This is a genomic window from Laceyella sacchari, from assembly GCF_004343255.1.
GTDB classification, from domain to species: Bacteria; Bacillota; Bacilli; order Thermoactinomycetales; family Thermoactinomycetaceae; genus Laceyella; species Laceyella sacchari.
Map to the genome: position 1 here is coordinate 1 of NZ_SMDD01000001.1, position 115,343 is coordinate 115,343.

Sequence of the window (115,343 nt, forward strand, 5' to 3'; positions counted from 1 at the left end):
GGTGGGGCAGATGATTGGGGTGAAGTCGTAACAAGGTATCCCTACCGGAAGGTGGGGATGGATCACCTCCTTTCTAAGGAGCTCTTTCTAGAGCAAATCGATCATTTTCTTGGGTCACGTGACACTCACTCTTTAGTTTTCAGGGAATACGATTAAGCCCCGGCCATAGGCTGGGGCTTTTTTATGTTGATTATGAGCATTCACCATTGTGATGGAAAGTGGATAATAAATGCCAACCTGTAGTTTATGCTTTCCACAGGCTGGTGAGATGTTCGTACAAGGGTAGGGCGGATGGTAGCGTGTCGGGGATCGCCCAGTTCAGGGAAGACTCTCCGGGGGTATAGGGAATGATGGTGCCGTAGCCTGAGGCTTGAGCCAAGGCGACACAATCTTCCATCCCCGCAGTTGGGAGGATGCCCATGGTGACTCCTGCGAGCGAAGGGGAGAATTCACATAGTACATAATCGAATGATTTCAGATATTGGCTGGCTAATTGGATGAATAAATCTGTCTCCGATCCCGGTTGCCTGTGGCGAGTTGCATGACTCCCATCAAACCGCCCCCCTCTAATGACCCAAGCCATTCGTTTTTGTGCTTGGGGTTGATGCAGACGAAAAGTAAGCTTGCGTTGTTTCAGCCCATACAACAATGCAAACCATGGCAGATTGCTTAATGGCTTGTGCAATGTAAGTCGTTTGCCCCACAAGGCCTGCATCGGGTGATGGTATAAGTAGGAAATGGGAGAAGAGATGCTCCATTCCACTTCCGCGACCAATGTGGGATCTTCAGGCAACAGTTGTTGGCAGAGAGTGAGTAACGATTCAGATTGGTATTTCATCAACAGACCCCCTACCATTAGATATCGAACAAGTGTTCTTATGTTTCCATTATAAGGGGAGGAGGATGAAAGGGCAACTCCTTTTTGTGAACAATCAATTAAAGCCATTGGAGGCCTCTTCTATTGCTGGTTTGACCAAAGGGGTTATCTTACGCAATGTTTTGATAATAGTGAACGCCGGTCACTCAGGACAGAAGGGTGCCTGTGGTGACCGGGCGGCAATTGGTGTATCTGTATCCAGTCCATAAGGGGACTGAAATCGGCGGAGAATAGCATGCTCCCTGCACTTTGCGCAAATAATCAGGAGAGTAGCTTGCCTATTTCGCTGATGATTCGTGGCAGTGGAACGGTCTCATCATATCTGCCGTGAATGCGGCCTTGTTGATCGATTAAAACGGTAGTAGGGACAGAGGTAACCCCATAAGCATCGGTTACTTTGGTTCCCTCATCCCGTAGCACGGGAAATGTGAAAGATGATTGCTTCATAAATGCAACGATGCGATCAGGACTCGCTTCTCTGCCAGTGACATCAATGGTCAAAAATGTAACTTTCGGGTGTTGCATGGTGCGATACAATACTTCTTTCCTAGGTAGAGCGTCAAGACATGCCGAACACCATGTCACCCAAAATTCGAGCCAGATTAATTGGCCAGCGTAATGCTCCAAGCGATGGGTTCTCCCTTCTAGATCAACCAAGGCGAACGAAGGAGCCAGTGGCTTGTCCATAGAAACTCCCCCTCACATCCGAATCAAGATCAACCCAGCAAACAACAAGAGCAAGCAAAGGCGTTGCATCCATGATAAGCGCTCGCGGTATATCAAGATCGACAGCAGTGCGACAACTAAACTGTTGGTGGCGAAAATGGGAGCGATGATACTTGCCGGCCCTTTTGACAAAGCGATGGAATAGATTTGCAATCCAGCGAACGAGAACACGCCTGCGCCAAGACCCCACCACCAGCCGATTGCCCGGGTTCGTGGTGGCTCGGGGCGGTCGCGCAGGATGCTGATGCCAAACCAAGCGATTCCCACCACATAGCTGACGAATAAGATGGTGGCGCCTGGCAGGTGAAGCTCTTCCGTGATTTTGAGACCGCCATTGCGCAAGAAAAAGAGGAGCGTTGCTGTTAACACCAATCCATACCATGAGATATTGCGGATTCGTAAGTTTTCGTTGGGGTCAATCGGCAACAGAGAAATTGCAGCCACCAGCAGAATCACACCGATCATCTCAGTCCAAGAGATGGTTTCCTGATAGAACAAGATCGACATAATGACGGTGAGCAAGATGTTGCTGTTCGTCAAAGGAGCGGTCAAACTAGCGGGTCCCACTTCTAGTGCTTTCATGAACAACAGATTGCCCGCGGCGGAACCGATGCCGATCACTAATCCGAATAACAGCACGGGCCAAGTGAATAACGTTGCCCCCGTATGCAACATCCACCACAAAAAGCCCATCGCCCCGCTGACATATAAGCCGAGCAGCAGATAATTGTTGGCTCCTTTATGGTGGGAACTGATTTTCATCATAAAACCCGCCAAGCCGAAGGTGAGTGAGCTGAACAGTGCAAGTATGAACCACATGGAGCGATAATCCTTTCTGTGTCGGTTCGTGCCAATGATAATGCGGTTGCTTGCGACAACGATTCCATGATAACGTGACTCAATAATCACGTCTACCAGTAGGAGACTCTTTCTTATTCTTATATTTGGGGGCGGCAAATATTTGCGCACCGGGCGGGAGTTGACAACACCTAGGGTGGACAGGCATGCTAAAAAATAAAAGAGAGTGGGGGGAAAGATTGTGCAATCAATAGATGGATTGTTGCAAGAAGCATACGATTTGGTCGGCCAGCGGCTACCGAAAGAAACGTTTAGGGATGCGGAACATCCGAACAACCGCCTGTTAATCGGGGTCACCTGTCTGCGGGTCGGGGCAGTAAATGTGGCTTACCGCTTGTTTGAATCGATTGCTCAGGAAGGGCCGAAGGAGAATGCCAACCATCACTTCGCTTATGTGCGGAGTTTGGTAGAGATGGCTGAAATCGATGCTGAAAACGAACGCTACTCGCAGGCGGCTGAACATATGGCCACGGCGTTGGCTGAATACCCGGAATCGATGGGATATATGATGAGCAGGGTTCATCTGGAAGTGTATTTGACTTATTACCAATACCAAGCGGGCAGAAAAGACGAAGCGCTGTCAGGTATCGCTGCGCTTTGCGCGCGTGAGGAGCAAGCCTTTCGGGAGATGGAGCTCAGAGATGCAAAGGCTTTGGTTGGCCCCGGCTTGTGTTATGCGTTGCATCAGTGGGCTTTGTTCTATGCGATGGAGGGAGATTGGGATCGCGCATATGAAAAAGCGAAAAGCATGATTCCGTACGCTACTTCCGTCGATGAAGCCGGCGTGGAGCAAGCAGAGCGGTTACATCGGGAAGGAAATGGCGAGGCGGCTATGAACCGTTTGATTGAAGCGGTACGATATCGCGATGGAGAATGAGAAAGGGGGCGGAACATGGCGGCGGGGATCATCGCAGAGACCACGGTCGGTTTGAAAGATTGGGCGGTAGCTGTTGAAGCATTGGGTTCAGGCAAGCAAATTCTGGTCATGCGCAAAGGGGGCATTGCCGAGGAGACACGCCATTTTACCGTCCAAAGTGATCGGTTTTATTTGTTTCCGGCATATGAACATCAAAAAGAAGAGCTGTTGAAGCCCGAATATCAGGGAGGAATCGCAGAAACCCGCAAGGAGTGGACGGATGGGCAACAAATGGTGACCATCAAATATTTCGCCGTATTGCATGAGGATATCGAAGTGCGCGATGAAGAAGTGTTACTGCGCTTGTCTCCCTATCATATCTGGAATGACCGGTTTGCGACGGAGCGGTTAAAGTGGAAGAAGAAACACCCGCTGCATGTGTTGCTGTTGCGAGTGTACAAACTGGAACAGCCCTTTGCCATTCCAGTTCGCGACGCGTATTTTGGTTGCAAATCGTGGCATCAATTGCCGGAAGAGCTACACGGATTGAAAGGAGTTCCCGTTTTGTCGGATGAGGCGTTTGAAAGCGAAGTGAAAGCGATCAAAGCCGCATTGGTTTAAGCTTTTCTTTTGTTGGCAACTACATGAAAACGGACTCCAGATTGGCGGAGTCCGTTTTTTAGGCGTTTTGTAAGGAGTTTACTTGATTTTCAAATTCAAGCAATAGTTCTTCCAATGTCATTTGGTTTTCCAAATACAACTGAACCAGCTCTAGGAAAAGGGTGTTTTTGTCCTCGGGCAGATTCAATGTTTCCAACAGCTCGTTGAATGGGTCAAAATCACGAGCTAAGATATGTATGCTGTTTGATTGAAATAAGGTTTCCAACTGACTTGTCTTATGATAAATATCTTTGACCATTTTAAGTATAATGCCGATGAGGTGTTTTTTTTGTTGATCCATTCTAACTCCCTTTCTTCTTTCTTTATAATGGTACTAAAGGGTATTATAACAGATTAAATTGAAATTCTGCACTTGATTTCGGTTAACTTGCCAATTAGGAGGGGTTCAATCCATGAAAGCAGTCGTGATCAAAGAAAAGGGCGGGGCGGAGCAATTAGAGATTAAAGAAATCGCCAAACCCATATGCAAAGAAGATGAATTACTCGTTCGTGTGAAAGCGACCGCCGTGAACCGCGCCGATATCGCCCAACGGGAAGGCGCATATCCGCCGCCTCCTGGGGCGAGTCCCATCTTGGGGTTGGAGTTGGCCGGGATTGTGGAGGAAGTGGGGGAAGCATGCCAGGACAGATGGGCGGTAGGAGACAGGGTGTTTGGACTGCTATCGGGCGGGGGGTATGCGGAATATGCCGTATTGCCTGGTGTGCTGGCGCTCCCAATTCCGGAGTCGTTATCTTTTGAAGAAGCGGCCGCCATTCCCGAAGTGTTTTTAACCGCATATCAGTGCTTATTTTGGATCGGGCGTCTGCAAAAAGGGGAAAAGGTGTTGATTCACGCTGGCGCCAGCGGGGTGGGTACAGCTGCGATCCAGTTGGCGCGGGCGACTGGGGCCGAAGCGTTGGTCACTGTCGGTTCGGAGGAAAAGCGGGATTTCTGCTTACGTTTGGGAGCCAAACATGCATTCAATTACCGCGAAGGGAATTTTTCCGATAAGGTGTTAGAAGCTACCGATGGCCAGGGCGTTGACGTGGTATTGGATTTTGTGGGTGCCCCTTATTGGCAACAAAACCTGAGTGTGCTGAAGATGGATGGCCGCTTGGTCTTCATCAGCGCGCTGGGTGGTACCAAGCTGGACCAAGCTTCCATCGGCGCAATTTTGCGCAAGCGCTTGACAATTACCGGCACGACTCTGCGCTCCCGTTCATTGGCGTATAAAGAAGCACTTAACCGTGATTTCGCTTCGTTCGCGCTTCCCCGGTTGGTCAGCGGAGAATTAAAGCCGGTCATTGATACCGTCTATCCGTTGTCAGAAGTGCAAGAAGCCCACCGCTATATGGAACAGAATAAGAACAAAGGCAAGATTGTGTTGCGAATAGAAGATTGATTTGGTTTTTTCTCTTGCTCCGAGCAGTGGCCTCCTGTTTGCATTTTTTTTCCGGAAAGAGAGAAACTAGGGTGGACACCCTGCGGTTTCATCAGGGTCATCTTGGATCAGGAGGTGGCGAGCATGGTGGAGCGAGGAATTGAACAAGCGCTACTTGAATACAAGGAAGGACTTGGCCGGTTGGCGAAGCATCTTCCTGAAGTGGCGCACGCTTATAATCAGTTTACTGGGGCTTGCTTCAGTGAAGGCGCCTTGTCCCTGAAGGAGAAACACCTCATCGCCTTAGCACTGGGCGTGTTTTCCAATGATGAATACTGCATCGTTTATCACACCAAAGGTGCGGTGGACAATGGGGCGAGCGAACAAGAAGTGTTGGAAGCAGCTGGAGTGAGTGCCGCGTTTGGGGGCGGCATGGCGATGTCCCAAGCGGTGACGGTTCTGCTTGAGGCGCTTGATGAATTGAAAGGAAAATGAGTGGATCGATCCGGTTTCGGTATGGAACCGGATCGATCATTTTTATTTAGATGAAAATATGTTATCAAGAAAAAAGTTTTGTTTCACTTCTACAATTAACAGGGGAGGTTTATTAAATTTAAAAAAACAACAACAATTCGAGAAAGTCAATTGATGTTATGGTAGGATTATTAACTTTTTTAAAATAGAGAAATGCTTGTTGACAAGGGGGAAAGTCCAGAGTACGATGGGAAAGGAATTGCGCATACGCAAAAATGGCTCCAAATCGGTTTAAGTTTACCCATATTGGGGAATAAGGGCTTCCGGGAGAATGAATTAACAAGAGAAGCCCGGGCGTTCCGTGTTGAGCTACTCTATGGTAGTTTGCGTTTGATTACCGAGAGTAAGGGAGTTTGAGCACATGCTAAAACGAGATCAAGCCGGCTATTTGTTTGAACGCAAGATTACCCCTTTCATCATTCCGAAAGAGCAAGTGGTAGTCGTTGATCCGGATTGGTCACTGGAAAGGGCGCTTCTAGTATTGACACGCAAGGGGACGAATTCGGTTCCTGTGATCAATAAGGTGGGTCAAGTAGAGGGTCTGATCAGCAAAACAGAAATACTTGATTTCATGTTTAAAATCAGCCAAGGAAACGAAATTGACTTCAGCCAACTTAGCAAGTACAAAGTGCAGGAAGCGATGAACAAAAACCATTCTGGCATTCTGGCCAACTCGATTTTTTCATTCGCCTTTGAGGTGTTGATCAATCGATCATATATTCCCATCATTGATATAAAAGGGATGTTTGTGGGGATTTTGACCAGAAAAGTCATGATGGAACAAGTGATTGAATATTTCAAAGAAGAATATATGAATACAGTGGCAGATCAAATTTAACGCCTGAAAGACCAGGAGAGAAGATGGGGTAAAGGAAAACCGCTCCAATGTGATTGGGCGGTTTTCTCTGATCTGCTGCATGTTTTTCTACATAAAGAAAATAAAAAAGAATAAACATAAAAAATAATAAGTGCCATGCATTTGTTCAGTTTTTCACTTCCACAAACAGGTCATCCAACAGTTGATGTTGATGGCACTGCTGGAAAAACTGGCTCAATTCTTGCCAAAGTGCAGCTTCTTGTTGCCGTTCAGTAATTTGCGCAGTCAATTTGACGTATTGTAGCCACCCAAAGAAGGAGAAGGGGATGAATGGAAAAGAAAAGTCCTCTTTATAACAAGACATCAGGATGGGTTCCAACTCGCGGTAAGCACTTTTCAGAATGGTGATTTCAAGCGTTTCCGGTAGTTTCGCTGCGGCGTGTACCAAGGGGCGCTGTTTTTTCCAAATGTGGAGCATGCGTTTTTTTAGGAAGCTGTTGCGGTATCTGTCTTGATCCTTTGGATCGAGTGGGACGCGAAAAGAAGGTTTATTTTCACGTGCCTTGTTTTCATAAAAAAAGGATCGTTCAGACTTCTTGTAGGGGTCGGCATTCAACGCTGCTGAAGAGGTTTTTTTGCTTAAAAAATCAACCGGTGAAGCAATAGATTTCAAAATGGAAAGATGGCCTCTCGACAATAGCATATTGTTTTTTTCCATAACTATTCCTCCTACAAGTGCACTTCTGCATCAGACGAACAAGTGGTAAAAATTAAAAAACGAATGAAGACAGAATAAAATGATAAAAAAGATGAAAGGCGTTCAAATCGCGCCTTCTATAGAATATTCTGCCTTAAAAATGTGTTTTAAGCAAGTGAATATCAGCTTAATTTCGCCTGATATTTGAACAATTCTTAGATATTTTTTCAGTAAGGTTTATCTATTTTCGTAATATAATGTAAAATGCGAGCGGTCTAAATTGTGGTTTGTAAATGTCTCATCATATATTTCCGTATGCAACGGGAAAATTCCTGTTTTCCCTAAAATTAGGAGAGTGAGGGAGTCGGTTATAGTAAAAATATTGGAATTTACAGGGAAGTTGTTGCTGTTGATGGGTTTGGCAACTGTTTTCTCTATGCCGTTTATGCTGAACACCAGCAATGCGAACTTTAGCCTCGCCGGACAGGATGTCGCTCTCATCCTAGCGGTTTTCTCCATGTATGGATTGTTTGAACGGCGTCGGGGATGGGAGCTCGGCTTGCGGCAACGAGATGGATGGGTGCGATTTGCCGAAGGGGCCGGGTTTGGTATGGCGCTGATCAGCATAGTAGTGCTGATGATCTTTGTGTTTGGGGGAGCCCGGATCATTGAAGTGAGATTTACCCCTCCGGTATTGCAGAGCGCATGGCAAACGCTGATTTTGTTCCTGTTGGTGGGATTATCGGAAGAATTGATGTCCCGTGGGTATGTACAAGGCTTGCTTCGTCATCGGTTTAACAAGTGGGTGGCATGGGGTGTTTCGGCGCTGGTCTTCGCACTGCTTCACGGGTTCAACCCCGGGGTTTGGAGTCACGGGTTTCCCATCTTTAATCTCATTTTGGTGGGCGTGCTGTTTAGCGTCTATCGGGATGTGTCAGGCGGATTGTGGGCGCCTATCGGCTTTCACTTCACGTGGAATTTTTTCCAAGGGCCCGTATACGGATTTAAGGTGTCGGGGTTGGAAATGCAGTCGTTTTTGCAAATCAGGTCGCAAGGCGGGCTTTTTTTGTCGGGCGGTGCATTTGGCCCGGAAGGGAGTGCTGCTTGTACGATCGTTTTGCTGGTGGCTACTTCATGGCTCATCTGGAGAGAACGAAATACACAAACCGCAGTGCCATCATAAAGCTGCGGTTTTCTTTTTTTTGACAAATGTGTTAGTGTCGATACGTAAGAACTGCGAAAAAACCTCCTCGCAATTGCCATGGTTATCTCATGTTCATGGTTTTTTCTTTTTGCTGGAGGTAGATTTGGCGGTGCCTGGGGCAGGGATTTCGAAGGAGTTTGTTTGCGGGAGCGGAACGTACCAACCTTCACCGATGTGGCGATACGACGACTTGTTTTTCTTGTGCAACGGACAGAAATCGCATCGGCCGCCCGGCCGTTTTTCATAGCATGCGAGGCAACGGATTGGTTTCATAAAAAACTCCTTTCTTAGACAGTAAACAGATACATACGGATGATTGCGAATATAACAAATTCCTCGGCTGGAGAGTGAAGCGCGAGAGGGGAAGATATCCTAATATCAAGGATTTCCGCGGAACGTGTGAAACTTCGCTTGCTATAGGGATATGTGTGAAGTAAAATAAAATGAGAATCACATGATAATCACTCTAATTTAGTCAGTGGGTGGTAGAAGGTGGTTCTGGCATAACACACCCATGGTTTTTATTCCACTTTATTTTACCATCCATGGGTCCGCAAATCATATCTCCAGAAAATAATCCCGCACCAACCGGCAGGAGATATATAACGAATGAACGATGGAGGAATGAAGATGTCGAAAGCACCAAAACTGACGATAAAGAACTTGCACGCTTCCGTTGATGGGAAAGAGATTTTGAAAGGGGTGAACCTCGAGGTCAAAGGTGGCGAAGTGCATGCTATCATGGGTCCGAACGGAACCGGTAAAAGTACGCTGGCATCTGCGTTGATGGGTCATCCGCGTTATGAGGTGACGCAAGGGGAAGTAACTTTGGACGGAGAAAACCTGCTGGAGATGGAAGTGGATGAGCGCGCCCGTGCAGGCCTGTTTCTGGCGATGCAGTATCCGGCAGAAGTGAGCGGGGTGACCAACTCCGACTTTTTGCGTAGCTCGATTAACGCTAAACGCGGCGAAGGTAATGAGATTTCCCTGATGAAATTCATCCGCGAGCTGGATAAGAAGATGGAACTGCTCGAAATGGATGAGAAGTTTGCGACTCGGTACCTGAACGAAGGTTTTTCCGGTGGGGAAAAGAAACGGAATGAAATTCTGCAAATGATGATGCTGCAACCCCGCATCGCCATTATGGACGAAATCGACTCCGGTTTGGATATTGACGCGCTCAAAGTGGTAGCCAAAGGGGTAAACTCGATGCTGAGCGATGAGTTGGGCGTGTTGATGATCACCCACTACCAACGTTTGCTGAACTACATCAAGCCAGATTATGTGCATGTATTCATGCAAGGGCGCATCGTGAAATCGGGTGGACCGGAATTGGCGGAGCGTTTGGAAGCAGAAGGCTACGATTGGGTCAAAGAAGAACTGGGCATTGAAGACGAGACCGTCGGTCAAAAGGCGTAAGGGGTGGTGCATAAAATGAGTGTAGAAACCTGCGTGCTTTTTGATGAGAGCGTTGTGAAAGGAATTGCCGCCAAAACGCAAGAACCGGCTTGGATGCTCAATGCCCGCCTGGAAGCTTTGAAAGATGTCCCCAATTTGCCTTTACCCAAATTGGAGCGTACCAATATCGACCGTTGGAATTTCACCAACTTTACGCCATTCACTGAAGAAGCGGCGATTGGTTCGCTTACTGAGTTGCCCGAAGATGTGCAGGAGTTCATCTTTGACAATGAGCAAGCCCATGTCATGGTTCAGAAAAACGGAAGTGTCATTTTCCGCCGCTTAGGCGATGACTTGGCTGAACAAGGTGTGGTGTTCACTGATTTGGCTGGTGCGGCGCGGGAAAACGAAGCGTTGGTAAAGAAGTTTTTCATGACTGACGGCATCAAACGGGATGAACATCGCCTGTCGGCGCTTCACGCAGCTTTAAACAGCGGTGGCGTGTTCCTCTATGTGCCGCGCAATGTGGAAGTGAAGGTGCCGATTCAAGGATTGTTCTGGCTCGCCGGTGAGAAAGCGGCGATGATGCCTCATATCATCATTGTGGCGGAAGCCAACAGCCGCATCGACTTTGTAGCCAATTTCATCGCTCGTCCCGGTGACGAAGCGGCGTTTAACAATAGTGCGATCGAAGTGTTCGTCAGCGACGGGGCACGTGTGCGAGTGGCGACGGTGAGTAGCCTTGGCAAAGAGACTGTCGATGTCATTTACCGTCGTTCCCTTGTTAGCCGTGACGGCCAACTGGAATGGATTGTAGCCGACTTGAGTGAAGGTCGCGTCATTTCTGATAACACCACGCACTTAAAGGGCGAAGGTGGTACGGTAAATGTGAAAACCGTCGTGTTGGGCACGGATGAAATGAGAGCCAACGTTACTTCGTCCATTCATCATTGGGGTCGTCACACGGCCAGCGACATCAATGCGCGTTCGGTGATGAAAGATTCGGCTACCAGCATTTTGAACAGTATCACCAAGATTGAAAAAGGGGCGAGTAAGTCTGACGGCCAACAGTCAGGCAAGGTACTGATGCTGAGCCCAGATGCCCGGGGGGACGCTAACCCGATTCTCTTGATCGATGAGAACGATGTGACTGCAGGGCACGCTGCGAGTGTAGGGCGGATCGATCCGACCCAACTTTATTATTTGATGTCCCGCGGAATCAGCCGCCGCGAAGCTGAAAAGTTGATCATCCGCGGGTTCCTGGATGCGGTGGTTTCCCAAATTCCTTCTGAAAGCTTGCAAGCCAGCATCCATCGCCTGATTGAAAGGAAGCTCCAATCATGAACGGCCTGAAACGGGATTTCCCGATATTGCGGCAAGAGGTGAATGGGCACCCGCTCGTATACTTGGACAGTGCCGCGACCTCGCAAAAGCCCTTGCAAGTGATTCAAGCGTTGGAAGAGTATTATCGCGGATACAATTCCAATGTGCATCGGGGTGTTCACACCCTTGGCTCCAAAGCGACGGATGCGTATGAAGGGGCGCGCGAAAAAGTGCGCCGTTTTGTGAATGCTCGCTCCGTGAAGGAAATAGTTTTCACGCGTGGCACCACCACGGCGCTCAACTTGGTAGCTGCAAGCTATGCCAAACCACGCTTGCAAGCTGGGGATGAAATCATCTTGACCCCGGCTGAGCATCACAGCAACCTGATTCCCTGGCAACAAGTGGCCAAGGCGACTGGCGCGACGCTGAAATATTTTCCGCTTGCAACGGATGGTACACTGGAGATGGGGAAAGTGAAAGAGATGATCACACCCCAAACCAAGATCGTCGCGATGCAACATGTGTCCAATGTGCTGGGAACGGTACATCCGATCAAAGAAATTGCCCAGCTCGTTCATGCCCAAGGCGGCGTCATCGTGATCGACGGCGCGCAAAGTGCTCCCCATTTGAAAGTGGATGTGCGGGAGTTGGATGTGGACTTCTTCGCTTTCTCCGGCCACAAGATGTGTGGGCCGACCGGAATCGGGGTGCTGTACGGCAAGGAAGAGTTGCTGGAGCAGATGGAACCGATCGAATTTGGTGGCGAAATGATCGATTATGTGGATCTGTATGATGCCACGTGGAAAGAGTTGCCTTGGAAGTTTGAAGGGGGAACGCCGATTATCGCCGGCGCCATCGGTTTGGGTGCAGCCATCGATTATTTGGAAGCGATCGGACTTGATAAGATCGAAGAGCACGACCGGAAGTTGGCCAGCTATGCAGTGGACCGCTTAAGCCAGATTGAAGGGTTGACCATCTATGGCCCTCGTGAAGGACGGATGGGTGTGGTCACTTTCAATTTGGGCGACGTTCATCCCCATGATGTAGCGACGGTGCTCGATGCGGAGGGTATCGCTGTGCGGGCTGGGCATCATTGTTGCCAGCCGCTCATGCGTCAATTGCAAGTGACGGCCACCGCCCGGGCGAGTTTTTATCTATACAACGATGAAGCCGATATTGACCTGTTGGTGAAAGGTTTACAAAAAACAAAGGAGTACTTCGGACATGTCATTAGATGATCTGTATCGCCGGGTGATAATGGATCATTACCAACGCCCGCGCAACCGGGGACGGATCGAAGATGGGGCGGTCACTGTTGATCTGAACAACCCCACTTGCGGTGACAGCATCTCGTTGCAAATGCGCGTGGAAGACGGTGTGATCCAAGATGCGAAGTTTTTGGGAGAAGGATGCTCCATCAGCCTGGCTTCCGCTTCGATGATGACGGAAGCGGTGATCGGATTGTCACCGGAGAAAGGGTTGGAGCTGGTTGACCTTTTTTCACGCCTCATGCAAGGGGAAGAAGTTGACATGGAACAGTTTCCACTTGAGGATATTGAGGCATTGACAGGAGTGGCCAAATTCCCCGCGCGGATTAAATGTGCGACCTTGGCCTGGAAGGCATTGGAGAAAGGTTTGAAAGAAAAGCATTGACCTGATGGAAGGAACGGGATCGCCCTTTTGTGCAGGACGACTGGTTCAGTAACAAAGGGCCCCGGCTCCTGATGGCATATGGATAAACGAAGAGGAGGAGAAGGCCGTGGCACAAAACATTCCCGAGATATCGGAATACAGGTACGGTTTTCGTGATAAGGACGTCTCGGTTTTCCGGTCCAAAAAAGGGCTGAGCCGCGAAGTAGTGGAGGAGATCTCCCGCATGAAAGGTGAACCCGAATGGATGCTGGAATTCCGTTTGAAGGCATTGGAGCAATTCTACAAAATGCCCATGCCGGAATCAACCAACAGCAAATGGTTCTCCCTGTTGCCGGGAAACCTTGATGAACTGGATTTCGAAGACATCACCTACTACGTTAAACCATCCGAGCGGCAAGGACGTTCTTGGGACGAAGTGCCGGATGAGATTAAACAAACCTTCGACAAGCTGGGCATTCCCGAGGCGGAACAGAAGTTTTTGGCTGGGGTGTCTGCGCAATACGAGTCTGAGGTTGTATATCACAACATGCAAAAAGAATTGGAAGAGCAAGGGGTTATCTTCTGCGACACGGATACCGCTTTGCGCGAGTACCCAGAGCTGTTGAAAGAGTACTTCGGTACGGTTGTTCCGATTACGGACAACAAGTTTGCTGCATTGAACAGTGCGGTGTGGAGCGGTGGAAGCTTTATTTATGTCCCCAAAGGAGTACGTTGCGAAGTGCCGCTACAAGCTTACTTCCGTATCAACTCGGAGAACATGGGGCAGTTTGAGCGGACACTGATCATCGTGGATGAGGGTGCGTTTGTGCATTATGTGGAAGGTTGTACGGCGCCGATCTACAGCACAGACTCCCTGCACAGCGCAGTAGTGGAGATCGTGGTGAAAGATAACGCGCGTTGCCGTTACACCACCATCCAAAACTGGGCTCCCAACATTTACAACCTGGTAACCAAGCGGGCGGTGGCTCATGCAGGCGCCCATATGGAATGGGTCGATGGCAACATCGGTTCGAAATTGACCATGAAATATCCCGCTGTCATCATGAAAGGGGAAGGTGCCAAAGCTGACATTCTGTCCATCGCTGTGGCCGGAAAAGGGCAGCACCAAGATGCAGGTGCGAAAGTGGTCGCCTTGGCTCCAAACTGCACATCCACGATCATTTCTAAGTCGATCAGCAAACAGGGCGGTAAAGTGACTTACCGCGGTTTGACGTCATTTGGCAAAAACGCGGAAGGCTCCAAAGCCAATGTGAAATGCGATACGCTGATCTTGGATGACCAATCCACATCGGACACGATTCCGTACAACGAGATCAAAGCGGACAATGTTACGCTTGAACACGAAGCGACCGTGTCCAAAGTGAGCGAAGAACAGCTCTTCTACCTGATGAGCCGCGGGTTGTCAGAAAACGAAGCGACGCAGATGATTATCATGGGCTTCATCGAACCGTTTACCAAAGAATTGCCCATGGAGTACGCTGTGGAGATGAACCGCCTGATCAAATTTGAGATGGAAGGCTCTATCGGTTAATCGCAAATGAGTTATGCAACTCCCCGCTGGGTTCAGGCGGGGAGAATTTGTTTATGCAATCGCCAAAGAAACAAAGCAAAGAACCTGGTGAGAGACAACACGGCTCGTTGAACGCTAACTCAGCGCTCAACGAGCCGTGTTTGCATATGCGGCTCATCCGGCCGCGAAGGGAAAACGGACTTATTGTAGGGCATATCAGGCAAATCAAGTAGGTGGGTAGGCTCCCTTTTCATAAAAAAAGGCTATGCTTGACCCAACTTCGTCAAGTAGCGGGTCATCACATCCACGGCCACGCTGATGGCCTCCTCTTGCGGTTCGATTTTTGGATGGTGTAGCCCGTAGGGCGTGTCCACCCCAAGCCAGAACATAAAGCCGGGAATCTCCCGCAGAAAATAGCCGAAGTCTTCGCCGGTCATCGCTTCCCGGCAGGTAATCAAGTTGTAGGGTGTCTCGGCTTCGACCCAATCCATAAAAGCACGGGTCAAGGCTTCATCATTATCTACTTGGCAGTAATTGGCGCCCCAGTCGATGGTAGCCTGGCAAGCAAATCCTTGTTCGATGCCTTGTACCAGTTGTTCGATGCGTGCCTTCACCTTGTGCATCGTTTCCATAGACAGAGTGCGGATGGTCCCTTCGAGGCGGGCTTCTCCTGCGATGATGTTTTGTTTGCTGCCGACGGACATTTTGCCGATGGTGATGATGGCCGAGTCGATCGGGTCTACATTGCGCGAGACGATCGTCTGCAACTGCATCACCAACTGCGAGGCGGCAATTGCCATGTCATTGGCAAGATGCGGACGGGCTGCATGTCCGCTGGTACCGGTGAGATCGATGAAGCATTCGGAGGTGTTGGCAAACAAGATGCCCGGTTTGGTGGCGATGGTGCCCACCGGATACTCTGGGGCGATGTGTAGAGCGAAGATCATGTCCGGTTTCCATTCCTTGAATGGTTCGCTATTTAACATCGGCTGCGCGCCACCTGGCCCCTCTTCTGCCGGCTGGAACAGGAAGAGCAGATCATCGCGCAACGGCTGATGTGCAAAGTGGCTGATCAAGCCGAGGGCGATGGTCATATGGATATCGTGTCCACATGCATGCATATAGCCCTCATGCCGGGAGCGGAAAGGATAAGTGGTTTGCTCGGTGATCGGCAATCCATCCATATCGGCACGATAAGCGATGCATTTTTGTGGTTGGGTTCCGGGAATTTTGACCAAAATGCCTGTTTTCCATGTTTTGATCTGCAATCGGTTCGGTAAGGTGCGCAGGTAATCCAAGAGAAATTGTTGCGTTTTCCACTCTTGAAAGCCAGGTTCGGGAATCTGATGCAATTCGCGGCGCACCTGGATAAGTGTTTCTAATTGTGACCGGGACATCAGTTTACCTCCTAGGCAGGTTCCACCTGCGTGATTAAGCGTTCCAATGTATCTGTGAAAAAGGTGACTTCCGCACGAGTCAGGGTAAGCGGGGGTAACAGGCGCACAACAGTTTTGGCCGTCACATTAACCAATATTCCCGCCTCCAGCAATTCGCTTTGCAAGCGTTTCACTTGCTCGGCGGATAGATGCGTGCGTATTCCCAGCATCATTCCTCGTCCATCCACGCCTTTGAAAACACGGGGATGGGCTTGTTGCAACCGATGAAGCTCTTTCCAAAGAGCATCAGCCACCTGGCGTCCTTGTTCCAGCAAGCCGTCTTCCAACAAGACATCTAGTACTGCATTGCCCAAAGCGGCGCTCAATGGGGAGGGAGCAAACGTCGTTCCGTGATCTCCGGGTTGGAACAAGTCCGCTACATGCGCGCTTGCGATCAAGCCTCCCAGCGGCAACCCGCCGCCAATTCCCTTGGCGAAGAGGATGACATCAGGAGAGAGAGTGAAGTGCTGGTAGGCAAACAGTTTGCCTGTGCGGCCGATGCCAGTTTGGATTTCATCGACCAAGAATAACATTTGTTCCTCTTTGCACAACTGCTCGATCATTTCCAAATATGCGCGCTCCAGAGACACGACCCCACCTGCACCCAGGATCGGTTCTACCAAAATAGCAGCTGGACGATGTGTGCGGCAAACTTCCATCAACGAATCAATCTGGTTGGGTTCTACTTCAAAGACAGGGAAGTCCGGTTGCGGGAAGTCTTGGTAGACCCCGGGTTGCCGGGTAAGCCGCAATGCGCCCAATGTACGGCCGTGGAAACTGTTTTTCAAGACGACAATGCCTTGTCGTCCATGTTGTTCGCGCTGAATCCATTTGTGAACCAGTTTGACGGCAGCTTCTGTCGCTTCAGCCCCAGAATTGGAGAAATAGACCTTGCCTTGGCCAAACGTGTGCTTTACCAAACGCTCAGCGAGTCGGATTGCCGGGGGATTTAAAAAAAGGTTGGAGACGTGGAGAAAGCGCCGTCCCTGTTCTTCTAGCGCTTTCAAGATTCGGGGGTGGGAATGGCCAAGGGTGTTGACCGCCAGCCCCGTGAACAGATCTAAATAGCGTTTCCCCTCCGTGTCGTAGAGATAATTTCCTTCGGCTTTGCCGATGGCAATGGGATAACGCGAAACGGTGGACATGATGTAAGCTTGGTCCAGCTGTTGCCATGTTTGCATGGTGGTTCACTCCCTAAGAAGGCCAGATAGTAAAAGGAGGCCCCGAAGGGCCTGTGGAGAAGGGTTTAGAGATCGCGCAAGGCTTGGATGATTTCCGTTTTGGAACGGGTTTTGTCATCGATCTCTTTGATGACGCGAGCCGGCGTGCCGGCAACAACCACATTGGGCGGTACATCTTTGGTAACAACCGCTCCAGCGGCTACAACAGAGCCTTTACCGATGCGCACGCCTTCCAGTACAACCGCGTTAGCACCGATCACAACATCGTCTTCCACGATAACTGGAGTAGCGGATGGCGGTTCAATCACGCCAGCAATGACCGCACCGGCACCGATGTGGCAGTTTTTGCCGATGGTGCCGCGGCCGCCGATGATCGCGTTCATGTCGATCATGGTGCCTTCACCGATCACAGAACCGATGTTGATGACAGCACCCATCATAATGACCGCATTTGGTCCGATTTCCACTTGGTCGCGGATAATTGCGCCTGGTTCAATCCGCGCCGGAATGTTTTTCATGTCCAAGAGCGGAATCGCCGAATTGCGACGGTCATGCTCTACTACATAGTCTTCGATGTGCTCTTTGTTAGCGGTCAACACCGGTTCAAGGTCTTTCCAGTCTCCAAAGACAACGCCCACTTGCCCGGTGATGAATGTTTGGACATTTGGCCCGAAGTCGATGCGATCCAATTGACCTTTGATATGTATCTTAACCGGCGTTTTCTTTTCGCTTTTTTGAATGAACTCGATGATTTGGTGAGCGTTCATTTCTTTCATGTACAGGCATCCTTTCTGTGGGAAGGTACAAGTTCACTGAAAGTATATCACAACCACTTTTGCAGAGTGAAGGGCTTGTAGATAAACACCTTTAGCTGACGGGAATATACAAACATAAAAAAGAGGGACTGCACGAGTCCTCTTTTTCTTCGGTATTCACATGGGTTTGTACACATTTTTCTTTATAACTTTGACGTTATCAATTCGTAATAACATCATCAGAGAAAGTTTAACGCATCATTTATCTTAAAATGTATATGATTCGCCGTCATCTGGAACTAAAACATGAGAGGAGATGCCTTTTTCATGAAGAAATGTTTTCAATTCTTCTCTGGATAATGTCCAATGGTTGACAGCTTCCATATGGACAACAACAATTTTGGCATCAGGAGCAGCCATATGCACTTCATAAATGTCCTCTTTCCCCATAACGAGAGAGCCGCCTGCAAAGAATTGATTATTGCCGCCATTTACCACAATGATTTCCGGTTTGTGTATATCGATCACTTCTTGGATCGCTTTATACCATACAGTATCTCCAGCTACATATAAAGTTTTTTCACTCGGGTGCTTGAAGACAACACCACAAACTTGACCCATACGTTTTAATATTTCTCCTCTTCCGTGTTGCCCCTTCGTTTTGATCAACCGGATCCCACTAAAGACTGTATTTTCTTGTAGTACTTCTACATGTTGAAAACCAGCTTTTCGTACTGCTTGTGCATCTTCTTCATTTTGGACAAACATTTTTATATCTTTGGGTAATTCTTTTTGAGCAGCCTCATCAAAGTGGTCTAAATGCAAATGCGTCACAATCGCAGCATCTACATGAATTATCTCATCCAGTGATACAGGCAGGCTGACTAAAGGATTATATTGGTCCTGTCTTAATGAATTGGGGAATGGAGGATAAGTCCCTCACTCTGCTAACATTGGATCAATTAAAAATTTTTTTCCTGCGTAATGAACAATGATTGTAGCATTGCGAATTTGTTGTATGTGCATATTGATAACTCCTTTGTGTTTTCATTCGTGTTTCCTTTCGGTGTTTAGTTTATAATTTGGGCAATATTTAAATACATAAAAAAAATCAAGTGTTTTGACCATTTGACTCGAATTTTGAAAGGAGTTCATTTCTTGTTGGATAAAACTGACATGCAAATAATAGAAGAACTATCTAAAAACAGTCGGATTACGATGAAGGAATTGGGGGAGAAAGTTCACTTGACTGGACAAGCAACTGCGTCTAGGGTTGCTAAATTAGAGGACAATGGTGTAATTGAGGGTTATACCATTAAATTAAATCATGCGAAAATAGGGTGTTTTATACACGCTTTCATCAATATCTATATAAAAGATACACACCATCAGCCATATCTCTTATTTATCCAAAGCCAGGAGAAATACATCATAAATAACTATAAAATCAGTTGAGATAGTTGTTATCTTCTAGAATGCAGATTTCCGACCAATGAAGTATTAGACAAGTTTTTGTTACAGTTAAACAAGTATGCAAACTATAAATTATCAATGGTGATTAGTAAGCAGTAAGTGAGGAATCTTAAGCTCTGCTTCTATTCAAGGTATAACAGCATGGTGACTGATTCGTTCAACAAGTAAAGGAATAGGGTTTGATAGGAGAAAGAAAACCCCCATCAAGGGGGTTATTAAATGTACGGCAAACTCTTGTAAGCCACGCCATCCCCATCTGATTTATAAGGGGCATTAGGCGCGAAAAGATCAAAGAAGGCTTGTGCTTCCTTTTGTTTGTTAAAATTTACAGTCAAATCGTTCAGCCCATGTTGTCGCTATGGGCTGAAGATGAGACCAGGTTTCGCAGTACAGACAAAGGTTATGCCAAAGGCGGAGTGGGCCAGCCCGGTTCTTGGCTCTCAAAACCGGGAGCCGGCCAGCCGGGTTCTTGGCTAGCGGTTGTAATATTCTCTACCTGGCTAGTTAGCCCCCATACGGTAGAGGTAGCAATTCCGAGGACGACCATAGCAGTTGACAGATATTTAATCTTTAAAATCATGCTCTTCTACCTCCATCCTAGTAAAGTCTCTCTTTACATTATACATATTTCGCATGCAATTCTGAAATTCCTGCTCGTCCACGCCATCGTAACATTTGGCCAGATTAAACCAAGCTTTGTACTCTTTCTCTTTATATCCATGTTTTTGGGTTAAATCCAATGCTTTTTTATAGTATGCGATCGCATCCTCCACGTTGCCGGCGGTGTACGAGAGCTCGCCAATAGTGAGAAGGCTGGTGCTCAAATGCTTGGAGTCGTTATACTTTTCCGCTTGCTGGATCGCTTTTAGCAAGGCGTTTCGGGCATCTTCCATTCTGTTTTGCTTCATGTACAAAGTGCCTAAGCGGTTGTATACTTTGGTGATGCGCTGTTCTTCCTTGTGCTTCTCTTCAACTTTCAGCGCCATTTTAAAGGAAGTTTCAGCCATGGACCAGTCTTTGGTCGCCGTGTAGGCGCTTCCTAAAACGATCCAAAGGTCGCACATGCTGTCGTACAATTTGTTACGTCTTGCAATTTCAATGCCCTCTTCGGCATATTCGATCGACTCCTGATATAAGCCGATTAATCTCGAAAATTCTGCACGCAACCAGTAGAAACCAAGCAAAGTTGCGGCATCTGCAATATTCGGAATTTGGCTCCAGATCTCTTGAACCAGACGCATCCCTTCGGTGATCCGACCCAACCGATGCAAATAGATGCCTTTGTTTCTGTAGAGCAGGATTTTGATGTGCTGATTGGTTCCGTTTTCCAAAAATGCTTCCAGCCCGTTGTCAGTGAAAGAGAGGGCTTGCTCCATCTGGTTCTGGTAGTAGCTGCTGAGACTTAACAGCAAGTAGCTGGCCGCTTCCATATTTTGTTCTTTGTAAGCGTTTTGTTGGGAGAGGCGCAGGGCATTGTACAGTGCACGTTCTGCTTGTTTCCATTTTTTCTTTGACATATAGCATTTGCCTTTTAAATAATAGGCGTGGGCGATGTATGGATGTGATTCATCCAACACCAACTCTTCCAACTGCTGGAGTGCTTCGTCGACCAGACCGATCTGCCGTAGCGTAGCAACCGTGAGCATCTTAAATTTTACTTTTTTTAACTCGGATTGCTCTTTCACCAGCATTTCTGGAAGTTTATGCATCGGCAGATCTAATTTTTCCAATAAATATGAAATTTTTTCGGGGCTGACGTGGGCGACGCCGCGTTCGATGTTACTGACGGTGGCGGGGGATATGTTCTCGTCAGCCAAATCCTCCAGTCTTAGTCCACGCTCTTTTCTGACCTTGCGAATCACTTCCCCAATCTCATGCAATGCTAATGTTTTCATGCCGATCACCTCACAAGTAGTGGATTATTATTATATTACACCTTATTAAAAAAATTGGGAACTATTATATTTAAATTTTCTTAAATATAAAAGAAGAAAGGAGGGTTATGTAGACGAAGGGTTGTTAATTATGTATAAAAAAGGATACATTAATTATTGACATCTATGTTTTTGCGCCCTGAGGAGGAACAATGAAGCTAACTCCTGTACTGAAAGAATTAAAAAAAAGAATAGTAGAAGAGCACGTTTTTGATATGTCCGCGCAACTCGCTTATTATATCTTGATGTCCATTTTTCCTTTTTTGTTGCTTGCCGTTACAGTGTTAGGCTTTCTGCCTTTCACCAGTTCCGATATCCTGGCCATGATCCAGCCTTACGCCCCGCCTTCCACTTATGAATTGTTGGAATCCAATCTGGCAGTGATTTTGGACGAGCAACGCGAAGGAGTGTTATCGCTTAGCTTGATCATCACCATCTATCTGGCCTCAGTTGTTTTTCAATCCATTATTCGCATCATGGACAATGCCTATCGTGTTCATAAAGAAAGGCCGTTTTGGATGCAGGTTTTGCTGGGAATATTCTTGATGTTCGGTTTGCTTGGAGCGTTGGTGATTTCGCTGATGTTGCCCATTTTCGGCAAAGTGTTGGGACAATATGCATTTCGGATGTTTGGTTTGACAGCATGGTTTTATGAAGTATGGACGTGGATTCGCTGGGTGTTGAGTAGCCTGGTTATTTTTATGGTGTTTTTGTGTTTGTATAAATTTACTCCCAACACCCATGTTACCTTTGGACAAGCGCTGCCAGGAGCCCTCTTTGCGATGGCGGGGTGGCAAGCCAGTTCACTGGTGTTTTCATTTTATGTTTCCCTCAATAATTACTCCTTGGTGTATGGGAATTTGGGGGGGATTATCGTATTGGTAGGATGGTTTTACCTCTCTTCTATGGTATTAATATTGGGAGGGCTGTTAAATGCAGCCATATGTAAAACGAAAGAGCAGATAGAAAGTTAGGTGAGGAGATGCCGCAGTCAAAGCTGTTTCGGTTAGGATACGGAATGATCATGGTGTTGCTGATCATATTGCTGGCAAATAAGGTCAAGTTCATTTTCCAGCCGTTGGTCATTTTGGTGCAAACACTGTTTTTTCCGTTCCTTGTATCGGGTGTGTTGTTTTACCTGTTTCGCCCGGTGGTGCGGTTTTTGGAAAAGCGGGGTATTCCGCGGGGATTGGGTATTTTGCTGATTTATCTGGTGATGCTGGGGTTGTTGGTGCTCGTCGGCTTCCTGATCGGTCCGTTGCTCAAAGAGCAATTTAACCGCTTGTTGGCCAATTTTCCGCAAATGATCGACTCCGTACAGACACAACTAATCAATTGGAGCCATCATCCCTGGGTGGCCAGTTATATCGACTGGAATCAAGTGGCGACGGCGGCGTCCAATTATTTGCGGAGCAGCATCTCCACGATTGGGACGAACATTGCCAACTTTTTTTCAGTGATCACCAATATTATTCTCGTATTTGTGACCGTCCCGTTTATCCTGTATTACATGTTGAAGGAAGGAGAACGGTTTCCCCCTTACCTTTTGCGGTTATTGCCTGAGAAAGAGCGGCAACAGGGGCTCCGCATTCTCGGGGATATGGATTTTGCGCTCAGTTCGTACATTAAAGGCCAAGTGCTGGTCAGCCTGTTAGTGGGCGTGCTGGTGTATATCGGCTATTTGATTATTGGTTTAGATTATTCGCTGATCTTGGCGCTGGTAACTATGTTTACCAATGTGATCCCACTTGTCGGTCCGTTTATCGGGACGATCCCGGCAGTGATCGTGGCCCTTATTGATTCACCGATGATGGTGGTCTGGGTGTTGGTGGTGGCCTTTGTAGCCCAGCAATTGGAGGGGAACTTGGTTTCCCCGTATGTGATGGGTAAAAGTTTGGATGTCCATCCTTTAACCATCATTTTGTTATTGCTCGTGGCCGGTAGCCTAGGCGGATTTTTGGGATTGTTGTTAGCGGTGCCGACCTATGCGGTGTTGAAAGTTGTGGTCAGCCACCTGTACCGGCTGGTGCGGTTACGTGCGATGAGCAAGCAAGAAGAGTCTTAAACGACAACCTCCCGTGGTGCATAGCGGGGGGTTTTTACGCCCTTATGATGGGAAGCGGTGCAGGAAAAATGTTAAATAATAAATCACAATTTTCAGTTTGATTGCAGATATTTTTGTGGAAGAAAGGGAATGAAACAAGATAGGGGCTGGGGGGATGCAATGTTTCATTGTTGCTGTCGAATTGATATTTAATTAAAAACAGGAATATAGGAGGAATCTGTTTATTCATAGCCAATACTTTCACCAGTAAATTTAATAAATTATTAGGACAATTGATAAGATGGAGGGATAATGATGAAAGATTGGGATCCGATGGATTTAGAATGGAATCATGGGGAATTGGATGGGGAAACCAGAGAGGTAGAGATTGATACGGATGAGGATGGCATTAACATTGAGCTTGATTTTTAAACAAAGCTGGAGAGCCGGGTTTCTGGCTGCTGACAAGCCTAAATGGGTGCGAAAGGTGACTCAAGAGCTTTACCGACCGAACGTTCAATAATGAAAAGCACGCAATGTTGTTCGCTCCCCTTCCGCAACCAAGCCAGCTGGGTGAGCCCCGGCTTCTTTTTTTAATCAATTGGCCAGTTAAATCATCATCTTGAGCGACGGGGTACAGCTGCCGTTTTGCATGTAGTGGACGCATCACATGGAGTCTCGTGATGAAGGGGGGTGTTCGGTTCCTTCCCTCCATAATTTCTTTCCCAAGCGTTTGCTGAGCGGGCCGTAATCTTTCAAATTGGAGGTGTAAATCCACTGGTCGGCAGGAACTTCTGCGCAAATGATCGCATCGCCCACACTCCAACAATTACGTCCGTATTTGCTTTTTTGCCCAGATAGCATGCCGGTGAGATTGTTCACGTTGATAATGCGCTCAGCTTCGGCGATTTGCGTCAGCGAGGCCAATTCTTCTCGGCATTTGGCGTAAAATGCTTCAATGCCGCAGGAGGGTTGCGGTTGTTGGCGGCAACCAAGATCCAGCATCCACCGTTTCCCTTCTTTGACGGGTGTGGCATGAGCCCGAATGCATCGGCATTCGTCGATCACTTCATCAATGCCGTCGATAAATAGAATTTCAAATTCATCTTCAATCAGGATGTCCAGGCGCTCTAGCAATTCTTCTTTGTCATATCCCACCTTTTTGGCTAAATAGGCGAACACTTTTAACACACGGTCAAATTGCCGTGTACTGAAGCATCGCTGTCCGAGCCGAGCCAGTGCGTCTTCTACTGTCTCTTCCTCTAGCAAGAGAGTATGAAGGGTGATGCTGTTTTTCAAAAAGCTGTTTTTCAATTCGCCGATGACATAATTGGAGGTAGTGAGTGATTTGCCGTTGAGTTGCTGCCGAATTTGCCGTTGGCGCTCGGTGTCGGCTAAATACCGGTCTGCCAAAATGGTGGTGTCCAAAAAAAGTGTTTTCATTCACCGTCATCCCCCATAATCCAATTGAGACCGTGGTGACGCAACCACTGATCCACGCGTCGAAACGTTTGCTTGTTGCAGTTTCCGTTTACCAGCGCGTCGATGGAGCGGGACAGAACGTCGAGATGTTCGGCAGTCAGCCGTTCCGCCTTGGTTTTGTGAATGGCGTCGTGAATGATGAGGCAGATGCGCCGCTCGTATTTGTGCAAATCAGGGTGGAGTTCGTTTTTGAGCTGATGAAGGAGGTCTTTGATAATGCCTAGCGTCTGGACGCGATCATGCATGTCATCGAAACGCTCTTCCAGAAGGGTGAAATATTTGCGGAGCTTGCTAAAGGCGTCCGCATGCATGAAGCGCCACAGTGAGTTGGCGTTCTGTCTGGCCGGGGACTGGGGAAACAACGCTTGCCGACGGAGGGTGAGCAGATCTTTGGATAGCGCCCGCTCTTCCTCTAGCCCGGGATACAGACCCAGACCCTGTTTGACGGCGGAATGATGAAGAAACCTGAGCAAAGCGGTGATTTGTTTTTCTTCGCTGGTGCGCGTTTTATCTCTTCGGTAGGGGAAGTGGCCATCGCGCTTATTCACGTGACATCACCTTTTTCATTTTTGTCAACTCCATCAGCAGATAGTCGATGTCATCAGGGGTCAAAGTTAATGTCACTTCATCTTTATGAGGTTCGTTGTCCAAAATATAGCGTAGCCAAGGCTGTTTTCGTGAGGGATTGGACGGTGATGCGATTTCCATTTTTAATTGGGCATAGCGGAGCGGTTCCAGCCTGCCTTGTTGGTTGTCGAATGTCTTTTGATTGATTTCCCAGCTGCATCCGCTTAGTAATTTGGTTTTGGCTGTTTGTTTGATTTTGAGGGATTGCGACAATTGTGGATGGTAGAAGAGCTTTTCGATCGTTTTCAGTTTCTCCTGTACTTCGCGGCTTAATTGCTCGCCTTCTGCTAATGGAATACCTTCCTCTTCGTAATATTTTAACTCCATGTCGATCAGGAGTTCCTCGTCTTGATTCAGGATGGCTAGCAAATAACGTGGAATTTCTTCAAGGCATTGGTAGAATGTTTGTTCCTCCAGCTGGTGCTTGTGGATCAGCGACTGAACGGCGGACGGGTCAAACCGCAATTCCAACCGCTCAGGATGAACAAGGTGCAGGATCACCTGCTTCTCACGCCACAGTGCTTTGATGTGTGCGCAATACTCTTCGTAACATTTCAAACCTGCTCGTCCTTTCTCGCATGAATTGCAATGTTTAGGTATTCGCGACAGGGAGGCCTTTCCCCTGTTGCAGGAGGGGGAAAGGCGAGTTGGACCGGTATCGTCTCTTAGCGCTTGTGACCGCTTAGCGGGAAGGCAATGTCAATTGATAAAAGTGAACATCATGCCATTTGCCAAACTTATAACCCACTTCGCGCAGGATTCCCACTTCTCTGAATCCAAATTGCTCATGCAACCGAAAACTGCCTTCGTTGCCCCCGGTGATGCCGGCGATGATGACATGGTGGCCAATTTCCTGTGCCCGTGCAATGATGGATCGCATCAGCTGTTTGCCAAGTCCGCGGCCTTGCGCCTCAGGATGGACGTAGATGGAGAGTTCCACTGTATGGCGGTAAGCCGGTTTGGTGCGGTATGGCAAGAGTCCGCTGTACCCGAGGACGGTTCCATCTTCTTCGGCGACGATCAGCGGATGGACTTCAGGGGAGTGGCTGGCAAACCATGCTTTGTGTTCGGCCACAGTCTGTGCTTCCAAATCGAAGGTGGCAGTCGTCTCCACGACGGCGTAATTGTAAATGTCAACGAGTGCTGGCAAATCGGCAAGCGTGGCTGGGCGGATCACAATCATCTTTTCACACTCCTTCAAGCAAGGATTCATTTCCTATGGAATTATGCGCCCATGAGATCAAGACAAAAAAACTGCCGCTTCCCCAGGAGGCGGCAGTGTTTGGTTAAGAAAGCCGGGACATACATTATTCTTCTGCTTTGATGGAATCGTAGATGCGGTTAAGCAACTGCTGCTTGGTGTCCCACAATTTTCGAGACAAGCTGACAGGATATACTTCTGGGTTCAGAATGCGCAAATACTCTTCCCAGAACAAGGAGAGTTGTTGCTGGTGGTGTTTGCGGATTTCCGATAGGGGAGGCAGTTGATAAACGCGCTTCCCGTTTTGGAAGATCGGCTTTAATAGTGGCATTGCTTGGTAATGCTTCACTTTCTTCCGTCTGAATGGATGTTCAGGGTCGAACAAATGAAGTGGTTTGCTTTCATCGATTGTTTCTTCGACGGCCGTAATCAGATCGCCTCTCGCTTTGCCCGATTTGCGGTCGATGATGCGGTAGACGTTCTTGCGGCACGGCGTGGTGATTTTCGCCGGATTGGACGAAATTTTGATCGTGGGTGCCCATTCCCCATCTTCCAGGCGGGCCACCATTTTATAGACAGCCCCTAATGCCGGTTGGTCAAACGCGGTAATCAATTTGGTGCCGACACCCCAAGCGTCGATCTTGGCTCCCTGCGACTTCAGGTTGAGGATCGTAAACTCATCCAAATCGCTGGAAGCAGTGATTTTGGTATCGGTGAGTCCTGCTTCGTCTAGCATGATCCGCGCTTGTTTGGACAGATAAGCGAGGTCGCCGCTGTCCAGACGAATGCCAGCCAGCTTGTTCCCTTGCTGTTTCAGCTCTAACCCCACCTTAATCGCATGGGGCACGCCGCTTTTCAGGGTATCGTAGGTGTCGACCAACAGCGTGGTGGCTTCGGGAAAGGCGGCGGCGTATGCTCGGAATGCTTCCAGCTCAGTGGGGAAATCTTGTACCCATGCATGTGCGTGCGTGCCACTACTGGGTATGCCGAAGCGTTGGCTGGCGTACGTGTTGGATGTTGCGTCGAATCCGCCGATGTAAGCTGCCCGCGTGCCCCAAACTGCTGCATCCTTTTCTTGCGCCCGGCGCGTACCGAACTCGAGGAGCGTGTCTTGTCCAGCTACATGGCGAACCCGGGCAGCCTTGGTGGCGATCAGAGATTGGTAACCAACAAAATTCAAGAGGGCTGTTTCGATCAGTTGCAGTTCCATGATATTGCCCTCTACCCGGATTAAGGGCTCACCCGGAAACGCGAGTGTTCCTTCGGGCATCGCATGGAGCGTGCCGGTAAAGCGAAAAGAGCGAAGCAAATCAAGAAATTCAGGTTCAAATGCCATCTCTCGCTCAAGAAAACGGATGTCCTCCTCTTGAAAACGAAGGCCTTCCAAGTATTGAACCACCCTTTCCAGGCCGGCAAACACGACATAACCGTTGCCGAAAGGGAGTTTGCGGAAGTACAAGTCAAAAGCCCGCCGGTTTTGGTGCGTCCCGTTTTTGTAGTGAGCGTACATCATCGTCAGCTGGTATTTGTCAGTATGTAATGCGGAAATGGATAAAGACATGATTAATCTTCTCCCTATGGTGTGCTATTCGATAATTTCAAACATGATGGGAAGGATGTTTTTTTCTTGTATATAGTAAGCGCAAAGTTGGAATTCTTTATCCTTGAGCGACATAATCCACAAGCTTTTGTCGTGGAAATGCCAACCGGTCAGATCGCGGGCTGAAGGATAGGCTTGGGAAACGGGATGAGAATGAATGACACCGAGCCAGTCCAACTGGAGTTGGCGCATCTGCTTGATGTTATCCCTGTAAGACCTTGGCTCCAACTCCCAAGAGCAAGTACGATGATTCTGGCTTTGAATCGGGAAAAAATGGGTGATCGTAAAGTCGCGCCCGGCCAAAAAGCCGTATCCTTCATACGGATACTGCTCTAGGCAATACGCGTTGATTCCATGGATCACATGACGGCGAATTGAATAATAGGGCGGCTTCATCTCCAGCCCTCCTCGCAGGATGGGTAACAATCAAACAAATGATCTTTCATTATTGTATCGTGTGGGTAACACGGAAGTCTATGACAAATGGCAAACACTGGATCATTTTAACAAATAGCGGTGATAGAAGTCGAAGCGTCGGACACCGCAGCTGGGGAGGGATGTTCCCGATTTGCCTTGCAAGCTTCTCAGCGGAGCAAAGCGGTGTCGAAGCAGATCCATGATTCGCGAGGTTGAATCATCCCCTGGCGCGCGTCAGACGGTTTCCTCCAAGATGGCCACGACACGGCTCCAACCGGCGCTGGCGTTTTGGATGTTGATTGGGAATGCCGCTACTTTGAAACCATGGGGCACCGGGATCTTGTCCAAGTTGCACAATTTCTCGATTTGGCAATATTCCTTCTTCCGGCCGACCAAGTGGGCCTCCCAAAATTGTGTTTTCCCTTGCTTGGCTTCTTGCGCCATGACGTCGAAGGGGCGATCCAACCCCCAAGCATCGATGCCTATCAACCGCACACCTTGATCAATCAGCCATTCAGTTGAAGAAGCCAGCAGGCCCGGGTGGATGAGATCATAGTGCGCTTCGTTGTACTTTTTTGATGTGTCGGTGCGGATGAGGACGATGTCGTAAGGTTTCAACTCATAACGGATGCGGGTGAGTTCCGTTTGGATATCGTCGATGGTGATGCCTTCTCCTTTGCCTTTGTGGGTCATGTTCAGCACCACCCCGTCCCCGTAGCACCAGCGCAGGGGTACTTGATCGATCGTTTTGGCCGGCTGACCGCCGACAGTCGGTCCATAATGATATGGGGCGTCCACATGTGTCCCGGCATGGGTGGACAACTTCACTTCTTCTACCGCCCATGCTTTACCTTCCGGCCAATGCGATTCATTCAGGCCTAACAGGTGATTGGAGACGCTGATGCCATGTTGATGATCAAAGTATTGAATGTGATGGGGGTTGGGTTCAAAGGAGGACGTATCATTGCTCAAAGATTGGCTGAGATCGATCAAGGTGGTTTTCACACCGTTTTGCACATACGTTTCGATCATGGTTTCACCTGGTTTCTAGTAATGGATTGGAGGGAGGAAGAGAGGCTTTTCCCCCCTTGATATCAAGTATATTATTTCTCTGGACACTGTGTTGGTACTTTTCGCCGCTCCTTCCCTACCAACTTGATTCACCAAACACGCCCTAGTTGGATCACCTTAAATCCGAATGCATCCATAGATAGAATATAGTTGTTTATCACTTTTATCTTCGTCGTGTTGCCAGATTGAGCTAGTTGGTATTCTTCTGACACCCGTATGCTATGTTGGGATTTGTTCAGGATGACATGGCTGTGGCGATCGATCTTGGCCTTAAGCAGTTTCATTGGCTCCTTTTTTTTCACACGTGTGTTGCTAATGGCCTTCTTCACTTCCTTTTCCGCGGGCGAATCCCTCGCAATCAGATCTTGCACGATCTCATAATTCCCCTTGCCAGAAGCTTCTAGTTTCCTTTGTGAGAAGGTGTTGATAAATTTCTCCAGATGAGCGTAAAAGAGTTCAGGGGAATCAAGTAAGGCATTATATCCGGGATCATCTGTGTAAGGAAAGGGATTTTGCGGCGTTAGAGGCTTGAGGATGTCGATTTTGTTCAATGCGCTAAGAGATTGAGTGTCTCCATTCCGATCAATGGCGAAGGCATAGTTGCTGAAACGTATAAGAGCATATGTTTTACCGGAGCGGATGATAAGCAAACTATGGCCGGACTGTACACCTCGGAAATGAGGAGACGTTTCTTTCATTGCCCCTTCGATGAGGATATGGCTTCCCACTTCCAAGCCTTTTTGAAATGTGGCCAATCGCACCGGGTCCTGCTTTAACTTTGCCAATTCGCTGAGCACCTTTTGGTATGCCGGCGTGTTGATGACGAGGTTTTCAGGCAGAAAACGGTCGAAAAGGTGTGATGGCTGTTTTAATTTGCTGACTTCTTTGTTTACGTCATATAATGTCGTTTTGGCCAATGTGAATGTGTTATTTGGCAGGACTTGATACCAAGCCACTTGCGGAGATTGATTTGTTTTTCCCATGATCGGGATGCCGGATTTGTATTCCATTGGGAAGTGAAGACCGGGAATCTCCATGATTCCATCTTGGTTTATGTCTTTGGGGAAAAGAGGCACATGGCTACCGAGCAGATCGGAATAAGGTTCATCCTTTGCTTGAGGGGCGTTGACCGCCCATGAAGGGGAAGGCACATCTTCCGCCAAAAACACAGGCTTTCCGTTTTTCATCGTGACAATATAGTAGGTCCATTTTTCATGCTTGTTATTTTCACAGGCCAAGAAAATTGCATGCTTGTCTGCGGTTAGCATCCCTTTGAAGAAACGTCTATTTTTGCAAAAAATATCAACAAGCAAATAGCCTTGTTCCAGAACCCACTTTTTGTTTTTGTATTTGGCTACATAGATTCGCATGGCTCCGTCTTCATCGAAGTTTGCAATGTTTTCAAAGAAACCGATCACTTCCGGTTGGTTGTCGTTGTCAAGATCGATGATTTGCACTTCTGGATACATGTATAAGTAGGTGCTGGTCAATTCCCTTAAAATCTTTTTGGCTTCCATCAGGCTTGGATTTGATTTTGTTATCCTTGAAGCAGGGAGCGGTTGTAGATCGCTCGGCTTTAGGTCATAATATTTGCCACTCTCATAGTAGATGGGATCTTTGTAAATGATTTTCCCCTGTTCTACAAGCCGCCCTTGTGTACTTGGTGCTGGCTCATTTCCCCACAGAGTGCAACCTGAAATGATTAGAAGGGAGACTGGGAGCCAGATATGCCAATGCTTCATGTTAGACCCCGCTTTCGAGAAATGATAAGATAAAACTGAAAATAATGAAAACGAATAATAAACGGCATACTTAGGGGTGGATCGTTTGCGAAACAAAAGGTACGGACCAAGCCGCCACTCAACACGCCCTCTTTCATGGTATCGTGGAAACAACGAATTGAAAATCAACCTCGTCAGCCCGGATACGCAAGAAGTACGCTTCTCTGAAAGACATCCCATCATCATGCGTATCTTGACAGTGGAAATTATTCTGGCTGTGATCGCGCTTTTTGCTTATCTGTATGTGTATTCTTATAAAGCCAGTTATTTATCCTATTTTGGCATTCCTCATTATTACACGGAAGTGACAATTGCCGAAATGCTAAATAGCAGTTGGTTGATTGTCACCTTCATCGAGATGTTGCTGTTTGCCATTTATGGGATCATGGCTATTTGCACATATCATATTGTTAATCAGATGGGGATTGCCACCCCATCGCCATGGAAAAAGCGCAGAATCCATGTGCTGGCGCAGATCGTCTGTTTCGTTCTTTTCCTTGGAGCCTATTTCATTTTCTCAAGAGAAACCGATCGGCTTTTTGCCATCTGGGGTAATGCGCAAAGTGATTTTGATTTGCAGTTCATGATACAAGACTTGTCCACCTTGAATGAAATTCCCTTGATTACATTGATTGTTATTTCGTTTTATGTTTTTTTTCAAAAGCGAACCATGCCGGATCGATCACAGCAGATCATGTATTGGGTCAGCTTTTTCACATTTCTGTTTTCCCTTTTTTTCTTTTTGGTACTCACCTATTCCCATTCAGTGATTCAAGGCCAAGGCGCCGCAATGTATAACCAAGTTTATCCATTCGTCATTGAGGATGGGAAAGTGACTAACAAATTGATTGTGGGCACCTATCAGGACCAGTATCTCGTCGTTCACCTGACAAACAAAAAGCGGACCATGAAGACGAGATATGGGCAAAGGCAATTTTACACTGTCGATGACACATATCAACTTATGCCGATCAAAGAGGATGGCCCCAAAGTGGACATTACTGTCACCAATGCTACTGGAAAACGGGTCGCAGCAGGAACGGAAAAACAGAAAGAGATAAAATTCGTGAGATTAAGGCTCAAATACGGGGTTGCGAGAGAATATGATTACAAGTATTTGCATCATGTGCAAATGGACTTTGAACCATTTCCTTTAAAGAAACCCGAAGGAGGAATAAAATGAACGGCCTCCCTGTATTGCTTGTGGTCGCAGTTTTGTGTTTAAGCTCGTGCGCCAACCGCGATCCGGATCCGGATGTCCTAAAGCCCATCAAGGTGACGCAATTCAGTAATCGATTCACCAAATGTTTAAGTGACCAAGGCGGAGGGACGTTGAGAAGCAATGAGACACTTTATGTAACAGATGAGAATATTCCGTTTGATGAAGACAAATCTATGATTCGCTACCCGGCATATGGAGATTTTACCGTGCAAAAAGTAACGGATGCCAAAATGGAAGATCGCATGCTCAATGATGGCAATGTGGCCGTTTCTTTTCTACAGATCAAACTCTTGCGGGCCACAGACATCAGAGACGTGCGCATCAAGAGAGCGTTGGACAACAACCCGCAAATGACAGATTACTTTCTGTACGTCAAGTACAGAGTGGAAAACAAAACAGAAGTGCCACTTAAAATAGACAGCACCAACGGTTATCATTATCCCTTTTGCCACCTCAAACTGATGAAGGGCCAAGCCATTCTCCGTGAAGGAACCTTTAATGTGATTAGCCAAGACAAGGTGTTTACCGCTTGGACAAATGATGATTTGACGGAGATTATTGAGCCGAATGTCCCTGTTGATAATTTCATGTTGATTAACTTAAATGGCGTAAGCCCAGAAACAGTGAGAGAGGTGGATCGTTTGGATTTCACCATTGCTAGATTTTTGACATTGGAAGATGAAGAAGTCGCCTCAAAAGGCGGGGATGTCTCCTTTTCATTGCGAGAGTGGTAAAGCATGCGCAAATCATAAAACGGTGCTGACAAAAGGGGGATCTTTTCTGCATTCTCCTTTCCCAGAGGTGAGGAGTAGTTTTCGTGAATATGTATGATTATTGGATTTTTTCATTGACTATATATTAAATTTTATATTAAATTAACCTGTTAGTTTTATTTAAGATAATTGGCGAGAGGAATTTAAAAAGTTTACCTTCTTTTGCTTGATTCTATTTACGTCCATTTTAAGTGGTGTAGATCGTACTATTTACATTAGAAACCGCATTCAACGTTGAATGCGGTTTATCTTTAGATAGGGGTGTATGAGTACATGGCTGTTTTTAGACAAGAATTATCACGCGCATTTTTGGGGAAAAACTTTTTTCTAGCTTTATTTGTGGCGATTGCTCTTTGCAGTGTGGGGATAATGATGGCTGGTTTACCACGACCAATTGTTGCTGAACAGGCATATTTTCCTTGGGTATTTGGACTAGAGATTTACTCGTTTGTGGTACCGATCATTTGTGTTTGGCCATTTGCGGATACATATGCTATGGAACGTAATAGCGGGTATCTAAATTTTGTGCGGATGCGGATGGAACATCGTACTTATGTGAGAATAAAGTTGTTAATCAATGCGTTGGTTGGTGGGGTAGTTACTTGCGTTCCCACATTGGTGTTCACTATTGTTACTCTAAGTATTTATCCGAAAACGTTGAATCCAGATAACCAAATAGGTGGGGCGTTTTCGAGCTTGTTACCAGAGAATGTCGTGCTTTATATGTTTGTTTATGTGCTCCTTCATTTTGTATTTGGTGTCGTTTATGCTACTTTTGGCTTTGGGTTATCACTCTATATACAGAAGCGCTACTTGATTTTAACGATTCCCTTTATATTCTATCATGTATTTAACTTTTTGTTTGCACAAATTGAAACGCTTAGTGCTTTAAAGCCTCCATCAACGTTTTTACCTCATACTGCGAACTTTTCAACCGGGTGGACTGTTTTTGGCGAACTATTAATTATATTTATGGTTAGTTTAGTGTTTGTTTGGAAAAAAGTATCTAGTCATGAGGTGGAATGATGAATTTTTGGGGTGCTTCATATACTCATTTCATTTGGATTGGACTTAAGCGTCAATTCATGAAAGTTAGATGGTATGTATTTTTGATAGTTTGCCCTGTCTTATTTTACCAGGGAGCGGATCGATTTATCATTCAGCTAAACAACATGGGAATTCAACAACATGTTTTAAATATATGGGACATCTTATTTGATTTGTTTAGCTATAGTTATATTTTCATCTTTATGATTCCGTTTTTTTTATTCTTGGTCAGCGATTTAATGTTAGATCAAGACAGTAAAGAACAGTGGATGTTACGCATTGGTAGCCGTACGAGTTGGTGGTTTGGCAAAGTGGTTACCCTTGCTTTATTAAGCTTGTGTTATGTTTTTTTTCTAATGGTATATGCATTTGTGATAGCAGGCTTGTATCTCCCGTGGGATGAGGGATGGAGCGTGGCCATGGTGCAGCATTTGTTCCCTTTGCCAGTACAACCACAGATCATAGGGAGCATGGCACCGGGTCTCGTCTTGTTTCAAATAGGTTGTTTGTTATATTTCGGGTTATTTACTTTTGGCCTTATAACCTTCATTGCATCCATGTATACACGAAGTGGAGTGTGGGGGCTTATTATCTCTTCGTGTATTTCATTTTTGGGCTATGTCTTATTGTTGTTTCGGATTCCTATAGCAAACAGCGCATGGTTATTTCCGCGACATTTTGTGTATCATCTCTTGGATATAAATGATCTTTTCTCATCTTGGTCTCAAGTAGGTATATCGGTTGGGTACTGGATGGTAGTAGCCGTTCTATTATGGATATGGGGTAGTGTTAAAATCTCGAAGGAAGACATCAATCTAGGAGTGGCAGAATGAAAAAAAGATGGTACGCGATCATTGCATGTGGTCTCTTCGCCTTGGTCAGTTGGAGTAGCGCCACTATGCTCCGTTCTTCATCAGGTGGTTATGAAGAGTTAATCACTGTATGGGATCTTGTTATGGTTTCATTGGGTGGACCCATTGCTCAGGATGATGTCTCATTTTATGAATGGTCAAAATGGCTTATTCTCAACTTATTGTTTCTTGTTTTAATAGGAAACGCTACGTGCAGTGAATGGGTGGAGCGTGCAACATTTGTTTTGCCGCGTTATTTTACGCGTAGCAAATGGTGGATAAAGAAGGTTCTTGCATTAGGGGTAACTTCATTTGTTTATTATTTCATGGCGATCTGTACGATTTTAGTGATAGGATCTAGCCAATTTTCATGGGCGGATCATTTGGGCAAATGGCAAGGAACTGACGGGCCGTTGCAATTTAACGGTATCCATTCATTTATCATGCTAGCATGGGTATTTGTATTAAGCTGGAGTACCAGTTTAGCGATGGCAGTCCTACAGCTGGCGTTGGCTGTAAAATGGAAGAGTGTATTTAAGCCAATTCTTTTTATTTCTGTGCTTTATGTCGTTTCTTGTTTTAGTCCTTTATTTGGCAAGCAGTTGATAAAATGGTTCCCAGGCAATCAGGGGATGTTTCTTCGGCATACCGTGGTAGATCCGTATGTTCCCAGTTTTAGCCTGTCTTGGTCCGTATTTTATAATGCGATTGTTTTGATCCTTTCTATGTATATGGGTTATTTGTATGTGAAAAAAGCCGATATATTCGGATATGCGCATAAAGATAGTTTGCAATAAAAACGTAGTCGGAGGTTTTCATAATGGAATCTAAATTGGCAGTGAAATTAGAAAACGTTTCGAAGATCATTGATCAAAAGCAGATACTTAGCCAAGTCAATCTGGAAGTGGCAGAAGGGAAGATTGTCGGCTTAGTCGGCAGAAATGGGTCAGGTAAAACGATGTTATTTCGAATGATTAGTGGTTTTGTTTATCCAACAGAAGGGCGCATTTTTGTTTTTGATAAAGAAGTAGGCAAAGATGGAACCTTCCCGCAAGATGTAGGTGTGATTATCGAAACGCCCGGATTTATCCCGGAATATAGTGGTTTTAAGAATTTGAAAATGTTGGCTTCACTGAGAAATAAAATATCCGATGCCGACATTGAACAAGTAATGGAGCAAGTAGGTCTTGATCCCCGTGATAAAAAGGCCGTTCGTAAGTACTCATTGGGAATGCGCCAGCGATTAGGGATTGCACAAGCCATCATGGAACAACCAAAACTCCTCTTATTGGATGAACCTACAAATGGATTAGACACGGATGGAGTGGAAATGCTTCATCAACTTCTATTAAACTTACGCAAAGATGGGGTAAGTATTCTTTTGGCAAGTCATTATATGGAGGAAATCGAGAAGTTGTGTGATGAAGTTTATAAAGTAGAAAAGGGAACAGTAACACCGATCTCCGATTTTAAAAGTTGAGGACATATGTGGATGCAATAAGAAACGACGATGAGAAAAGTGATGCCACTCATCGTCGTTTTTTACCTATTTAGATTAATTCAAGTGCTAAACCTAATCCAATTAATGCAACAGCTACAACGATCGCCACAATAATCACATTCGCGCCAAAATCGAAAAGTTTATTAGCCGAATCTTTTTTGTTTTGAAAAACGGCCATCCCGCAGGCAATCCCTAGGGGCTGAGGGGAGGAGTGACAGATCCTGCGATTCTGTCCCAGTGGGCATTACCTATGGAGATGGCACGTTTTCTCACCATATGGGACGCGTAATTTTTGAGGGGAAACCAATCCAAACAACCATGCTTCACCGAACCTATATTCATTTATTGACCTTTATTGTCCCCAATATTCCTTGATTATGAGCATAAACGATGGGATCTCTGGGACGCGGCGCATATGATTGATTGAGCACTAGCTACGGGTACGTAGTAATGTATTTTTCCTGGTGAAGGAAATGAGCAGATTGGTCTATCCCCATGAACCACATCGCTGCGGCAATCATTCTCCCCATAACGACCTCTAAACTTTGTTTCTAGTTGGTATCATATTCATCCATTTTGTCCTTGCCTTTTTGCTCTACGAGTTTTTCTATTTTCTTTTTGTTCTCTTTTATAAGTTTTATTAAGGAGTCATAACGACTCTTTCTATATTCATCAATTTTATCCGCACGATTATTGATCAACTCTTCAACTTTATCACCTTCTTCGATAGACAATTTATCAGTACTCTCCAAATGGCTCAGGGCAGTTCTCATATGATGTGACTCTGTAGAAGATAGTTTATCTATTCCAAGCCCCGTAAAAGTGAGATTTTGCAATTCTCGTTCCTTTCGAGTAAATTGATGAATAATGTTACTAGTATTTCTAACTTTCCACATTAACCATTCTTCCCAGATTTTCATTCTTTGGGTATCAAAATATCGCCGTAACTCATCATCATTACGGACTGTTGCATATTCGCCGCCACCAGCCTTAGCAACTTCCTGCAACGCCTTTTGACCCGCATTGTCCACATCAAATCCGATAATATTTACCACGGCTTTGACATTGGATTTATTCAACTCTTGCGCCACTTGAACCGGATTTCCGCCACAAGTTTCAATGCCGTCACTTACTACATAAATCAAATTTTTTGAGGGGCCAGTTATTTTCGACAGATCATTGGCAGCTTCTTTCATTGCCAATGCAATCGGTGTCCATCCGGTGGGTTTAAACTTGTCCAATGCTTTGCTAAACGTTTGTTGATCGTATTTGCCCAAAGGATAAACGACTTCGGTGCTCTTACAAGAGAGGTCTTTATCTTTATCAGCATTGCTGCCTTTATGGCCATACACCCTTAAAGAGACATTTGCATGTGTGGAAAGTGAAGAAGCGAAACGGGAAACGGCTTGTTTCGCAAGGGTCATTTTGGAAAAGCCATCGACCTTGCCAGCCATGCTTCCGGAGGAGTCAATCAAGATCATGACATTCAACTGCTTGCCTGAAGGTGTTTTGAAGTCGCCTGGGTCGCTACTAACGGTATATGTAGTATCAAACGCATCCAGTTTTTTTACATAGGGTTGATAATCCTCTACAAAAAGCTCAACTAACTTCTGGTATGCTTGTTCCCCCGTGAGATTTTTAGGCAATGCATCCAATTCTCTGTTGGCATTTTCTTTATGATAGGCATCACCCGCATATTTTCCGGGACCTTCTTTTAATATATCTTCGATCTCTGTCGCATACGCTTTTTTAACTTCATTGTTTTGCTCTCCCGACCCTCCCTCTTTTGTCTTGGAGACGGGTGTGGAACATCCGGCAACAGCAACGGAAAAGACAATGAGACTACTTACCACCTTGATATAAAATGAATTCAATCTAATCACCTCTTAAATGAATAGATGGTTTGCAATAAAGCAAACCATATAGTTTGTTTCTACATTATATTCCCGATTTTTCAGCTCTTACCTAATAAAATGTTAAATGCTACTAAAAATATCTTTTTCAACAAATTAGATCTAGATCATAGCACTGAGCAAGACTGAAAAGGATATCCCGCTTTTCAGCCAAGATCCCCGTGGGAGCAAGTATATTCAACCACTGGTTAAGTAAACAAATAACTAAGATGACTATGGAATTTGCCAACTGTTTATGGTTTTATCCTGAAATGAACAAAGCAACCAGTTTATTGTTCCTTAATGTTGCCTGGATTGTTAATTAATCATTACTGGTAAGTAGCGGTGGACTTAGCAAGAAAGAGCGTGGAGGCGTATTGATTGAAGGATGCCCGACCAGTTCTGCAGCACTAGCTACAGGTACGTAGTAATGTATTTTCCCTGATCAGAGTGCATAGGATGTTTAATAAAAACGGTGAAGGGAATGAGCAGATTGGTCTATCCCCATTATATGAATCCATACTTTTATTACGGCAACTTCCCACAGCCTAACCGCCAAGTGTGTGATGCTATACTTGCTGGAATAAAAAGAGAAGCGACGGAGATTGATTTATTGGAGCGGCTAGTCAAATTAGCACCTAATCAAAAGCATAAAAGGGAGATTTTTCACACGTTAGAAGATGAAAAAGCCTATTTGCATCAGTTGACTGATCTGTATGTGATGTTCACGGGAAGACAGCCTGTTTATCAAATTGATCAAATTACATTTGATACTTATGAAGAGGGAATACAAAAAGCTTTTCAAGTGGCAACGAAGGATTATAAAGAAAATTGGAATAGTTATTTGCTTACTCAACATTCGCCAGTGGGCGAGGTGTTTTTAAGTGCTTGTCATAACGAGATGCATCATGCTAACCGATTAAGTTCGTTATCGTTCAATCCATTCGGCATTGAATTAAAAGATTATGGAAAAACGCCTTTTGTTGTGAATATTGAAAAGGCGACAAAGCAAAATAATACGTATCGCACTGCCTTATGGACAGGAGATCATTTGCAAGTGACCTTGATGTGTATCGGTGTTGGCGATGACATTGGGTTAGAGGTTCATCCCAATGTGGATCAATTCTTACGGATTGAACAAGGGCGAGGATTGGTTCAAATGGGTGATAGCAAAGATCGATTGGATTTTAGAGCCGAAGTTTATGATGATTATGCGATCATGGTACCTGCCGGAAAATGGCATAATTTAACGAATACAGGCAATAAACCCTTGAAGCTTTATTCCATTTATGCGCCACCTGAGCATCCTTTTGGTACGGTTCATAGAACGAAAGCAGATGCAATGGAAGCGGAACGATGAGTGGAGTCATAAGTGGAGTAAGGTTGTCTGATAAATAGGCAGCGGCGGAGGAATCGTTTTCCCAATCGCTTCACGCGTGACGGGAAAAGGTTTTTCCGCCGCTTTTACTTGTAGCGATTGGTTGGCATGGTTCTAATAAAGTGAAGTTGTTCCACAATACATACTAGAAAAAATGCTACTGATTGCGATAAGGCAATAACAGAATAATTTGACCCATTGAAATCGATTGAAAAAAACAAGAATAAAACCTCTATCTCCTTTTATTGAAACTGCTAAAATTTATTGGTGAGAGGAGAAAGAGGTTAAATCTTCTTCCCTTTGTATATCATCTTGGGACAGCATAATCGAGTTTTCATTAATTTTTTGATTAAAAGAGGATTTTAAACAATTTCGTCATAATTAATATTTTGTTCAGTTAAAATTAGTGGATAGGAGTTGGTTAATTTTGAATGAATGGTTTAAAAATGCAAAGTCTGATCTAAATCCGAAGCATCCAAAGTCATCTTGGGTAAAGGGGCCAAACGGTGATTATGATGCCGTACCACGCCAATATTTGCAGGCCAAAGCGGATGATTCACTTTCGCCCAAGAAAAAAAATCCATGGGATAAGTAACATAAAAAATAAGGCTCCCATTTCTGGGAGCTTTTAAAGTGCGCCTGCCTATTTATTCCACTAATCATATATTGTTTATATTTCTCCCCCTTTTTAATATAGTTATTTCTGATAAATATAGCTTGTAATAGCTGAGCGTATAGGTGATTAAATGAACTAAATATTGGAGCAGATCGTGGTAGTTTATATAAAGGATATGGCCAGAAACGGGGAGGAGAATGATATTTCTCGAAAATTAGTATATCAGCGGTACGATGGCCGCATCTTAATGTCACATAAATGAACGGGTTCAAACAATGAATCCTCATAAAAAATCACCATATTTGCCACCAGCGTTTGCGGTGGATACCAGTATACTCATTGATCCGTTCTACACATTTCTCCACTTGTTTATTGATCTGCCATCCTTTGAAGCGCATCACTTTCCAACCATGTTTGGACAAAACCGCTGTTTTTTTTCGATCGCGTTTCTTTTGTTCTGGACTAGAGTGAAAAGCGGCTCCATCACACTCGATGGCCAGGCGGTACTTCTTGATAACCAAATCAACCTGGTAACCACAAGTTTCATATTCGGCCTTGACTCGATATCCTTCACGTTTGAGAGCATCGTATAGACGAATTTGAATGGGACTACGGCTGCATTTGATTCGTTGCCAGTCTGGAAAGCGTTTGGTCTGGAATAGTTGTTTAAGGTACATTCCAATCCAGATAAGGTAGTCCCGATCGCGACGAAACTGAACAATGAACTTTGCCACACCAATGGCCTCCCTTTCCTTTATCATTGCTTTGCAAAATAAGTTCGTGGCCACGTACTTTTTCACAAACCATGCGTTTAGCTCAGATGAACTCCGTGTAATTGCTAATGACGTAAACGACTTTTGAGTATTGGTTACCAGAGCCTCACCCTTTAATATATTAATAATTATATGAATTATCATACTTCAGAGAGGATACTTGTAAAAGACCTTTGGAAATCATGGATATCAGGGTGGTCAATTTGTTTCTGGATAAGAGAATTTATAAATGAACAAGTCTGTTTTGTTACATTGTTGAAATATTGTTACACAAAGATTACAAAGGAGTTGGTATCATTATTGCTGGGGGAACTTTCATCCTCACAACTGTCAAAATGGCTATGCACCAAAAGAGGAGAATAGTAGCAAGTAATCTAAATTTCCGGGGTGAAACAGATGAAAATCGTGGTAATCGGTGGGGCTGGATTTATCGCTTCACATGTCGTTGATCATTATTTGGCAGAAGGGCATGAAGTGGTTGTTGTAGACAACTTATCCACAGGAAAGCGAGAAAATCTGCATCCAGATGCCCGCTTTTATGAACTGGATATTGCTGAACAACGCGACCGACTTGAAGAGGTTTTAAGAGTTGAACAGCCGGAAGTGGTCAACATCCATGCTGCACAAAAATCGGTGCCAAAGTCTGTTGAAGACCCGCTTTTAGATTTAAAAATCAATGTGGAGGGGCTAATCAACGTTCTTGAGATCTGCAAGAAGGTGGATGTCAAGAAGGTGATCTTTGCTTCATCTGGTGGGGCCTTGGCCGGGGAGACCGATCAAATCCCAACACCTGAAAATTTAAACCCACAGCTGATTTCGCCGTATGCCATCAACAAGTTGGCATGCGAGAAGTATTTGCATTACTATGCTGCGATATTTGGCATGAAATATACTGTATTGCGTTACGCAAATATATTTGGGCCAAGACAGATTCCAGATGGCGATTGTGGAGTAACGCCGATCTTCATGAACAATGTGTTGGCTGATCGTCCATCGGTTCTCTTTGCATATGAGGATATGCCAAAAGGAACGACCCGTGACTATCTCTATGTTGGAGATGCTGCACGTGCCAATGTACTTGCTCTGACGAAAGGTGACGATCAGGTCTTGAATATTGGAACGGGGATCGAAACATACACGGAAGACCTGTACCATGTCATTCTCAAAGTTTCTGGCAAAGATCTGCCTCTGGTTAGAGAAAAAGAAAGAACAGGTGACGTAAAACGAAGTGCACTTGACTCTACTCGGGCCAAGGAAGTATTGAATTGGGAGCCGACGTTGAGTTTGGAAGAAGGGATTCAGAAAACGTATGATTACTTTCTGAGCATACAACAATCAAAAGAATAAAACGCCTAGGTTACTAGGCGTTTTTTATTTGGTAACTAGCATTTTCAGTTGGCTTGTTAAGAAACTTATCCTACTATGTGGAAAAAGTAAGATTCATGTTATAAAAAACTGTTGGCTTTTTCACCAACGTTTTTACCTCACTTCATTTCTTTGTTTAGCTTTTTAAGAATAGGGATGGCTAATAGTAAAGCACGAATAAATAAAACTAAAGCAAATAGACTGACAGGAATCAATAATAAAGTACCTAAAGCAATAATTAAAGGAAAAAGCTCATTACCGCTTACTCCCATTGTGTAAGCCTCCTTTAAATAGATCATCGCGACCAATTTATTTAAAATTTGAACAACTCACATAAAATATATCATTACCTACGAATAATCTCAATAAATTGGCATGACTTCTCGATTTAGTACCAATCATCATTAAAGAGGGGACACATAATGAAAAAACTAGCTCTAAAGTGCGTGTGCTTCTTTTTATACCAATTAGTTTTATTTGTAGTAGGTAACATCATTGGTGTGTATGACCTTGATCTTTTAGGTATATTAACTATTTCTTCGATTGTGTCAGCAATATACTTCGTTTGGAATTATATAAAATATAGGAGGTTGAACAAGTGATGGGCGATCAATTATTTATAAAGAGTGATGGTGATAAGTCCAGGGTATATGTCCAGATGAAGAAATAGAAGAACTAATGATTTATTTGACTGAAATAAAGCTTTTCTGGGGATCAATTTATTTGGCGGAAAGAAGATCAATTTGAAACGAATCAAAAAGTTGATTTATGCTTTCAAAAAGTAAGTTTTAATGACGCAGGTGAAAAGTATATTGACCGGGAAGGATCTGCTATAATCCAAAGCCAAACAATAGGTTTTTGGATAAGTGTATTTTTGGCTTTAGTAGGAACAGGTACGGTTCTATTCGAACTATTCTGCTTTATTTTTTATTAAGAATACATAACTTCTCAGGTCTCATCAAATAGTCTTGTTTTAGTGCGAAGCAGTGCATGTAAATGAGATGCGTCCAGCCCAATGGTTAATGCAGGTATTTAAAGAAAATTCCCTCGATTGAGGGAGGTTTCTGTAGGGATTGCGAAAGGATATATATGCGCTCTTTCGTAATCCTCTCCCAGGTTTGACGATTTCAGATGTCTACAAGGCAGATGAATGAACAGGTCAAAAGACAATTAATCCCTTATGTCTATCATTTTTTTAAGACTTAACAAATGATAAAATAAAATTCATAACCCAAGTCGGAAAGGTTGAACATACAGATGAGTTCCGTCATCAATCCTATTCAAATCGGGGTGTGCGGCTGGGGAGATCATGACCTTTATCCGCCAGGGACGCAGGCTAGAGAGAAGTTAGCGATCTATGCCGCGCATTTCCCGGTGGTAGAAGTGGACAGCACCTTTTATGCGATTGCGCCAGTGGAACGGATGGAGCGTTGGGTGAATGAGACGCCGGAGAGTTTTCGATTTGTGGTGAAGGCGTATCGGGAATTGACTGGGCACGGACGGCTGGAGAAGGCACCGGTGCGTCCTTGGCGGGAGCTGGTCGAGGACATGCGGGCATCGCTTGAACCGATGTTGCGCGCAGGCAAGCTGGAAGCGGTGCTGTTCCAATTTCCGCCGTGGTATGATTGTTCGCAAAAACATGTGAAGTATATCCGACGGGTGCGGGAAGCATTTCGGGATGTGCCGGTGGCGGTGGAATTCCGCAACCAAAGCTGGTTTTATCCTGACTTTCACGACAAAACCCTTCGGTTGTTGGAACGGGAACAATGCATTCATGTCATTTGTGATGAACCCCAAGCGGGAGAAGGATCGGTACCCTTGGTGGTGGCAGCGACGGTGCCGGAGCAGGCGATTGTCCGTTTTCATGGGCGCAATGTTGCTGGTTGGAACAACACCGGCCAACCCAATTGGCGTGATGTCCGCTATGCTTACCGTTATGAGGAAGCTGAGCTGGCGGAGTGGGTAGGTTATGTGCGGCAATTGGAACAGAGGGTGAAACGGATCACGTTGCTATTCAATAATAACTCTCAAGGGGATGCGGTCGACAGCGCCAATCTGATGATGCGGTTGCTCGGAGTAGAGTTTGCGGGCTTGGCCCCACGCCAGCTGGGCATTTTTTAAGCCGAGGGGGTGAACGGCCCCAGTGGGCTGTCGGCTGAGCGCGTCCGAAGAGTGCAGATGGGATGATGACGCAAAATGGAATGGATGCTGTTGTTTGTGGTCGGTCTACTAGCCGGCACGTTGGGAAGTCTGGTCGGATTGGGCGGTGGCATCGTGATCGTGCCGGCGCTCATTTATCTGGCGGGGGTTCATCCAGCTTTCCAAGGGATCACACCGTCTGTGGCTGTAGGGACTTCATTGTTGTTGATTGTTTTGACCGCGCTGAGTTCCACTTTGTCTTTTCTCAAGCAGGGGCGGGTGGATGTGAAAAGCGGGTTTGTGTTTTTTTTGGCTTGTGGCCCAGGTGCGATGGTGGGCGCGTGGATAACTCGCCTGTTTCAATCCGACACGTTTTTCGCTGCTTTTGGTTGCTTGATGTTATTGGTATCATGGTTGTTGCGCGTCAAGGAGAAAGGGACGGCTCGCCCTGTGCGGTTGGATGTGATTAAGACATACACTGACCCAGCCGGAACAGAGTATGAGTACGGCTATCATCGGTTGACTGCCTTGGGCCTCTCTTTCCTGGTAGGCGTGATATCTGGGTTGTTTGGCATCGGAGGCGGTTCGCTGTTGGTGCCGATGATGATCATGCTATTCCGGTTTCCGCCACATGTGGCTACCGCCACCTCCATGCTGATTATCTGCCTTTCCTCGATTGCAGCCAGTGTGATGCACGTGGTTCAAGGCAATATTCACTGGCTTTCGGCGCTGGTGCTGGCACCGGGGGCGTGGATGGGTGGCAGGGCCGGGGCTTGGATTTCGGCAAAGTTGAGCGGTCGCACCCTGTTGAATCTGTTGCGCATTGCGATTATAGTGACAGCTGTGCGCATGATCTTGGACGGGCTCAATTTGGTTTGAAGGAGGGGCGCGTGTGACGCGAGTCGATCGCATTCATTTATTACATACCAATGATTTGCACAGCCATCTGGATCAAACGTCCAAGATGGCGCCGTTGATTGAAGAGTTGCGCGCCCAGTGGCAAGCGCGAAATGAGCGGTCTTTGCTGTTGGACATCGGGGATCATATGGATCGGGTGCGGATGGAAACAGAAGGGACCGATGGTCGGGTGAACGGCACCATCTTGGAACGGATGGGTTATGATTTTGTGACATTGGGCAACAATGAGTTGCTTACCTTTTCCCAAGATCAGCTGGCGGCGGTATACCGGGATGCGACGTATCAGGTGCTAAGCAGCAATGTGTACGACGTGAAGCGCATGGGGCAGCCGGCTTGGATTCGCCCTTGTTCCCATGTCACTCTGGGTTCGGTGCGGATCGGCATGCTGGCCGCGACCATTCCGTATCAAACCGTTTATGAGCTGATGGGTTGGGATGTGCGAGACCCTGTTTCCACCTTGGCTGAGCATGTGCGCCGCTTGCGCGGGGAAGTGGACTTGATCGTGGTCCTGTCCCATCTGGGTTTGATGAATGATCGGTTGCTGGCGAAGGAAGTGCCAGGGATCGACTTGATCATTGGAGCCCATACGCATCATTTGCTGGAAGAGCTGGAGCGGGTGGGAGACACGTGGCTGGCAGGGGCAGGCAAACACGGGCAGCACCTCGGCCATATCGAAATCGAGGTAGACCCTGACGCAGGCCGTGTGCGGACGATCAAGGGACGGGTTTATCCGCTTGCCGGGCGAGCTGAGGAGCGGGAAATGCAGGAACTGATTGCCCATTATCGTGGAGAAGCCTTGGAAAACATGGCGCAACCGATTCATCAGCTGTCCCGCCCGTTGGGGGTAGACTGGTATGGAGAAAGCCCATTGCCAAATCTGTTGGCGGATGCGCTGTGCGACTGGGTTGGCGCTGAAGCTGCCTTAGTGAACAATGGCCAGCTTTTAGCAGAGATTCCTGCGGGTTCAGTGACCAGACAACAGTTGCACGCGGTGTGCCCTCATCCTATCAATCCCGTGTTGATGATGATCGAAGGGAAAGAGATTCGCCGGACGCTGGAAGAAGCGTTGCTTGATGAGTTTATGACCTTGCCGATTCGTGGATTCGGCTTTCGGGGGGAAGTGTTGGGAACGGTTAGTGTATCGGGAATGGAAGTGTTTTATGACCCGGAGGCGCCGCCTTTTCAACGGATCAAGGAAATCAGGATAAATGGCTCCCGGCTAGAGGAAGAGCAGCTGGTTCGTTTGGCCACGATTGACATGTTTACCTTTGGCATCGGATACATGGGTTTGAAAGAGGGAAAAGTACAAAAATATTATTTGCCAGAGTTCTTACGGGATTTGTTGGCGAAACAATTACAGACGCCCGCCGCTTTGGCGCGGTGCGAAGTGAAACGATGGCACCGGATATGAGAGGAAGATAATGGTTACCTATGGTGACCTCGAAATATGGTATGGACTCCGCTACAATAGGGATAAGGAGGATAGCCGCGATGAGTTTTGTGGATGAAGTTTACTCGTTGTACCGAGATCAGTTAAATGATGACGAAGATGATGCGGTGGCCATTGTGCTCAGCATCTTGGAAGAACAATCCCGGGAGCATGTGTTGCAGATGATCGAGCAGATGACTGATGACGAAGTGGTTCAGATGGTCGGCGTCTACTTGGTGGAAATGTTAAAGATGAAAATGATGCAAGATGGGAAGCTCCCATCGTTTCGCGGGACACCGACTTCTTCGCAAGTGCATTGATAGCCTGGACGTTTGGGCATGAATAAGCGGGCATACCCTATGGGGTGTCCGCTTTTTTGGTTTTGCCGCGATGTGATGGGTCTCACTTTTTTGGGTGTTGGCACATACCTTGATAAGGAATCATCTGGAGGAGGGAACCAAATGATTGCGATGAAACCGATTGAGGTGGAAGGCCATACCGTGTTGGGGATCGAAGTGGCATTGCCGAAAACGACGCTCTTGGTTATCACCACCGAAAAGGGTTATATCATGTGCGGTGCACTGGATGTGGGGCTGTTGAATGAACGGTTGCGAGAGCGGGAGATTATCGCTGCGCGTGCGGAAGGTGTTCGCACTTTGGAACAGCTGATGGACGCGCCATTGACCATGGTAACGCACACGGCCGAGGAGCATGGCATCAGAGCGGGCATGACAGGGAGAGAAGCATTGCTGAAAATGATCTGAAAACAAAGCGCCTTTGGAGGAAAAACCGAAGGCGCTTGCATTTGTCCACAAGCGCCGATGAAGGTTATAAACCCAATTGTTCTATGGTTGCAGCCATGTCGGCGGGGATTGGTGAAGTGAATCGCATCAGCTCGCCACTGAGTGGGTGAATAAAGGCCATCTCAGCAGAGTGTAGCGCTTGTCGTTTCATAAGAGCGCACGATCCGCCGTAGAGCCGATCCCCGATCAAAGGAGCACCGATATGGGCGAAATGAACCCGGATTTGGTGCGTGCGGCCAGTCTCCAATTCCACGCGGGCGAGGGTGGCTTGGTCATTGTGGTTTAACACGCGGTAATGGGTGATTGCGGGTTCACCGCGTTCTGTAATCTGCCGACGTGTGGGGTGGTGCGGATCACGACCAATCGGGGCGACGATGGTGCCGGAAGCTTGTGGGAGCGGGGCACCGCTGAGGGCAAAATAGACCCGCTCCAGCTTTTTTTCGCGTAATTGACGATCCAACAGCTGATGCATGTAGGCGTTTTTTGCGATGAGGATCAGCCCGGAGGTGTCCCGGTCCAAACGATGGACAGGCCGAACGATTCCGACCCGGCCTTGCTTTGTTAAGTGGTGTAAAATGCCATGTACCAAGGTACCTCGATCAGAAGGGCGTACCGGATGGACGGCCACACCAGCCGGTTTGTCAACAATTATAAGATCGGCGTCTTCATAGATAAGCCCAAATGGCACCGGCTCAGGAGTCAGATCCGATTGTTCCTGGGGTCGGACGGCGACTTTCAAGCGGTCCCCTGTTTTTACTTTTTTCTTAAGATAGGGCGCGCGCCCATTGAGCAGAATGCCTTTGCTGCGTGTCAGGCGGTTTAGCATACGCCCAGAGATGAGAAGCGGACCTTTCAGCACTTCTTCGACCGTACGGTTGGCCCACGCTTCGGTAATGGTGTAGGTAATCCATTTGTTGTGGGAAGGTGATTGTTTCATTTGATCGGCCATCTTTCCTATATATGAATATGATGTGGGGATCACTTGTCAGCTGTTCCCCAGTGTTTATTTTCTCCCATGTTTTTGATGGGTACAAGAAAAGCACTTCCCATGAAGGAAGTGCTTGGATTGGTCATCCTTATCTTGTTACGCGAATAACGTTGGCTGCTTGAGGACCACGATCGCCTTGAACGATATCGAATTCGATTGCTTCGCCTTCTTCAAGGGTTTTGAAGCCTTCGGTTTGGATCGCGGAGTAGTGAACGAATACGTCGCCACCATCTTCACGCTCAATGAATCCATAACCTTTTTCAGCATTAAACCATTTTACTTTACCCTTCATCTTTTGGGCCTCCTTACATTTAAGAAAAGCGGCAATTCAAAAGCGGTAATTCCTCAAGCACTTGGAACCTTTTGTTACTTTGAAACAAAGAGGCCGCAAGATGAAACTTGATTGAAGCACCCACTTTTAACGCTCAATCCAATCATATCATGATCAAACTGTTGATGCAAGAAAGATTGGCACAGGGGCCTCACTTGAGCAACTCTTGGTAAGGTGCAATGTCAATGTTGCGCTCTGTTAGTTTTTTTATCAAAAACTTGTGATCCCGTTTGGGAGTAGCAAGGATATAGCCGCGGATAATGTGATCCTGCGACAATTGCTTCGCTTCCTCTTTCACCACCAGCTCCCCGATTTTGCCGGCGATGGTTTGTTTGGCCACGTCGCGGAAGAGTTCGGGCACGGGAGAGACCAGATCATTGAGTAACGCCTTATGCTCATCGGTCCACAAATGGAGTGTTTCCTTTATGTAGTATTCCTGCCAATCGAGAATCGACTTGCCGTCCTCTTTTGGTAACGCTTTAAGGAATTTGCGAAACATAAAGTATCCACCGATGGCCATCAAGCTGATCAATGCAATCCAAAAAAGAACATAAAACCATTGCAACCAAATGGGTCCCGTCATCCGTTACCACCTCGTTTCCTGCTTGTTTTCAACGATTCATTATATCGAAGGCAATCATGCGGTGACAAGCTTGCAAATAAAAAGACCTCTCATCCGGGAGAGGTTCGCATTCGTCAGGATATGATGGATGCAGGATTAAAAGAACAAGTTCATGCCGTACAGGATGAGTGCCCAGCAAGGAATGCTGATCAAGGTGGCGTTGAATAATCCGACCGGTGCGTTGTTCATCAAGATCTCCTCCTGTGATGATTATGTGTATGTGAACCGAAAATCAAATCCGTTTTGTTCATGATACCAGGATATATCAATGATTAACCGATCAGTGCTTGCCAAGTGAAGTAAATCATTGCCCAGCAAGGGATGCTGATCAAGGTAGCGTTGAATAATCCGACCGATGCGTTGTTCATCAAGATCTCCTCCTGTGATGATTATGTGTATGTGAACCGAAAATCAAATTCGTTATGTTCGTGATGCCGAAGGATATATCAATGATTAACCAATCAGTGCTTGCCAAGTAAAGTAGATCATTGCCCAGCAAGGAATGCTGATCAAAGTAGCGTTGAATAATCCGATCGATGCGTTGTTCATTACGTCGCACCTCCGTTTGACTTATCTGTGATCATTATATAGGGCAGGTTGTCGGTTTGTCCCGGATTTTACGCAACTGTAAACCACATGTAATGTTGGGGTAACTTATGGTCAAAAAAAAGACGGAACCTTTACGCCAAATGGAGCATAGACGCTTGGAATCACTGGGAAATCTGGATCGGAAAGCTGGTTTGTAACAGTTTGTAACATAAGAAAACCGCGTGGCACCTCCGAACGGAAGATGCCTCGTGCGAGGTGTGAGCCGTATGTGTTATCCGTGTGTAACATTAATGAAAAAAAGATAAAAACGCTGATGCCAAGTAAAAAATGTACGGTTAGAATGGGGCTGGATAGTGTGAACAAAATGCAATATCAGATAAGATAGAGATAAGGTGATATACGGGCTTTTTGGCAGGCGCAACGTCCGAAGTGGCTGGGCGAGTGAGAAGAGGAGGGGGACAAGGGGTGAGTGATTTGTTTACAGCGAGTGAGAGGGATGCGGTGCATCGAGTGATAAAGGCTCGGCGGGACATTCGCCATTTTTCAAGCCGACCGGTACCTGAAGAGGCGATGCACCGTATTTTGGAGGCGGCGCATCATGCCCCTTCCGTCGGTTTTATGCAACCTTGGAATTTCATCATGGTCACTTCAAGAGACATCCGCCGTCAGATCAAAGATTCGTTTGAGCGAACCAATCGCCAGCAGTTGGCGCAGTTGACGGAGAAGGAGCGGAAAGAGCTGTATCGGTCGCTAAAACTGGAAGGGATTATGGAGGCCCCGGTCAATGTGGCGGTGACTTGTGACCGGCGCCGGGACGCTCCGTTTGTGTTGGGACGCGGGCCGATGCCGGAAACCGATTTGTATAGCACCTGCCTTGCTATTCAGAACATGTGGCTAGCGGCCCGGGTGGAAGGGATCGGCATTGGCTGGGTGAGCATTTTGGACAAGCCTTTTGTGGAAAAGTTGCTTCAACTTCCAGAAGGAGTGGAACTCGTCGCTTACCTGTGCGTCGGATATCCTAAGCGGTTTGGGGACAAGCCGATGCTGGAGGAGTTGGGTTGGAAAAAGCGATTGGCGTTGGGTGATTTGGTGTTTGAAAATGCCTGGGGGCAACGGTTGTCATCTTTTCAAACCACAGAGGAGGACTAGGTCGTGTCTGGCTAATCCAGTGGATGAGAAAACAGTTTTTGGAGCCGCTGATCTATTCATTAGACACGCCTTAGCCAAGGGTTTTGCTACGCGGTAAAGTTGTCATCTTAGGGGCGCGCCGCTACAGGATTGAATGGAATGACACTGAGCAAAGAGCGGTTTTGGGGAGGGTTTTCATGTGGACTTGTTCATGAAATTTGTGGAGGAAAATGTAGATCGCACACAAGACAGCAAAGTGGAGCGCATGATTTTGTTGAAAAAAGAACTGGATAAAGAATTCGCCCATTATTGCCGTAAACGGAACCTCAGTTTCAATGAGGGAATCATTCAACTGATGGAGCAGGCCTTGCAACATGAAAAACAGCACAGCAACCAAACGGTGCAGGAGAAAGAACCCAGCCCCGCCCGGTTTATGGATGATGCATTGTAGGGAGCAGTTCTTGTTCAACAGCAAAGAGAGAAAAGCCAGCAATGAAACGCAGCTGGCTTTTTTCATGCAGTGGATGCACCAAGGGTACCTAATGTGGCAGATAAAAGGAAAAAATGCGGTTAGTCCCGGTTGCTGTAATCTACCGCTTGGCCGGGGCTTTTTGTATAATGAGCGAAAGGGGGAGGGACTGCGATGATTGTTAGAAAGAAAGGGAACTACTATGTTTTCATTAAACAGCACGATCATGGTTTGCTCTCAGGTGAGTTAGCGGCGCAAATGGCTAAACCAATCCGCCCACTCGCCAAAACACTGTACGCCATCTCACACCATGATTGGGGATGGGAGAGCTTAGACCAGTCGCCGCTGTGGAATGAAGAGACCAATGAGCCCTACTCTTTTGAAGATTACCCGATGCTGCCCAAGTTAGAAGCGTACACGGATGGCATCACCAAAGTAGTAGCGCATGATCCCTATGCGGGGTTCTTATGCAGCAAACATTACGCATCTTTTTTCACCAATATTGACGATCCGGTGGCCCGTAAATTTCGCGAGCAAGAGTATAGCCGCCAAAACAAACTCCGCCCCCTGTTTACCGAAGAGGAAGAGGAGAATATTTCGGCCAACTTCCGGTTGCTCCGTTTTTGCGACGATTTGTCGCTGGCTCTTTGTTTTAATGAACCGGGGGAAAAACCGAACCATCCATGGTTTAAAGATGGGATTTTGTATCAGGGAGAACGATATCAATGGGTTTGGGAAGGGCGGGATCGCCTGCGACTTGTCCCCAATCTGTTCAAACAATCGTTCACGGTGGAGATTCCGTACCAGGTGTTTGACGGTTATCGCCGGTTGGTCGGACGGGATGTGTACCGTTTCACCGTGATGGTATAAGATGAAAAATTGGCGGTTCGGCAAAGGAAAGGGGAGGGCGGACACAGGTGCGGGAGCCGAAGTCGCTGTTGGGTTTCCGGATATTTGCCGTTTCGTGACAGTTTCCAATGTATTTTGTTTTTTCAAACATAATGGTCTACAATAGTGATAGAAGCTTTGCGCCAAAGGATCATGTAACAATGATCGTCGGTTTTAGGGGAGAGTGTGGCAAGTCAAGCTGGCAAAGTAGTGGCAGATAGCCGGAGTTGAACAGCCGGCTGTCTTGTGCATTACGAGTTGGATGATTTGCTGGACAGACCCCCGTTTGTCACAAGGAACGGAGGAGAGGAAGCGGTTGGATGTTCTTGGATTTAACCATCTCACATTGCGCGTGAAGCAGTTGGCAAAGAGTTTGCCTTTTTATTGCGATGTGCTGGGGATGACCTTGGTTCATCGAGGAAGAACCGATGTGTATTTGTCTTGGGGTGATGCTTGGATTTGCCTGCTGGAGAAGCCGGAGGAAGCGGGGTCACCACAGGGACTTGGCATGGATCATGTGGCGTTTTCCATTTCAGAAGAAGCATTCTTCGCGGCGGTGAACACCCTGCGCGAGAAGAGGGTTCCCTTGGTGCGGGAGCCGATTGAACGTGGGGGCGGCTGGTCTGTGCAATTCACTGATCCGGATGGATTGGTGTTGGAGCTGTTCACTGGCGACCTTCAAAAGAGGATGAAACAATGGAAATGATAGCGGGATGAAGCGATGGGGAGGAACGATCTGTTGAAAATCGCGGTGACCGGAGCGACAGGCCTGATCGGCGAGGCAGTAGTGAAGCATCTGCGTAGCCAAAGGAATGAAGTGGTTCCGCTGGTTCGGACGGCGCTTTGCGAAGAGCCCCATATCTACTGGAATCCTTCGCACCGAGAGTTGGAAGCGGGCAAGCTGGAAGGCATGGACGCGGTCATTCATCTGGCCGGTGAAAGCATTGCCGGTTTGCGCTGGACCAGGGAGAAGAAGAAGCGCATCTTAAAAAGCAGGGTGCAAGGCACACGTTTTCTGTGCCAAGCGTTGGCTACAATGGCCCGCCCCCCAAAGGTGCTGTTAAGCGCCTCAGCGATCGGCTACTATGGTGATCGTCCAGTCACAGAAGAAGTGGATGAAAACAGCCCAAAAGGAAAAGGATTTTTGGCCGAGGTGGCGGAAGCATGGGAGATGGCAACAGAGGATGCACGAGCAAGTGGTATCCGGGTGGTGAACATGCGGTTTGGCATGGTGCTTAGCAATCAAGGGGGAGCTTTCCCAAAAATGCTGTACCCTTTCAAATGGGGATTGGGCGGCAAACTGGGCTCCGGAAGGCAACCAATAAGCTGGGTATTGCTGGATGAAATTCCGCATGTGGTGTCACACCTCTTGGAGAAGGAAGAGTGTGCGGGCCCTGTCAATGTGGTGAGCCCCGCCGCAATCACTAACCATGACTTTGCCAGGGCTGTGGCTGATGCGCTGGGCAAGCCAGCCAAGTTTCATGTGCCGTCACCCTTGGTCCGACTGGCATTGGGACAGATGGGAAAAGAGTTGTTGCTTGGGGGATGTCGTGTTTTGCCGCGCGTATTATTACAAACCGGGTATACATTCCGTTTTCCGGAGTTGGCTCCGGCGCTAACCCATCTCTTAGGGCGTTGACAGGATGGGAGCGCGACGTTAACGATGGTGAAAAGAAAAGGATGGTAGCGATGGAATCGGTCGTTATTCGTCGGGCCCGGGCTCATGAGGCGGCTTCCATCACAGAGCTGGCGCTTCGTTCAAAGGCTCATTGGGGCTATGACGAAGCGTTTATGCGACAGGTGGCCGATGAGCTGACGGTGACGCCGGAAATGGTGCACGGATGCGAAGTGGTGGTGGCGGAGCGGGCGGGGCGATTGCTTGGATTTTATATCCTCCAAGGACGGCCGCCTGTTGGAGAGTTAAAGGCTTTGTTTGTCGAACCGGTTGCGATGGGCAGACAAGTGGGCCGCATGTTGTTGGAACATGCAAAGAATGTTGCTCGTGCACACGGTTTCACTAGTTTGAAAGTAGATAGCGATCCCCATGCAGAAGGATTTTATTTGAAGATGGGCGCTGTCAAGATTGGGAAAGTTCCTTCGGGGTCGATTCCCGGACGGTTTTTGCCGATGCTGAAAATAGAAGTTTAACCATTTTCCGGTTTATTCCTTTGTCTTATTGTATAAGAGGTGGCAAGGGAACAAGGCAGGGATAGAATATTAATTATAATAATTTTTTTAATATTTAACAAAAACCGTATTTATTAAGTATATGTAAATGGTTTATTATGGTTATCGATGTCATAAAAAAAGAGCAGATAAAGAAAAATTGCAGGATATCATTTCGATGGAGAATAGAATAATCCTTGGTGCAAATTTTACAAAATTGTGTTGAAAACGTGATGATTTGTGTAATATTATAGGAAAAAGAATGGGAGAACGACCGAGATACTGGGGAGTCATGTCAAAATATTGTTAATTTGAGTAAAATGTGAAATGATACGGCAATTTCTCCCGGCTTTCGGCGCGGATACGGTCGGCATCGATAACCAATAGCAGTTGATAAGCGTTTCTTCAATATAAGAGGAGGGGGTTTTATGAAAGATCCCAAACAAATCTTGGATTCTTGGCGTACGGATGTTCATTCCCGTAACATCTATTCCAACCTGTTGAGGCAGTTTGACCTGGAATATCCTAATCAAAAAGGAAACCGTCGCAAACCTAAATCATTTGCCGCAAGAAACCCCAATCATACTGCTGCTGCTTTATCACTTTGCCTCGTTACAGGATTAACGGTGGGCGTCGGTTCCGCCTTTGCCGAAAATGAGGTGGGCCCCGACACAAACCAACCTGTTGACTTGCCGCCGAGCAAAGCTTCAGTCACCCAGGAACAACCGGCTCCAGAGCAAAAGAATGTGGGCTTGGAACGCCGCATTGAAGACCGTCGTCCGCAAGAGGTCGAAATCCCTAAAAAACCACAAGTGCAACAACATCAACCGGATGAAGTGAAATCCACATCCCCAGAATTGCCTCCAAGCGAAGAAAAGCCTCGTGAAGTGGTCGCAGAAAAAGAAAAATCGCAACCAACATCCGAGTCTGAACAGCCTGCCCGCAAAGATCACATCACCAACGATCGTTTATCCAGTCATCATTCGCCTAAGCTCAATCAATCAGAAGAACAAACGATGGAACCGCAGAAGGAATCCAAGCAACACCAATCCACCAACCAACACATTGAAGAACCGGTGCGGGTGGTCGAAGGGGAAGTGTCGCTGGAGGCTTTCTCAACGGAGAAAAAGGATGCCGAAACCAAACAGGACGCCATTAAGACGACTGCCGACACCCGCTCAACCGAGCTGCCCAAAACGGTGGATGGGGGGCAATTGCCAAACACCGCTGGCAATGATTTGAACGGGGTGTTGATCGGAGGCGCCACGGCGCTAATCGGTTCGCTTTACGCGTTCAGACGGAGCCGGGTGAAGCGTTCTTGAAGTGGGACCGCGTCATCGCGCTCGCTTTGGTCACGGCTGGCGTCGCTTACGCCAGTTATTCCGCAGTGAATTATATCGAAAAACTGCAGGTGGTGACGACGGCGGCCGGCTCGGGGCAAGAGGCGCCTAAGCTTAAGTCAGCGCCGCCGCGCAAACATGCTGACCAGTGGGTGGTGGTGCCCAAAGAGGAGCGTCCAAAGCGTGGGGAACACTTCGCCGATTTGCTCATCCCCAAGTTGGATGCACGCATGCCGATTATCGAGGGGACGCATGAAGACGAATTGGCGAGCGGGGTGGGGCATTATGCTGGAAGCGTATTGCCTGGCGAGCCGGACAACGCGGTTTTGTCTGGCCATCGCGACACGGTTTTCCGTAAAATTGGCCAACTGAAAAAAGGGGATGAACTCCGTGTTCGTACCAAACAGGGGACATTTGTTTACGTTATTACCAAGACGTGGGTCACAAAACCGGACGACCGTACGGTAATCGTCCCCCATGGGAAACCCGTGCTCACGTTGACGACATGTTATCCATTTACATTTGTCGGGCCGGCTCCAGAACGCTACATCATTCAATCTGAATTAAAACAGAAGCTGGATGAATCAGCTCCGGATGAACAAGGAGGATGAACATGGAACGGCCGATGATTCGTCGTACTTTCATACGTTTTTTGTTCTGGGCATTGATACTCTACACGGCGGTTAGTGCGACGGCCGTCTTGGGAGTCCAATTCGGATTGATCCCGGTTCCGCCTCGAAAAATTGCCGCTGCGGACAACCAAGCAGCACAAAAAGGGATAGAAGCCCACTTCTCAGAACGAGCGTTTGCCGAGCAGTTTGTCCGCGAATATTTCTTTTGGACGAAAGGCAAAGAAAGTTCTCGTGCGGAGCGGTTAAATCCGTTTTTGCACAACAACATGGATGTGCAAGCAGGACTTGATTTCAAACAAGCTGACTGGGAATCTTATGCCCGCTATGTTGCGGTCTGGGACATCAAAGAGCGGCCCGATCGCTCTGGTGTGATAGATGTGACGGTGTTCGCCGAAACGATTTTGACCAAAGTCGGTAATGCCAAGATGCAGAAACGGGTTGACCGTTACATGGTGGTCCCGATCAAGAAAGTGGGCAACTCTTATCTGGTTGCGGACACGCCTTATTTGGTGGCTCCACCCGTGCCCTCCTCTCGCCAACTACCGGAAGGGCAGGATGAGAAGGAACAAGGGGAGGCGGTTAATGAAGAGATTCGTTCGCAAGTGGAAACATTCATGAAGTCCTTCTGGAAAGTGTACACCACGGGCGAACCACAGGAAATTGCTTATTTCCAAAAAAATAGTACGCCCACCGCCGGATTGAAAGATATCTTGCAATTCATGGATTTGAAAAACTTATCCGTCCGCAAACAAGGCGACGTTTATGCCGTCACCTGTGACGTGCAGTTGAAGGATTTGTCTTCGGGAGCAGAGATGGCTTACCATTACACCTTCGACCTCGTCCGGGAAGGCGACCGTTGGTATGTTGTGAGAATGGGACAAGGGGAGATCTAGCATGATGAATTTAAGCACAATGTTGTTGTTGGCCGATACTCCGGGGAAAAAACTGCAGGAAACGCTGGGTGGAGAGATTGGTTCGATCTTCTTTTTGGCTGTGATTTTCATCAGTTTGACGTTGTTCTGGAAGAGGGCGTTCACAGCTTTCATCGGCTTTGCTTTGTTCGCGATGCTGGTGAGTGTGTTTATCTTCCAGCCGGAAATGGTTTCTTCGCTGGGTTCCGATGGATTCCGCTGGTTGTTTGAGGCTGTCCTCGAATGAAGCAAATTCGCGTCTACAATCAAGTTTTTCGCATTGAGAAAACCGTTTACTCCATTCAGGGAGTCCATTTGCCGCTGCCGGTGTCATACCGGCAGATGGCATTTTTCGTCGGAACCTTGATTATCATGGTTATCCTTAACCGTGTTCCTCCCATCAGTTGGGTTGACTACTTTCTGGTTAAGTTTATCGGGATTCCAGCCTTAGTGGCCTGGTTTTTCACTCGTAAGACATTGGATGGCAAAGCACCCCACCGCTTTCTCCTGCGGGTGGTGGAGCATTTTTTCGCTCCTCACCATTTTGCGCGTTACCAAGAGATTGAGCGGCCGAAGCAAAAATATTACCAATACGAAGGTGTAGTACCTTATCGCAATACAACCAGGGGGGATCAAGAATGACGCGCATCCAATTTCCCGTCAAATATTTTGAACAAAACCTGGTGTTTGGCACGGAAGGCTCTGTCTATGCTTACTATGAACTGCAGCCGTTCAACTACGACTATCGTTCCAATGACGATAAACTAAGCCTCCATGGAAATCTGGAGGCTTTTTATTGGAACATTCATGCTGATACGCATGCACTGGTCGTACCCGAATACCAGAGCTTGGAAGAGCATCGCCAAGCGATGGAGGAGCGTCTGTGTGATGGATTGCGGGAGGCTGGCAAGCGTCACATTCAGACGGCCATCGACCATTTACGCGGCAAAGACATCCATCAACACCGCTTTTTCATCGGGGTAAAGTTGAAACCGACCACTGTCAAGGGGTTGTCGTTTTTCGGCGAGCTCAGCTACATTTGGAAAGATTTCAGACGGTACCTCAACAACCAAGCAGGAACGGATATGCCGGAGGTGTTCCAAGAGGAGATTGAAGCTTACCAAGTGCAGGAAGAGTTGATCTACTCCCGGATTAACAGCTTTTTGCGCGCGCGCCGGGTCGATCCGGCGGATTTGGAGTGGTTGATCCGACGTGGGTTTTACCGGGGAATTGCTGACACACCACGGCGAAAAGATTGGGTGCCGCAAGCGGTGCCGGTAGAGGTGAAAGGCAAGAAGGCCAAACGGCCAGGGCGCGATATCCTCACATTGGCAGAAGGCCGGTTCGATGACTCCCATGGACGGCAACTGGTGGTGGAACAATTTATTGGCAACCAGGCGAAACAAGGGTACATGGCCTTTCTTACCTTGTCTCATATTCCCGACAAGGCTCCGTTCCCAGGTTTGGAATGGTTGTATTGCTTGCAGCGACTATCGTTTCCAGTGGAGGCCTCGGTCAGGACAGAGACGATTGAGTACGGGAAGGCACTGTCACAAGTGCTGAATAAGAAAAAAGAGCTGAAAGCAGAAGATGAACATGCGGTTGAAAGCGGAGAAGAAACCTCCTACCACATTTTGAGCAGCCGCCAAGAGGCAAACGAACTGGAAAGTAACCTACGCACCGATAAATTTCCGTTGATCAATACATCAATTGTGCTTTGCGTGTCGGCGTCCAACCAAGAACAGCTGAACTTGCGCATCCAAACCGTGCGCGACATGTACAGCGACATGATGATCCAAGTAGAGGTGCCGTATGGAGACCAGTGGCGGGCTTTCAATGAATTCATACCTGGCGCCAAACGGTATATCACTGATTATGTTCACTTCATGGACCCGGCCGCAGTCGGCGCCAGCATGATTGGGGCGACACGGCAACTGGGTGACGGGCAGGGGCATTTCATCGGCATGTCGCAAAATTTGCCCGTTTTCTTCCAGCATGACCGTGGTCCCAAAGATAAAAAGTTGAGCACGACCGCTTCTGCCGCATTTATCGGATCGCTGGGTGCAGGTAAGTCGTTGGGGGCTAATCTCCTGGCATATCAAGCCCTGCTGTCGGGGGCCAAAGTGTTGATCTTTGACCCGAAAGATGAACGGGCGCACTGGCCTGAATACTTGCCAGAATTGAAGGATATCTCCCGTGTGGTCACTTTGCGGGCCAGTGCGGAGGACCGTGGCAAACTGGACCCGTTGATGGGTGCGCACAGCATTCAGGATCGATCTGCCGCAACGGAAACGGCCAAACGCATTCTTCAATTCCTCGCTCGCGCCGCAGATGGCACCTATGAAGCGATTGTGATCGGCAAAGCCGTGGACCATGTGGTGCAACATGCGGAGCGGCCGTCCATGATGAAAGTGATTGAAACGCTAAAAGCGGGATTGCGTGAAGCGCCGGAAAAGCGGCAGGACTCGTTGGAAGAGATTGTCGATGTGCTGAGTTACCTGGCCACCTCAGGGCAAGGACAGTTGCTGTTTGGCGATGGAACGCAGAAGGCAATTGATTTGTCGTTGCCGCTCACCATCTTACAGGTGGAGGATTTGAAATTGCCGGAGGAGAGCCAAACTGACTTTGGACGCATGGCCATCGCACTCTTAATGGCCATTTCGGACTTTTCCCGCCGTTTTTCCAACCAGCCGTCCAGTGAGTTCAAGCTGGTGTTGTTCGATGAATCATGGCGGTTGGCCAAAGTGCGGGAAGGCCGAGCGATCCTGGAGGAGTTGGTGCGCACCGGGCGGAGCAAAAACGCAGCGATCTACCTGATCAGCCAAAATGCCAAAGATATGCTGGGTGAAGAGATTCGATCCAATCTGGGGTGCCGGTTTGTGTTTCGTTGCCGTGACACCAAAGAAGCGGAAGCGGCATGTCAAATCTTGGGGATTGAAGCGGATGAAAACAACATTGAGACCATCCGCAACTTGCCTACAGGGATGTGCCTGATGTCCGATCTGGAGAAGCGCGTCAATGAAGTGGAGATTCGTGTATTGGAAGAACGCCTGTTCACGGCGTTTGACACCCGTCCGGGCTCACGCAAACAGCCAGGGTTGGAAGCGGTGCGCCAATGAAGAGGGTTGTGGTTGGATAGCTTGAAACGAAGGGGACCAGACGCAATGATGGGGAGAAAATGGATCGCTGTCTTCCTTCTTACTCTCTTAATCATGGGAGGCAGTGCAGGAAGCGGAAGCGTGGTCTATGCGGAGGAGACGAAGCAAGAATCTGAAGGTTTCAACTTGGTTAGTGACTTGCTCACGATTTTCCCAGAGGAAAAGATTGATCGCGCCAAAGCCAAAGGATATGAGACGAAGTTTGCCAAGTACAAGCCGAGTCGCTATTCGCTGGAGATGACCCTGGAGGAACGGCAAGCTTGGGAATTGTATGATTTGGCCGCCGATTCGGGCTATATGATGATGCACCATGTAAACAATTTGGTGTGGCAAGCGTTGCTCTCATGGAACTTCACTGTCATCTTGATCGTAGAGAACGCTTTTTCCCTTGATATTGTCGACGAGTTTGCTGATGCAGTGGAAAAAGCGGTGCAGCAATTGGCCGGATTCAACGGAAGTGGGTACGGCCAGACCGGTTTGATGGGCAATTTTCTGTTGATGATGATCATTATCGCCGGGGCGGTTATCGCTTATCAAGGGATCATCAAGAAGAAGACGCAAGATGCCTTGTCATCGATGATTACCAGCGTAGTGATCCTGATCTTGGGAATGGCCTTCTTCGCCAACGCGGGCGGGGTGATGCGTTATTTCAATGACATCAGTAGTGGCCTTAGCCAAGAGGTGATGGGTGTAGGAATCGATTTCCAAGCGGAGTTGAGCGATGAGGAAGTGACTTATCCTGCTGACGTTTCCTCGCTGATCATTGCTGACAAGTTGTACAACATGATGGTTTACGAGCCGTATATCATGCTGCAATACGGCAAGACGTCGATAGACAAAGAGATTACGCCAGAACGGATTAACAAGATCTTGAATCACAAAGTGGGTAGTAGTGCCCGAAAACAAGCGGTGATCGATGAGAAGACGGGAAGCAGTGAGCGGGGCATCGAACCCAATCCGATGGTGACGACGATGGGTGTATTTGAGCGGTTGACCCTGTTGTTGCTGCTCTGCATATCCCATTTGATCTTAGGCTTGCTTTTCTTTATCATCGCCGGGGCGATGATTGTTTACCAATTCATGTTTGTGCTGATCGCTTTGTTCGCTCCGTTTGCGTTCTTGATGGCTCTTAATCCCAATTGGTCGTCGGTGGCAACAAACTGGTTCAAACGGTTTATCGGGTATCAACTGATCAAATTGATCGTCGGCGTTTTTTTCAGTATGCTGCTTACCATTTCCCAATTTCTCTACGCAATGAACCCTCCTGACAAGGTGGGGTATATCTGGACCATCGCCATGCAATTGATCTTGGTGGTCGGCGTGATTTGGAAGCGGAATGAACTGTTCAGCATCATGAAGGCGCCGATGGGCAAAATGGATAACTTTAAAGGTGAACTCAATATTGAGATGCCAATCAATTATGTTACGAAATATACGGAAAATCTGGCTGCGCGCGCGGGGAAAATCAAGTTGCGCAAATAGGGAAAGAGGAGGGCGCAACCCATGTTTAATACAGATTTGCCCAGTGGTCGCCGCAAATTGTTTGCGTTGGTGCTCGGCGTGTTTCTCATCGTTGGATTTTCAGTTAAGTATTTGCTCATCTGGCTCGGTTGGGTGGGAGGCGCTGATCAGACCTCCCGCCCAACCCAGGAGCCGGTGGCCGAAGTTGGGTCTGACACGGAGTCTACTTCGGTGACTCCTGAAGAGGTGGCACAGGCGAAACGGGTCGCCGAACAGTTTATTCAAGCTTATACGACGGTAGATTTTAAACAACGAGACGCTTGGCTGGCGTCACTAAAAAATCTGACTACGCCTTCCCACTATGCGGTGTTGGAGCAAGAGGCGACCCAGTCCCGTTCGCCAGAAGACACGGTGTCCACGGCTTTCTCCAAACCAGGCAGAATGGATTGTGAGGCGGTGGCACATCGCGTTTCCTGTCTCGCGGAAGTGATCGTGTTGGAAAAAGGGCCGAAGGAGTCCCTGCCGGTGGAGCGGATTTACCAGCTGCTCTTAAGCGCTGACGGGGAGCGCTGGGTAGTGGAGGAGGCGCAAGCACGTGGCAACTTCGAGTAGACCAGCGACCGTCACGATCAAGAAGCCGTACATCATTCAAGGCAGAAAAGAAAAAACCGGCCGTGAAGCGAAAGTGCTGTTTCTTTCCATCTTGGCTGGTGGGGGGATTTTCTTTCTGTTTGTCTGTGCGCTACTAGGACTTCTCTTCTTGAATCTCTTTACTGAGGGACAAACGGGGAGCGAAGTGGAACAATGGGAAGTGGCGGAAGGCTTCCCGCAGGTGGCGCAAAAATATCTGCCTATTTATCAAGCGGCTGCCAAGAAGTATGGGGTGCCATGGCATATTTTAGCCGCTATCCACAAGGTGGAAACCAACTTTGGCCAAGATTTGAGTGTGAGTTCGGTGGGGGCGAAGGGCCATACCCAGTTTATGGATAAAACGTGGGTCGGCTGGTCTTATCCGGGGGGAACAGCGCTCGGGGATTTGCCTGATTCTGTGGACATCACCGACCCGAGTCTCATCGCTAAATACGGCGGTTACGGGGTGGATGGCAACGGGGATGGCAAGGCCGATCCGTATGATCCTGTTGATGCCATTTACGCCACAGCCAATTATCTGGCGGCCAATCACAGCCAAGGTGAAGATTGGTTTGGCAGGAAGGGGCCCATCTGGCGCTACAACCATGATTATGAGAATTATGTGTTGAAGGTTAAACGGTATGCTGATTCGTTTGCCCACCCTGTTCTGACGGCGGAAGGAACCGGGATTTCAACTGGCCAATTTGTTTGGCCCGTGCCAGGGGGACGCATCACATCGCCCTTCGGCATGCGTTTTCATCCAATAAAGAAAGTGTACACCTATCACGAGGGATTAGATATCGCCAACCGAGCGGGCAGCCCGATCTTGGCCAGTGACGGAGGCGTGGTGGCGGAGTCGCGTGAAGCCAGCGGTTACGGGTGGATGTTGGTCATTGACCATGGCAATGGGTTTCGTACATTGTATGCGCATATGTACCCTGAAGACGTCAAAGTCCGCGTCGGCCAAAAAGTCTCCAAGGGGCAAGTGATCGCCTTGGTGGGGTCAAACGGATGGAGCACCGGCCCGCACTTGCATTTTGAGGTGCGGAAGAACGGGCAGCTGATTGACCCTAGCTTGGTGGTGAAGCAGTGAGCGGGCAGATGGCGTAGAGGTTGTCTCATGCTAGATGGCGAATTTGTAAAAGGATATGTTTGTCGAAAATGTGACAATGAAGTGGGCATTTCGGCAGAAAGGTGGGAGTATGTTGTTCGGTGAGTGGAATAAAGTTCCAAAAGGCGGCAATGACCAGCTCAGCCTTGTCGCAAGATATTTTTTCTTTGGCGTTCTCGGCTTAGGTCTGTTGATCGGTGTCTTGTACGTTTGGCGGTTCCTGGAGGGACTGTTTGGTGAGCGAGGAAAGGCCGAGGAAGCGAAGGAAGCGGTCAGTAACACTTTTCAATGGCTTGGCGGCCAATTGTCATCTTGGATTCCGCTCGTCATTCTCTTAGCGATTATCATTATTGGAGCGATTGTCGGTACTCAGCTGATGACCAAGTCCCATTATCGGAAACGGGCGGAGGAGCAAGTGCGTTACTTGCGGATTCTGCCGTCTAATCGCATCGAATTGGACCTGGATAAAATAGAAGAATTGACGAGAACATTTGGGGGCATGGTTCGTCCCATCCGGATGCGCCTGCGGTACGGCCGCCCATGGTTTCGACTCCGGTTTGCTCTGCCGGCAAACAGTAAGGAGATCGGCATTTATCTCGCTTATCCGGGGGATAAGGAAAACAGTGTGAAAGACACGCTACGTAGTGTTTATCCCGCGGCAGAACTGCATGATATCCCGGAGGAGCAATTCCCGGGACCGGACAAAGGTGGTTCGGGCGGACACTTTATCTTTAAGATTGGTCAGAACAAAGGGTTGCCGCTCGCTTCGTTGAGTCAGAAGAAACAGAGTCAATTGGGTAGCATATTGAACTGTTTGCGGCCGGGAACGTATCTGGATCTTCAATTCTCTCCTGTCAGCTGGAAAGAGGTGGAGGAGCGGACGGAAGATGCTGTCGATGACTTGAAGCGGAAAAAAACGAAAGATATGGACCCGGAAGAGCGCTCCCGCCGTGTCAGCTTGGTGCAACGCTTCACCGGGCGGGAACTGAGCTTTCATGTGCGATTGTCGGTCTGGTCTAATTCTGAAAACGCCGTCTCTGTCGTGCGCTCTACCGCTGAATCAGTGGAAACGGCGCTCAAATACGATGGAGCGATCCAATTCATCCGCCATGACTGGTGGAATCCATTGAGAGACAACAATTTGGTTCCGATTCCATATCCTTGGACGATTATGACGTGGACGGGGGATGAGATTGCCAATCTTTTGCATATTCCGCCGTCTAATCACTACATTTACCAGGAAGCGAAGGAAGAAGGCCCTGACACGCGCGGTTATATCGTGCACTTGGAAGACAACCAACGCTCTTTGAAGCCAGATGAATGGACCGAAGGCGTCTTGATCGGGAAAATCCATCATCCGCTCGAACAGCGGGAAGTGCGCGTTCACTACGAACAGCTCAGCAAACACTTCATCTTGACCGGGGCCAGCGGGATGGGAAAATCAAGCTTGGCCGTGGAAATGATTCAATCCATTTTGGATGAGTGGTTCGATAACCCCGATGAAGCACCAGGCTTCACCATCATCGACCCGGCACGGGAGATCATTCCCATCATCGAGAACCGACTGCGCATCGCCGAGAAGGTAGGGGTGAATATACCAAAAGAGAAGATTCACCATTTCAACCTCACCCACGATGCGACCCATGTTCCGTCATTAAACTTGTTGCACAAAGTTGAAGGAATGTCGACCAACCAGTTGGCTGAACAGCTGGCGACGGTGCTGGTGACGTTTGAAGAAGCGGATGAGGCGCTGTCCCGCTCCAAACGCCTCATGGCGATGGCAATCCAAAGTTTGTTGGAAGATAGTGAAACGCACACTATCTTGGGCATTGATGATATTTTCCGCAACAAAGCGTTTCGCAACCAAGTGATTCAAAACGTGCAGGACCCTTATGTCAAGCGCTTCTGGGCCAATGTAGACGAAGCGGAATTAAAGCGGGAGGCGGAGCGGGTTTTGCACCGGATTGACCGTTTGCTGCAAAGTCCGACCATGCGCCGGCTGTTCTGCCAGAAAGAGATGAGCTTGGATATCAATAAATACATGGATGAAGGCCATCTGGTGATGTTTGATACTTACGGGCTCAAAGATTATGACATCCTGGTAACCATCGGGCAGCTGATCAACCAGTATTACCAAGTAGCCCGTAAACGAACCACAGGCTCCAAATTCCATTTGATGATGGTGGATGAAGTGCACTTGGTGCAAATTCCGCTACTGACGGAAATCCTGCAAGAAGACCGCAAGTATCCGTTTGGCATGGGATTGATCACGCGTGAAATCGACCATTTCAACAACGAGGAATTGATGCAGGCCATCCGGTCCAATATTGGGATGGTGTTGAGTTGCGGACAAACAGAAGGGTCGGACGAAGTGGAAAGCATTACGCGTAAACATGTTACATCCAGCTTCTTGGAGAAATTGCCAGAACGGCACGCCGCCGTATACATCCGCTCAAAGCGGCGCCAACGCAGTGATGTGACCACCTGTGTCGTGCAGAATGAACCGCCGGTGGTCTATCGGCCCGATGGAAAAGTGGCAGATCACCGCACCAAGGAGAAAGATGATGCCTTGCAGTGGGGACTGGAGTGGGGTTTGGAGATCATGAAGGAGTCATCCGAAGTTCGTCCAATCGAAGAAGTGGATCGCGAAATCGCCGAATATATGAACCAGTCCCTCTATTTTGACAAGCGCTCCGAATCAGCGAATTAAAAGAGACTGCCGATCCCGCGCCTGCCGGGATCGGTTTGCTACCAAGAGACCGAGGGGTGGAGGCGAAGACGATGTTCAATATGTTTAAGGCGATATTCCATTTGTTTCGGTCAGTCATCCTATTTGTGGAAGTCGCGTTCATTTCTTATGTGGTGGGAAGTTCCATCCAATCCACCTCGCTTATGGTGATTTCGTTTGTCGTATTTTGCGCCTTACTGTTCTGGTCGGCCACACTTAGTATTACTATTGCCTGGGTGGTACTAGGGTTTTCTATGTTTCACTTTCATATGGATCAAAACATCCTGACGAGCGCGGTAGCCGCTGTCATCATGGGCTTATTGCGCTTGGTTGTTTGGAAATTGATGACGTATATCAAAAAATAACCTAACCACCAAATATAAGCTTTCTGGCGTGTTTCTTGAAGGTTTCAAAAGTAGCAGGAAGGGCGCATAGAATAAAGGGAACCGGCTGAGTCGAAAGCGGGCAATCTGAGATGCGATGGTTGCCCGCGCCCAAGGTTCAATAACGATGCCATTTTCCGCTAAAGCGACCAAAAGTGCAGGCTCAACACCACCTTCAAGCCTACAGCCGTAAGCTGTGTTCGGCAACTCCATATACCTGAAGCGCTTCATCTGTTATACTGACAAGGATGAATTCGCAGATGGAGGGTTGGTCTGTGCAACGGAAGTGGATGGTATATTACGTCATCTTGATTGCGGTGTTTTTGGCTGGCCGGTGGGGTATGCTCATGTGGCTTGGCTTTTCGATGGAGCAAGCGACCCAGTGGCAACGCACGTTGTATGTTGGATGGGTACATGTGTTCATTTTGGGTTTCTTGGTGCCGCCGTTTGTGTGGCTGGCTCGCAAAATTCTTGCTCTGGTTAAAGAGCGGGTGCAGTCGCCAGCTTTGCGGATCTTCACGCAGTTTTACAGCATGGTGTTTTTGCTCATGCTTTTTGTGACGATATATTACAGTTTCCTTTTGTCTTTTTAAGGGTGATGGCATCCAACCGATGGGGTTTGGGTGCTATTTTGTTTGGAGCGAAGGGTGTGGGGCAACATGATTTATAGGATTGAGGATAAGTCCGCCATCAGGGAGCAGGCTGGTTTTCTTGTTTAAACAGGGGAAGTTTGGTGGCACGCACTGGATGTGACTGACAGGAGGTGGGAACATGAGGGCGGATCGGTTGCTTTCCATTTTATTGTTTCTACAGCAACGCGGGAAAATGACCACCAAAGAGCTGGCACAAGCCTTGGAAGTTTCCGTGCGCACGATTCACCGTGACATGGATGCTTTGAGCGCGGTTGGTATCCCGGTTGTGGCCGAACGGGGAAAAACCGGGGGTTGGCGCCTCTTGGATGATTTTCGTGCGAAGTTGACGGTGCTTAATCGGGAAGAGATTTCGTCTTTGTTTATTGCGCCTTCACTGCATGTGTTGCAAGATTTGGGGATAGCTGGGCAAGCACGGCTGGCGCGGCAGAAATTGATGGCCGCTATGCCAAGTGCTTATCGCCAGGCAGCAGAGCAGATATGGGAACGCATCTATGTTGATACCAGCACATGGAGGCAGACCACGGACAGGGTTCGGTTTTTTAGGGAGATACAACAGGCGGTGTGGCGTGAGCAACGGGTGCGTATGCGATATGAACGCGCAGACGGGCACATCGTGGAGCGGAAGATCGATCCGCTGGGCTTGGTGGCAATGGGAAGCAAGTGGTATGTTGTCGCGCGGACTGGAGAAGGCATGCGCACCTACCGGATGAGCCGCATCCAAGCGGTGGATCGGTTGGAAGAAACCTTCATCCGCCCTGCCTCATTTCGGCTGGCCGATTATTGGCACGAGTCGAAACAAGCCTTTGTGGAAAACCTTCCGCAATATCGGATTGAAGTGGAGTTGTCCCCGGCAATTGTAGAGCGACTTCGGTTTGGCGGACGCATTGTTAAAGAGATTCAAACGGACACCCCCTTGCCAGATGGATGGATTCCTGCCACTCTGTGGTTTGATGTAGAACAAGAGGCGGCAGAGTATGTATTGGGTTTTGCTGATCAGATACGGGTGCGTGCCCCGGCCACGCTCCGAACGAAAATTATCCAGATGGCACAGGCAGTGCTACAGCACTACGGGCGGCACATGGACGGCCAAGGCGAACTTCCCTGAAGGTACATACCACAGAGGTGCAACAACTAACTCTAGGCAGTCTCTGATAAACAGGTGCATTTTTGTTTTCCCGCGAAACTCCCCAAATCTGGGGGAGTTTTTGCATAGCTTGGCCCAATCAGGGGATGCTAATGGAAAACAAAGGAAAATCGGAGGCTGGATTATGCCGCGAATCATTGCAGTGGGAACCGCTGTTCCGCCCTACGAACTCCGCCAGATTGAAGCCAGACAGTTTGCGAAGCGCCTGTTTGGAGAGACTTTTCCAGGTATTGAAAGGCTGTTAAAGATCTTTGAAAACACGGCCATAGCTACACGATATGTGAGCAAACCGCTTGAATGGTTTGAGAGGGAGCATTCATTTCAAGAGAAAAATGAAGCGTATGTAGAAACAGCATGTCGTCTGGGCGCAGAAGCGATTCAGCGTTGTTTGGCGCAAACTGATATCGCATTGGATGAAATTGACCATCTGCTGGTTGTCTCCACGACCGGCATGGCCACCCCCAGTTTAGACGCCAGGCTGATTAATTACTTGGGCTTGCGTAACAACGTGAAACGTACGCCGATCTGGGGGCTGGGTTGTGCCGGAGGAGCGGCGGGATTGGCACGGGCTGCGGCGTTTGCCAAAGCTTGCCCCGGCGACCGCGTGCTGTTGGTTGCGATAGAATGTTGTAGCTTGACTTTCCGCCGCCAAGACCGTAGCAAAAGCAACTTAGTAGCCACGTCGCTGTTTGGGGATGGAGCGGCTGCCGTTCTGGTAACGGAAGGGACAGGAGAAGCTCGATCCGATGGGGTTTACTGGGAAGTTACCGATGCTGCCAGCTATTGTTGGCCGGACTCGCTAGATGTCATGGGTTGGGATTTTATGGATGATGGGTTGAAGGTGATTTTTTCCAGGGACATTCCCACTTTGATCAAGCAAGAAGTCAAAGGGGTGTTAGAGCCGTTTTTGGCTACCCATCAGTTGACCGTCCCCCGGCTTGACCGCTTATTTATGCATCCAGGCGGGAAGAAGGTGCTGGAGGCTTATGAGGAAGCGTTAGGTATGTTTCCTGACAAGTTGGCGAGTGCCTACCGGGTGTTGAAGCAATATGGCAACATGTCCTCGGCCACAGTCTTGTTTGTGTTGGAACAAGACTTGCGCCGCCAACCGTTGCTTTCGGGAGAGAGGGGGTTGCTGGCTGCTTTGGGGCCGGGATTTAGCTTGGAAATGGTTTTATTACAAGCGAAGGGGGGAGAGAGATGAATCAATGGGAATGGGGACTGTTGCTGTTTGTGATCCTGCAACGCTTCGGTGAGTGTTGGATGGCGGAGAAAAATGCTCGATGGATGAAAGCGAAGGGTGCGGTTGAAATCGGACGGGAGCATTATCCGTTGCTGGTCACGGTTCACGTCTTGCTGTTTGTGGGCCTAATTGTGGAGTGCTTGGGATATGGAGCACAACCGCCATCATGGTGGATGGTGCCGTTCATCATTTTTGTGTTGGCGCAAGTGGCGCGTATCTGGTGTATTCGTTCGTTGGGGCGGTGCTGGAATACGCGCATCCTGCTCGTCCCGGGGCAAGAACCGCGGGTAAAAGGGCCGTACAAATACCTGCGGCATCCCAATTATCTGGTGGTGATCATGGAGTTAATCTGTTTACCCTTGATGTTGGGGGCATTTGTAACCATGGTGGTGGTGTCAGTGTTTAATGCGTTCCTCCTCTTTGGCGTGCGAATTCCGGCTGAAGAACGGGCGTGGCGAGAATGGACATGTTATGAAGAGCGGATGCCGACACGGCGGATGTGAGAAAGGCTGGCCGTGTGAAACCGGATGCTTGATGAAGGCGAGAGCCGTTGGGTGAGTAGTGATGCGTTGACATCGTGCATGATTATTTGCATGCACACTGACCGCGATCACTATAAGCCAGTTCGGGAAGCGATGCAGATGGTAAATCTGCAATAAGACAAATGATGATTGCTGGTAAAGAAGCTACTCTTTAATAAGAGTGGCTTTTTTATTTGGATAGTTGTTATAACAACTAGATGATAAGATAAATCATTGTTTTCTGAATAGGGATATGATTAAATAAAAATAGAAAGATTTATTAAAATACTGAAAACATTATCTATATCTTGGGATGAACAGGGGGATGGAAATGAACAAACGCCGCTTATGTGCATTGTCGGTTGTCATCCTGCTATTGGCTGCTCTTTTGCCCATCGGCGTTTTCGCCGCCAGCGAATGGGCGCCCCATGTTAATTATCAGCAGGGGGATCAGGTGACATATCAGGGGAATGTATATTCCTGCTTGCAATCGCATACATCGTTGCCTGGCTGGGAACCGCCAAATGTGCCTGCGCTGTGGAAGCTGGTTTCTTCCGGCTCTGATGATACTACGGCACCAAGTGCTCCGGCTAATTTGAAAGTGACTGGCAAATCGGCAAGCAGTGTCAGCTTGTCTTGGACAGCGTCCACGGATAATGTGGGAGTGGTCGCCTATGAAGTGTATAACGGCGCCAACTTGGCAGGTGTAAGCAACCAGACGCAATACACGGTTACGGGGCTCAGTGCTAACACATCTTATACTTTTACGGTCAAAGCGAAGGACGCGGCTGGCAATCGATCCGGTGCGAGCAATAGTGTGACGGTGACCACTGATTCCTCGGATGACGGGGGTGGCGCACCAGCTGGCGACAAATTGTTGATCGGATACTGGCATAATTTTGACAATGGCTCCACCACGCTCAAGCTGGGGGAGGTGTCAAGCAAATATGACGTGATTCAAGTGGCGTTCGCTGAACCAAGTGGACAAGCTCCTGGGCATATGCAATTTACTCCTTATAATGCGACACCCGAACAATTTAAAGCCGACATCGCTCGCCTCAAACAGATGGGCAAGAAAGTGTTGATCTCGATTGGCGGGGCTAATGGTCATATTCAACTCCATGATGCGACCGCCAAACAAAACTTCATTAATTCAATGAAAAACATTATTCAGACCTATGGTTTCAACGGTATGGATATCGATTTGGAAGGCAGTTCCCTTGCGGTTGGGTCCGGGGATACGGACTTTAAGCATCCAACTACCCCCATCATTGTAAACATGATTGACGCCATTCGATCCATTTGTGACTCGTTCGGCAGTGATTTTATGTTGACGATGGCGCCGGAAACGGCTTATGTGCAAGGGGGATACCTGTCATACGGTGGTCCTTGGGGCGCTTACTTGCCGGTGATCCATGCGCTTCGGGACAAGTTGACCTTCATTCATGTGCAACATTATAATTCTGGTTCGATGGTCGGCTTAGACGGCAAGAGTTATACACAAGGGACGGCTGATTTCCAAGTGGCCATGGCCGAGATGCTGTTGCAAGGGTTCCCGGTGGGCAACAATCCGAACAACGTGTTCCCGGGATTAAGAGAAGATCAGGTGGCGATCGGCTTGCCGGCAAGTCCGTCAGCGGCTTCGGGTGGTTACACCACTCCGGACAACATTGATAAGGCGTTGAAGTACTTGGTGAAAGGCCAATCGTACGGTGGAGCGTACAAGCTGGTCAAAACGGGTGGCTACCCCGGTTTCCGCGGTGTAATGACTTGGTCGATCAATTGGGATGCCGCTTCCGGCCATGCGTTTTCCAACCCCGTTCGCAATTCGCTTGATTCGTTGAAATAACAAAGAAAAACTCCCGCCAGTGCAAACCCACTGGCGGGAGTTTTTTTCACAGGCGGTTTAGCCTGCTTTTTTGTCAGATTTCTTTTCCCACACTTCAATCCCTTTCAAGCCGGGGAGGCTGTCGGAATAGAAGACAGGGTCAAGGCCTGCTCTTTTTTGTTCAATATAGTGGTTGAGCGCTTTAAAGGCGATGCCGCCCAACAAGCCGATCGCCACCATGTTGGTGATCGCCATCAGGCCCATAAATAAGTCGGCCATATCCCATACGATTTGCACCTTGCTGACTGAACCCCAGATGACCATGCCGACGACGGCCAAGCGGTAAATGGTCAGCCATACTTTGCTGTTGCGGATAAATTCGATGTTGGTTTCGCCATAGTAGTAGTTACCGATCAAGCTGGAGTAGGCGAAGAACAAGATAGCAAAAGACAGGAAATGTCCGGCCCACGCACCGACTTCCGCGCTCAGGGCGTTTTGGGCGATGACGATACCCGGCAGTTCGCTATTGGTGAATTCTCCGGAGATCAACACGATCATGGCACTGGAGCTACAGATGAGCAAGGTGTCTACAAACACGCCCAATGACTGGATAAATCCTTGTTTTACCGGATGGGTTACATCCGCTGTGGCCGAAGCGTTGGGTGCACTCCCCATTCCCGCTTCGTTGGAGAAAAGGCCGCGTTTGATCCCTTGCATCATCGCGGCGCCAATACCACCGCCTACCACTTGCTCCAAACCAAAGGCACCCATAAAGATATGTTTGAAGACCGTGGGAATCGCAGACAGGTTCGTTACAACAACATATAGTGCCAACAGGATATAAGCGATCGCCATAACCGGAACGATCAGCTCAGACGCTTTGGCGATCCGTTTCACCCCACCGAAGATGATGAAAGCAAATGTGCCGGCGAGGACCAAACCGAAGATGGCGCGGTCAAATCCGTAGTTGGATTCAAAGGCCACCGTGATCGTATTGGCTTGCACGGCGTTGAAAACCAAGCCGAAGCAAATGGTGATCAAAACGGCGAACAAGATTCCCATCCAACGTTGTCCGAGGGCTTTTTCCATATAGTAGGCCGGTCCGCCCCGGAATGTGTCTCCGTCCTTGATTTTATAGATCTGGGCGAGCGTCGCTTCTACAAATGCCGAAGCCGCTCCGACCAGCGCGATCAGCCACATCCAGAAGACTGCGCCCGGGCCGCCCAAGGCAATCGCCGTTGCCACACCCGCGATGTTACCTACACCGACGCGCGCGGCAGTGCTGATGCAAAACGCTTGGAAGGAAGAGATTCCGTTCTTGTTGTTGCCGCGCCCTTCGCCCAACAGACGCATCATTTCACCGACAAAGCGGAATTGGGCGAATTTTGAACGAAATGTAAAATACAATCCCAAGACGATCAACAAGGTAATGATGATATAAGTCCATAAAAAGTCATTAATCTGTGTAACCAATTGCCCTAGCATTTCCACGATCTCGTCACCTCTTTTCATAAAAAAGACACAACCTTACCAAATTCTTTTATATCATAAATGTTTTACTAAGTCATTGGATTAATTTTACAAACTGACTGATATTCTACAACAAATAGTGGTTGTCAGGCCGTTTTCTGTTTTACGTGAAGCGAGATGTGGGGGCAGGGGGATTTTCCAAGGAAGGCCATAAACGGAGGATGTCGGCCAACTGATCGTGTGAGTAACGGGCCAACATCCTCTATCGGCTAGAGGTGTGCAGTGTTATAATATTCTGCCTATTCCCAGCGAGAAAAATCGCGTTCCCGGGCACGCGAATAGACATCGTTGGGATTACGGGGGCGCTCCGCGATGCGCAATCCGACAGACAGGAAGTAGATGGTTTGCTCAGCGGGCACATAGCGGTACAGTAAGCGCATGTTGGGGCGTTGCCGTTTGCGCGGTCGGCCGATGGAGAAAAATTTTTTTTTGCGGAATCCGGTAAGTGGGGGATATTTGAGCAAAGCGGCCTTGGTTGGGTTGCGCAGGACCTGTTCAACGGCACGGTCGATTTGTATCAGGCATTCTTGAAATTTCTTTTTTCCCAGCACCGTGTGCAGAAATGCGAGATCATCACGGAAGCATGGATGGTAAACCTCTTTCATCGTCAAGGAGTCCTTTTGGTTTCGGCCAGTTGTGATAGAAACTGGAGTCGGGTTTGATGGGGGGATTTTTCGATCCATTCGGTGCTGGCAATTTGGAGGCGTTCAGCCATTTCATCGGCGAGGCGCAAGTCTTCATGCATATTCTCCAATTCTTCCAAACGGTCCAACAGCTGCTCATACGCTTTAATATCTAAAATGACGGCGCGAAGCTCGTTATTGTGCACCAACCCCAACTTTTGAAACGCGTGCAGTTTCTCTTCAAATAATTGGTCTTTGCTGATCTCTTTCAATTCATTGGCGGAGATCAGTTCTTCACGGGCAAATGCTCTAGACATGCGAGACAGTCTCCTCTCGTCTGATCATCCTGTTCCTTGTACCTGGAATGCATTCGTGCTGTATTTTATTCCAGGCACCTCCTAGTGTAGAAAACTCCTATTTTCATTATACATCGAATCTGCGTAAAAAGAGACGCATGGCATGAGAAAAAAGGGCTTCCCCTTTCGAGGGAGCCCTTCGGATCAGCCCAGTCGACGTTTGGCGTATCTCGCTAATGCCGGGTGTGCTGCTTGCAGTTGTTCATGCAGTTGTTGAAACGTGTCGCGAATATCCCATTGTGCTTCGGGTGAGGTGCGCAGATTGATCAGATGGTATAGTTCCCATAAGCTGGCCGTTATCGTGACCTGGCGATGATGGGCGTTGGTCACTGCGTATTGGGCGATGGAAGGGTTCCAATCTGCCAATTTCCGCACCACTGCTTCGGCTTCGTCAATGAAAGACTGATACCGTTCGGCCAGTCCGGCGGCTTCCACATGTGGCGGAGTTGTATAACCGAGGTGGACGGTCGGTTGGCCAAAGCTGAAGTGAGCACGTCGGTTGTGTCGCAACAGTTGATGCCAATTGGCTTCCGAGATGACCAACTCCATTTGGTAATGGAGATGTTGCAGTTCCGGAAGCGGATTGTCAAAGAAGCGCAAGTCCGACAAAGCGTCTTGGGCCAGCTGTTCCAGCTCGACGAGCGGCAAGGTTTCAGCGTGGGATTTCGCCGCATCGTAAGAGAGGCCGGCGTAAGTGACCAGCATCTGGGTGGCCAACAGGGTCAGGGCGTCGCGGTATTCCGGCAAGCGGGTGAACCGTGCGTGGGGGCCCTTGATGGCCTGGGTGGTTGGCTGGATTGTGCCGAATCGATCGCTTAGCTTGCGCCGCGCTTCGGCCACATAGGCGTTGGGTTCAACGTATTTGAGCAAGGTGGGGATCACTTGGCTAATCTCCCGTTCCATGTCACGCGCCAACTGCCGGGATTCGGCCTGTTCGCTAGTTAAGAGGGCGACCAGTGTGTCGCGCAGTGCGCGGCCGTTCCCAGTCATGCCCAAGTTGGTCAGCGTAGCCAGAGTGAGCACGTAGCGGGCATCTTCAAACGCGATTTTTTCAACTCTTGATTGGTAAGCGCGAGGCGATTCCCCTTCGTTTTGTGGAATAGCTTGCTTGAGGTAAGGAATGAGACCCGCCATCAACGCTTCGTATGTATCGTACGCTTTGTCTTGTAGCGCCAAGTAGTCGGCCTTCAATTCCGGTTGTTGTTCCAGCTCTTCAGGGATGTAAATGTCCCCGCGCGCAGGCCGCTGGTACCGCTGGCTGTACTCTGTGAAGCTGTTGAATGAATTGGCTAGTTCCAGTTCGGCGGAAGCGAGGCGGCTGATTTTCTCGATGCCGATATGGGCGACAGCATGTTCGGCGACGCTGGAATGCCCATAGCCAACCACCCATTTTTCATGGAAGCGCGCCGCTTTTTCTGAATAAGAGGTGGCCAGTCCGCCGCTTTGTTCGTTTACCGCCAGCTCGTCGTCGGCAAGCAACTTCGCCAGATTGTCGCGAAAACTGAGCGAACTGCGGCTCACATAGGCGAAGATTACCGCAATCACTTCTTCCGGCAAGTTGAAAATGGTGTAGACATTCCGGTCCAAATTGGACACATAACGGGTTAGATCAACCTTGTGCTCAGTGTTCATCTCATTCATCCCTCCTGCATTCATCATTCCATTCTAACAAAATTTGTCCGCCTGTAGGCATGGGGATTGCAACCATGTTCATCCAGTGTAGGGAGGCCGTGGGCAAACTGTGGTTGGAGAGGGAAGGGGTTTCTCCCCTTGGCACATTAAGGTATGATGAATCGTAGAGTAATATTTGCTAGAAGTATGCGATGGGGGGATTTTTTATGGCAATATATAAAGCTTTAACCATAGCCGGATCCGACAGCAGCGGGGGAGCGGGCATCCAGGCCGATTTGAAAACATTCCAGGAGCTTTGTGTGTACGGCATGACCGCTTTGACCACCATCGTGGCCATGGACCCGGACAATCGCTGGAATCACTTGGTATTCCCCGTAGACATGAATGTCGTTCGTGAACAATTGAAAACGATAGTGGACGGCATTGGCATTCATGCCTTGAAAACAGGTATGCTCGGCTCAGTGGAATTGATTGAGCTGGCGGCCGATACGATTGACAAAGCGGGCGTGCCAGCCGTGATCGATCCGGTCATGGTTTGCAAAGGCACGGATGAGGTATTGCACCCCGAACTGGCAGACGCTTTGCGCGAAGTGCTAGTGCCCAAGGCGACTGTGGTTACTCCCAACCTCTTTGAAGCCGGACAATTGAGCAAGCTTGGTCCGATCACCACGGTTGAACAAATGAAAGAAGCTGCCGGCATAATCCATGGCTTGGGGGCACAAATCGTCGTGGTCAAAGGCGGCGGCAAATTGCAACATGAAGCGGCAGTCGATGTCCTGTATGACGGGAAGTCGTTTGAAGTGATGGAAAGCGAACGGATTGAAACCACCTACACGCACGGGGCCGGATGCACGTACTCAGCGGCCATCGCTGCGGAATTGGCCAAGGGCCGGCCGGTGCGGGAAGCAATTGAGACGGCCAAAGCTTTCATCACCGAGGCGATTCGTCATTCATTCCCGCTGAACCAGTATGTTGGTCCCACCCTGCATGCGGCACAACGGATATATGGGAAAAACTAAGTCACATTATGACATAGATAACCACGCTCCTTCGCACAAGGGGCGTTTTTTATTGCGGCGTACTCGACAACCGAAATCTGGTAAATCAAAAATGCTTAGTTTTGGGATATATAAATTAAATGTTGAAGGATTAACTTACGAATTGGTAGAATATATTGAGTTAAAAATATTTTTAATCTAATAAAAAACAGGTAATCATTCTGTACATTCCCAATTCACACACTACGGTGTATCCCTGAGGTGATCCAATGACCCAACCTGTGTTGGAGATTCAGCACTTGAAGTTGCATTTTTTTACAGATAAAGGTGTGGTGAAAGCGGTGGATGGGCTGGATCTCACCATTCGCGAAGGGGAGATCGTGGGCTTGGTCGGTGAGTCCGGCTGCGGCAAGAGCGTGACGTCTTTGGCCGTGATGGGCTTGGTGCCCCAACCTCCTGGCAAGATCGTGGACGGATCGATCCGGTTTCAAGGCACCGACCTGACTAAAGCGAGTCAGCGGGAACTGCGGCAGATTCGCGGCAAAGACATGGCCATGATCTTTCAAGAGCCGATGACCTCGCTCAATCCACTGTTTACCATCGGCAACCAATTGATTGAAGCGGTTCGTGCTCACCGGTCGTGTAGCAAGGCCGAAGCTCGGGAGTTGGCACGGGAGATGCTGGAAAAAGTCGGAATAGCCCGGAAAGGCGTTTTGGATGAGTATCCGCATCAGCTGTCCGGTGGGATGAGACAACGGGTTATGATCGCCATGGCCATGATTTTGAACCCTCGCCTGTTGATTGCCGATGAGCCGACGACCGCACTGGATGTCACCATTCAAGCACAGATTCTTGAGTTGATGCAACGCTTGAACGAAGAGTTTGGCACGGCGATCCTTTTGATCACGCACGACCTTGGTGTCGTCGCCGAGATGTGCGACCGGATTGTAGTCATGTACGCCGGGCAAGTAGTGGAGGAAACCGACCGATACCGCTTGTTCAGACAGCCTCGACACCCTTACACTCAAGGGTTGTTGCAATCGATTCCCAAATTGGATGAGCAAAAGGAACGGTTGTATGCCATTCCGGGGCAAGTGCCCAATCCGTATCAGATGCCGGCGGGATGCCGGTTCGCTCCACGGTGCATGCAGGTGATGGATGTATGTAGGCAGGCAGTGCCGCCTTTGGCGCCGGTGGAACAAGGGCATGTAAGCCGTTGTTTTTTGCATCAGAAGGAGGAATCGCATCATGGCACTGATTGATGTGCGCAATCTGAAGAAAACGTTTCCCATCTACGGCGGGGTGTTGGGCAGAAAAGTGGGAGAAGTGGTAGCCGTCGATGACGTGAGCTTCTCTGTGGAACCCGGAGAAACGCTGGGGCTCGTCGGAGAAAGTGGTTGCGGCAAATCAACAACGGGTCGCACCATCATGCGCTTGTATGAGCCGACAGCGGGGGAAGTGGAGTTTGCCGGTAAGAAACTGTTTCAGCTCAAGGCAGAAGAATTGAGGCAGGTACGGCGGGACTTGCAGATGGTGTTTCAAGATCCCTTCGCATCGCTCAATCCACGCCAAAAAATATCCACTATTCTCGAAGAGCCGTTGATCGTTCATGGTTTGGGTGACGCACAGGAGCGCAAAGAGAAAGTGCGGGAATTGCTTCATGTCGTCGGGATGAATGAGAGCCACGCAGGCCGGTATCCGCACCAATTTAGCGGCGGCCAACGGCAACGGATCGGGATTGCTCGCGCCCTTTCTACCCGTCCTAAGCTGATTATTGCGGATGAACCGGTGTCAGCACTGGACGTTTCCATCCAATCCCAAGTGCTGAACTTGATGATGGATTTACAGGAGCAATTTGAGCTGACATACATCTTCATTGCACACGATCTCAGCGTGGTCAAGCACATCAGTGATCGGGTTGGCGTGATGTACTTGGGTCGCTTGGTCGAGCTGGCTCCCCGCGATGAGCTGTATAAAAAGCCACTTCACCCCTACACGGAAGCACTCCTGTCTGCTGTGCCGGTGCCCGATCCCGATGCCAAAAAAGAACGCATCATCTTGTCCGGAGACGTGCCAAGCCCAGATAACCCACCGAAAGGATGTGCTTTTCATCCACGTTGCCCCCATGTGATGGATGTGTGCAAAGAAACACGTCCTATCTTTGATGATGCCGGTGGTGGTCATTTTGTGGCTTGCCATTTGCATAACACAAAGGCATGAGTGACACTCTCGGTTTTCTCACCAAAGGGGGTGAGGGCCAAGCAACACCGAAGCAGGTTTTGATTTAAGATCCGTGAAAAGGAGGAAAGGGAATGAAAAAACGATTATGGATGGTATCACTCATAGCAATCTTCATTTTTTCATCTGTTTTGGTTGGTTGTGTGGAGAAGAAAAGCGCGGGCAATGGCAAGAATGACAAAACATTGATTTACGGGCGCGGGGAAGACGCCAAGTTGCTTGATCCAAGCCTCGTCACCGATGGGGAGTCCACCAAGGTGACAGACCAGATCTTTGACAATTTGGTTGAGTATGCCGAGGGCAACACAGATGTGGTACCCGGTTTGGCTGAAAGCTGGGAAGCCAGCGAAGATGCCAAAGTATGGACCTTCAAATTGCGCAAAGACGTGAAGTTTCATGATGGAACCCCATTTAACGCCGAAGCCGTGGTGTTTAACTTCGAGCGGTGGGCTGACAAGAACCATCCCCAGCACAAAGGAGGAGACTTCCCTTACTACGCATACATGTTTGGAGGCTATAAAGGGGATCCGGGACATAAAATCAAAAGCGTTACCGCTGTTGATGAATTTACGGTCAAGTTTGAATTGACCAGCCCACAGGCACCATTTTTGCAAAACTTGGCAATGTCTGCGTTTGGAATCGCCTCACCCACCGCGGTGAAAAAAGATCCGATCGCATTTACGCGTAACCCAGTGGGATCGGGGCCGTTCAAGCTGAAAGAATGGAAGAAAAATGACACGATCACCCTGGTGAAAAATGAGAATTTCTGGAGAAAAGGGGAGCCCAAACTAGACAAAGTTATTTTCAAAGTGATTCCCGACAACTCCGCACGCTTCACTGCGCTCAAGTCGGGGGATGTGGATATCATTGACGGATTGAATCCGACCGATGTCGCCCCGGCAGAGAAAGACAGCAAATTGCAGGTCTTCAAACAAGTAGGTATGAACGTGGGTTATCTTGCTTTCAACACGGAAAAGAAACCGTTTGACAATCCCAAAGTGCGTCAAGCGTTCAACCATGCGGTCAACAAAGAAGCGTTGATTAAAAATTTCTACTCTGGATTGGCCAAACCAGCGATCAACCCCATGCCGGAATTTATGTTGGGTTACAACAAAAATGTGAAAGATTATGAATTTAATCTGGACAAAGCGAAACAATTGCTTGCGGAAGCGGGTTATGCTGACGGATTGGAAGTGGAATTCTTCGCGATGACTGCTCCCCGGCCTTATATGCCGGACGGCAAGAAGATCGCCGAGTACATCCAAGCCGATCTGGCCAAAATCGGGGTAAAGGCGAAAATCGTTACTCATGACTGGCAAATCTACTTGGACAAAACGGGTAAAGGCGAGCACCAGATGGCCTTGTTCGGCTGGAACGGGGACAACGGTGATCCAGACAACTTCCTGTACGTACTCTTAGACAAGGATAACACCCGTATGCCGGACGCTGCGAATATCGCCCTCTACAAAAATGATGAATTGCACGACCTGCTCATTAGAGCGCAAGAGTTGAGCGATGAAAAGCAACGGGCAGAACTGTACATGAAAGCGCAGGAAATCATTAAGCGAGACGCGCCATGGGTGCCGATTGCCCATGCCACCGTCCCCTATGCGGCTAAAAAAGAAGTGATCGGATTCAAAACGCACCCCACGACGGAGCTGTTTTTGGAAAAAGTCGACTTCGCGCAATAAGTGGCGGAGGGCCCACCATGGCTTAGGCGGTGGTGGACCCTTTCTGCATCCATGATGATCGATAGGGATGAGGTGGTGAAATCAAATGCTGGCATATACTGCACGACGGTTATTGATGTTGATTCCGGTGCTGCTAGGCATGTCGCTGATTGTGTTTGCGGTCGTCCACGCCATACCGGGAGATCCGGCCAAGACCATCGCAGGTGACAAAGCCACACCGGAGCAACTGCAAGAGATCAGGCAAAATCTGGGTTTGGATCAACCGGTCTATATCCAGTATTTCAAATATTTGCAAGCATTGTTGCAAGGAGATCTGGGGACATCGTTGGTCAATAAGACCAAAATCTCGGAAGAGATTGGTCCCTTCTTGGCGGCAACCGCGGAATTGTCCTTTGTCGCTATCGCCATCGCCCTCTTTTTTGGTATCAATCTCGGCATTTTATCGGCATGGCGCCAAAACTCTTGGCTCGATTACGGCTCGATGTTCATTGCCCTTATCGGTGTGTCTATCCCCATCTTCTGGCTTGGTTTGATGGAGCAATGGCTGTTTGCGCAAGAGCTGGGATGGTTTCCTTCCAACGGGCGGTTAGACCCGCGGATGGAATACGAGCCAATCACGTACTTCTACATCATTGACGCTCTGCTGTTTGGCGATATGGCCATGTTGGGGGATGTGTTAAAGCATATTTTGTTGCCAGCGATCGCACTTGGTACAATTCCAATGGCGATCATTGCCCGTATGACCCGGTCCAGCATGTTAGAAGTGATGCGCTCAGATTATGTCCGCACAGCTAGAGCCAAGGGGATATCCGAGTTTTTGGTTATTTATAAACATACGCTGAAAAACGCCATGATCCCCATTTTGACGGTGGTCGGTTTGCAACTGGGCTTGCTGCTCGGCGGGGCGGTCTTGACGGAAACCATTTTCAGCTGGCCTGGGGTTGGGCGATATATTTATGACGCGATCAATTCACGCGACTATCCGGTCATCCAATCCGGCATTCTCGTGCTGGCTTTCATATTCGTCATAATCAATCTCATTGTCGACTTACTGTACGCCTGGATCGATCCGCGCATCCAATATGGAAAGGAGTGAGGCAGGATGCAAACTGACAACGTTCAACCACCAGTGACCAATCTTGCCGAAGCAGGCGCCGTGTCCCACTCCACCCAACCGGACAATCCGGCACGTGATTTTGCGCGCGCGTTCTTACGGCACCGTTCGGCCGTCATCGGCAGTGTGTTAGTGCTGATCTTTATCATTTTGGCAATCTTGGCCCCGGTTATCACACCCTATGACTACACAGAACCGAGCCCGGATGCCTTGGCCGCTCCATCGGCTGAGCATTGGTTTGGCACGGACGACCTTGGCCGGGACATTTTCACACGGATCGTGTACGGTTCCCGCATCTCTTTATGGGTGGGCTTTATCAGCATTGCTGGTTCTATTGTGGTGGGTAGCCTGCTTGGCTTGCTTGCTGGTTATTATGGGAAATGGCAAGACACGTTGATTTCTCGCCTGTTTGACATCATGCTGGCCTTTCCCAGCATTTTGTTGGCCATTGCGATTGTGGCTATGTTGGGTCCGGGCCTGAATAACGCCCTGATTGCCATTGCGATCATTAATATTCCCACGTTTGGTCGGTTGATGCGATCGCGCGTGCTCAGTGTGAAAGCAGAAGACTTCGTCTTGGCTGCGCGGGCGATCGGAATGAAGAACAGCCGGATTCTCTGGCATCACATCCTGCCCAACTGTTGGACGCCGATCATGGTGCAAGGCACCTTAAGCTTTGCGACTGCGGTAATTGAGGTGGCCGCTCTCGGCTTCTTGGGCTTGGGGGCGCAACCGCCTGATCCAGAGTGGGGGACCATGCTGTCGGACGCTCGTGACTATCTGCAATTGGCTCCTTGGACAATGGTGTTTCCTGGCGTGGCCATCATGATTACTGTCTTGGGCTTCAATCTGCTTGGCGACGGATTGCGGGACATTTTTGACCCGCGTATGAAACAATAACTTACCGTGTGAGAAAGGATTGGCACCAGTCGAATCTTTATATCAGCAGACAAGCTCGCAGATCTGGCATTTTCGCCGGATCTTTTTTTGCAAAAGTGATAAGTTGATACCAATTGCGGGAACATAAGAAAGAGAAATGAGCAAAAAGAACGGTGTGGCTGACACACTACAATGACAACAGAGGAGCGGATCAGATGGCATCTGCACACGAAATCGATTTTCGCATTTACGGCGATGACATGCAATTGGTGGAGATTGAGCTCGACCCCCGGGAAAGCGTGATTGCAGAAGCGGGTAGCCTATTGATGATGGACGACACCATTCAGATGGAAACCATCTTTGGTGACGGCAGCAAAGAGAGCAAGGGATTAATGGGCAAACTGTTCAGTGCGGGAAAACGCCTCATTACCGGTGAAAGCCTGTTTATGACCGTGTTTACCAATGAAGGCTCCACGCGCAAAAACGTTTCGTTCGCAGCGCCTTATCCAGGCAAAATCATCCCGCTTGATTTGAAACAATACAATGGGAAGATCATTTGTCAAAAAGACTCTTTTCTCTGCGCTGCCAAAGGTGTGTCGATAGGCATTGAGTTGCAACGCAAGATCGGGGCTGGCTTCTTCGGTGGCGAAGGCTTTATCATGCAAAAACTGGAGGGAGACGGACTGGCTTTTGTCCATGCGGGCGGTACCATCGTTGAAAAAGCGTTGAGCGAAGGGGAGATGATTCGGCTCGATACCGGGTGTCTGGTGGCGATGACTGCCTCGATCCAATACGACATCCAATTCGTCGGCGGGATCAAAACGGCTTTGTTCGGGGGAGAGGGTCTCTTCTTTACCACCTTGCGAGGGCCGGGGAAAGTCTGGATCCAAAGTCTGCCGTTCAGCCGCTTGGCCAGTCGGATCTTTGCCGCGGCACCGGCCGTCGGACGCAAAGAAGAAGGGAGTATTTTGGGGAGCTTGGGAGATTTCTTTGACGGGGATTAAATGGACTGTGCGGCGAACTTTGAAGCGGAGGCTGCTGGAACAAGGATGATTTGGAAGAAGCGTGCGCTTCCCAACGAGACGCACACGCTTCTTTTGTGCAAAAAAAGACTTGCTCTCTCCCTGTTTGGGGAAGGCAAGTCTTTATCGTTTAGGGCGTGTCTGATGATCAGGCCAGTTTCAACTTGATTTGCCAGACACACCCAAGTCAAATGAAAGATGATGCCGAGGTGTTGCTTAATAAGTTGCTTTTAGCGCGTAGGGTTTGGTTGTGCTCATGGCGCCGTTGTAGCCGACCACTTTCACATAATAGGTAGCTCCGCCTTGGATGGTGCCCGCTATTGATTCCGAAGAGGTGCCGGCGTATTCCGATCTAGCCAACAAAGTGCCAGACGAGTTGTACAGATACAGGTCGTAGTCTGCTGGAAGATTGGTCAAACTGAGCGAAAGGTAGGTTGATTTGCTGAGCGTAAATTTGAACCAGTCCACATCGGTGGGGCTACTGATCAGACCATTGTAGGTAGTACCGGAAATCATGGCTTTGGCTGCGGACATGCTGTCGTTTGGTTCGTAAGCATCGCCGCTGCCGCCGTTGTTTCCGCTGGAGCCTACGCCTACGCTGGCCCAAGCATTTGCTACGGCAGTCGCTTCCAGCGAGTTGGCGCCAAACAGATCGGTAGCCGCTTGGATGGTGGCATTGCGTGCGTCAATGAATTGGGAGTAGGAAGTCAGGTATTGCGTCAGCGCACGGTACCAGATCTTGCCGGCGTTGTCTTTGGTGATGCCAGGTGTGGTGACGAAGTTGTAGAATGCTTTGTTCGGAATACCGGAGTTGATGTGAACGCCGCCCCAGTCTCCTTCTCTGGTGTTGGGCAGGTTTTGGTATTCATTCATGTGACCCGGTTGGCCATACTCGTTCGGATTGGACATCGAACGCAATGCGTCGCCGGCGATGCCAGGCGTGGTGACGTCTTCACCGAGGAGCCATTTCGGGTCGTTTTTGTTTTCCACCAAGTTGCCGAGCACATCAGAGAAGGACTCATTCAATGCACCAGGTTGATTTTCGTAAACCAGACCAGCTGTACGCTCGGTGACAGCGTGGGTGATCTCATGGGCCACCACGTCCAGCGCACCAGACAACGAGGTGAACTGACTGCCGTCTCCATCCCCATAGACCATTTGTGTTCCGTTCCAGAAGGCGTTATTGTAATTTCTGCTGTAATGAACGGTGGACTTCAAAGTGGCTCCTCTATTGTCAAAGGAGTTACGTCCCAGCTTGTTGTAGTAGAAGTCGTAGGTTTTGCCGGCATAGTAGTGGGCGTCCACAGCTGCGCGGTCAGTCCACACATTGTCGGCGTCAGTTAACAGCGTGCCTGGCAAGGCTGTGCCATAGTTGGCAGTGTAGGTTTCAATTTTGCCGCCAGTGGAATACATTGGTTTGGTGATGTCGCGCAGATAGTAGCCACCGCTGTAAGAATCGGTGTTTAGCGTCTTCGTGTCGCCAAGCACGCCCGTGCCTGTGCCAGTGGCCGCTGCATGATTTACTTTATCGATTTTGTGCAAGATCGAACCATTGTGCGCATCCACAAATACATCGGCATAGACGGGCTGTTTGCCTTCCAGAGTGGACAGTGTGATCACATAAACCAAGTGGTAGTCGCCTTTTTGGGTTTCATATACATGCAATTTGCCTTTTTGGATGTCGAATTTGCTTACATTGGCTACGCCCTCGGACGCCTTCGCTTTGTTGAGTGCTTGCGCCAATGACAGCGTCGCTTTGGTATTTAGCCCGGAGTTTTTTACCTCGGGGTCATAATAACCGTTGATGGAAGTAGTAGTGCCGTTTTTGTCAGTATGGACGATCAGTTCGTTGCCAAATACCGGCACTCCTTGATATACTTGTTGGTATTTATACATCGTGAATCCCAAGGCATCTTTCTCTTGCGAAATAAGGGACAGTTCGGAAGAAGCAGAATCCATGTTGAAGAGCGCTTTGTTCTCCTCCACGATCTTCTTCACATCAGCCGGGGTTTTGGCCTTTTTATCCGAAAGCTTGCCTGTCACAAACGTGGGAACCCCTTTTTTCTTGTTCCATGTGACTTTTTCTTTCCCTTTGGATTGTTTTGATAATTTCTCCAACACGGCCATTTTCTTCGCCTTTGTCGGTTGTTCCCCTGGCGCTGCGTACACATTGGCGGTGGCCAGAGTAAACACCATGGTCGAAACCACTGCGAAAGCAGTAAATTTCTTAGCTCCCATCCCTTTCAACTCCTTTTGCGGAAGATTAAGAAATCCAATTATGTGTCAAATTATAATAATTAGATTTATAAAATGAATAATAAGACAATGTGTGTGTAGAAGTAAATATCAATGCAAAATTTTAATAAATTAATTAACTCGTAAGGCAAAAAAAGGGGATGTAAATGGGGTTTTAATCCAGTTTGTGGTGGAGGGATGGAGGAGGAGAGACATTGACGGGATTCCTTCCGCTGAATTGTCGGAGATGATGGAGATGCACGCCCTTCCTGACAATTGGACCAGCCTTGAATACTCGCGGTTTTTGGAAGAACGGAGAAAGAAAATGGCCCATGTCATCAAACAGGGTTTTTTGCGGCTTTGAGTGGCTGGAAAAAGGAACAATCCCCCAATGGAATAATCCTTGGGGGGATTTTTTTGAAATGATCTACTCACAAGCGACGCCATCCCCATCGCGGTCGAGTTTGCTGGCGTACCCGGGTTCTCCTTTATAGAGCGGTGCAGCCCCTGCTGCGCGCGCTTCCTTGCAGTTTGCGTAATAGATGTTGCTAGACTCGTCGGTCTCATTGGGAGTGGGTTTGGATGGCTCAGTGGTCGTTTGGGATTTTTGGGATTCACTGCTTTTTTCTTCGTCATCTTTGGTAGCCTCGTCAGCGTTTTTCTTGCTTTGTTCTTCTTGTGCTTTTGCTTTTTCGTCAGCATCTTGCTCGTTATTTTGCTGATCAGTGCTTGGTTGTTTCGGTTGTTTATTGGTTTTGTCGGTTTCCACTTTGACTTTTTTGTCTGTGTCCTCAGCAGGCTGAGATTGATTGGGCGCAAAGATAGAGAGAAGAATGAGGCAGAGGATGAATAAGATAACATTCCATAAACGTTTTCCTAAATCAATTTGCTTGAATTTGATTTTTTTATGTAACGGTGTTGGGTAAATGATACCGACCAAGGCAAAAAGCATCAATATAAAGAAAATGACAAACATGCTACTGCCTCCTTTGCATTTAACTGGTTTCACCATCAAACAGTTTGCATAGTGAACATAAAATGCTTTTTAGTTTTATTAATATTAAAATGTCATGTAATAGAGAGGTTACCACTAAAATCAAAATAATGCAATATTTTATATTATAAAATGTCATTAACTATTATATAAAGAGCTTGACTTTAAGGGTTGATCCATTAGTTACTGCGTAGAATGAGCCTATCTAGTAAAACAAGTTAGATTAAAACGGCGGGAAACCTGTCCCCGGAGGAGTACTTAACCCGCGTGAAGCGAATGAGAAAATGTTTTGGAGCAATCCATCCCCACCTTACAACACCATGTCATTTTTGTTATATAAATCATAATTATTTCTTGATAAAATCATATTAAAAAATACATAAAAGGAGAGGGCATCATGAGCAAGTGGGATCAATGGGAGATGGAGGACAAGATTAGGGAAGTATTGCAAGCGGTGGAGAATGATCGCGGAGAATCACATCATTTCGGCCGGCCGCTGTTTACGGCATATCAGATCGCGATCGCGATAGGCAAGCGATATCCTGGCTTTTTAGAAGAGACAGGCATGGAGATCGGCGGGGAAGGTTCGGACAGCTCCTTGGCTCGCTATATCGCGCAACAATTGTCCGTGAAGATCAAAGAAGGTGCAATTGAAGATATAGAAGGATACTTGTTGGCAGCTGACCATGTGAAGGAGATCGATTTCATCGACCCGAGCCGTGCCGAGTTTGAAGCCAATTTGACCAATGATATCTCCTTGTTCCGAATCAAAGAGTAGCGCAAAAAGTGAAGTCCCCCTTGGACCAGGGGGACTTTTCTCGTCTTATGAGCGGAAATACTCTTTCCAGCGCTTGTCAACCAGTTGCTTAATTGCCGGATCCACTTCCAACTCATCAGGATAGCCCGGTTTCATCCGCGCATCGACGATGATCGGGAATTGATAGCGAGCGTGGTGGCGCGACCATTCCGCTTGCGCGTAGATGTCATGCGCTGGGTCAAAGCGGGTGAAGATCGTCCACAAGAATGCAGATTGGCCGGAGGCGGCTGAGATATCGTCGACCAGGAAGATCATGGGCCATGATTTTAACTCTTCGCGATGATGCGCCAATAAGTGCTCTGCCAAGTCGGGCGCGTCAACAAACGCATCGGTTTCCAGCACCAGCGCCCCACGGCAGTAGACGGCGGCTTGCTTTACCCCGTGCATATCGGGACCGTGGAATTCGCCAGGTAGGTTGCGTTTGGTTTCGCCTGTGCCAATCATTACGGCTTTGCTACCATGATTGAGGCGGCGTCCCGTATAATCCAGTGTGTCCATAGAAGTGTTGCTGAAGATAAATAGGTCACACGCCGGGTCAAACCGCTCCAGTATCGTTTCCATGAGCTCGGGGAAATTCTCCAATGAGACAGGGCGATCTGTCAGCATGAGGAATTTGGTTAAGGTCAATTGACCTTCGCCCAAGATGCGGAAGGCGTTTGCCAACGCTTCCCGGCTGTAGCTCTCTCTGACGACGGCCGCGGCCAGAGAGTGGAACCCGGTTTCGGCGTATGTCCACAATGCTTTCACCCCAGGCATCACCATCGGGAATGCTGGTGATAGAAGACGCTGCAAAAATTCCCCCATATAATAATCTTCTTGGCGCGGTTTGCCGACCACGGTCGCCGGATAAATTGCGTCTTTGCGATGATGGACGCTGTCGACGTTGAAGACGGGGAAATCATGGGCCAGTGAATAATAGCCGTAATGGTCGCCAAACGGCCCTTCTAAGCGGCGTACATGAGGCGGCACATGCCCCGACAGGACAAACTCCGCTTCCGCGATATACGGATAACCGCCATCGGCGGGACGGACAACAGGCAACTTCTCGCCGATGATCAGGGAAGCAAGCAAGAGTTCCGGCAAAAATTCGGGAGCCGGCGCGATGGCTGACGCGATGAGAGCGGGTGGGCCGCCGAGATGGACGCGTACCGGGAGCGCTTGGTTCTTCTCTTCCGCGGCGAAATGGTGGAACCCGCCCCCTTTGTGGATTTGCCAGTGCATGCCAGTTGTGTTCGCGTCAAAAACTTGCATGCGGTACATGCCTAAGTTGTGCTGGCCGGTTTCTGGATGTTCCGTATAGACCAAAGGCAGGGTGACAAATGGCCCGCCGTCTTCTTGCCACGAAGTGATCACCGGGAGTTGGGTTAAGTCCGGTTGCGGCTGTTGCATTTCCAACACCGGCGCTTGCGAGGCGGGGACGGATTTTAAGCCAACCTTGAGCAACTCCATGAGTAGCTGCCGTTCTCCCCAGATTGCTTTCGGAGTGGGTGGCATCAGTTTATGCACCATGTCCACAGCTTGTCGCATCAGTGTTTCCGGCCGCGGCCCAAAGGCGAGATCGACCCGCCGGGAGGTGCCGAACAGATTGGTAACCACAGGGAAGGCGCTTCCTTTTACATTGGTGAAAAGAAGCGCCGGGCCTTCCTCGGAGATGACACGCCGGTGAATCTCTGCCAATTCTAGATGGGGATCAACCGGAACGTCTATTTCTACGATATCGTTTTCATTGCGCAATTGCTCTATAAACGTGCGTAAATTCTTGTGCACAAAACATCTCTCCTAAATTGGCAGCAGAGATGAACACATCCGAGTATCCATCCCTATTGCCAAATGGTTGCTTAGGCCTATTATACCGAAGAAGATGCGCAAAAATATAGAGTGGACGGAGATAACATAGTATAGTAAAAGCAAAGGAGTGAACAGAAGATGGCAGTGATTGTGTATTCGCGGCCGCATTGCATTGAGTGCAATGTCCTCAAGCGGTTTTTAAATGATTACCAAATTCCTTATGAAACGAGAGATTGTAGCGAAAATCCACAATATCTGGAAGAAGTGAAACAAATGGGGTTTTTGGGAGTGCCGGTCACAGTGGTGAATGGGCAAGCTATTCACGGCTTACAACCGGATGCCATTTTAAAAGCGTTAAAAGAAGAAAATGAGTAACTTTTGAAGAATCCTACCGGAATTGGTAGGATTTATTATTTATTTTCATACATGATTCATATATAATATATAAACAATCCATCAATTCTAAATGATTGGATTAAATGTAGTTGCCGCATTATTTTAATTTTTTAATTATTTCAAAAGGGGGCAACATTGTGGAACTCTTTCGCAAAAAGAGTGTGGATTTTGCCTTAGAGATGAGCAAAGGGTCGCAACTGCGACGGGAGCTCGGGGCGTGGGATCTCACACTGCTTGGCATTGGTGCAATCATTGGTACAGGGATTTTCGTTTTGACGGGTCTAGGTTCGTTGACTGCGGGTCCAGCACTTACTCTTTCCTTTATCATTGCCGGACTGGCCTGTCTGTTCGCCGGGCTGACGTATGCTGAATTCGCCTCCATCGTTCCCGTATCTGGTTCCGCTTACACTTACAGTTATGTCACCATTGGAGAATTCATGGCTTGGATTATCGGCTGGGACTTGATCTTGGAATATTTGTTAGCGGTTAGTTCCGTGTCGGTTGGTTGGTCAGGTTATTTTGCGGACTTGCTCTTGGGCTTGGGCATCGAAATTCCAAAATCGCTGTTGATGACCCCCATTGAGGGCGGGATCATGAATCTTCCCGCATTCTTGATCGTCTTGCTCATTACGTTGCTGGTATCGATCGGGGTGAAGGAGTCCAAGTGGGTAAACAACTTGATCGTGGCTCTCAAGCTATTGGTCGTGATGTTGTTCATCTTGGTCGGCTTCTTCTATGTCAAACCGGACAACTGGACGCCGTTCATGCCGTTTGGATTTGAAGGGGTATTTCAAGCGGCAGCCGTCATTTTCTTCGCCTTCCTCGGGTTTGACGCCGTTAGCACGGCCGCAGAGGAAACACGAAATCCGCAAAAGGATTTGCCCAAAGGCATTTTGTGGTCGCTTGGCATCTGTACCATTTTGTATGTGGTTACCACGATGGTGATGACGGGATTGGTCGAATACAAACTATTTGCCGGTCATGAGAAAAGTCCTGTTGCTTTCGCCATCTCAGTGACTGGGCAAGACTGGTTGCGTGGCTTGGTCAGTGTGGGGGCAACGGTGGGGATGTTGACAGTGATGTTGGTGATGCTGTACGGACAAGTGCGGATCGGTTACTCCATGTCCCGTGACGGCCTGTTGCCCAAAGTGTTTTCCAAAGTGAACATAAAAACGCGTACACCATTTATCAACACGTGGATTTTTGGTTTGGTTGCCGCATGCTTGGGCGGGTTTGTGTCGTTGAAAGAATTGTCTGAGTTGGTGAACTTGGGGACATTGGCGGCGTTTGTGCTGGTGTCGATCTGCGTGATGATCCTGCGTAAGACGCAACCCGATTTGCCGCGGGCGTTCCGAACGCCATTGGTGCCGTTGGTGCCGATTCTGGCCATTCTGTTCTGCGGATTTTTGATGATTAAATTGCCGTTCACCTCATGGATGCGTTTCTTGCTCTGGTTGCTGGTGGGCTTAATCATTTATTTCGTGTATGGTTACCGCAACTCGGAGTTGAACAAGAAGAAGTGACGAAAAAAGCTGTTGCCTTAACGGGCAACAGCTTTTTTTCAATAGGTTAGCTTATTGCTGATCAGAGGCAAACGCTTCGGCAGCAAAGCAGAGATAATAAGAAAGGCCGGTTTGCACTTCCTCCAGCATGTGGCGATGGAAATCGTCTTGCACAAAAAAACGAGCTTGGGACGCAAAGTCGGCATCGGTCAGTGCCGTCCCGTGGTCATTCAAGAAATCAATGTGTTGGCGGATCCGCTTTTTCACTTGGCTGTCGTCATATTTGCGCCCCTCTCTCAATGCACAAGCCATGCTGTGCATAAAGTGCTTTGCCTCCAGCGCCATCTCGTTCATTGCCACCACTTCGATCGGCTTGCTGGCCAGCAAATCGTAATCATACGTTTTTTTGATATGTTCGTTTTGCTCCGCCAGTGCCATCTCCCACTCTTCTTCACTTCGAAATCCTTTGAACATCGCTGATTGTTCCATGGGTTCTCCTTTCAAGGCGTGATCGATCGATTCGTCCAATGTCTGAACCAAGCGCGTCAATCGGCGCAACCGCGCCATGAGCAATTGTTTTTGGTTCTGCAAAATGGACAGCCGATCGGATTCACCAGCCAAGAGTTTAGTGATTTCTTTGAGGGGGAAATCCAGTTCGCGGTAAAAAAGGATTTGTTGCAATCGTTCCAGTTCTTGTTGACCGTACAAGCGATAACCGGATTCGCTTATTTGGCGCGGAATCAGCAGGCCGATTTTGTGATAATGATGAAGCGTCTTGACCGTCACATTTGCCAATTGGGCAATCTCTTTTACCGTATACAGCATGCGTTCCACCTCACTTGCGATTCTAAAGGCTCCTCTTGGGTGAGGGTCAATACGCATGGGTTCATTTGGAGCAAAAAAGTTTTCTAGAAACCTGATTAACTGGTTCGGGACCATAAATAGGGAGGTCAGAACGAATAATATAATACCCCGGAACATTGGCCAACTGCGATTTAGGCGGTTGGCTTTTTTTGATGATGTGTTGAAGCGTCGTTGTGGAAGTATAAAAGAAATGTTTGCTCGTCAAAAAATGGCTCCCGACATGGGAGCCGATTTGCATGGGAAGCCGCTGCTGTAACAGTTAATCGATCCACTGCAAAGTTGTGGTCGAAGAGGTTTGGCTGCTTTGTTGCTTTTTACGATCTCTCCGCTTTTTGAAGGCTTCGCGTTCCCAACGGCGCAGGAGGGGATAAGGATCGAATGAATAAGTGTTGCGGCCATTGAAACGGTATATACCATAATGCAGATGGGGAGGGAATTTTCCGGAGGTGCCGGGAGGGCCGTAGCCGGATGAACCGACATAGCCGATCACATCCCCAGGTTTGACGATGCTTCCTTTTTTCAAGCCTTTATTGAAACTGCTCAAATGAGCAAAGTAATGATAACGATTGTAAATGTCACGGATGCCAATCCGCCACCCGCCATAGCGGTTCCATCCTTTCAATTCCACATAACCATAACTGGTGCTAAGCACAGGTGTCCCATAATCGGCGAAAATGTCCGTGCCTTCATGAATGCGCAATCCACCCCAGCCGCGACGGTCTCCCCACGTGTTATGGTAGGTGTAATTGTAACGCAGAGGGATGGGGAAAGAGCGATCATAGAGTTGGACGGTTTGAAACTTGTTGTAGATGCGAGCGATGTGGGTAATGACATCCACCGTGGTGGGATGGCGGTAGTAATCCCAGATCCGTTCGCGGATTTGCTCTTCTTTGTGTCCTTTCTCCGCCAAGTAGGAAGCGACACTGTACAACACGTCGATCGGGTTGTGCCGATCCGCGACGCCGTCTCCATCCCCGTCTTTGCCGATGCCTCCGAAGAAGGAAATCGAATCCGGCAACTTATCTTCTTGGTCGGGATTGATCAGTCCAGCCCATGTGGATGGGGGGACTTGAATGGAGATGAGCGGCGGTGGACCTGCATTTTTTGACTCCTGGCGCAAGTTTTGTTCATATTGATCTATCGCGGCTAGATAAGGCCATGGGACTCCGGTCAAGGTTTGCATCGTTTCATATAAGATTTGCCGTTCCTTTGCCCGCGCTTGCACAGACGGGTCGACCTTTGGCGTTGGTGACGCGGCCGCGGCGAGCCCGGGTACTCCGCTACCGATGAGAATCACGCAGAGAAGAATCATCCATTGTTTCTTCATATTTATCACCACGGGTCAGTTTTTAAAGATAGTTTTTCTTTTTCACTGACGTTCCATGATGGAAGATGATGGGCAAAGATTTTGTGCATAAAAAGAAGAGGGCCCCATCATGGATGGGGGACCCGCATTTCATACCAACCTTATTGTGCTGCTTTGATTTGATTTACGATGTTGTTCAATTGATCCAGCATCAGCATTGCCGCTTTCACACCACCGGCTGTGTTCCAGATGACATCGTCCACTTTGAAGGCGCGGTTGTTTTTGACCGCAGTCAGGTTTTTCCACAGTGGATCGTTTGTCATTTCTTGCTCTTGAGCGTCGCCTTTTTTATCGCCCACATCATAAGTGAAGTAGAAGATGATGTCTCCATCGGCATCCGGCAGTTGCTCTTTGGAGATCTCCAAGGCAAATTCTTCCTTTTGTCCCAATTCAGTACGAGCGAAGCCCACGTCTTTCAGCAAGACACCGGTGAAGCTCAACTGTTGGTAGATACGCGTTTTGCCGGCCATGAAGCGAACGACGGACACTTTTTGTTGCAACAGGTCACCCGCGTTTTGCTTCACTTCCTGCACTTTTTTATCGTATTCAGCCAGTACTTTCTTGCCTTCTTCTACTTTGTTTACCGTTTGAGCGTACAGGTTGAAGTTGAGTTTCCAGTCACCGCGCAGCTCTTCCGCAAATACGGTCGGTGCGATGGCATTCAGCTGGTTGTACACTTTTTCTTGGCGCATTTTGTTACCGATGATCAAATCGGGCTTCAAGCTGGCGATGGTTTCCAGGTTGGGTTCATGCTCTGTTCCAACGGTTTTGACGCCTTTGGTTTCAGGCATCAAATGCTTGTAAAAAGGTTTTTCGGTAAATGATTCCACAGCGCCGACAGGCTTGACGCCCAAAGCGAGCAGGGCTTCAAGTCCCTCGTTGGTCAAAACAACTACACGCTTGGGTTCGGTCGGTACTTTCGTGGTACCCATGGCATGTTTGATGGTATGGGTTTGCCCCGTTTTTTCACTGGTGGGGGCGGGAGAGGATGAACAGCCCACAAGAGCGATCATCATCGCGCTTACGATCAGCAAAGATCGGATCAAACGTTGCTTCAGTCCGAACATGAGAATGGTACTCCTTCCGACTAGTAATTGATAATGATTATCATTATTTCGTTGCTTATACTATAGCGCTTTGGTTCGTAGGTTGTCAATCACTTTTTGATAATGATTTTCAACATCGTTGACACGCTTTCATGCTTCCCATAGACTAAAGTTGATTTTAAGAACTGATGACGGAACGAAGGTGACTTGACTTGAAAGAACTTGCCTATTCACCGGGATGGAAGTGGACGGGTCTCATTGGTGGTGTCCTTCTTGTTGGACTGTTGATGGTTATGAGTGTCAGTGTTGGTATTATGCGGATTCCTTTTGATGTGGTTATTGATTCTTTTACAAATTTTAATGGCTCTTCTAATCAACATCTGATTATTCAGACCACCCGGGTGCCGAGAACCTTGATCGCGGTGATGACAGGGGGGAGCTTGGCTATCGCTGGCGCGATGATGCAAGCGTTGACACGCAACCCATTGGCCTCTCCGGCAACGTTGGGCGTCAATGCGGGTGCCAGCCTGTTTATTGTGATCGGTGTCTCTTTTTGGGGCATGACTGGGATTTCTTCATTGGTGAGTTTGGGATTTGTAGGAGCGGCCATTGCTTCATTTGCTGTGTATGTTCTGGGGTCAGCCGGACGGGGCGGATTGACGCCGATCAAATTGACGCTCGCCGGGTCAGCTATTTGGGCCTTGTTTTCTTCATTGACCCAGGGCTTGCTCATCATGAATGAAAAGGGTTTGGAAGAGTTGTTGTTTTGGCTGACCGGATCAGTGGAAGGACGTAGCTTGGCATTGGCGATGCCGGTGTTTCCATTTATGGTTGCCGGATTTATTTTGGCCTTTTTGCTCTCCCGCGCAGTAAACATTTTGATGATGGGGGATGATGTCGCCGTCGGTTTGGGAGTGAAGACAGGGTTTATCAAATTGATGGGTTCGGTTGTGATCGTGTTGCTGGCAGGCGGAGCGGTGGCTGTCGCTGGTCCTATCGTGTTTGTGGGATTGGTGGTACCCCATATGGTTCGTTGGGCCGTCGGTACAGATCATCGGTGGGTCTTTCCTTATTGTTTGGTGTATGGCGCGGCGATGTTGCTGGTGGCGGATATCAGCGGGCGCCTGATTATGAATCAGCAGGAGATTCCTGTCGGTGTGATGACCGCGCTGATCGGGACGCCGTTCTTTATTTACCTAGCTATGCGGAATGGAGGTGAGCGGGCGTGAAAAAGATGTGGTCTTGGCGTATGAAAGGTTTCTCCATGCTGGTTGAAGCGAAGGCGCTGTGGACGCTGATGATCCTGGCTGCGATTGCACTTTTGGTGGTGTGCGTCAGTGTGGGGGTCGGCGACATGTATATCGCTCCCCAAGATGTGTTGAAAGTATTTTTGGGTTGGGGGAATGCTTATCATACGTTGGTAGTGGAAACGCTACGCTTGCCCCGTGTGCTCATCGCACTTTTATCCGGTGCCGGTTTGGCGGTGTCTGGAGCCATTTTGCAGGCGGTGATTCGCAATCCGTTGGCTTCGCCTGACTTGATTGGCATCACTGGTGGAGCGACCGTTGCCGCTGTTGCGGTGTTGACCTTCTTCAGCGACGGGGCGACTTCCCTGGTTGTGCCACTGTACTGGGTTCCGCTGGCCGCTTTTGGTGGAGCGATGGTGGTTGCTCTGCTTATGTATTTGTTGTCATTGCGGCAAGGAATAACCCCGTTTCGCCTGATATTGTTGGGGATCGGGTTGTACACCGCTATGCAGGCTTTTACCAACTTGGTTATTTTGTTGGGACCGGAGATTCGTGCGGTGCAGTCGAAAACATGGATTACGGGGAGCGTATATGGCAGCAATTGGGAGCAAGTGATGATCATTCTGCCGTGGATGGTGATTTTTTTGCCGTTGATCTTCTTTTTTGCCCGGCACCTGAATGTGCAGCAGCTGGGAGATCAAGTGGCGACGGGGCTGGGGGGGAGTGTTCACCGTGACCGGGTGCTCTTCCTGTTTTTAAGCACCGCTTTGACAGGCGCTTCCGTCGCTTTTGCAGGGGGGATCAGCTTCGTCGGATTGCTTGCTCCCCATGCGGCCCGGAAATTGGTAGGTTCATCCTATGGCGCGTTGTTGCCCGCGTCAGCCTTGTTGGGAAGCATCTATGTTATGCTGGCTGATTTGCTGGGAAGAACACTGTACGCTGCTCATGAAATTCCCGCTGGCGTGTTTACAGCTGTGATCGGGGCCCCCTATTTTATCTATCTGCTCATCCAAAGCCGAAATCGGACGTAAGAGGATAGGCTTAGTTTTTAATCTTTGTGGTAATATAAAGAGGACATTTGAAAATCAGAGAATCACTTGTCATATAGATAGGCGGATGTGGTTTGAACCTGGGGGGATTGAAGTGTCAGAGAACAATGTGACGCGTGAGCGCAAGCCGGAATGGCTGAAAGTCAGATTGAACACAAACGACAATTTCCAAGAATTGAAGAAGATGATGCGAAGCAAGACTTTGCACACCGTGTGTGAAGAGGCGCGTTGCCCGAACATCTTCGAGTGTTGGGCTAACCGTACGGCTACTTTTATGATTTTGGGTGATATTTGCACACGCGCTTGCCGATTCTGCGCGGTAAAAACGGGATTACCGACGGAATTGGATTGGGCGGAGCCAGAGCGGGTGGCTGAAGCGGTGGAGCAGATGGGTGTGCGGCACGTCGTAGTCACCTCTGTGGCCCGTGATGATTTGAATGATGGTGGCGCGGCTATTTTTGCTGCGACGATCAAAGCGGTTCGCAAACGGAACCCATTTACTAGCGTGGAAGTGCTGATTCCCGATTTTCTGGGGAATTGGGAGGCGCTGAAAGTGGTGATGGATGCCAAACCAGACATCCTCAATCACAACATTGAAACCGTGCGCCGCCGATCTGACCGGGTACGTTCCAAAGCGAAATACGACCGCTCTTTGGAGCTGTTGAAACGAGCCAAAGAGATGCAACCAGATGTTCCGACGAAGTCCAGCATCATGGTAGGCGTAGGGGAAACCTTTGATGAAGTGGTTGAAGCGATGCGGGATTTGCGCGCACATGACGTGAACATCGTCACGATTGGCCAATACCTGCAACCCACCAAAAAACACTTGAAGATTGAGCGCTATGTGACACCGGACGAATTTGCGCAGTGGAAAGAAATCGGCCTGGAGATGGGCTTCTCGCATGTGGAATCCGGGCCGTTGGTGCGCAGTTCTTACCATGCCCATGAGCAAGTGCAATCTGCGCAAGAAAATGACCAACAAAAACTGGCGCAGTAACGAAAGAAAAAGGACGGCTCTTTTAACAAGGGTCGTCCTTTTTCCAAACTACTTCATTTGCGGATTGATTTGGCGATAGGAATTCGGATACAAGGATTCGTTTACGTCGGGCGGTGTTTCGTCTCCCATTTTGCGCAAGAGTTGTTCCAGATCGCCCTTGACCCCTTCCACGTCGTGATTACCCACCATGCGCATGCCAATGTCGTTCATTTGCGACTCCAATTTGCTGTTGGTGGTGATGTGAACCCGATAATAGCGGGGCGTGACGCTTTCAGCCGTCCGTCTAGCCTCTTTGACTGTTTTGCTGTCCATTTTGCCGTTTTTGGTGCTGATGCCTACGAACACATGGTCATCGGTGACAAGAGTGGTGGCGGTTTTGACATTGGGAAGGTAAGCGACCAATTCCGAGATGTGGCGGGCAAGCAAGTCTCGGTCTATGAAGACGCTTGTTGTCGCGCCAGCCTTGTTGTGATAATGTTCTGGATTATATCGAAAATATCCCACTTCATTTTGTCCGCCGCCCCCAGCGTTTTCCTCTCCGGTAATCGTGTCGTTCCGTACGCGACCAATCCGCGTCTCCTGGCCTTCTTCACGATAGAGCGGTTCCGGGGTACTGATATTCAAAGCACCGCCTCCCGCGTTTTCGTTACCCATTCCCTGTTGATTTCCGTTGTTTTTGGCACAAGCAGGAATAAAAAGAAGGCAAGCGAGAATAATGTATATCCAGCGTTTCATTTTCTTCACCTCCTACTTGCTAAGGTGCCCAAATCCATTTTCATGATGCAGAAGGTTTTTGCCTGTTACAGGATGTGGTAACATATAATGGAGAAATGGAATAGAAAAGGTTGATCTTCATGGAACGTATTCAGATATATGGTTTGGAATATGAATTGTTGACCAATCATCGCGAAGGTTGGAACGCAGAGGCTTTTCGGCGGAGATATAGCGACATTTTGAGCAAATATGATTATGTGGTGGGAGATTGGGGCTATGGGCAGTTGAGGTTGAAGGGGTTTTTTTCTGATCATCATGCAAAGGCCACGACGGAGACGCGGATCAGCTATCTTCAGGAATATCTTAATGAATTTTGCAATTTCGGATGTGCCTATTTTGTGTTGAAGCGCTTAGCGGATAAGAAAGAAACGAAGTGAGGGAAGAGCCAGCTCTACGATTGAGCTGGCTCTTCCGGTTCATCATGACGGGGATGGCTGCCCGGGTAATCTCTTTCCAAGCCTTCATGAAACTCCCGCATTTCATATGTGAAAGCGGAGTGGATTTGTTGGCCCGGTTCCCATGGCGTTGATTTGCCCAACTTTTGATTGTGTGCCGCGCCGTAGGGGCCGTCCGGAAATTCTTCGGGTTGGATTCTTTCAGTTGAGGATGTCATCAATGCTTTCCCCCTTGACTTTAAGATAAGATGGTTCGGGGGAGGATATGCTTGTTAAATCATGGTTGCCAGGAACTGCCGAAGCTCATTGGCCTCTTCTTCGGACAATTGGTAGGCATGCTCAAGATAGCCGGGCTCATCCAAGTCATCTTGGCCGATGATGGCAAAGCGGTTTGACAAGAGGTTGAGCACGAGTAACTTGCCGTAAAAACGGTCGGTCATAGTGATTGCCAAATCAAACCGGCTTGTCTCTCCCATGAAGCTGACAAACCGGGTTCGGGTTTCTTTGGTGTCATCATATAAAAACATCCAATCATTAGACATTGCGATAAACCCCTTTAGAAGCATTTTCCTCCATTATAGCGGCTGTCGCTACTACCTGAAAGCGCAGGTGTCTAGCGAAGGCACCCGGATGCAACAAGGAAAATGGTTTTGGGGCTTTGATGCCGCGCCTTTTTCACTCGAAAAACATTTTTAATCAACCACAAGAATCATTTATAAAAGACCGAAAAAACGCGATTTTTTCTGCCGGCGTGGCAATAAGCCATATTCGCTCGTCGCGGCAGTCAGGCGTTGGGTGAATGAGACATTGCGCAGTTCAATCCGCAATTGATCCTGTTTTTTGCGGACTTCGTCAAACATTTGTTGTACTTCGTTGGCCGAGATGGAATCATAGCTGACGGTCAACACTTTTTGCTCCATTCCCTCCAAGGTTTCAAACAAGTCGCTCATGTGGTTTTCCATGCGTTCCATTCGCTCATACAATTCCTCAACCAACCCTCCCACGTTGTCGATGGTTTCCAGCAGGTGTTGAAACATTTTTTCCGTGGTTTCCGAATTGGGGCTGGGGGAAGCCGCTGGTGCGGCTGGCTGGGGTAGCGAAATTTTCCCTTCAAGAATCAGTTCTTCCCGGACTTGCTTTAAGGTTTTATTGGAATCATTTAACCGCTGTTTAATATCGAGCAAACGGGCAAAGCTTTCTTCGGATAAAACATAGTGTCCTCGCTCGTTCCAATTGGGACCGATATATTCTTGAAAGGTATCAATCCAATTGCGGACGGTGCGAGCGTGTATTTGCAAGCGCTCAGCCGCTTCTTTAGTAGAGATACACCCCGCTTGTGCCATCTTTTACCCTCCCATGAATTAGTGTTTTCCTACGATTTCGCTCATTTCCATTCATTTCCTTCAACTAAGACAAAGGAAGTCATGAGATGACAAAACTAGTGTTGTTGTCTGATAAATAAACATGACCGGTCGACGACACGCAACGAAGGGGGAAGGGGGCCAGCCAGTTCAGCTTTCTGGTTTATCACGTTAAACAAGTTGCGCTGGGCTTGGTACCTACTCGTTTTATTCCCAATGATGTTGTTACCGTGGGCCAAATAATTTTATCGCCAGCCTGTCAGGACAATGCCACAGGTTGTCCAGCTTTGGCCCTTTCGCGCGGGGGAGGACGGCGTGCCGCCCTGATGTAATGGTTTTCATTTGTTCCGGGCATAGCTTATAATTCTATATGAATGTCAAGAAAACGGCATTTTCCAAATTAGGGGGATCAAATAAATGGTGTATGATGTAAATGTAAAGCAAATAAAGAATCAACTTAATTATTTGGCACAATGCCAAGAAGTTTTGCGACGCATCCATCCGGAATCGACCGGCCTTACAGAAAAATTCGCGGTCGAGCGAGCCCTGCACCTGGCGGTGGAGTGCATGATCGACATTGGTAGCGTGATGATAGATGGATTTATTATGCGGGACCCAGGCGGATATTTGGATATTGTAGATATTTTATTGGACGAAACGGTCATCTCAACAAATGTGGCAAATAAGTTGAAAAATCATGTGCAACTTCGTGAGCGACTTGTGCGTTATTATGATAAGGTCACTTGGACAGAAGTGCGCCCAGTGCTGGAAGATGTGGATTGGTACACTTCATTCAGCGCGCAAGTAGAATCTTATTTGAAACGAGAATTGGGAGCCGATTGTTTGGCATAAATCTCGGGAGAGAGAGAACGAGGAGAAAGGAAGGTGATGCAGGTGAGTGAGGCGGGTTCAACCAGAAAGCAAATCTTGTTGATGTTGAAAATGGAAGGACCGCTGACCGTCGGGGAAATGGCTGAGCGTCTAGGGGTGACAGAAATGGCCGTGCGGCGCCACATCAATACTTTGGAACGGGATGGGCTAATCCAAGCACGGCTATTGAGACAAGCTATGGGCCGACCAACCAGCCAATACTTCCTGACTGAGAAGTCGGATGAACACTTCCCAAAAAGTTATTCGAGCTTTACCATCGATTTATTGCACGATTTAGAAAAAAATTTTGGGTCGGAGCTGGTCGACCAGCTATTCAACAATCGCGAAGAGCGTTTAGCTGAGGCGCATCAAATGGATTTCGCCGGGAAAGATTTTGGTGAAAGAGTGCGCACATTGGCCGAGATCCAAGATCAAAAAGGATATATGGTGAAAGTGGAAGAGTTGCCTGACGGCAGTTATGAGATGATTGAATACAATTGCCCTATTTTTCAAGTGGCCAACCAATATAATCACGCATGCCAATGCGAGCTCAACTGGTTTGAACGCATGCTGGACGCCCGGGTGGAACGGCCGGAGTGTCAAGCGAAAGGCGGGCAACATTGCGTTTTCCGAATCAAACAGAAAGAGCGGATCGAAAACGCACCCCTTTCGTGATTTCCTTCCTGCGTTCAATTAAGTATAAGAGGTTTGAGGTGCAGGGTTTGCGACGGATGGCGTACAAATCTTTACAGCAGCGAGATGTTTGCTGGTCCAATGATTAAAAACGGTGAGGAGGCAAGCGGCCATGCCCTCAAATTCATCGGTGAGGCTCGCTGTCCTACATTCGGTAGCGGTGCCGCTTTTTTGCTTTTTTTTGTGGCCGCAAAACAACAGTTCCAAACATCGCTCCGGATTCGCTTGGGAACCAAGCTTGCGACACGCTAGACGCGTGTCGTTTTTCTTTTTATGTAGAAATGGTACAATCAATGAGAAATGATCAGGAGGGGACATCATGTCGAATTGGTATGAGAAGAGTTTTGGCGAGGACTATTTGACGGTTTATAAACACCGTAGCAGACAAGATGCCTCCAAAGAAGTGGCGAAGCTTGAAGAATGGCTTCCGTTGCAAAAAAAACAGTTGATCCTTGATTTGTGTTGTGGGATGGGACGGCACACCATCGCTTTGGCGCGTAAAGGATTCTCTGTGGTGGGGCTGGATTTGTCGGCTACGCTATTGTCCCATGCTGTCAGGGAATCGGAAGGTTTGGCCATTCCCTTTATCCGAGGGGATATGAGACGTTTGCCTTTTGTTGATAATCAGTTTGATGTGGTTCTGAACCTGTTCACTTCATTTGGTTATTTTGAAGAAGATGAGGACAATCTTCAGGTGTTGGGAGAAATCCATCGCATCTTGAAGCCCCAAGGGCATTTTGTGATCGATTTCTTGAATCGATCTGCGGTGGAACGCACGTTGGTGCCGCTCAGCATCAGGGAGGAAGAAAATGTCTCCATACGGGAAGAGCGGTGGATTGACGGCGAGTTTGTGTGCAAACATATCACCATCACCGACAAACGGGGAACGAGAGAGTATGAGGAGCGCGTGAAAATGATCGAATATTCACGGCTCCGGCAATGGATGGAGCAAGCGGGCTTGCATGTGCAAAAGGCGTACGGCAATTTTGCTGGTGATCCGTATGCCAAAGACAGTGAACGAATGATATTGGTGGGTTGTGTAGACAAATGAGTGATTACCAAGGTTATTTGATTGATCTGGATGGAACATTGTTCCGTGGCACCGAATTGATCGAAGGTGCCCTTGAATTTATGGAGTGGCTTAACAAACAGGATATACCATACCTGTACCTGACGAATAATTCGACGCGTACTCCTGAGCAAGTGGCTGAAAAGCTTCGGAAGTTTGGATTTCCGGCGACAGCAGAGCAAGTGTACACTTCGGCTATGGCCGCAGCACAATATGTCAAAGAGGAGCTGAAGGTGTCGTCGGCATTTGTGATTGGCGAGGAAGGACTGTTGCAAGCTTTTCAGGACCAGGGCATTCAGTTGACTGCCGAGCGTCCGGCGGCGGTGGTTTCCGGATTGGATCGGTCGTTTACATATGACAAGATGAAAATCGCATGTTTGAGCATTCGTGCTGGCGCGGCTTTCATCGGGACAAATGCCGACCGGGCTTTGCCGACCGAAGCGGGCCTGTTCCCGGGCAGCGGATCGTTAGCGATGGCGATCGGTTATGCGACGGGGGTTGAGCCGACTTTCATTGGCAAACCGGAACCAATCATTATGCGGTACGCTTTGCAAGCGCTTGGTGTGCCTCCAGAACGGGTGTTGATGGTTGGTGACAACCTGGAAACCGATATCTTGGCAGGTGTGCGAAGTGGAATTGACACACTGTTGGTGTATACAGGAATTACAACCCGGGAGATGGCTCAAAATTCGTCAGTGCGGGCTGCCTTTGAAGTGACAGATCTTCGCGAATGGATCAAAACATAAACATGAAAAGGGGAGTAAGGGATGAATCATCAATGGGGAGACATCTATCAGGTTCCGTTGCCGCTGCCATTTGCTTTGCGAACGATTAATGCGTATGTCATCAAAGGATCGTCTGGAGTGACGTTAGTAGACGCTGGTTTAAATATTGACATGGATGTGCAGGCTTGGCAAAAAGCGCAATCCGCCGCCGATTGGGAATGGACGGATGTGGAGAAAATTGTCTTAACCCATTACCACCCCGATCATTATGGGTTAGCGGGAACATTGCAACAGTGGACGGGGGCCCCTGTCTATCTGTCCCGAACTGACCATGAGCAAGCGCAACTCTTTTTTGGAAGAGAGAGTCAAATGCCGGAAACGATGGAATCATTTTTTGCTTTTCATGGGTTGCCGGATGAATGGGTTTCTCAAATCCCAGCACATTTGCGCAGTTTCCATCCATGGGTGGAACCCCATCCGCAGGTGACTTTTCTGGAACCGGGAGAAACGATTCGCTTGGGGGATGTGAACTATGAGGTCCTGCATACGCCCGGTCATGCTGACGGGCATCTCAGCTTCTATGACCCTGATCGGAAGTGGCTGATCGGTGGAGATTTCCTGTTGCCGAAGATCACCCCCAACATCAGCTTGTGGCCGGAGTGTCATCCCAATCCCCTCGATAATTATCTGACCACGCTCGCGCAGATGAAAGAGCTGGAAGTAAGCAGGGTGTTTCCTTCGCACGGGCCGGTGTTTGATCATTACGCCGAACGGATTGAAATGTTGGAGAAGCATCATGCTAACCGCTTGCGGGAAATGAAAGCGTTTGTGGTGGAAAAAGCGGGTGCCACGGCGTTTGAGGTGTGCCAACATCAGTTTGGCTCCAACCATAACATTCACAACCTCCGGTTTGCTCTGTCGGAGACGCTGGCGCATTTGGAGTATTTGCGAATCCGGGGGGAACTCTTGATTGAGGAACGTGACGGGATCGCCTATTATCTTGCGTGTGCCGTATAAGCGGGTAATTGCTTTTTGTAAAAAAGACCTGATCCGATCAGGTCTTTATTTTTCTTGTGCGCATTTTCGATTATGGGCCAGGCGGGCGGCGGCAGAAGCGGCGATCGCCCCGACGAGGTCATCGAGGAAGGTGTGGATTTTCCCGCTTTGCTTATTGTTGAGCCGGGCGAGAACCCCCGGTTTCACGCGGTCAATAAACCCGTAATTGGTTAAGCCGATGCTTCCATATACATTTAATATGGCGACCGATAAAATCTCGTCCACTCCGTACAAGCTTTCATCGTGCAAAATCAATTTTTGCAAAGGGCCTTCCAATAAATTTTTTTCGGCCAATACATCGAGCTGGATTCCTGTCATTACGGCGTTTTGGACTTCGCGTTTGCGTAGTATCTGTTGGATATGACTAAGACACTCCTCCAGGGTGATGTCTGGATAGTAATCTTTTTGCAGATACATAGTCAGTTCCGCTATCTCTTCCAACTCAACCCCTCGCTCTTTGATCAAGTTCAGGGTAAAATCGTAAATCTCTTTTTCTGAACAGGGCTGCGCGGTGTTTTTTTTCATGGTATGTTCACCTTCCGAACCATCATTTATATCAAATGCGTTATATGCAACAAGAAAACATCGAACTTTTGTTTATTCTTAACCATACAAGAAATAATTATGTTGTATAAAGAGAAAGGATGAGTCCTGATGAGTGAAGCGAGAGTTGCCCTTATCGCGGGGAGTTCAAGCGGATTGGGAAGCATGATCGCCCGCACATTGGCGGCAGCGGGGTGGCATCTGTGTCTGAACAGCCGCCACGAAGGGGATAAAATCCGCAAATTACGGGCAGAATGCGAGACACATGGCGTTCAGGCGTTTATCAGCGCGGGTGATGTGACGAACCGGACCCAGATCGAGCAGGTAGTGGAGGAGACGATGGCGCGGTTTGGGCGAGTGGATGCCCTGATCCACACCGTGGGCCCCTTCATCCGTGAGCGGAAATGGTTTGTGGAACACTCCCCGGAGGAAATAGAGGATCTGATTGGGGGCAACTTGTTGAGCGCCATGTGGTCGACAAGAGCCGTTTTGCCGCATATGCGCCAGGCTGGATGGGGGCGCATCATATTGTTTGGATTTGGACGCGCGATGGAAGCGCCGGCTTGGCCGGATCGCTCTGTCTATGCTGCCGCCAAAACGGGATTGGTGTCCTTTACCAAATCTTTGGCTGTTGAGGAAGCGCCGTTTGGCATTACTGTCAATATGATTTGTCCGGGCGACATTGTCGGTGAGAAGAAAGAGATGACCATCATTGAAGCGGCTGCGCTTACTGATAAGGAAACACCGCGAGGGCGGCCGGGTTCCGGCGAAGATGTGGCCAAGGCTGTCCAATTCTTGCTCCAAGATTCGTCTGACTTTGTAACTGGCAACATGATTCAAGTAACAGGAGGGCTGGATGTAATTCATCCTGTTTCTAAACGCCATCAGCCATAAACGTCCGATGGGCAATTGCATGTGGCGAATGCCAATCTGTCCTAGGCAACATTCCCACACCGGGCACATATCATGGATTGACGAGAGGTGAGGGAGTGTGTCTGTAAACTGGATCACAAAACTGGCGGAACTGACTGGTGAAGAGAGATTGCTCGACTTATTGAATCATCATTATGACCTGAAAGTAACGAGAGCCCAACCGGTGGGTGGAGTATTGAAACTGGTGACTGAGCGCGGCGCGTATGTGCTGAAACGGGTGCGCATGAAGGAGCAAGATCGGTGGGAGTTGGTGGATGAGGCAGCCGCCTATCTGAAAAAGGTTGACAGAGATGCGGCTATTCTGGCTAAGCCCGTTCGCACAAAAAAGGGGCAGTTGCAGATGGATGGCTATCGCTTCCGCTATGTCTTGCTACCTTGGATTGACGGGGATGCCGCTCGGTTGCGTGATAAGGAAGACTGGATGCGGGTGGCCCGGCATGTGGGCCGGGTGCACCAGGCGTCAAAAGGCTTTAACCCGACCGGGAAATACGAGGATTATGAGTGGATCGGCCAGTGGCAAGACAGGTGGGAGAGGGATTTGCAGCATCTGAACATCTTCCAGACTGCGGCCAAGTGGACGGTGCAACCCAATGAGTTGGACCGGGTTTGGCTCGATATTTCCCGATACACAATTGGGATGATGGAAAATTTGTTGCAGTATTATGATAAAATTGGCGGCGACAAGTTGGCGGCCGAATCCAGTGCGCAAGGGAAGATATGCCACAAACGGTTGCGCCAGGCCAACATTGTAGAAACTGCCAAAGGTACATTGCACCTAATTGATTGGAATGAAATGGCATTGGATATCAGGGCGACAGATGTAGCTCAACTTCTCCTTTACGCATACGGTCGCACAGGAAGTCGGGAAATCGTGGAAGCGGTGTTAGAAGGATATCAAGGGGTGAGCAAGTGCTCACAAGAAGAATTTGCGTTGATTTACGCAAGGCTTTTATATCCTGAGCGGCTGATTCACTTATTGGAAAACACTTACTTGAATCAGACTATGCCCATGGAGGAGGCTGCTCAACGTGTGCAACCCTTGTTGCAGATGGAAGAAAAGAAATTGGGCCTGATGCAAATGTATCATACTGTTGTGAAAGAAAAAATGGGATTCACAATCCCGCAATTAGATTGGATAAGAAATGAAATCTAACCCATTTAAATGGGTTATTTTCTTTTCAGTTTTAAATTCCTATAATATAAAGTATTAGGACATCAAGGGTAAAGGAGAAGTAGGTTGTGCGGATTTTTCGATTTAATACCCATTTAGTGCAGCGTATAGATAAATTCGATAGCCATAATGCGTTTGTCAATCCTGTTTTGAGCACCAACGGTTTTGTCCAAGTGGGGTGTTTTTTTGTGCAACCATCCGGCTTGATCGGATTGCACCCCGCGGTGGCGAATCGATTGTTCATCGTTGTCCAAGGGAAAGGATGGGTGCGAAGTGATGCCTCAGCCCCCGTCTTTGTAGAGATGGGGGATGCAATTTATTGGGAAGAAGGCGAGTGGCATGAAGTGGGATCAGATGATGGGATGATGGCTTTTGTAGTTGAAGGGAAAACAGTTAATCCAGGCAAATTTTCTTTGGTTGCTCAAGAGTAAGCTCTTATGGTTCCTAGCTGTCTAAATCTTCATAATCGGTTTTCCATTTCTGCCAGCGCGTGTCTGATGCATAGGCCGGCGGCTCCATTTATTTTCACTTGTGCACGGCGCGCCTCGAGAAAAGGTTTTTCCGCCGCTTCTTTCCGGTATCTTGATTCACCAGACACGCCCTGGGTTGGACAGGTCGCTTGGGGCATGTCTGAGCTTTTGTTAACACATTTAAGGCGGTGGAAAAACCTCCTCCGATAAGCACTGAGAAACGTGGTCTTTCTACTGCTGGACATGCCCTGATTTGACGTGCCAATCGAAGGAAACTTCATCTGGTGAAAGAATAAAAGTGGCCAACGCACTAAAAAAGCACACTATTTTGTTCGCATAATTGTCAAAAAGAGAAGTTGTCACTCTTTGACTAAACTTGAGGTGCATGTATATTTATTCAAACTGCCTAAAATTAAAATATATATTTGATAATTATTAAATGATTAGAAAAATAGGTATATTCAACTAGGTGCGTTGGGTTAAACATGGTCAAAAGTAAAGGGTTTTTTGCCCAAAAGAAAAGAGGGAATCAGATGAATACCGTGACCGTCGCATTTTGTACAGCCAATTTGCTTGACGGGGCCATTGATGCGTACAATCAATTAAAAGGCCGGCAATACCCCAATATGACCATGCGCGCCGAAGCCTGTTTGGGATATTGCGGCCGATGCGCCAACACTTTCTTCGCTTTGGTGAACAAAGAAGTGGTGGAAGGCGCCACGTCAGAGGAATTGCTTGCCAACATCATTGATCGGATCTCTGATCAGAATTAGACAGTATAAAGCAAAAGCAGGGAGAGCCCGATAAAAAAGATCCCGAGCATCATGGATACGGCGATTGCGATTGGCATCCAGGCCTGTGGTTCATTTCGGCCAACCGTGATCTCTTTTTCGCGATGTATGTCACTTGAGCCGGCTGGAAAAAGCCAGCTGTTGAACTTTTTGAAATTGGTCGCAAACGATTGGAAAAATCCACCGCGTATCACGAACAGCGAGGCAGACACGATGAGCCAGCCGACGCCCAGCAAGAAGGCATGGTCAATCCAGGCCATACGCTCCGTTTGTGCTGTGAATCTCAGCAATCCCAAACCCAGGACAATCCCGATCAGTGTTAGAATAAATGGATTATTTACTCGCAATGTGATTCTCCTTTGTCATCGCTGAAGTATGAATGAACTGTGAAACATATGAGGTTCAACATTTATTATTAGAATATAATCTTTCCTATTACAACTGATTCATTTATAATATACAAGTCAAAAACGAGTTATTCCCATAGTTAACGTAATAATCTGACAAGATTTAACCAGCTAGGGCATGTTTGGCAATTGAAGTTAGTGAGTAGAAGCGGTGAAAAAACAGTGTTGGACCTGCTAGCCTATTCACCTGACATGCCCTCGTTTGATAAAGGGGGGCTTAGCGCTGATGTGGAAAAAATGGAATGGGATTTTGGGAATGATCCTCTCCGCCAGTGTGATCTTTGCCGGATGCGGCGTGAGCAACAATCAACAAAAAGGTTCTTCTCTAAGTGATAATCAGACCTTGCGCTTGAGTGACACCGGTGAGTTGACCACGCTGGACAGCACGCAAGCAAAAGACGTACCGACCATGAGCGTGTTGAACAATGTGCAAGAAGGGCTCATGCGTTTGGGCAAAGAGAAAAAACCGGAAGAGGGAATGGCAACCAGCTACGATATCAGTGAAGACAAAAAGGTGTACACGTTTTATCTTCATGAAGATGCCAAGTGGAGCGACGGCAAGCCCGTTACAGCATATGACTTTGAATATGGGTGGAAGCGGGCACTGGATCCGAAAACCAAATCGGAATACGCATATATCTTGTTCCCGATCAAAAATGCCGAGCGATTCAATAGTGGCCAAGCAAGTGCTGATGAAGTGGGCGTGAAAGCGAAAGATGATCGTACGCTGGTCGTTACACTCGAAAAACCCACGCTTAACTTTATCAATATGACAACACATGTGGAATACCTGCCTCAGCGAAAAGACATTGTTGAAAAATATAAAGATAAATATGGCCTCAAACCGGAATACATGGTTTATAACGGGCCATTTGTCGTATCCAGTTGGACTCAGCAAAAAGTCGAATTGGTCAAAAATGAGAAATACTTGGATAAGAACGCTGTCAGCTTGACCAAAGTGGACATCCACATCGTCAAAGATGTGGCACAAGGCATTAACTTGTACAATTCCAACCAATTGGACACCGCTTTATTGAACCAAGCTTTTGTGGACGCCTTCAAGCAAACGCCTGACTACTTAGAAGTTAAAGAGGCTTCGACCGTATTTATCATGCTGAACCAAAAGCATCCTTTTTTCAAGAATGAAAAGATCCGCAAAGCGATTACGCTTGCACTGGACCGTGAAGAAATGGTGCAAATCATGAAAGACGGTTCTTTACCGGCTGGAGCGCTGATTCCTCCGACGTTGTCGGGTGAAGGGATTAATTCATTCCGCGTCAACGGGGAAGTCGTCAAACCGGATGTGGCAAAAGCAAAAGAGCTGTTTAAACAAGGGCTGAGTGAATTGAATCTTTCTGCTCCGCCGAACGATGTGGTCATGGTTAGTTATGACTCGACCGCCAAACGGGATGTTGCCGTGAATATCAAAGATCAGCTCAGAAAAAAATTGGACTGGGACATCAAACTGGACGCACCTACGTGGAAAATTCATGTAGATCGCTTAAGCCGTGGCGATTATGATATGGGGATGCTGACCTGGACTGCGGATTATGATGATCCGATCAGCCATTTTGAGATTTGGCAGTCAAATAACCCAATGAACTTTTCTGGATTTAAAAACGCGAAATATGACCAGTTGATTGAGCAGGCCAAGAATACGACAGACGCCAAGCAACAATTTAAAATCTTACTTGAGGCTGAAAAAATTCTTACAGATGTGCAAGGTGAAGGGCAAGCTGGATTTGTTCCTCTGTTTTATGCATCAAAGGCGTATATCCAGAAACCTAAGGTGAGAGACTTATATCGTCACGCGACTGGTGCAAGTTATACATTGAAATGGGCGTATATTGTTAAAGACAAGAAATAGGCCCGTTTTACTAGTACTTTTCGGTTTTGTCAATAGCAAAAGGCGGATTCTATTAATAGAATCCGCCTTTTGCTATTGACATGCTTCCATGTATTTTCCCAAAACATAACTCTTTACAAATACATGAATTATGAGTTAAATATAATTATGTGGTGGATTCGCAAGTTAATGCAGGAGATGGAATTGTTCGAAATTTAAGGGTACTTATGTTCGTGAATGTGGCGCAATCTACATAGATGAGCGACTCTCACTAACGAATTGTGTGAAACCTTTTTATTTTTTTTACTTTTTTCCAAATTTAGGGTTTAAGACCGCTTTGGTCTAAACTATATATTTTTTTAATCATAAAAAAAGGGGGCAATTGAATGAGCAAGGGATTTAAGTTCTCGTCGGTATTCGCAGTGTTGCTCGCGCTATCATTGGTCTTATCTGCTTGTAACTTTGGAAGCAATAGCGGATCAGATGACGGGCAAACGCTTAACTTGATCGAATTGCAAGAGCCGCCAAGCTTGGACAGTGCAAAAGCGACTGACTCCGTATCCTTTACCATTTTGGATAACGTCTTGGAAGGTTTGTACCGAGCAGATGGCAAGGATCAACCGGTGTTAGCTATGGCTGCTGAAGAGCCGAAAGTAAGCGATGACCAAAAAACTTGGACCTTCAAGATCCGCGACGCGAAGTGGAGCGATGGCAAGCCAGTCACCGCCAAGGACTTTGAATATTCTTGGAAGCGTGTGCTGGATCCCAAAACGGCTTCCGAGTATGTGCAAATGATGTACGTACTTGAAAACGCTGAAGAATACAACACCGGCAAAGCGAAAGTGGAAGATGTCGGCGTGAAAGCCCTCGACGACAAAACACTGGAAGTGAAGCTGAAAACGGCGATCCCATACTTTAAAGCTCTCTTAACATTCCCGACCTTCCTGCCGCAACGCCAAGACATCGTTGAGAAGTATGGCGACAAATATGCGTTGGAAGCGAAGAATATGGTGTACAACGGCGCCTTTGTCCTGTCTGACTGGAAACACGAAAAGAGCTTCCAATATAAGAAAAACGATTTGTACTGGGACAAAGCAAATGTGAAGTTGAACACCGTCAACGTCAATATCGTGAAAGACAGCGCGCAAGCGATCAACTTGTATGAAACAGGCAAAACGGACTTCGCCTATTTGGGTGCAGAATTCTTAGATAAGTACAAAAGTAGCAAAGAAAAATTTGTTATTGAAGAGTCTAGCGTTTGGTACCTTGAGTTCAACCAAAGAGAAAAAGAGTTCTTCAAAAACCAAAAAATTCGCCAAGCTTTCAGCTTAGCGATCGATCGTCAAAAACTGATTGACAGCGTCTTGCAAAACGGTTCTACTTTGCCAAGTGGCTTTGTGCATTCTGCAATCTACGCTACTCCGGATAAGAAATACCGTGACATTGTGAAATACGACTTCCCGTTTGATCCGGCAAAAGCAAAACAACTCTTGGCCGAGGGATTGAAAGAAATCGGTATGGACAAAGCTCCGACGGTTGAATTGCTGACAGATGACACCACCAAGGCAAAGCGTCAAGCCGAGTTCTTTAAAGAGCAATTCCGTGTGAACTTGGGTGTCAATGTGGAAATCGCTTCCGTTACCTTCAAAGAGCGCTTGAACCGCGGTAAAAACGGTAAGTTCGATATCGTGATTGGTGGTTGGGGCGCGGATTACAACGATCCGCTCACATACCTGACCATCATGAAATCGGATGAAAGCTACAACCGTGGTAAATGGAAAAACGATGAGTATGACAAACTGATCAGAGAGGCCACAGTGAATGAAAACTACGAGGAGCGCTTGGAACAACTGAAGCAAGCGGAAAAAATCCTGATGGACGAAACGGGTATTGCGATGTTGTACTTCCGTAACCAATTGGGCTTGAAAAAGGATTATGTGAAAAACTGGCCATGGCGCGTCATTGGTGCTCAATACAGCCTCAAAGAGGTGTCCATTGAGGGCAAGAAATAATTGCGCGCGAATGGTTTGAATGAACGAAGGTATATGTCCGCATACGGACATATACCTTCATCCTTGCTTATTGAAGATTGACGAAAGGATGTGAGTTGCGTGCTAAGGTATACGTTAAAACGCTTAGGTTACATGGTTGTCACGTTGTGGTTAATCATTACCATTACCTTCTTTATCATGCATCTGTTGCCGGGAACTCCTCTGAAAAATGAAGAAAAAATCCCGCCACAAGTCAGAGAGCAAATTTTGGAACAATATGGGTTAAAAGATCCGCTGCCTGTGCAATATGTAAAGTTTATGGGCAATCTCCTTCAAGGTGATTTGGGCAAATCAATGACACTTGATGGCCGCGAAGTAGTCGAATTTATTGCTCAAGGGTTTCCTGTATCTGCATTTGTGGGATCACAAGCGGTGATCTTCGGGACGTTGATTGGTTTGTTGCTTGGCACGATTGCCGGATTGAACCGAGGCAAGCTGGTTGACAACGCGGCTATTATTGTTGCCGTACTCGGTGTGTCCGTCCCCAGCTTTGTTATGGGTGGATTTTTATCTTATTTTGTCGGCGTGAAGTTGCAGTGGTTGCCGCCTGGCTTATGGGAATCATACGAATCGTCCATTCTCCCGTCGTTAGCGCTTTCATTCGGGGTTATTGCTCAGATCTCCCGTTATGTCCGCACGGAAATGGTGGAAGTGTTGGATCAAGACTACATGAAAACGGCGAAAGCGAAAGGGCTGAATCGCTCAACCGTCATTAT

General features: G+C 48.1%; 119 protein-coding genes, 1 rRNA gene and 2 pseudogenes (1 of these 122 running past the window's edge). 80 read left to right on the plus strand and 42 right to left on the minus strand.

The features are described from left to right. Positions 1–73: ribosomal RNA gene (locus EDC32_RS00005) — 16S ribosomal RNA — on the plus strand; the annotation flags it as partial. Positions 74–244: 171 nt separating this feature from the next. On the opposite strand, the gene EDC32_RS00010 is transcribed toward EDC32_RS00005, so the two are convergent. Then, a complete protein-coding gene (locus EDC32_RS00010) occupies positions 245–838 on the minus strand; it encodes a DUF6630 family protein (protein WP_132219513.1) in 594 nt (197 codons plus the stop codon). Between the two features lie 65 nt (positions 839–903). On the opposite strand from EDC32_RS00010, the gene EDC32_RS00015 reads away from it, so the two are divergent. Then, a complete protein-coding gene (locus EDC32_RS00015) occupies positions 904–1,086 on the plus strand; it encodes a hypothetical protein (RefSeq protein WP_132219514.1) in 183 nt (60 codons plus the stop codon). Positions 1,087–1,138: 52 nt separating this feature from the next. Here the strand turns inward: EDC32_RS00015 and EDC32_RS00020 are convergent, their stop codons facing one another. After that, positions 1,139–1,564, minus strand: coding sequence for a TlpA family protein disulfide reductase (locus EDC32_RS00020; protein WP_132219515.1), 426 nt, complete (start codon positions 1,562–1,564; stop codon positions 1,139–1,141). A 12-nt stretch (positions 1,565–1,576) separates the two neighbouring features. Continuing rightward, complete coding sequence (locus EDC32_RS00025) at positions 1,577–2,422, minus strand: EamA family transporter (protein ID WP_132219516.1); 846 nt, start codon at positions 2,420–2,422, stop codon at positions 1,577–1,579. Between the two features lie 220 nt (positions 2,423–2,642). Here EDC32_RS00025 and EDC32_RS00030 point away from each other — a divergent pair, with 220 nt between their 5' ends. Further along, a complete protein-coding gene (locus tag EDC32_RS00030) occupies positions 2,643–3,338 on the plus strand; it encodes a hypothetical protein (RefSeq protein ID WP_132219517.1) in 696 nt (231 codons plus the stop codon). A 15-nt stretch (positions 3,339–3,353) separates the two neighbouring features. Continuing rightward, positions 3,354–3,938: a DUF1802 family protein gene (locus tag EDC32_RS00035; protein ID WP_132219518.1), complete on the plus strand. Its 585-nt coding sequence runs from the start codon at positions 3,354–3,356 to the stop codon at positions 3,936–3,938. Between the two features lie 58 nt (positions 3,939–3,996). Here EDC32_RS00035 and EDC32_RS00040 read toward each other — a convergent pair whose 3' ends face one another. After that, complete coding sequence (locus tag EDC32_RS00040; RefSeq protein WP_022738529.1) at positions 3,997–4,278, minus strand: hypothetical protein; 282 nt, start codon at positions 4,276–4,278, stop codon at positions 3,997–3,999. A gap of 112 nt (positions 4,279–4,390) precedes the next feature. On the opposite strand from EDC32_RS00040, the gene EDC32_RS00045 reads away from it, so the two are divergent. The 3 genes from EDC32_RS00045 to EDC32_RS00055 all read left to right on the plus strand — a co-directional run bounded on the left by EDC32_RS00045 (position 4,391) and on the right by EDC32_RS00055 (position 6,731). Then, positions 4,391–5,380, plus strand: coding sequence for an NAD(P)H-quinone oxidoreductase (locus EDC32_RS00045; RefSeq protein WP_132219519.1), 990 nt, complete (start codon positions 4,391–4,393; stop codon positions 5,378–5,380). 123 nt (positions 5,381–5,503) lie between these two features. Next, complete coding sequence (locus tag EDC32_RS00050; RefSeq protein ID WP_022738532.1) at positions 5,504–5,854, plus strand: carboxymuconolactone decarboxylase family protein; 351 nt, start codon at positions 5,504–5,506, stop codon at positions 5,852–5,854. Between the two features lie 400 nt (positions 5,855–6,254). Further along, entirely contained in the window at positions 6,255–6,731 is a 477-nt protein-coding gene (locus tag EDC32_RS00055) for a CBS domain-containing protein (protein WP_022738535.1), read from the plus strand. Positions 6,732–6,876: 145 nt separating this feature from the next. Here EDC32_RS00055 and EDC32_RS00060 read toward each other — a convergent pair whose 3' ends face one another. Further along, the gene (locus EDC32_RS00060) at positions 6,877–7,428 is read right to left on the minus strand and encodes a hypothetical protein (protein WP_132219520.1); all 552 of its coding nucleotides are present in this window, start codon (positions 7,426–7,428) and stop codon (positions 6,877–6,879) included. A 334-nt stretch (positions 7,429–7,762) separates the two neighbouring features. Here EDC32_RS00060 and EDC32_RS00065 point away from each other — a divergent pair, with 334 nt between their 5' ends. Continuing rightward, entirely contained in the window at positions 7,763–8,590 is an 828-nt protein-coding gene (locus tag EDC32_RS00065; protein ID WP_132219521.1) for a CPBP family intramembrane glutamic endopeptidase, read from the plus strand. A 93-nt stretch (positions 8,591–8,683) separates the two neighbouring features. Here EDC32_RS00065 and EDC32_RS00070 read toward each other — a convergent pair whose 3' ends face one another. After that, positions 8,684–8,884, minus strand: coding sequence for a hypothetical protein (locus EDC32_RS00070; protein ID WP_132219522.1), 201 nt, complete (start codon positions 8,882–8,884; stop codon positions 8,684–8,686). A gap of 357 nt (positions 8,885–9,241) precedes the next feature. Between EDC32_RS00070 and sufC the strand changes: the two genes are divergently transcribed. From sufC to sufB, 5 genes are all read left to right on the plus strand, one after another. Continuing rightward, positions 9,242–10,030, plus strand: coding sequence for a Fe-S cluster assembly ATPase SufC (gene sufC / locus EDC32_RS00075; protein ID WP_029072113.1), 789 nt, complete (start codon positions 9,242–9,244; stop codon positions 10,028–10,030). Between the two features lie 15 nt (positions 10,031–10,045). Further along, complete coding sequence (gene sufD / locus EDC32_RS00080; protein ID WP_132219523.1) at positions 10,046–11,353, plus strand: Fe-S cluster assembly protein SufD; 1,308 nt, start codon at positions 10,046–10,048, stop codon at positions 11,351–11,353. Beyond that, on the plus strand, positions 11,350–12,570 hold the full coding sequence (locus EDC32_RS00085) for a cysteine desulfurase (protein ID WP_132219524.1): 1,221 nt from the start codon (positions 11,350–11,352) through the stop codon (positions 12,568–12,570). Before sufD ends, EDC32_RS00085 begins: the two co-directional genes overlap by 4 nt. Beyond that, positions 12,557–12,985: a Fe-S cluster assembly sulfur transfer protein SufU gene (sufU, locus tag EDC32_RS00090; RefSeq protein WP_022738544.1), complete on the plus strand. Its 429-nt coding sequence runs from the start codon at positions 12,557–12,559 to the stop codon at positions 12,983–12,985. Before EDC32_RS00085 ends, sufU begins: the two co-directional genes overlap by 14 nt. A gap of 106 nt (positions 12,986–13,091) precedes the next feature. Next, positions 13,092–14,516 (plus strand): Fe-S cluster assembly protein SufB, encoded by a 1,425-nt coding sequence (gene sufB, locus EDC32_RS00095; RefSeq protein ID WP_132219525.1) that lies wholly within the window; start codon positions 13,092–13,094, stop codon positions 14,514–14,516. 242 nt (positions 14,517–14,758) lie between these two features. On the opposite strand, the gene EDC32_RS00100 is transcribed toward sufB, so the two are convergent. The 4 genes and pseudogenes from EDC32_RS00100 to EDC32_RS00115 all read right to left on the minus strand — a co-directional run bounded on the left by EDC32_RS00100 (position 14,759) and on the right by EDC32_RS00115 (position 18,893). Next, positions 14,759–15,892, minus strand: a complete 1,134-nt coding sequence (locus tag EDC32_RS00100; RefSeq protein WP_132219526.1) for an N-acetyldiaminopimelate deacetylase — start codon at positions 15,890–15,892, stop codon at positions 14,759–14,761. Positions 15,893–15,903: 11 nt separating this feature from the next. Next, positions 15,904–17,112, minus strand: coding sequence for an aspartate aminotransferase family protein (locus tag EDC32_RS00105; protein ID WP_132219527.1), 1,209 nt, complete (start codon positions 17,110–17,112; stop codon positions 15,904–15,906). Between the two features lie 65 nt (positions 17,113–17,177). After that, a complete protein-coding gene (dapD, locus tag EDC32_RS00110; protein WP_132219528.1) occupies positions 17,178–17,888 on the minus strand; it encodes a 2,3,4,5-tetrahydropyridine-2,6-dicarboxylate N-acetyltransferase in 711 nt (236 codons plus the stop codon). A gap of 246 nt (positions 17,889–18,134) precedes the next feature. Next, positions 18,135–18,893, minus strand: a pseudogene (locus EDC32_RS00115) (MBL fold metallo-hydrolase). 132 nt (positions 18,894–19,025) lie between these two features. On the opposite strand from EDC32_RS00115, the pseudogene EDC32_RS00120 reads away from it, so the two are divergent. After that, positions 19,026–19,439: pseudogene (locus EDC32_RS00120) on the plus strand (Lrp/AsnC family transcriptional regulator). Between the two features lie 464 nt (positions 19,440–19,903). On the opposite strand, the gene EDC32_RS00125 reads toward EDC32_RS00120, so the two are convergent. Next, the gene (locus EDC32_RS00125) at positions 19,904–21,235 is read right to left on the minus strand and encodes a tetratricopeptide repeat protein (protein ID WP_022738555.1); all 1,332 of its coding nucleotides are present in this window, start codon (positions 21,233–21,235) and stop codon (positions 19,904–19,906) included. Positions 21,236–21,426: 191 nt separating this feature from the next. Between EDC32_RS00125 and EDC32_RS00130 the strand changes: the two genes are divergently transcribed. Continuing rightward, positions 21,427–22,248 (plus strand): YihY/virulence factor BrkB family protein, encoded by an 822-nt coding sequence (locus EDC32_RS00130; RefSeq protein ID WP_132219529.1) that lies wholly within the window; start codon positions 21,427–21,429, stop codon positions 22,246–22,248. Between the two features lie 8 nt (positions 22,249–22,256). Continuing rightward, positions 22,257–23,339 carry an AI-2E family transporter gene (locus tag EDC32_RS00135; RefSeq protein ID WP_022738558.1) on the plus strand — a complete coding sequence of 361 codons (1,083 nt, stop codon included), beginning with the start codon at positions 22,257–22,259 and terminating at the stop codon, positions 23,337–23,339. A 645-nt stretch (positions 23,340–23,984) separates the two neighbouring features. On the opposite strand, the gene EDC32_RS00140 is transcribed toward EDC32_RS00135, so the two are convergent. The 8 genes from EDC32_RS00140 to EDC32_RS00175 form a co-directional block, all read right to left on the minus strand. Further along, positions 23,985–24,761 carry a hypothetical protein gene (locus EDC32_RS00140; protein ID WP_054095684.1) on the minus strand — a complete coding sequence of 259 codons (777 nt, stop codon included), beginning with the start codon at positions 24,759–24,761 and terminating at the stop codon, positions 23,985–23,987. After that, the gene (locus EDC32_RS00145; RefSeq protein WP_054095683.1) at positions 24,758–25,348 is read right to left on the minus strand and encodes a hypothetical protein; all 591 of its coding nucleotides are present in this window, start codon (positions 25,346–25,348) and stop codon (positions 24,758–24,760) included. The genes EDC32_RS00140 and EDC32_RS00145 overlap by 4 nt, the downstream gene beginning before the upstream one ends. Next, positions 25,341–25,985: a hypothetical protein gene (locus tag EDC32_RS00150; protein ID WP_132219530.1), complete on the minus strand. Its 645-nt coding sequence runs from the start codon at positions 25,983–25,985 to the stop codon at positions 25,341–25,343. The genes EDC32_RS00145 and EDC32_RS00150 overlap by 8 nt, the downstream gene beginning before the upstream one ends. A 124-nt stretch (positions 25,986–26,109) precedes the next feature. Continuing rightward, the gene (locus EDC32_RS00155) at positions 26,110–26,610 is read right to left on the minus strand and encodes a GNAT family N-acetyltransferase (RefSeq protein ID WP_132219531.1); all 501 of its coding nucleotides are present in this window, start codon (positions 26,608–26,610) and stop codon (positions 26,110–26,112) included. Between the two features lie 124 nt (positions 26,611–26,734). After that, positions 26,735–28,189 (minus strand): nicotinate phosphoribosyltransferase, encoded by a 1,455-nt coding sequence (locus tag EDC32_RS00160; RefSeq protein ID WP_132219532.1) that lies wholly within the window; start codon positions 28,187–28,189, stop codon positions 26,735–26,737. A gap of 24 nt (positions 28,190–28,213) precedes the next feature. After that, on the minus strand, positions 28,214–28,624 hold the full coding sequence (locus EDC32_RS00165) for a M67 family metallopeptidase (RefSeq protein ID WP_132219533.1): 411 nt from the start codon (positions 28,622–28,624) through the stop codon (positions 28,214–28,216). Positions 28,625–28,879: 255 nt separating this feature from the next. Next, positions 28,880–29,677: a cyclase family protein gene (locus EDC32_RS00170; protein WP_132219534.1), complete on the minus strand. Its 798-nt coding sequence runs from the start codon at positions 29,675–29,677 to the stop codon at positions 28,880–28,882. Between the two features lie 128 nt (positions 29,678–29,805). Beyond that, entirely contained in the window at positions 29,806–31,458 is a 1,653-nt protein-coding gene (locus EDC32_RS00175) for a TcaA NTF2-like domain-containing protein (protein ID WP_132219535.1), read from the minus strand. 85 nt (positions 31,459–31,543) lie between these two features. Between EDC32_RS00175 and EDC32_RS00180 the strand changes: the two genes are divergently transcribed. The 6 genes from EDC32_RS00180 to EDC32_RS00205 all read left to right on the plus strand — a co-directional run bounded on the left by EDC32_RS00180 (position 31,544) and on the right by EDC32_RS00205 (position 36,870). Further along, positions 31,544–32,680 (plus strand): hypothetical protein, encoded by a 1,137-nt coding sequence (locus tag EDC32_RS00180; protein WP_132219536.1) that lies wholly within the window; start codon positions 31,544–31,546, stop codon positions 32,678–32,680. Continuing rightward, the gene (locus EDC32_RS00185) at positions 32,677–33,453 is read left to right on the plus strand and encodes a hypothetical protein (RefSeq protein WP_132219537.1); all 777 of its coding nucleotides are present in this window, start codon (positions 32,677–32,679) and stop codon (positions 33,451–33,453) included. The genes EDC32_RS00180 and EDC32_RS00185 overlap by 4 nt, the downstream gene beginning before the upstream one ends. Positions 33,454–33,765: 312 nt before the next feature. Then, positions 33,766–34,518, plus strand: a complete 753-nt coding sequence (locus EDC32_RS00190; RefSeq protein WP_132219538.1) for a hypothetical protein — start codon at positions 33,766–33,768, stop codon at positions 34,516–34,518. Beyond that, complete coding sequence (locus tag EDC32_RS00195; RefSeq protein WP_132219539.1) at positions 34,518–35,372, plus strand: hypothetical protein; 855 nt, start codon at positions 34,518–34,520, stop codon at positions 35,370–35,372. Before EDC32_RS00190 ends, EDC32_RS00195 begins: the two co-directional genes overlap by 1 nt. Further along, positions 35,369–36,187 (plus strand): ABC-2 family transporter permease, encoded by an 819-nt coding sequence (locus EDC32_RS00200; RefSeq protein ID WP_132219540.1) that lies wholly within the window; start codon positions 35,369–35,371, stop codon positions 36,185–36,187. Before EDC32_RS00195 ends, EDC32_RS00200 begins: the two co-directional genes overlap by 4 nt. A gap of 23 nt (positions 36,188–36,210) precedes the next feature. Then, a complete protein-coding gene (locus EDC32_RS00205) occupies positions 36,211–36,870 on the plus strand; it encodes an ABC transporter ATP-binding protein (RefSeq protein ID WP_132219541.1) in 660 nt (219 codons plus the stop codon). A gap of 70 nt (positions 36,871–36,940) precedes the next feature. Here the strand turns inward: EDC32_RS00205 and EDC32_RS16685 are convergent, their stop codons facing one another. Then, on the minus strand, positions 36,941–37,069 hold the full coding sequence (locus EDC32_RS16685; protein WP_259436208.1) for a hypothetical protein: 129 nt from the start codon (positions 37,067–37,069) through the stop codon (positions 36,941–36,943). A gap of 373 nt (positions 37,070–37,442) precedes the next feature. After that, positions 37,443–38,765 (minus strand): vWA domain-containing protein, encoded by a 1,323-nt coding sequence (locus EDC32_RS00210; protein ID WP_132219542.1) that lies wholly within the window; start codon positions 38,763–38,765, stop codon positions 37,443–37,445. 502 nt (positions 38,766–39,267) lie between these two features. Between EDC32_RS00210 and EDC32_RS00215 the strand changes: the two genes are divergently transcribed. Beyond that, complete coding sequence (locus EDC32_RS00215; RefSeq protein WP_132219543.1) at positions 39,268–40,143, plus strand: cupin domain-containing protein; 876 nt, start codon at positions 39,268–39,270, stop codon at positions 40,141–40,143. 445 nt (positions 40,144–40,588) lie between these two features. Next, entirely contained in the window at positions 40,589–40,756 is a 168-nt protein-coding gene (locus tag EDC32_RS16160; RefSeq protein ID WP_022739106.1) for a hypothetical protein, read from the plus strand. Positions 40,757–41,070: 314 nt separating this feature from the next. On the opposite strand, the gene EDC32_RS00220 is transcribed toward EDC32_RS16160, so the two are convergent. After that, a complete protein-coding gene (locus tag EDC32_RS00220) occupies positions 41,071–41,511 on the minus strand; it encodes an endonuclease domain-containing protein (RefSeq protein WP_022737721.1) in 441 nt (146 codons plus the stop codon). Between the two features lie 435 nt (positions 41,512–41,946). Here EDC32_RS00220 and EDC32_RS00225 point away from each other — a divergent pair, with 435 nt between their 5' ends. Continuing rightward, positions 41,947–42,897 carry an NAD-dependent epimerase/dehydratase family protein gene (locus EDC32_RS00225; protein ID WP_054096494.1) on the plus strand — a complete coding sequence of 317 codons (951 nt, stop codon included), beginning with the start codon at positions 41,947–41,949 and terminating at the stop codon, positions 42,895–42,897. 137 nt (positions 42,898–43,034) lie between these two features. Here the strand turns inward: EDC32_RS00225 and EDC32_RS16165 are convergent, their stop codons facing one another. Further along, positions 43,035–43,187 carry a hypothetical protein gene (locus EDC32_RS16165; protein ID WP_022737723.1) on the minus strand — a complete coding sequence of 51 codons (153 nt, stop codon included), beginning with the start codon at positions 43,185–43,187 and terminating at the stop codon, positions 43,035–43,037. 985 nt (positions 43,188–44,172) lie between these two features. Here EDC32_RS16165 and EDC32_RS00230 point away from each other — a divergent pair. From EDC32_RS00230 to EDC32_RS00250, 5 genes are all read left to right on the plus strand, one after another. Continuing rightward, positions 44,173–45,036, plus strand: a complete 864-nt coding sequence (locus tag EDC32_RS00230; RefSeq protein ID WP_132219545.1) for a DUF72 domain-containing protein — start codon at positions 44,173–44,175, stop codon at positions 45,034–45,036. 75 nt (positions 45,037–45,111) lie between these two features. After that, positions 45,112–45,933, plus strand: coding sequence for a sulfite exporter TauE/SafE family protein (locus EDC32_RS00235; RefSeq protein ID WP_132219546.1), 822 nt, complete (start codon positions 45,112–45,114; stop codon positions 45,931–45,933). A gap of 13 nt (positions 45,934–45,946) precedes the next feature. After that, positions 45,947–47,383, plus strand: coding sequence for a bifunctional metallophosphatase/5'-nucleotidase (locus EDC32_RS00240; RefSeq protein WP_132219547.1), 1,437 nt, complete (start codon positions 45,947–45,949; stop codon positions 47,381–47,383). An 80-nt stretch (positions 47,384–47,463) separates the two neighbouring features. Further along, positions 47,464–47,721, plus strand: a complete 258-nt coding sequence (locus EDC32_RS00245; RefSeq protein WP_102991512.1) for a DUF6154 family protein — start codon at positions 47,464–47,466, stop codon at positions 47,719–47,721. A gap of 141 nt (positions 47,722–47,862) precedes the next feature. Then, positions 47,863–48,165 carry a YunC family protein gene (locus EDC32_RS00250; protein ID WP_132219548.1) on the plus strand — a complete coding sequence of 101 codons (303 nt, stop codon included), beginning with the start codon at positions 47,863–47,865 and terminating at the stop codon, positions 48,163–48,165. A gap of 64 nt (positions 48,166–48,229) precedes the next feature. Here the strand turns inward: EDC32_RS00250 and EDC32_RS00255 are convergent, their stop codons facing one another. From EDC32_RS00255 to EDC32_RS00265, 3 genes are all read right to left on the minus strand, one after another. Further along, positions 48,230–49,141, minus strand: a complete 912-nt coding sequence (locus tag EDC32_RS00255; RefSeq protein ID WP_132219549.1) for an RluA family pseudouridine synthase — start codon at positions 49,139–49,141, stop codon at positions 48,230–48,232. 139 nt (positions 49,142–49,280) lie between these two features. After that, positions 49,281–49,484 carry a cold shock domain-containing protein gene (locus EDC32_RS00260; protein WP_022737732.1) on the minus strand — a complete coding sequence of 68 codons (204 nt, stop codon included), beginning with the start codon at positions 49,482–49,484 and terminating at the stop codon, positions 49,281–49,283. A gap of 190 nt (positions 49,485–49,674) precedes the next feature. Next, positions 49,675–50,106 carry a DUF2621 family protein gene (locus EDC32_RS00265; protein WP_132219550.1) on the minus strand — a complete coding sequence of 144 codons (432 nt, stop codon included), beginning with the start codon at positions 50,104–50,106 and terminating at the stop codon, positions 49,675–49,677. Positions 50,107–51,159: 1,053 nt separating this feature from the next. Between EDC32_RS00265 and bluB the strand changes: the two genes are divergently transcribed. The 22 genes from bluB to EDC32_RS00375 all read left to right on the plus strand — a co-directional run bounded on the left by bluB (position 51,160) and on the right by EDC32_RS00375 (position 73,109). Continuing rightward, positions 51,160–51,843 (plus strand): 5,6-dimethylbenzimidazole synthase, encoded by a 684-nt coding sequence (gene bluB / locus EDC32_RS00270; protein ID WP_132219551.1) that lies wholly within the window; start codon positions 51,160–51,162, stop codon positions 51,841–51,843. A gap of 178 nt (positions 51,844–52,021) precedes the next feature. Continuing rightward, complete coding sequence (locus EDC32_RS00275) at positions 52,022–52,273, plus strand: hypothetical protein (protein WP_132219552.1); 252 nt, start codon at positions 52,022–52,024, stop codon at positions 52,271–52,273. 192 nt (positions 52,274–52,465) lie between these two features. Continuing rightward, the gene (locus tag EDC32_RS00280) at positions 52,466–53,161 is read left to right on the plus strand and encodes a DUF3891 family protein (RefSeq protein ID WP_132219553.1); all 696 of its coding nucleotides are present in this window, start codon (positions 52,466–52,468) and stop codon (positions 53,159–53,161) included. 334 nt (positions 53,162–53,495) lie between these two features. Continuing rightward, on the plus strand, positions 53,496–53,885 hold the full coding sequence (locus EDC32_RS00285; RefSeq protein WP_132219554.1) for a VOC family protein: 390 nt from the start codon (positions 53,496–53,498) through the stop codon (positions 53,883–53,885). Positions 53,886–53,918: 33 nt separating this feature from the next. Continuing rightward, complete coding sequence (locus EDC32_RS00290; RefSeq protein WP_211341875.1) at positions 53,919–54,818, plus strand: TIGR01777 family oxidoreductase; 900 nt, start codon at positions 53,919–53,921, stop codon at positions 54,816–54,818. Between the two features lie 50 nt (positions 54,819–54,868). After that, a complete protein-coding gene (locus tag EDC32_RS00295; RefSeq protein WP_132219556.1) occupies positions 54,869–55,327 on the plus strand; it encodes a GNAT family N-acetyltransferase in 459 nt (152 codons plus the stop codon). Between the two features lie 446 nt (positions 55,328–55,773). Continuing rightward, entirely contained in the window at positions 55,774–56,667 is an 894-nt protein-coding gene (locus tag EDC32_RS00300; RefSeq protein ID WP_132219557.1) for a hypothetical protein, read from the plus strand. Continuing rightward, positions 56,664–57,296 (plus strand): class D sortase, encoded by a 633-nt coding sequence (locus EDC32_RS00305; RefSeq protein WP_246026805.1) that lies wholly within the window; start codon positions 56,664–56,666, stop codon positions 57,294–57,296. Before EDC32_RS00300 ends, EDC32_RS00305 begins: the two co-directional genes overlap by 4 nt. A 2-nt stretch (positions 57,297–57,298) precedes the next feature. Further along, positions 57,299–58,210, plus strand: coding sequence for a conjugal transfer protein (locus EDC32_RS00310; RefSeq protein WP_158283158.1), 912 nt, complete (start codon positions 57,299–57,301; stop codon positions 58,208–58,210). Between the two features lies 1 nt (position 58,211). Then, the gene (locus EDC32_RS00315) at positions 58,212–58,475 is read left to right on the plus strand and encodes a hypothetical protein (RefSeq protein ID WP_211341876.1); all 264 of its coding nucleotides are present in this window, start codon (positions 58,212–58,214) and stop codon (positions 58,473–58,475) included. Next, a complete protein-coding gene (locus EDC32_RS00320) occupies positions 58,472–58,870 on the plus strand; it encodes a TcpE family conjugal transfer membrane protein (protein WP_022737745.1) in 399 nt (132 codons plus the stop codon). The genes EDC32_RS00315 and EDC32_RS00320 overlap by 4 nt, the downstream gene beginning before the upstream one ends. Then, positions 58,867–61,347, plus strand: coding sequence for an ATP-binding protein (locus EDC32_RS00325; protein WP_132219560.1), 2,481 nt, complete (start codon positions 58,867–58,869; stop codon positions 61,345–61,347). The genes EDC32_RS00320 and EDC32_RS00325 overlap by 4 nt, the downstream gene beginning before the upstream one ends. Positions 61,348–61,392: 45 nt before the next feature. Beyond that, positions 61,393–62,868 (plus strand): CD3337/EF1877 family mobilome membrane protein, encoded by a 1,476-nt coding sequence (locus EDC32_RS00330; RefSeq protein ID WP_132219561.1) that lies wholly within the window; start codon positions 61,393–61,395, stop codon positions 62,866–62,868. A 21-nt stretch (positions 62,869–62,889) separates the two neighbouring features. Then, positions 62,890–63,459: a hypothetical protein gene (locus EDC32_RS00335; protein ID WP_132219562.1), complete on the plus strand. Its 570-nt coding sequence runs from the start codon at positions 62,890–62,892 to the stop codon at positions 63,457–63,459. Next, a complete protein-coding gene (locus EDC32_RS00340) occupies positions 63,443–64,570 on the plus strand; it encodes a peptidoglycan DD-metalloendopeptidase family protein (RefSeq protein ID WP_132219563.1) in 1,128 nt (375 codons plus the stop codon). The genes EDC32_RS00335 and EDC32_RS00340 overlap by 17 nt, the downstream gene beginning before the upstream one ends. A 109-nt stretch (positions 64,571–64,679) precedes the next feature. Then, positions 64,680–67,298, plus strand: a complete 2,619-nt coding sequence (locus EDC32_RS00345; RefSeq protein WP_211341877.1) for a type IV secretory system conjugative DNA transfer family protein — start codon at positions 64,680–64,682, stop codon at positions 67,296–67,298. Positions 67,299–67,369: 71 nt separating this feature from the next. Next, on the plus strand, positions 67,370–67,681 hold the full coding sequence (locus tag EDC32_RS00350) for a hypothetical protein (RefSeq protein ID WP_132219565.1): 312 nt from the start codon (positions 67,370–67,372) through the stop codon (positions 67,679–67,681). A 278-nt stretch (positions 67,682–67,959) separates the two neighbouring features. Beyond that, a complete protein-coding gene (locus tag EDC32_RS00355) occupies positions 67,960–68,292 on the plus strand; it encodes a hypothetical protein (RefSeq protein WP_022737752.1) in 333 nt (110 codons plus the stop codon). Positions 68,293–68,470: 178 nt separating this feature from the next. Further along, entirely contained in the window at positions 68,471–69,457 is a 987-nt protein-coding gene (locus EDC32_RS00360; protein WP_132219566.1) for a helix-turn-helix transcriptional regulator, read from the plus strand. A gap of 163 nt (positions 69,458–69,620) precedes the next feature. Further along, positions 69,621–70,700, plus strand: coding sequence for a type III polyketide synthase (locus tag EDC32_RS00365; protein ID WP_132219567.1), 1,080 nt, complete (start codon positions 69,621–69,623; stop codon positions 70,698–70,700). Next, positions 70,697–71,242, plus strand: a complete 546-nt coding sequence (locus tag EDC32_RS00370) for an isoprenylcysteine carboxyl methyltransferase family protein (RefSeq protein WP_132219568.1) — start codon at positions 70,697–70,699, stop codon at positions 71,240–71,242. The genes EDC32_RS00365 and EDC32_RS00370 overlap by 4 nt, the downstream gene beginning before the upstream one ends. A 349-nt stretch (positions 71,243–71,591) precedes the next feature. Next, the gene (locus tag EDC32_RS00375) at positions 71,592–73,109 is read left to right on the plus strand and encodes a chitinase (RefSeq protein ID WP_132219569.1); all 1,518 of its coding nucleotides are present in this window, start codon (positions 71,592–71,594) and stop codon (positions 73,107–73,109) included. 57 nt (positions 73,110–73,166) lie between these two features. On the opposite strand, the gene EDC32_RS00380 is transcribed toward EDC32_RS00375, so the two are convergent. From EDC32_RS00380 to EDC32_RS00395, 4 genes are all read right to left on the minus strand, one after another. After that, positions 73,167–74,579, minus strand: a complete 1,413-nt coding sequence (locus EDC32_RS00380; protein WP_158283265.1) for an alanine/glycine:cation symporter family protein — start codon at positions 74,577–74,579, stop codon at positions 73,167–73,169. Between the two features lie 278 nt (positions 74,580–74,857). Then, on the minus strand, positions 74,858–75,223 hold the full coding sequence (locus EDC32_RS00385) for a hypothetical protein (protein WP_132219571.1): 366 nt from the start codon (positions 75,221–75,223) through the stop codon (positions 74,858–74,860). 2 nt (positions 75,224–75,225) lie between these two features. After that, complete coding sequence (locus tag EDC32_RS00390; protein ID WP_132219572.1) at positions 75,226–75,558, minus strand: hypothetical protein; 333 nt, start codon at positions 75,556–75,558, stop codon at positions 75,226–75,228. 183 nt (positions 75,559–75,741) lie between these two features. Continuing rightward, positions 75,742–77,229 (minus strand): FAD-dependent thymidylate synthase, encoded by a 1,488-nt coding sequence (locus EDC32_RS00395; protein ID WP_211341878.1) that lies wholly within the window; start codon positions 77,227–77,229, stop codon positions 75,742–75,744. A gap of 206 nt (positions 77,230–77,435) precedes the next feature. On the opposite strand from EDC32_RS00395, the gene pdxK reads away from it, so the two are divergent. The 7 genes from pdxK (at position 77,436) to EDC32_RS00430 (ending at position 85,153) form a co-directional block, all read left to right on the plus strand. Next, a complete protein-coding gene (gene pdxK / locus EDC32_RS00400; protein ID WP_132219574.1) occupies positions 77,436–78,248 on the plus strand; it encodes a pyridoxine/pyridoxal/pyridoxamine kinase in 813 nt (270 codons plus the stop codon). Between the two features lie 248 nt (positions 78,249–78,496). Beyond that, positions 78,497–79,489: an ABC transporter ATP-binding protein gene (locus tag EDC32_RS00405; protein WP_132219575.1), complete on the plus strand. Its 993-nt coding sequence runs from the start codon at positions 78,497–78,499 to the stop codon at positions 79,487–79,489. Then, entirely contained in the window at positions 79,476–80,447 is a 972-nt protein-coding gene (locus tag EDC32_RS00410; protein WP_132219576.1) for an ABC transporter ATP-binding protein, read from the plus strand. Before EDC32_RS00405 ends, EDC32_RS00410 begins: the two co-directional genes overlap by 14 nt. Before the next feature lie 92 nt (positions 80,448–80,539). After that, positions 80,540–82,156, plus strand: a complete 1,617-nt coding sequence (locus EDC32_RS00415) for an ABC transporter substrate-binding protein (RefSeq protein WP_132219577.1) — start codon at positions 80,540–80,542, stop codon at positions 82,154–82,156. Positions 82,157–82,241: 85 nt separating this feature from the next. After that, on the plus strand, positions 82,242–83,252 hold the full coding sequence (locus EDC32_RS00420) for an ABC transporter permease (RefSeq protein WP_132219578.1): 1,011 nt from the start codon (positions 82,242–82,244) through the stop codon (positions 83,250–83,252). Positions 83,253–83,258: 6 nt separating this feature from the next. Further along, positions 83,259–84,170 carry an ABC transporter permease gene (locus EDC32_RS00425; protein WP_132219579.1) on the plus strand — a complete coding sequence of 304 codons (912 nt, stop codon included), beginning with the start codon at positions 83,259–83,261 and terminating at the stop codon, positions 84,168–84,170. Between the two features lie 194 nt (positions 84,171–84,364). Next, positions 84,365–85,153, plus strand: a complete 789-nt coding sequence (locus EDC32_RS00430) for a TIGR00266 family protein (protein WP_132219580.1) — start codon at positions 84,365–84,367, stop codon at positions 85,151–85,153. A 234-nt stretch (positions 85,154–85,387) separates the two neighbouring features. Here EDC32_RS00430 and EDC32_RS00435 read toward each other — a convergent pair whose 3' ends face one another. Beyond that, positions 85,388–87,409 carry a M4 family metallopeptidase gene (locus tag EDC32_RS00435; protein WP_132219581.1) on the minus strand — a complete coding sequence of 674 codons (2,022 nt, stop codon included), beginning with the start codon at positions 87,407–87,409 and terminating at the stop codon, positions 85,388–85,390. Positions 87,410–87,488: 79 nt separating this feature from the next. Here EDC32_RS00435 and EDC32_RS16815 point away from each other — a divergent pair, with 79 nt between their 5' ends. After that, entirely contained in the window at positions 87,489–87,542 is a 54-nt protein-coding gene (locus EDC32_RS16815) for a DUF3709 domain-containing protein (protein ID WP_375163191.1), read from the plus strand. 51 nt (positions 87,543–87,593) lie between these two features. Then, positions 87,594–87,770: a hypothetical protein gene (locus EDC32_RS16170; protein ID WP_158283159.1), complete on the plus strand. Its 177-nt coding sequence runs from the start codon at positions 87,594–87,596 to the stop codon at positions 87,768–87,770. Between the two features lie 63 nt (positions 87,771–87,833). On the opposite strand, the gene EDC32_RS00445 is transcribed toward EDC32_RS16170, so the two are convergent. Then, entirely contained in the window at positions 87,834–88,382 is a 549-nt protein-coding gene (locus tag EDC32_RS00445) for an excalibur calcium-binding domain-containing protein (protein ID WP_158283160.1), read from the minus strand. 415 nt (positions 88,383–88,797) lie between these two features. On the opposite strand from EDC32_RS00445, the gene EDC32_RS00450 reads away from it, so the two are divergent. After that, positions 88,798–89,178 carry a hypothetical protein gene (locus tag EDC32_RS00450; RefSeq protein ID WP_132219583.1) on the plus strand — a complete coding sequence of 127 codons (381 nt, stop codon included), beginning with the start codon at positions 88,798–88,800 and terminating at the stop codon, positions 89,176–89,178. Between the two features lie 45 nt (positions 89,179–89,223). On the opposite strand, the gene EDC32_RS00455 is transcribed toward EDC32_RS00450, so the two are convergent. Further along, positions 89,224–90,984 carry a UbiD family decarboxylase gene (locus EDC32_RS00455; RefSeq protein ID WP_132219584.1) on the minus strand — a complete coding sequence of 587 codons (1,761 nt, stop codon included), beginning with the start codon at positions 90,982–90,984 and terminating at the stop codon, positions 89,224–89,226. 159 nt (positions 90,985–91,143) lie between these two features. Here EDC32_RS00455 and EDC32_RS00460 point away from each other — a divergent pair, with 159 nt between their 5' ends. Then, positions 91,144–91,380, plus strand: a complete 237-nt coding sequence (locus tag EDC32_RS00460) for a glutaredoxin family protein (protein ID WP_132219585.1) — start codon at positions 91,144–91,146, stop codon at positions 91,378–91,380. Between the two features lie 158 nt (positions 91,381–91,538). Further along, positions 91,539–92,924 carry an amino acid permease gene (gene bcaP / locus EDC32_RS00465; protein ID WP_484140790.1) on the plus strand — a complete coding sequence of 462 codons (1,386 nt, stop codon included), beginning with the start codon at positions 91,539–91,541 and terminating at the stop codon, positions 92,922–92,924. Between the two features lie 51 nt (positions 92,925–92,975). On the opposite strand, the gene EDC32_RS00470 is transcribed toward bcaP, so the two are convergent. From EDC32_RS00470 to EDC32_RS00480, 3 genes are all read right to left on the minus strand, one after another. Continuing rightward, on the minus strand, positions 92,976–93,728 hold the full coding sequence (locus EDC32_RS00470; protein ID WP_132219586.1) for a MerR family transcriptional regulator: 753 nt from the start codon (positions 93,726–93,728) through the stop codon (positions 92,976–92,978). A gap of 298 nt (positions 93,729–94,026) precedes the next feature. Continuing rightward, on the minus strand, positions 94,027–95,094 hold the full coding sequence (locus EDC32_RS00475) for a M23 family metallopeptidase (protein ID WP_132219587.1): 1,068 nt from the start codon (positions 95,092–95,094) through the stop codon (positions 94,027–94,029). Positions 95,095–95,234: 140 nt separating this feature from the next. After that, positions 95,235–96,200: an ABC transporter substrate-binding protein gene (locus tag EDC32_RS00480; protein WP_132219588.1), complete on the minus strand. Its 966-nt coding sequence runs from the start codon at positions 96,198–96,200 to the stop codon at positions 95,235–95,237. Positions 96,201–96,391: 191 nt separating this feature from the next. Between EDC32_RS00480 and EDC32_RS00485 the strand changes: the two genes are divergently transcribed. The 3 genes from EDC32_RS00485 to lipA all read left to right on the plus strand — a co-directional run bounded on the left by EDC32_RS00485 (position 96,392) and on the right by lipA (position 99,472). After that, a complete protein-coding gene (locus tag EDC32_RS00485; RefSeq protein WP_246026806.1) occupies positions 96,392–97,408 on the plus strand; it encodes a FecCD family ABC transporter permease in 1,017 nt (338 codons plus the stop codon). A gap of 5 nt (positions 97,409–97,413) precedes the next feature. Beyond that, entirely contained in the window at positions 97,414–98,457 is a 1,044-nt protein-coding gene (locus EDC32_RS00490) for a FecCD family ABC transporter permease (RefSeq protein WP_342774495.1), read from the plus strand. Positions 98,458–98,569: 112 nt separating this feature from the next. After that, the gene (gene lipA, locus EDC32_RS00495) at positions 98,570–99,472 is read left to right on the plus strand and encodes a lipoyl synthase (RefSeq protein ID WP_022737781.1); all 903 of its coding nucleotides are present in this window, start codon (positions 98,570–98,572) and stop codon (positions 99,470–99,472) included. Positions 99,473–99,520: 48 nt separating this feature from the next. Here lipA and EDC32_RS00500 read toward each other — a convergent pair whose 3' ends face one another. Then, positions 99,521–100,207 carry a YhcN/YlaJ family sporulation lipoprotein gene (locus EDC32_RS00500; RefSeq protein WP_132219591.1) on the minus strand — a complete coding sequence of 229 codons (687 nt, stop codon included), beginning with the start codon at positions 100,205–100,207 and terminating at the stop codon, positions 99,521–99,523. A 119-nt stretch (positions 100,208–100,326) separates the two neighbouring features. Between EDC32_RS00500 and EDC32_RS00505 the strand changes: the two genes are divergently transcribed. After that, positions 100,327–100,623 carry a YutD family protein gene (locus tag EDC32_RS00505; protein WP_132219592.1) on the plus strand — a complete coding sequence of 99 codons (297 nt, stop codon included), beginning with the start codon at positions 100,327–100,329 and terminating at the stop codon, positions 100,621–100,623. Positions 100,624–100,637: 14 nt separating this feature from the next. On the opposite strand, the gene EDC32_RS00510 is transcribed toward EDC32_RS00505, so the two are convergent. The 3 genes from EDC32_RS00510 to EDC32_RS00520 all read right to left on the minus strand — a co-directional run bounded on the left by EDC32_RS00510 (position 100,638) and on the right by EDC32_RS00520 (position 101,984). Beyond that, positions 100,638–100,859: a hypothetical protein gene (locus EDC32_RS00510; protein WP_022737784.1), complete on the minus strand. Its 222-nt coding sequence runs from the start codon at positions 100,857–100,859 to the stop codon at positions 100,638–100,640. A gap of 54 nt (positions 100,860–100,913) precedes the next feature. After that, complete coding sequence (locus tag EDC32_RS00515) at positions 100,914–101,183, minus strand: DUF3055 domain-containing protein (RefSeq protein ID WP_022737785.1); 270 nt, start codon at positions 101,181–101,183, stop codon at positions 100,914–100,916. 171 nt (positions 101,184–101,354) lie between these two features. After that, positions 101,355–101,984, minus strand: a complete 630-nt coding sequence (locus EDC32_RS00520; protein ID WP_132219593.1) for a MerR family transcriptional regulator — start codon at positions 101,982–101,984, stop codon at positions 101,355–101,357. A 435-nt stretch (positions 101,985–102,419) separates the two neighbouring features. On the opposite strand from EDC32_RS00520, the gene EDC32_RS00525 reads away from it, so the two are divergent. From EDC32_RS00525 to EDC32_RS00545, 5 genes are all read left to right on the plus strand, one after another. Beyond that, the gene (locus EDC32_RS00525; RefSeq protein WP_022737787.1) at positions 102,420–102,854 is read left to right on the plus strand and encodes a DUF86 domain-containing protein; all 435 of its coding nucleotides are present in this window, start codon (positions 102,420–102,422) and stop codon (positions 102,852–102,854) included. Between the two features lie 36 nt (positions 102,855–102,890). Then, the gene (locus tag EDC32_RS00530; RefSeq protein ID WP_132220859.1) at positions 102,891–103,547 is read left to right on the plus strand and encodes a helix-turn-helix transcriptional regulator; all 657 of its coding nucleotides are present in this window, start codon (positions 102,891–102,893) and stop codon (positions 103,545–103,547) included. Positions 103,548–103,884: 337 nt separating this feature from the next. Next, the gene (locus EDC32_RS00535) at positions 103,885–104,616 is read left to right on the plus strand and encodes a class I SAM-dependent methyltransferase (RefSeq protein WP_132219594.1); all 732 of its coding nucleotides are present in this window, start codon (positions 103,885–103,887) and stop codon (positions 104,614–104,616) included. Then, the gene (locus tag EDC32_RS00540; protein ID WP_132219595.1) at positions 104,613–105,380 is read left to right on the plus strand and encodes a TIGR01457 family HAD-type hydrolase; all 768 of its coding nucleotides are present in this window, start codon (positions 104,613–104,615) and stop codon (positions 105,378–105,380) included. The genes EDC32_RS00535 and EDC32_RS00540 overlap by 4 nt, the downstream gene beginning before the upstream one ends. A gap of 21 nt (positions 105,381–105,401) precedes the next feature. Next, positions 105,402–106,376 (plus strand): MBL fold metallo-hydrolase, encoded by a 975-nt coding sequence (locus EDC32_RS00545; RefSeq protein ID WP_132219596.1) that lies wholly within the window; start codon positions 105,402–105,404, stop codon positions 106,374–106,376. Positions 106,377–106,421: 45 nt separating this feature from the next. Here EDC32_RS00545 and EDC32_RS00550 read toward each other — a convergent pair whose 3' ends face one another. Further along, positions 106,422–106,940: a phosphatidylglycerophosphatase A family protein gene (locus EDC32_RS00550; protein ID WP_132219597.1), complete on the minus strand. Its 519-nt coding sequence runs from the start codon at positions 106,938–106,940 to the stop codon at positions 106,422–106,424. A gap of 129 nt (positions 106,941–107,069) precedes the next feature. Here EDC32_RS00550 and EDC32_RS00555 point away from each other — a divergent pair, with 129 nt between their 5' ends. From EDC32_RS00555 to EDC32_RS00570, 4 genes are all read left to right on the plus strand, one after another. Continuing rightward, positions 107,070–107,852, plus strand: coding sequence for an SDR family oxidoreductase (locus EDC32_RS00555; protein WP_132219598.1), 783 nt, complete (start codon positions 107,070–107,072; stop codon positions 107,850–107,852). 97 nt (positions 107,853–107,949) lie between these two features. Further along, positions 107,950–109,044, plus strand: coding sequence for a phosphotransferase (locus EDC32_RS00560; RefSeq protein WP_132219599.1), 1,095 nt, complete (start codon positions 107,950–107,952; stop codon positions 109,042–109,044). Positions 109,045–109,130: 86 nt separating this feature from the next. Continuing rightward, on the plus strand, positions 109,131–109,493 hold the full coding sequence (locus EDC32_RS00565) for a cupin (protein WP_132219600.1): 363 nt from the start codon (positions 109,131–109,133) through the stop codon (positions 109,491–109,493). 572 nt (positions 109,494–110,065) lie between these two features. Next, on the plus strand, positions 110,066–110,305 hold the full coding sequence (locus tag EDC32_RS00570) for a YuzB family protein (protein ID WP_158283161.1): 240 nt from the start codon (positions 110,066–110,068) through the stop codon (positions 110,303–110,305). Here the strand turns inward: EDC32_RS00570 and EDC32_RS00575 are convergent. Then, positions 110,302–110,670, minus strand: coding sequence for a DUF3899 domain-containing protein (locus tag EDC32_RS00575; protein ID WP_132219602.1), 369 nt, complete (start codon positions 110,668–110,670; stop codon positions 110,302–110,304). The genes EDC32_RS00570 and EDC32_RS00575 overlap by 4 nt on opposite strands. Positions 110,671–110,956: 286 nt before the next feature. Between EDC32_RS00575 and EDC32_RS00580 the strand changes: the two genes are divergently transcribed. The 3 genes from EDC32_RS00580 to EDC32_RS00590 all read left to right on the plus strand — a co-directional run. Beyond that, positions 110,957–112,597, plus strand: a complete 1,641-nt coding sequence (locus EDC32_RS00580) for a peptide ABC transporter substrate-binding protein (RefSeq protein ID WP_132219603.1) — start codon at positions 110,957–110,959, stop codon at positions 112,595–112,597. Positions 112,598–112,962: 365 nt separating this feature from the next. Continuing rightward, on the plus strand, positions 112,963–114,588 hold the full coding sequence (locus EDC32_RS00585; protein ID WP_132219604.1) for a peptide ABC transporter substrate-binding protein: 1,626 nt from the start codon (positions 112,963–112,965) through the stop codon (positions 114,586–114,588). 99 nt (positions 114,589–114,687) lie between these two features. After that, positions 114,688–115,343 carry the 5' portion of an ABC transporter permease gene (locus EDC32_RS00590; protein ID WP_022737800.1) on the plus strand. It continues 274 nt past the right edge of the window, so only the first 656 of its 930 coding nucleotides appear in the window; it begins with the start codon at positions 114,688–114,690; the stop codon falls past the right edge of the window.

Coding starts and splice junctions, on each gene's coding strand:
- EDC32_RS00010 (WP_132219513.1), bottom strand. CDS start 838: ATGAAATACCAATCTGAATCGTTACTCACTCTCTGCCAACAACTGTTG.
- EDC32_RS00015 (WP_132219514.1), top strand. CDS start 904: ATGAAAGGGCAACTCCTTTTTGTGAACAATCAATTAAAGCCATTGGAG.
- EDC32_RS00020 (WP_132219515.1), bottom strand. CDS start 1,564: ATGGACAAGCCACTGGCTCCTTCGTTCGCCTTGGTTGATCTAGAAGGG.
- EDC32_RS00025 (WP_132219516.1), bottom strand. CDS start 2,422: ATGTGGTTCATACTTGCACTGTTCAGCTCACTCACCTTCGGCTTGGCG.
- EDC32_RS00035 (WP_132219518.1), top strand. CDS start 3,354: ATGGCGGCGGGGATCATCGCAGAGACCACGGTCGGTTTGAAAGATTGG.
- EDC32_RS00040 (WP_022738529.1), bottom strand. CDS start 4,278: ATGGATCAACAAAAAAAACACCTCATCGGCATTATACTTAAAATGGTC.
- EDC32_RS00045 (WP_132219519.1), top strand. CDS start 4,391: ATGAAAGCAGTCGTGATCAAAGAAAAGGGCGGGGCGGAGCAATTAGAG.
- EDC32_RS00050 (WP_022738532.1), top strand. CDS start 5,504: ATGGTGGAGCGAGGAATTGAACAAGCGCTACTTGAATACAAGGAAGGA.
- EDC32_RS00055 (WP_022738535.1), top strand. CDS start 6,255: ATGCTAAAACGAGATCAAGCCGGCTATTTGTTTGAACGCAAGATTACC.
- EDC32_RS00060 (WP_132219520.1), bottom strand. CDS start 7,428: ATGGAAAAAAACAATATGCTATTGTCGAGAGGCCATCTTTCCATTTTG.
- EDC32_RS00070 (WP_132219522.1), bottom strand. CDS start 8,884: ATGAAACCAATCCGTTGCCTCGCATGCTATGAAAAACGGCCGGGCGGC.
- sufC (WP_029072113.1), top strand. CDS start 9,242: ATGTCGAAAGCACCAAAACTGACGATAAAGAACTTGCACGCTTCCGTT.
- sufD (WP_132219523.1), top strand. CDS start 10,046: ATGAGTGTAGAAACCTGCGTGCTTTTTGATGAGAGCGTTGTGAAAGGA.
- EDC32_RS00085 (WP_132219524.1), top strand. CDS start 11,350: ATGAACGGCCTGAAACGGGATTTCCCGATATTGCGGCAAGAGGTGAAT.
- sufU (WP_022738544.1), top strand. CDS start 12,557: ATGTCATTAGATGATCTGTATCGCCGGGTGATAATGGATCATTACCAA.
- EDC32_RS00100 (WP_132219526.1), bottom strand. CDS start 15,892: ATGTCCCGGTCACAATTAGAAACACTTATCCAGGTGCGCCGCGAATTG.
- EDC32_RS00105 (WP_132219527.1), bottom strand. CDS start 17,112: ATGCAAACATGGCAACAGCTGGACCAAGCTTACATCATGTCCACCGTT.
- dapD (WP_132219528.1), bottom strand. CDS start 17,888: ATGAAAGAAATGAACGCTCACCAAATCATCGAGTTCATTCAAAAAAGC.
- EDC32_RS00125 (WP_022738555.1), bottom strand. CDS start 21,235: ATGAAAACATTAGCATTGCATGAGATTGGGGAAGTGATTCGCAAGGTC.
- EDC32_RS00130 (WP_132219529.1), top strand. CDS start 21,427: ATGAAGCTAACTCCTGTACTGAAAGAATTAAAAAAAAGAATAGTAGAA.
- EDC32_RS00135 (WP_022738558.1), top strand. CDS start 22,257: ATGCCGCAGTCAAAGCTGTTTCGGTTAGGATACGGAATGATCATGGTG.
- EDC32_RS00140 (WP_054095684.1), bottom strand. CDS start 24,761: ATGAAAACACTTTTTTTGGACACCACCATTTTGGCAGACCGGTATTTA.
- EDC32_RS00155 (WP_132219531.1), bottom strand. CDS start 26,610: ATGATTGTGATCCGCCCAGCCACGCTTGCCGATTTGCCAGCACTCGTT.
- EDC32_RS00160 (WP_132219532.1), bottom strand. CDS start 28,189: ATGTCTTTATCCATTTCCGCATTACATACTGACAAATACCAGCTGACG.
- EDC32_RS00165 (WP_132219533.1), bottom strand. CDS start 28,624: ATGAAGCCGCCCTATTATTCAATTCGCCGTCATGTGATCCATGGAATC.
- EDC32_RS00170 (WP_132219534.1), bottom strand. CDS start 29,677: ATGATCGAAACGTATGTGCAAAACGGTGTGAAAACCACCTTGATCGAT.
- EDC32_RS00175 (WP_132219535.1), bottom strand. CDS start 31,458: ATGAAGCATTGGCATATCTGGCTCCCAGTCTCCCTTCTAATCATTTCA.
- EDC32_RS00185 (WP_132219537.1), top strand. CDS start 32,677: ATGAACGGCCTCCCTGTATTGCTTGTGGTCGCAGTTTTGTGTTTAAGC.
- EDC32_RS00190 (WP_132219538.1), top strand. CDS start 33,766: ATGGCTGTTTTTAGACAAGAATTATCACGCGCATTTTTGGGGAAAAAC.
- EDC32_RS00195 (WP_132219539.1), top strand. CDS start 34,518: ATGAATTTTTGGGGTGCTTCATATACTCATTTCATTTGGATTGGACTT.
- EDC32_RS00200 (WP_132219540.1), top strand. CDS start 35,369: ATGAAAAAAAGATGGTACGCGATCATTGCATGTGGTCTCTTCGCCTTG.
- EDC32_RS00205 (WP_132219541.1), top strand. CDS start 36,211: ATGGAATCTAAATTGGCAGTGAAATTAGAAAACGTTTCGAAGATCATT.
- EDC32_RS16685 (WP_259436208.1), bottom strand. CDS start 37,069: ATGGCCGTTTTTCAAAACAAAAAAGATTCGGCTAATAAACTTTTCGAT.
- EDC32_RS00215 (WP_132219543.1), top strand. CDS start 39,268: ATGAGCAGATTGGTCTATCCCCATTATATGAATCCATACTTTTATTAC.
- EDC32_RS00225 (WP_054096494.1), top strand. CDS start 41,947: ATGAAAATCGTGGTAATCGGTGGGGCTGGATTTATCGCTTCACATGTC.
- EDC32_RS16165 (WP_022737723.1), bottom strand. CDS start 43,187: ATGGGAGTAAGCGGTAATGAGCTTTTTCCTTTAATTATTGCTTTAGGT.
- EDC32_RS00230 (WP_132219545.1), top strand. CDS start 44,173: ATGAGTTCCGTCATCAATCCTATTCAAATCGGGGTGTGCGGCTGGGGA.
- EDC32_RS00235 (WP_132219546.1), top strand. CDS start 45,112: ATGGAATGGATGCTGTTGTTTGTGGTCGGTCTACTAGCCGGCACGTTG.
- EDC32_RS00245 (WP_102991512.1), top strand. CDS start 47,464: ATGAGTTTTGTGGATGAAGTTTACTCGTTGTACCGAGATCAGTTAAAT.
- EDC32_RS00250 (WP_132219548.1), top strand. CDS start 47,863: ATGATTGCGATGAAACCGATTGAGGTGGAAGGCCATACCGTGTTGGGG.
- EDC32_RS00255 (WP_132219549.1), bottom strand. CDS start 49,141: ATGAAACAATCACCTTCCCACAACAAATGGATTACCTACACCATTACC.
- EDC32_RS00260 (WP_022737732.1), bottom strand. CDS start 49,484: ATGAAGGGTAAAGTAAAATGGTTTAATGCTGAAAAAGGTTATGGATTC.
- EDC32_RS00265 (WP_132219550.1), bottom strand. CDS start 50,106: ATGACGGGACCCATTTGGTTGCAATGGTTTTATGTTCTTTTTTGGATT.
- EDC32_RS00280 (WP_132219553.1), top strand. CDS start 52,466: ATGATTGTTAGAAAGAAAGGGAACTACTATGTTTTCATTAAACAGCAC.
- EDC32_RS00295 (WP_132219556.1), top strand. CDS start 54,869: ATGGAATCGGTCGTTATTCGTCGGGCCCGGGCTCATGAGGCGGCTTCC.
- EDC32_RS00300 (WP_132219557.1), top strand. CDS start 55,774: ATGAAAGATCCCAAACAAATCTTGGATTCTTGGCGTACGGATGTTCAT.
- EDC32_RS00310 (WP_158283158.1), top strand. CDS start 57,299: ATGGAACGGCCGATGATTCGTCGTACTTTCATACGTTTTTTGTTCTGG.
- EDC32_RS00315 (WP_211341876.1), top strand. CDS start 58,212: ATGATGAATTTAAGCACAATGTTGTTGTTGGCCGATACTCCGGGGAAA.
- EDC32_RS00320 (WP_022737745.1), top strand. CDS start 58,472: ATGAAGCAAATTCGCGTCTACAATCAAGTTTTTCGCATTGAGAAAACC.
- EDC32_RS00325 (WP_132219560.1), top strand. CDS start 58,867: ATGACGCGCATCCAATTTCCCGTCAAATATTTTGAACAAAACCTGGTG.
- EDC32_RS00330 (WP_132219561.1), top strand. CDS start 61,393: ATGATGGGGAGAAAATGGATCGCTGTCTTCCTTCTTACTCTCTTAATC.
- EDC32_RS00335 (WP_132219562.1), top strand. CDS start 62,890: ATGTTTAATACAGATTTGCCCAGTGGTCGCCGCAAATTGTTTGCGTTG.
- EDC32_RS00345 (WP_211341877.1), top strand. CDS start 64,680: ATGTTGTTCGGTGAGTGGAATAAAGTTCCAAAAGGCGGCAATGACCAG.
- EDC32_RS00350 (WP_132219565.1), top strand. CDS start 67,370: ATGTTCAATATGTTTAAGGCGATATTCCATTTGTTTCGGTCAGTCATC.
- EDC32_RS00355 (WP_022737752.1), top strand. CDS start 67,960: ATGGAGGGTTGGTCTGTGCAACGGAAGTGGATGGTATATTACGTCATC.
- EDC32_RS00360 (WP_132219566.1), top strand. CDS start 68,471: ATGAGGGCGGATCGGTTGCTTTCCATTTTATTGTTTCTACAGCAACGC.
- EDC32_RS00365 (WP_132219567.1), top strand. CDS start 69,621: ATGCCGCGAATCATTGCAGTGGGAACCGCTGTTCCGCCCTACGAACTC.
- EDC32_RS00370 (WP_132219568.1), top strand. CDS start 70,697: ATGAATCAATGGGAATGGGGACTGTTGCTGTTTGTGATCCTGCAACGC.
- EDC32_RS00375 (WP_132219569.1), top strand. CDS start 71,592: ATGAACAAACGCCGCTTATGTGCATTGTCGGTTGTCATCCTGCTATTG.
- EDC32_RS00385 (WP_132219571.1), bottom strand. CDS start 75,223: ATGAAAGAGGTTTACCATCCATGCTTCCGTGATGATCTCGCATTTCTG.
- EDC32_RS00390 (WP_132219572.1), bottom strand. CDS start 75,558: ATGTCTAGAGCATTTGCCCGTGAAGAACTGATCTCCGCCAATGAATTG.
- EDC32_RS00395 (WP_211341878.1), bottom strand. CDS start 77,229: ATGAACACTGAGCACAAGGTTGATCTAACCCGTTATGTGTCCAATTTG.
- pdxK (WP_132219574.1), top strand. CDS start 77,436: ATGGCAATATATAAAGCTTTAACCATAGCCGGATCCGACAGCAGCGGG.
- EDC32_RS00405 (WP_132219575.1), top strand. CDS start 78,497: ATGACCCAACCTGTGTTGGAGATTCAGCACTTGAAGTTGCATTTTTTT.
- EDC32_RS00410 (WP_132219576.1), top strand. CDS start 79,476: ATGGCACTGATTGATGTGCGCAATCTGAAGAAAACGTTTCCCATCTAC.
- EDC32_RS00415 (WP_132219577.1), top strand. CDS start 80,540: ATGAAAAAACGATTATGGATGGTATCACTCATAGCAATCTTCATTTTT.
- EDC32_RS00420 (WP_132219578.1), top strand. CDS start 82,242: ATGCTGGCATATACTGCACGACGGTTATTGATGTTGATTCCGGTGCTG.
- EDC32_RS00425 (WP_132219579.1), top strand. CDS start 83,259: ATGCAAACTGACAACGTTCAACCACCAGTGACCAATCTTGCCGAAGCA.
- EDC32_RS00430 (WP_132219580.1), top strand. CDS start 84,365: ATGGCATCTGCACACGAAATCGATTTTCGCATTTACGGCGATGACATG.
- EDC32_RS00435 (WP_132219581.1), bottom strand. CDS start 87,409: ATGGGAGCTAAGAAATTTACTGCTTTCGCAGTGGTTTCGACCATGGTG.
- EDC32_RS00445 (WP_158283160.1), bottom strand. CDS start 88,382: ATGTTTGTCATTTTCTTTATATTGATGCTTTTTGCCTTGGTCGGTATC.
- EDC32_RS00450 (WP_132219583.1), top strand. CDS start 88,798: ATGAGCAAGTGGGATCAATGGGAGATGGAGGACAAGATTAGGGAAGTA.
- EDC32_RS00460 (WP_132219585.1), top strand. CDS start 91,144: ATGGCAGTGATTGTGTATTCGCGGCCGCATTGCATTGAGTGCAATGTC.
- EDC32_RS00470 (WP_132219586.1), bottom strand. CDS start 93,728: ATGCTGTATACGGTAAAAGAGATTGCCCAATTGGCAAATGTGACGGTC.
- EDC32_RS00475 (WP_132219587.1), bottom strand. CDS start 95,094: ATGAAGAAACAATGGATGATTCTTCTCTGCGTGATTCTCATCGGTAGC.
- EDC32_RS00480 (WP_132219588.1), bottom strand. CDS start 96,200: ATGTTCGGACTGAAGCAACGTTTGATCCGATCTTTGCTGATCGTAAGC.
- EDC32_RS00490 (WP_342774495.1), top strand. CDS start 97,414: ATGTGGTCTTGGCGTATGAAAGGTTTCTCCATGCTGGTTGAAGCGAAG.
- EDC32_RS00500 (WP_132219591.1), bottom strand. CDS start 100,207: ATGAAACGCTGGATATACATTATTCTCGCTTGCCTTCTTTTTATTCCT.
- EDC32_RS00505 (WP_132219592.1), top strand. CDS start 100,327: ATGGAACGTATTCAGATATATGGTTTGGAATATGAATTGTTGACCAAT.
- EDC32_RS00510 (WP_022737784.1), bottom strand. CDS start 100,859: ATGACATCCTCAACTGAAAGAATCCAACCCGAAGAATTTCCGGACGGC.
- EDC32_RS00515 (WP_022737785.1), bottom strand. CDS start 101,183: ATGTCTAATGATTGGATGTTTTTATATGATGACACCAAAGAAACCCGA.
- EDC32_RS00520 (WP_132219593.1), bottom strand. CDS start 101,984: ATGGCACAAGCGGGGTGTATCTCTACTAAAGAAGCGGCTGAGCGCTTG.
- EDC32_RS00525 (WP_022737787.1), top strand. CDS start 102,420: ATGGTGTATGATGTAAATGTAAAGCAAATAAAGAATCAACTTAATTAT.
- EDC32_RS00530 (WP_132220859.1), top strand. CDS start 102,891: ATGCAGGTGAGTGAGGCGGGTTCAACCAGAAAGCAAATCTTGTTGATG.
- EDC32_RS00535 (WP_132219594.1), top strand. CDS start 103,885: ATGTCGAATTGGTATGAGAAGAGTTTTGGCGAGGACTATTTGACGGTT.
- EDC32_RS00540 (WP_132219595.1), top strand. CDS start 104,613: ATGAGTGATTACCAAGGTTATTTGATTGATCTGGATGGAACATTGTTC.
- EDC32_RS00545 (WP_132219596.1), top strand. CDS start 105,402: ATGAATCATCAATGGGGAGACATCTATCAGGTTCCGTTGCCGCTGCCA.
- EDC32_RS00550 (WP_132219597.1), bottom strand. CDS start 106,940: ATGAAAAAAAACACCGCGCAGCCCTGTTCAGAAAAAGAGATTTACGAT.
- EDC32_RS00555 (WP_132219598.1), top strand. CDS start 107,070: ATGAGTGAAGCGAGAGTTGCCCTTATCGCGGGGAGTTCAAGCGGATTG.
- EDC32_RS00570 (WP_158283161.1), top strand. CDS start 110,066: ATGAATACCGTGACCGTCGCATTTTGTACAGCCAATTTGCTTGACGGG.
- EDC32_RS00580 (WP_132219603.1), top strand. CDS start 110,957: ATGTGGAAAAAATGGAATGGGATTTTGGGAATGATCCTCTCCGCCAGT.
- EDC32_RS00585 (WP_132219604.1), top strand. CDS start 112,963: ATGAGCAAGGGATTTAAGTTCTCGTCGGTATTCGCAGTGTTGCTCGCG.